The sequence below is a fragment of the Paracoccus caeni genome (genome assembly GCF_016629665.1).
GTDB lineage: Bacteria > Pseudomonadota > Alphaproteobacteria > Rhodobacterales > Rhodobacteraceae > Paracoccus > Paracoccus caeni.
Genome location: NZ_JAEPRQ010000001.1, coordinates 173,015 through 284,417, shown reverse-complemented (window position 1 = coordinate 284,417; position 111,403 = coordinate 173,015). Strand labels below are relative to the sequence as shown.

112 protein-coding genes (2 of these 112 cut by a window edge) are annotated in these 111,403 nt (G+C 62.9%); 54 read left to right on the top strand and 58 right to left on the bottom strand.

Annotated features, from left to right (window positions below; genetic code table 11):
- Positions 1-321: the 3' portion of a hypothetical protein gene (locus tag JJJ17_RS01295; RefSeq protein ID WP_200683223.1), read on the top strand. 45 nt of this gene lie to the left of the window's left edge; the window shows 321 of its 366 coding nt (coding positions 46-366); its start codon lies off the left edge, out of view; its stop codon occupies positions 319-321.
- Positions 322-389: 68 nt separating this feature from the next.
- The gene (locus JJJ17_RS01290; RefSeq protein ID WP_200683222.1) at positions 390-1,757 is read left to right on the top strand and encodes a PepSY-associated TM helix domain-containing protein; all 1,368 of its coding nucleotides are present in this window, start codon (positions 390-392) and stop codon (positions 1,755-1,757) included.
- Positions 1,758-1,817: 60 nt separating this feature from the next.
- Here JJJ17_RS01290 and ilvC read toward each other — a convergent pair whose 3' ends face one another.
- Positions 1,818-2,840, bottom strand: a complete 1,023-nt coding sequence (gene ilvC, locus JJJ17_RS01285; protein WP_200683221.1) for a ketol-acid reductoisomerase — start codon at positions 2,838-2,840, stop codon at positions 1,818-1,820.
- Positions 2,841-2,970: 130 nt separating this feature from the next.
- Here ilvC and JJJ17_RS01280 point away from each other — a divergent pair, with 130 nt between their 5' ends.
- Both JJJ17_RS01280 and JJJ17_RS01275 read left to right on the top strand, forming a co-directional pair.
- Positions 2,971-3,426, top strand: a complete 456-nt coding sequence (locus JJJ17_RS01280) for an Lrp/AsnC family transcriptional regulator (RefSeq protein ID WP_200683220.1) — start codon at positions 2,971-2,973, stop codon at positions 3,424-3,426.
- Positions 3,423-3,893: an Lrp/AsnC family transcriptional regulator gene (locus tag JJJ17_RS01275; protein ID WP_200683219.1), complete on the top strand. Its 471-nt coding sequence runs from the start codon at positions 3,423-3,425 to the stop codon at positions 3,891-3,893. The genes JJJ17_RS01280 and JJJ17_RS01275 overlap by 4 nt, the downstream gene beginning before the upstream one ends.
- A 7-nt stretch (positions 3,894-3,900) precedes the next feature.
- On the opposite strand, the gene JJJ17_RS01270 is transcribed toward JJJ17_RS01275, so the two are convergent.
- Both JJJ17_RS01270 and JJJ17_RS01265 read right to left on the bottom strand, forming a co-directional pair.
- On the bottom strand, positions 3,901-4,659 hold the full coding sequence (locus JJJ17_RS01270; RefSeq protein WP_200683217.1) for an SDR family oxidoreductase: 759 nt from the start codon (positions 4,657-4,659) through the stop codon (positions 3,901-3,903).
- A 279-nt stretch (positions 4,660-4,938) separates the two neighbouring features.
- Complete coding sequence (locus JJJ17_RS01265) at positions 4,939-6,207, bottom strand: 4-aminobutyrate--2-oxoglutarate transaminase (RefSeq protein WP_200683215.1); 1,269 nt, start codon at positions 6,205-6,207, stop codon at positions 4,939-4,941.
- A 148-nt stretch (positions 6,208-6,355) separates the two neighbouring features.
- On the opposite strand from JJJ17_RS01265, the gene JJJ17_RS01260 reads away from it, so the two are divergent.
- The gene (locus tag JJJ17_RS01260; RefSeq protein WP_200683213.1) at positions 6,356-6,778 is read left to right on the top strand and encodes an META domain-containing protein; all 423 of its coding nucleotides are present in this window, start codon (positions 6,356-6,358) and stop codon (positions 6,776-6,778) included.
- 12 nt (positions 6,779-6,790) lie between these two features.
- Positions 6,791-7,519 (top strand): rhomboid family intramembrane serine protease, encoded by a 729-nt coding sequence (locus tag JJJ17_RS01255; RefSeq protein ID WP_200683212.1) that lies wholly within the window; start codon positions 6,791-6,793, stop codon positions 7,517-7,519.
- Between the two features lie 74 nt (positions 7,520-7,593).
- On the opposite strand, the gene mnmD is transcribed toward JJJ17_RS01255, so the two are convergent.
- Positions 7,594-8,271, bottom strand: coding sequence for a tRNA (5-methylaminomethyl-2-thiouridine)(34)-methyltransferase MnmD (gene mnmD, locus JJJ17_RS01250; protein ID WP_200683211.1), 678 nt, complete (start codon positions 8,269-8,271; stop codon positions 7,594-7,596).
- Positions 8,272-8,308: 37 nt separating this feature from the next.
- Between mnmD and JJJ17_RS01245 the strand changes: the two genes are divergently transcribed.
- On the top strand, positions 8,309-9,331 hold the full coding sequence (locus JJJ17_RS01245; RefSeq protein WP_325168771.1) for an NAD(P)/FAD-dependent oxidoreductase: 1,023 nt from the start codon (positions 8,309-8,311) through the stop codon (positions 9,329-9,331).
- A gap of 9 nt (positions 9,332-9,340) precedes the next feature.
- Here the strand turns inward: JJJ17_RS01245 and JJJ17_RS01240 are convergent, their stop codons facing one another.
- A complete protein-coding gene (locus tag JJJ17_RS01240; protein WP_200683209.1) occupies positions 9,341-9,829 on the bottom strand; it encodes an META domain-containing protein in 489 nt (162 codons plus the stop codon).
- A 176-nt stretch (positions 9,830-10,005) separates the two neighbouring features.
- The gene (locus tag JJJ17_RS01235) at positions 10,006-10,542 is read right to left on the bottom strand and encodes an NnrU family protein (RefSeq protein ID WP_234463830.1); all 537 of its coding nucleotides are present in this window, start codon (positions 10,540-10,542) and stop codon (positions 10,006-10,008) included.
- A gap of 53 nt (positions 10,543-10,595) precedes the next feature.
- Here JJJ17_RS01235 and JJJ17_RS01230 point away from each other — a divergent pair, with 53 nt between their 5' ends.
- The 4 genes from JJJ17_RS01230 to JJJ17_RS01215 all read left to right on the top strand — a co-directional run bounded on the left by JJJ17_RS01230 (position 10,596) and on the right by JJJ17_RS01215 (position 14,311).
- Positions 10,596-11,156 carry a DUF4202 domain-containing protein gene (locus tag JJJ17_RS01230; protein ID WP_200683208.1) on the top strand — a complete coding sequence of 187 codons (561 nt, stop codon included), beginning with the start codon at positions 10,596-10,598 and terminating at the stop codon, positions 11,154-11,156.
- Positions 11,156-11,842, top strand: a complete 687-nt coding sequence (locus tag JJJ17_RS01225) for a sirohydrochlorin chelatase (RefSeq protein ID WP_200683206.1) — start codon at positions 11,156-11,158, stop codon at positions 11,840-11,842. Before JJJ17_RS01230 ends, JJJ17_RS01225 begins: the two co-directional genes overlap by 1 nt.
- 110 nt (positions 11,843-11,952) lie before the next feature.
- Positions 11,953-13,269, top strand: coding sequence for an MFS transporter (locus JJJ17_RS01220; RefSeq protein ID WP_200683204.1), 1,317 nt, complete (start codon positions 11,953-11,955; stop codon positions 13,267-13,269).
- Positions 13,270-13,336: 67 nt separating this feature from the next.
- A complete protein-coding gene (locus JJJ17_RS01215) occupies positions 13,337-14,311 on the top strand; it encodes a glutathione S-transferase family protein (RefSeq protein WP_200683202.1) in 975 nt (324 codons plus the stop codon).
- Between the two features lie 208 nt (positions 14,312-14,519).
- Here JJJ17_RS01215 and JJJ17_RS01210 read toward each other — a convergent pair whose 3' ends face one another.
- Positions 14,520-14,798: a hypothetical protein gene (locus JJJ17_RS01210; protein WP_200683200.1), complete on the bottom strand. Its 279-nt coding sequence runs from the start codon at positions 14,796-14,798 to the stop codon at positions 14,520-14,522.
- 23 nt (positions 14,799-14,821) lie between these two features.
- Positions 14,822-15,496, bottom strand: a complete 675-nt coding sequence (locus tag JJJ17_RS01205) for a hypothetical protein (protein ID WP_200683198.1) — start codon at positions 15,494-15,496, stop codon at positions 14,822-14,824.
- A gap of 207 nt (positions 15,497-15,703) precedes the next feature.
- On the opposite strand from JJJ17_RS01205, the gene JJJ17_RS01200 reads away from it, so the two are divergent.
- On the top strand, positions 15,704-16,387 hold the full coding sequence (locus JJJ17_RS01200; protein WP_200683196.1) for a ZinT family metal-binding protein: 684 nt from the start codon (positions 15,704-15,706) through the stop codon (positions 16,385-16,387).
- A 111-nt stretch (positions 16,388-16,498) separates the two neighbouring features.
- Here the strand turns inward: JJJ17_RS01200 and JJJ17_RS01195 are convergent, their stop codons facing one another.
- Positions 16,499-17,185, bottom strand: coding sequence for a response regulator transcription factor (locus tag JJJ17_RS01195; RefSeq protein ID WP_200683194.1), 687 nt, complete (start codon positions 17,183-17,185; stop codon positions 16,499-16,501).
- 144 nt (positions 17,186-17,329) lie between these two features.
- Between JJJ17_RS01195 and ribA the strand changes: the two genes are divergently transcribed.
- Positions 17,330-18,388, top strand: coding sequence for a GTP cyclohydrolase II (ribA, locus tag JJJ17_RS01190; RefSeq protein WP_200683193.1), 1,059 nt, complete (start codon positions 17,330-17,332; stop codon positions 18,386-18,388).
- On the top strand, positions 18,385-18,903 hold the full coding sequence (locus JJJ17_RS01185) for a L,D-transpeptidase family protein (RefSeq protein ID WP_325168742.1): 519 nt from the start codon (positions 18,385-18,387) through the stop codon (positions 18,901-18,903). Before ribA ends, JJJ17_RS01185 begins: the two co-directional genes overlap by 4 nt.
- Positions 18,904-18,912: 9 nt before the next feature.
- Here JJJ17_RS01185 and JJJ17_RS01180 read toward each other — a convergent pair whose 3' ends face one another.
- Both JJJ17_RS01180 and JJJ17_RS01175 read right to left on the bottom strand, forming a co-directional pair.
- Entirely contained in the window at positions 18,913-19,566 is a 654-nt protein-coding gene (locus tag JJJ17_RS01180) for a YggS family pyridoxal phosphate-dependent enzyme (RefSeq protein WP_200683192.1), read from the bottom strand.
- Positions 19,567-19,635: 69 nt separating this feature from the next.
- Positions 19,636-20,628, bottom strand: a complete 993-nt coding sequence (locus JJJ17_RS01175) for a porin (protein WP_200683191.1) — start codon at positions 20,626-20,628, stop codon at positions 19,636-19,638.
- A 261-nt stretch (positions 20,629-20,889) separates the two neighbouring features.
- Here JJJ17_RS01175 and JJJ17_RS01170 point away from each other — a divergent pair, with 261 nt between their 5' ends.
- The 7 genes from JJJ17_RS01170 (at position 20,890) to JJJ17_RS01140 (ending at position 31,803) form a co-directional block, all read left to right on the top strand.
- Positions 20,890-21,369: a DUF3576 domain-containing protein gene (locus tag JJJ17_RS01170; RefSeq protein WP_200683190.1), complete on the top strand. Its 480-nt coding sequence runs from the start codon at positions 20,890-20,892 to the stop codon at positions 21,367-21,369.
- Between the two features lie 101 nt (positions 21,370-21,470).
- Positions 21,471-24,095, top strand: a complete 2,625-nt coding sequence (gene leuS / locus JJJ17_RS01165; RefSeq protein WP_200683189.1) for a leucine--tRNA ligase — start codon at positions 21,471-21,473, stop codon at positions 24,093-24,095.
- The gene (gene lptE, locus JJJ17_RS01160) at positions 24,082-24,576 is read left to right on the top strand and encodes an LPS assembly lipoprotein LptE (RefSeq protein ID WP_200683188.1); all 495 of its coding nucleotides are present in this window, start codon (positions 24,082-24,084) and stop codon (positions 24,574-24,576) included. The genes leuS and lptE overlap by 14 nt, the downstream gene beginning before the upstream one ends.
- Positions 24,573-25,601 (top strand): DNA polymerase III subunit delta, encoded by a 1,029-nt coding sequence (holA, locus tag JJJ17_RS01155; RefSeq protein ID WP_200683186.1) that lies wholly within the window; start codon positions 24,573-24,575, stop codon positions 25,599-25,601. The genes lptE and holA overlap by 4 nt, the downstream gene beginning before the upstream one ends.
- Positions 25,598-26,809, top strand: coding sequence for a BaiN/RdsA family NAD(P)/FAD-dependent oxidoreductase (locus tag JJJ17_RS01150; protein WP_200683185.1), 1,212 nt, complete (start codon positions 25,598-25,600; stop codon positions 26,807-26,809). Before holA ends, JJJ17_RS01150 begins: the two co-directional genes overlap by 4 nt.
- 14 nt (positions 26,810-26,823) lie before the next feature.
- Positions 26,824-27,132: a hypothetical protein gene (locus JJJ17_RS01145; protein WP_200683183.1), complete on the top strand. Its 309-nt coding sequence runs from the start codon at positions 26,824-26,826 to the stop codon at positions 27,130-27,132.
- Positions 27,133-27,606: 474 nt separating this feature from the next.
- Positions 27,607-31,803: a Hint domain-containing protein gene (locus tag JJJ17_RS01140; RefSeq protein WP_200683181.1), complete on the top strand. Its 4,197-nt coding sequence runs from the start codon at positions 27,607-27,609 to the stop codon at positions 31,801-31,803.
- 70 nt (positions 31,804-31,873) lie between these two features.
- Here JJJ17_RS01140 and JJJ17_RS01135 read toward each other — a convergent pair whose 3' ends face one another.
- On the bottom strand, positions 31,874-32,335 hold the full coding sequence (locus JJJ17_RS01135; protein ID WP_200683179.1) for an Lrp/AsnC family transcriptional regulator: 462 nt from the start codon (positions 32,333-32,335) through the stop codon (positions 31,874-31,876).
- Between the two features lie 146 nt (positions 32,336-32,481).
- Here JJJ17_RS01135 and ald point away from each other — a divergent pair, with 146 nt between their 5' ends.
- The gene (ald, locus tag JJJ17_RS01130) at positions 32,482-33,609 is read left to right on the top strand and encodes an alanine dehydrogenase (RefSeq protein ID WP_200683177.1); all 1,128 of its coding nucleotides are present in this window, start codon (positions 32,482-32,484) and stop codon (positions 33,607-33,609) included.
- A 313-nt stretch (positions 33,610-33,922) separates the two neighbouring features.
- On the opposite strand, the gene JJJ17_RS01125 is transcribed toward ald, so the two are convergent.
- The 6 genes from JJJ17_RS01125 to JJJ17_RS01095 all read right to left on the bottom strand — a co-directional run bounded on the left by JJJ17_RS01125 (position 33,923) and on the right by JJJ17_RS01095 (position 38,835).
- Positions 33,923-34,327, bottom strand: a complete 405-nt coding sequence (locus JJJ17_RS01125) for a hypothetical protein (RefSeq protein ID WP_200683175.1) — start codon at positions 34,325-34,327, stop codon at positions 33,923-33,925.
- Positions 34,324-35,394, bottom strand: a complete 1,071-nt coding sequence (locus JJJ17_RS01120) for a phage minor head protein (RefSeq protein WP_200683173.1) — start codon at positions 35,392-35,394, stop codon at positions 34,324-34,326. Before JJJ17_RS01120 ends, JJJ17_RS01125 begins: the two co-directional genes overlap by 4 nt.
- Before the next feature lie 561 nt (positions 35,395-35,955).
- Complete coding sequence (mscL, locus tag JJJ17_RS01110) at positions 35,956-36,396, bottom strand: large conductance mechanosensitive channel protein MscL (protein ID WP_200683172.1); 441 nt, start codon at positions 36,394-36,396, stop codon at positions 35,956-35,958.
- A gap of 146 nt (positions 36,397-36,542) precedes the next feature.
- Positions 36,543-37,655, bottom strand: a complete 1,113-nt coding sequence (locus JJJ17_RS01105) for a CaiB/BaiF CoA transferase family protein (RefSeq protein WP_200684701.1) — start codon at positions 37,653-37,655, stop codon at positions 36,543-36,545.
- Positions 37,652-38,290, bottom strand: coding sequence for a DsbA family protein (locus JJJ17_RS01100; RefSeq protein ID WP_234463829.1), 639 nt, complete (start codon positions 38,288-38,290; stop codon positions 37,652-37,654). Before JJJ17_RS01100 ends, JJJ17_RS01105 begins: the two co-directional genes overlap by 4 nt.
- Positions 38,284-38,835 (bottom strand): DUF721 domain-containing protein, encoded by a 552-nt coding sequence (locus JJJ17_RS01095; protein ID WP_200683171.1) that lies wholly within the window; start codon positions 38,833-38,835, stop codon positions 38,284-38,286. The genes JJJ17_RS01100 and JJJ17_RS01095 overlap by 7 nt, the downstream gene beginning before the upstream one ends.
- Positions 38,836-38,920: 85 nt before the next feature.
- On the opposite strand from JJJ17_RS01095, the gene JJJ17_RS01090 reads away from it, so the two are divergent.
- Positions 38,921-39,946, top strand: coding sequence for an A/G-specific adenine glycosylase (locus JJJ17_RS01090; protein ID WP_200683170.1), 1,026 nt, complete (start codon positions 38,921-38,923; stop codon positions 39,944-39,946).
- A 10-nt stretch (positions 39,947-39,956) separates the two neighbouring features.
- A complete protein-coding gene (locus tag JJJ17_RS01085; protein ID WP_200683169.1) occupies positions 39,957-41,096 on the top strand; it encodes an alkane 1-monooxygenase in 1,140 nt (379 codons plus the stop codon).
- Here the strand turns inward: JJJ17_RS01085 and JJJ17_RS01080 are convergent.
- From JJJ17_RS01080 to JJJ17_RS01060, 5 genes are all read right to left on the bottom strand, one after another.
- A complete protein-coding gene (locus JJJ17_RS01080; protein ID WP_200683168.1) occupies positions 41,091-41,876 on the bottom strand; it encodes a hypothetical protein in 786 nt (261 codons plus the stop codon). The genes JJJ17_RS01085 and JJJ17_RS01080 overlap by 6 nt on opposite strands.
- Positions 41,873-42,910, bottom strand: a complete 1,038-nt coding sequence (locus JJJ17_RS01075; protein WP_200683167.1) for a GSCFA domain-containing protein — start codon at positions 42,908-42,910, stop codon at positions 41,873-41,875. Before JJJ17_RS01075 ends, JJJ17_RS01080 begins: the two co-directional genes overlap by 4 nt.
- Before the next feature lie 162 nt (positions 42,911-43,072).
- A complete protein-coding gene (locus JJJ17_RS01070) occupies positions 43,073-43,726 on the bottom strand; it encodes a 3-oxoacid CoA-transferase subunit B (RefSeq protein WP_200683166.1) in 654 nt (217 codons plus the stop codon).
- Entirely contained in the window at positions 43,708-44,391 is a 684-nt protein-coding gene (locus JJJ17_RS01065; RefSeq protein ID WP_200684699.1) for a CoA transferase subunit A, read from the bottom strand. Before JJJ17_RS01065 ends, JJJ17_RS01070 begins: the two co-directional genes overlap by 19 nt.
- A 201-nt stretch (positions 44,392-44,592) precedes the next feature.
- Positions 44,593-46,305 carry an AMP-binding protein gene (locus JJJ17_RS01060; protein WP_200683164.1) on the bottom strand — a complete coding sequence of 571 codons (1,713 nt, stop codon included), beginning with the start codon at positions 46,303-46,305 and terminating at the stop codon, positions 44,593-44,595.
- Between the two features lie 1,008 nt (positions 46,306-47,313).
- Here JJJ17_RS01060 and JJJ17_RS01055 point away from each other — a divergent pair.
- Positions 47,314-48,135: a metallophosphoesterase family protein gene (locus JJJ17_RS01055; RefSeq protein ID WP_200683162.1), complete on the top strand. Its 822-nt coding sequence runs from the start codon at positions 47,314-47,316 to the stop codon at positions 48,133-48,135.
- On the opposite strand, the gene JJJ17_RS01050 is transcribed toward JJJ17_RS01055, so the two are convergent.
- The 5 genes from JJJ17_RS01050 to JJJ17_RS01030 all read right to left on the bottom strand — a co-directional run bounded on the left by JJJ17_RS01050 (position 48,092) and on the right by JJJ17_RS01030 (position 54,609).
- Complete coding sequence (locus JJJ17_RS01050; RefSeq protein ID WP_234463828.1) at positions 48,092-48,511, bottom strand: PaaI family thioesterase; 420 nt, start codon at positions 48,509-48,511, stop codon at positions 48,092-48,094. The two genes, JJJ17_RS01055 and JJJ17_RS01050, sit on opposite strands and share 44 nt — an antisense overlap.
- A gap of 71 nt (positions 48,512-48,582) precedes the next feature.
- Positions 48,583-49,161: a transglycosylase SLT domain-containing protein gene (locus JJJ17_RS01045; protein WP_200683160.1), complete on the bottom strand. Its 579-nt coding sequence runs from the start codon at positions 49,159-49,161 to the stop codon at positions 48,583-48,585.
- 72 nt (positions 49,162-49,233) lie between these two features.
- Positions 49,234-50,709, bottom strand: a complete 1,476-nt coding sequence (glpK, locus tag JJJ17_RS01040) for a glycerol kinase GlpK (RefSeq protein WP_200683158.1) — start codon at positions 50,707-50,709, stop codon at positions 49,234-49,236.
- 44 nt (positions 50,710-50,753) lie between these two features.
- A complete protein-coding gene (locus JJJ17_RS01035) occupies positions 50,754-53,396 on the bottom strand; it encodes a DNA translocase FtsK (protein ID WP_200683156.1) in 2,643 nt (880 codons plus the stop codon).
- Positions 53,397-53,400: 4 nt separating this feature from the next.
- The gene (locus JJJ17_RS01030) at positions 53,401-54,609 is read right to left on the bottom strand and encodes an aminotransferase class I/II-fold pyridoxal phosphate-dependent enzyme (RefSeq protein WP_200683154.1); all 1,209 of its coding nucleotides are present in this window, start codon (positions 54,607-54,609) and stop codon (positions 53,401-53,403) included.
- A 251-nt stretch (positions 54,610-54,860) separates the two neighbouring features.
- Between JJJ17_RS01030 and JJJ17_RS01025 the strand changes: the two genes are divergently transcribed.
- Together JJJ17_RS01025 and JJJ17_RS01020 are read left to right on the top strand one after the other, a co-directional pair.
- Positions 54,861-55,958 carry a saccharopine dehydrogenase gene (locus tag JJJ17_RS01025; protein ID WP_200683152.1) on the top strand — a complete coding sequence of 366 codons (1,098 nt, stop codon included), beginning with the start codon at positions 54,861-54,863 and terminating at the stop codon, positions 55,956-55,958.
- A 90-nt stretch (positions 55,959-56,048) separates the two neighbouring features.
- Positions 56,049-57,239 carry a PQQ-dependent sugar dehydrogenase gene (locus tag JJJ17_RS01020; RefSeq protein WP_200683150.1) on the top strand — a complete coding sequence of 397 codons (1,191 nt, stop codon included), beginning with the start codon at positions 56,049-56,051 and terminating at the stop codon, positions 57,237-57,239.
- A gap of 208 nt (positions 57,240-57,447) precedes the next feature.
- Here JJJ17_RS01020 and mutL read toward each other — a convergent pair whose 3' ends face one another.
- The 8 genes from mutL to JJJ17_RS00980 all read right to left on the bottom strand — a co-directional run bounded on the left by mutL (position 57,448) and on the right by JJJ17_RS00980 (position 67,774).
- Entirely contained in the window at positions 57,448-59,268 is a 1,821-nt protein-coding gene (gene mutL / locus JJJ17_RS01015) for a DNA mismatch repair endonuclease MutL (RefSeq protein ID WP_200683148.1), read from the bottom strand.
- Positions 59,269-59,319: 51 nt separating this feature from the next.
- Positions 59,320-60,720, bottom strand: a complete 1,401-nt coding sequence (locus JJJ17_RS01010) for a M16 family metallopeptidase (RefSeq protein WP_200683146.1) — start codon at positions 60,718-60,720, stop codon at positions 59,320-59,322.
- Positions 60,717-62,189 carry a M16 family metallopeptidase gene (locus JJJ17_RS01005; protein WP_200683144.1) on the bottom strand — a complete coding sequence of 491 codons (1,473 nt, stop codon included), beginning with the start codon at positions 62,187-62,189 and terminating at the stop codon, positions 60,717-60,719. The genes JJJ17_RS01010 and JJJ17_RS01005 overlap by 4 nt, the downstream gene beginning before the upstream one ends.
- Positions 62,190-62,471: 282 nt before the next feature.
- Positions 62,472-63,686 (bottom strand): cytochrome P450, encoded by a 1,215-nt coding sequence (locus JJJ17_RS01000; protein WP_200683143.1) that lies wholly within the window; start codon positions 63,684-63,686, stop codon positions 62,472-62,474.
- The gene (locus tag JJJ17_RS00995; protein WP_200683142.1) at positions 63,683-64,204 is read right to left on the bottom strand and encodes a DUF3035 domain-containing protein; all 522 of its coding nucleotides are present in this window, start codon (positions 64,202-64,204) and stop codon (positions 63,683-63,685) included. The genes JJJ17_RS01000 and JJJ17_RS00995 overlap by 4 nt, the downstream gene beginning before the upstream one ends.
- Positions 64,205-64,232: 28 nt before the next feature.
- A complete protein-coding gene (lspA, locus tag JJJ17_RS00990; RefSeq protein WP_234463827.1) occupies positions 64,233-64,886 on the bottom strand; it encodes a signal peptidase II in 654 nt (217 codons plus the stop codon).
- A complete protein-coding gene (gene purH, locus JJJ17_RS00985) occupies positions 64,886-66,475 on the bottom strand; it encodes a bifunctional phosphoribosylaminoimidazolecarboxamide formyltransferase/IMP cyclohydrolase (RefSeq protein ID WP_200683141.1) in 1,590 nt (529 codons plus the stop codon). The genes lspA and purH overlap by 1 nt, the downstream gene beginning before the upstream one ends.
- 63 nt (positions 66,476-66,538) lie before the next feature.
- The gene (locus tag JJJ17_RS00980) at positions 66,539-67,774 is read right to left on the bottom strand and encodes an RsmB/NOP family class I SAM-dependent RNA methyltransferase (RefSeq protein ID WP_200683140.1); all 1,236 of its coding nucleotides are present in this window, start codon (positions 67,772-67,774) and stop codon (positions 66,539-66,541) included.
- Between the two features lie 92 nt (positions 67,775-67,866).
- Between JJJ17_RS00980 and JJJ17_RS00975 the strand changes: the two genes are divergently transcribed.
- From JJJ17_RS00975 to JJJ17_RS00960, 4 genes are all read left to right on the top strand, one after another.
- Positions 67,867-68,058: a DUF1674 domain-containing protein gene (locus tag JJJ17_RS00975; RefSeq protein WP_200683139.1), complete on the top strand. Its 192-nt coding sequence runs from the start codon at positions 67,867-67,869 to the stop codon at positions 68,056-68,058.
- A gap of 2 nt (positions 68,059-68,060) precedes the next feature.
- Complete coding sequence (locus JJJ17_RS00970; RefSeq protein ID WP_200683138.1) at positions 68,061-69,395, top strand: amidase; 1,335 nt, start codon at positions 68,061-68,063, stop codon at positions 69,393-69,395.
- A gap of 96 nt (positions 69,396-69,491) precedes the next feature.
- Positions 69,492-70,283 (top strand): MBL fold metallo-hydrolase, encoded by a 792-nt coding sequence (locus JJJ17_RS00965; protein ID WP_200683136.1) that lies wholly within the window; start codon positions 69,492-69,494, stop codon positions 70,281-70,283.
- Positions 70,284-70,317: 34 nt separating this feature from the next.
- Complete coding sequence (locus JJJ17_RS00960) at positions 70,318-71,016, top strand: TVP38/TMEM64 family protein (protein ID WP_200683134.1); 699 nt, start codon at positions 70,318-70,320, stop codon at positions 71,014-71,016.
- Here the strand turns inward: JJJ17_RS00960 and JJJ17_RS00955 are convergent.
- The 5 genes from JJJ17_RS00955 to JJJ17_RS00935 are packed head-to-tail and all read right to left on the bottom strand — an operon-like array spanning position 70,994 to position 73,478.
- Positions 70,994-71,644, bottom strand: coding sequence for a pseudouridine synthase (locus tag JJJ17_RS00955; RefSeq protein ID WP_200683133.1), 651 nt, complete (start codon positions 71,642-71,644; stop codon positions 70,994-70,996). The genes JJJ17_RS00960 and JJJ17_RS00955 overlap by 23 nt on opposite strands.
- Positions 71,641-72,267 carry a LysE family translocator gene (locus JJJ17_RS00950; protein WP_200683132.1) on the bottom strand — a complete coding sequence of 209 codons (627 nt, stop codon included), beginning with the start codon at positions 72,265-72,267 and terminating at the stop codon, positions 71,641-71,643. The genes JJJ17_RS00955 and JJJ17_RS00950 overlap by 4 nt, the downstream gene beginning before the upstream one ends.
- Complete coding sequence (locus JJJ17_RS00945; RefSeq protein ID WP_325168741.1) at positions 72,264-72,671, bottom strand: GFA family protein; 408 nt, start codon at positions 72,669-72,671, stop codon at positions 72,264-72,266. The genes JJJ17_RS00950 and JJJ17_RS00945 overlap by 4 nt, the downstream gene beginning before the upstream one ends.
- On the bottom strand, positions 72,656-73,036 hold the full coding sequence (locus JJJ17_RS00940) for a GFA family protein (RefSeq protein ID WP_200683131.1): 381 nt from the start codon (positions 73,034-73,036) through the stop codon (positions 72,656-72,658). Before JJJ17_RS00940 ends, JJJ17_RS00945 begins: the two co-directional genes overlap by 16 nt.
- Positions 73,026-73,478 carry a GAF domain-containing protein gene (locus JJJ17_RS00935; protein WP_200683130.1) on the bottom strand — a complete coding sequence of 151 codons (453 nt, stop codon included), beginning with the start codon at positions 73,476-73,478 and terminating at the stop codon, positions 73,026-73,028. Before JJJ17_RS00935 ends, JJJ17_RS00940 begins: the two co-directional genes overlap by 11 nt.
- A 101-nt stretch (positions 73,479-73,579) precedes the next feature.
- On the opposite strand from JJJ17_RS00935, the gene JJJ17_RS00930 reads away from it, so the two are divergent.
- The 5 genes from JJJ17_RS00930 to JJJ17_RS00910 are packed head-to-tail and all read left to right on the top strand — an operon-like array spanning position 73,580 to position 77,152.
- The gene (locus JJJ17_RS00930; protein WP_200683129.1) at positions 73,580-74,095 is read left to right on the top strand and encodes a DUF2478 domain-containing protein; all 516 of its coding nucleotides are present in this window, start codon (positions 73,580-73,582) and stop codon (positions 74,093-74,095) included.
- Positions 74,088-74,363, top strand: a complete 276-nt coding sequence (locus JJJ17_RS00925) for a sulfurtransferase TusA family protein (RefSeq protein ID WP_200683128.1) — start codon at positions 74,088-74,090, stop codon at positions 74,361-74,363. Before JJJ17_RS00930 ends, JJJ17_RS00925 begins: the two co-directional genes overlap by 8 nt.
- Before the next feature lie 10 nt (positions 74,364-74,373).
- Positions 74,374-75,354, top strand: a complete 981-nt coding sequence (gene mbfA, locus JJJ17_RS00920) for an iron exporter MbfA (protein ID WP_200683127.1) — start codon at positions 74,374-74,376, stop codon at positions 75,352-75,354.
- Positions 75,355-75,370: 16 nt separating this feature from the next.
- Positions 75,371-76,297 (top strand): AEC family transporter, encoded by a 927-nt coding sequence (locus JJJ17_RS00915; protein ID WP_200683125.1) that lies wholly within the window; start codon positions 75,371-75,373, stop codon positions 76,295-76,297.
- 54 nt (positions 76,298-76,351) lie between these two features.
- On the top strand, positions 76,352-77,152 hold the full coding sequence (locus tag JJJ17_RS00910) for a crotonase/enoyl-CoA hydratase family protein (RefSeq protein ID WP_200683123.1): 801 nt from the start codon (positions 76,352-76,354) through the stop codon (positions 77,150-77,152).
- 12 nt (positions 77,153-77,164) lie between these two features.
- Here JJJ17_RS00910 and JJJ17_RS00905 read toward each other — a convergent pair whose 3' ends face one another.
- Entirely contained in the window at positions 77,165-77,617 is a 453-nt protein-coding gene (locus JJJ17_RS00905) for a YaiI/YqxD family protein (RefSeq protein WP_200683121.1), read from the bottom strand.
- Between the two features lie 58 nt (positions 77,618-77,675).
- Complete coding sequence (gene dapD, locus JJJ17_RS00900) at positions 77,676-78,497, bottom strand: 2,3,4,5-tetrahydropyridine-2,6-dicarboxylate N-succinyltransferase (protein ID WP_200683120.1); 822 nt, start codon at positions 78,495-78,497, stop codon at positions 77,676-77,678.
- 144 nt (positions 78,498-78,641) lie between these two features.
- Here dapD and JJJ17_RS00895 point away from each other — a divergent pair, with 144 nt between their 5' ends.
- Complete coding sequence (locus JJJ17_RS00895) at positions 78,642-79,439, top strand: LOG family protein (protein WP_200684693.1); 798 nt, start codon at positions 78,642-78,644, stop codon at positions 79,437-79,439.
- A 65-nt stretch (positions 79,440-79,504) separates the two neighbouring features.
- Here the strand turns inward: JJJ17_RS00895 and JJJ17_RS00890 are convergent, their stop codons facing one another.
- Positions 79,505-80,491: an asparaginase gene (locus tag JJJ17_RS00890; protein ID WP_200683119.1), complete on the bottom strand. Its 987-nt coding sequence runs from the start codon at positions 80,489-80,491 to the stop codon at positions 79,505-79,507.
- A 153-nt stretch (positions 80,492-80,644) separates the two neighbouring features.
- Here JJJ17_RS00890 and JJJ17_RS00885 point away from each other — a divergent pair, with 153 nt between their 5' ends.
- Complete coding sequence (locus tag JJJ17_RS00885; protein ID WP_200683118.1) at positions 80,645-81,169, top strand: invasion associated locus B family protein; 525 nt, start codon at positions 80,645-80,647, stop codon at positions 81,167-81,169.
- A gap of 142 nt (positions 81,170-81,311) precedes the next feature.
- Positions 81,312-82,487: a 23S rRNA (adenine(2503)-C(2))-methyltransferase RlmN gene (rlmN, locus tag JJJ17_RS00880; protein ID WP_200683117.1), complete on the top strand. Its 1,176-nt coding sequence runs from the start codon at positions 81,312-81,314 to the stop codon at positions 82,485-82,487.
- Positions 82,488-82,641: 154 nt separating this feature from the next.
- On the opposite strand, the gene JJJ17_RS00875 is transcribed toward rlmN, so the two are convergent.
- A complete protein-coding gene (locus JJJ17_RS00875; RefSeq protein ID WP_200683116.1) occupies positions 82,642-83,403 on the bottom strand; it encodes a TSUP family transporter in 762 nt (253 codons plus the stop codon).
- A gap of 79 nt (positions 83,404-83,482) precedes the next feature.
- Between JJJ17_RS00875 and JJJ17_RS00870 the strand changes: the two genes are divergently transcribed.
- The gene (locus JJJ17_RS00870; protein ID WP_200683115.1) at positions 83,483-84,490 is read left to right on the top strand and encodes an NAD(P)H-dependent flavin oxidoreductase; all 1,008 of its coding nucleotides are present in this window, start codon (positions 83,483-83,485) and stop codon (positions 84,488-84,490) included.
- On the opposite strand, the gene serB is transcribed toward JJJ17_RS00870, so the two are convergent.
- Positions 84,480-85,358: a phosphoserine phosphatase SerB gene (gene serB / locus JJJ17_RS00865; protein ID WP_200683113.1), complete on the bottom strand. Its 879-nt coding sequence runs from the start codon at positions 85,356-85,358 to the stop codon at positions 84,480-84,482. The genes JJJ17_RS00870 and serB overlap by 11 nt on opposite strands.
- A gap of 130 nt (positions 85,359-85,488) precedes the next feature.
- Between serB and JJJ17_RS00860 the strand changes: the two genes are divergently transcribed.
- The 5 genes from JJJ17_RS00860 to hspQ all read left to right on the top strand — a co-directional run bounded on the left by JJJ17_RS00860 (position 85,489) and on the right by hspQ (position 90,098).
- The gene (locus JJJ17_RS00860) at positions 85,489-86,637 is read left to right on the top strand and encodes a phosphoserine transaminase (protein WP_200683112.1); all 1,149 of its coding nucleotides are present in this window, start codon (positions 85,489-85,491) and stop codon (positions 86,635-86,637) included.
- A gap of 113 nt (positions 86,638-86,750) precedes the next feature.
- Positions 86,751-88,340: a phosphoglycerate dehydrogenase gene (gene serA / locus JJJ17_RS00855; RefSeq protein ID WP_200683110.1), complete on the top strand. Its 1,590-nt coding sequence runs from the start codon at positions 86,751-86,753 to the stop codon at positions 88,338-88,340.
- 84 nt (positions 88,341-88,424) lie between these two features.
- Positions 88,425-89,153 (top strand): metallophosphoesterase, encoded by a 729-nt coding sequence (locus JJJ17_RS00850; protein WP_200683109.1) that lies wholly within the window; start codon positions 88,425-88,427, stop codon positions 89,151-89,153.
- A complete protein-coding gene (locus tag JJJ17_RS00845) occupies positions 89,153-89,623 on the top strand; it encodes a CreA family protein (protein ID WP_200683108.1) in 471 nt (156 codons plus the stop codon). Before JJJ17_RS00850 ends, JJJ17_RS00845 begins: the two co-directional genes overlap by 1 nt.
- 142 nt (positions 89,624-89,765) lie before the next feature.
- A complete protein-coding gene (gene hspQ, locus JJJ17_RS00840; RefSeq protein ID WP_200683107.1) occupies positions 89,766-90,098 on the top strand; it encodes a heat shock protein HspQ in 333 nt (110 codons plus the stop codon).
- Between the two features lie 33 nt (positions 90,099-90,131).
- Here hspQ and JJJ17_RS00835 read toward each other — a convergent pair whose 3' ends face one another.
- Positions 90,132-90,623 carry an ATP-binding protein gene (locus JJJ17_RS00835; RefSeq protein WP_200683106.1) on the bottom strand — a complete coding sequence of 164 codons (492 nt, stop codon included), beginning with the start codon at positions 90,621-90,623 and terminating at the stop codon, positions 90,132-90,134.
- 25 nt (positions 90,624-90,648) lie between these two features.
- Entirely contained in the window at positions 90,649-90,963 is a 315-nt protein-coding gene (locus tag JJJ17_RS00830; protein WP_200683105.1) for an STAS domain-containing protein, read from the bottom strand.
- An 85-nt stretch (positions 90,964-91,048) separates the two neighbouring features.
- On the opposite strand from JJJ17_RS00830, the gene JJJ17_RS00825 reads away from it, so the two are divergent.
- From JJJ17_RS00825 to JJJ17_RS00810, 4 genes are all read left to right on the top strand, one after another.
- A complete protein-coding gene (locus JJJ17_RS00825) occupies positions 91,049-92,218 on the top strand; it encodes an acetyl-CoA C-acyltransferase (protein WP_325168740.1) in 1,170 nt (389 codons plus the stop codon).
- 178 nt (positions 92,219-92,396) lie between these two features.
- On the top strand, positions 92,397-93,806 hold the full coding sequence (locus JJJ17_RS00820) for a circularly permuted type 2 ATP-grasp protein (RefSeq protein ID WP_200683104.1): 1,410 nt from the start codon (positions 92,397-92,399) through the stop codon (positions 93,804-93,806).
- A 15-nt stretch (positions 93,807-93,821) separates the two neighbouring features.
- The gene (locus JJJ17_RS00815; RefSeq protein WP_200683102.1) at positions 93,822-94,778 is read left to right on the top strand and encodes an alpha-E domain-containing protein; all 957 of its coding nucleotides are present in this window, start codon (positions 93,822-93,824) and stop codon (positions 94,776-94,778) included.
- A 3-nt stretch (positions 94,779-94,781) separates the two neighbouring features.
- Positions 94,782-95,624 carry a transglutaminase family protein gene (locus tag JJJ17_RS00810; RefSeq protein ID WP_200683100.1) on the top strand — a complete coding sequence of 281 codons (843 nt, stop codon included), beginning with the start codon at positions 94,782-94,784 and terminating at the stop codon, positions 95,622-95,624.
- A gap of 45 nt (positions 95,625-95,669) precedes the next feature.
- Here JJJ17_RS00810 and JJJ17_RS00805 read toward each other — a convergent pair whose 3' ends face one another.
- Positions 95,670-97,643 (bottom strand): bifunctional 2',3'-cyclic-nucleotide 2'-phosphodiesterase/3'-nucleotidase, encoded by a 1,974-nt coding sequence (locus JJJ17_RS00805; protein WP_200683098.1) that lies wholly within the window; start codon positions 97,641-97,643, stop codon positions 95,670-95,672.
- A gap of 198 nt (positions 97,644-97,841) precedes the next feature.
- On the opposite strand from JJJ17_RS00805, the gene JJJ17_RS00800 reads away from it, so the two are divergent.
- The gene (locus JJJ17_RS00800) at positions 97,842-98,567 is read left to right on the top strand and encodes a peptidase (protein WP_200683097.1); all 726 of its coding nucleotides are present in this window, start codon (positions 97,842-97,844) and stop codon (positions 98,565-98,567) included.
- 176 nt (positions 98,568-98,743) lie between these two features.
- Here JJJ17_RS00800 and JJJ17_RS00795 read toward each other — a convergent pair whose 3' ends face one another.
- A complete protein-coding gene (locus tag JJJ17_RS00795; protein ID WP_200683096.1) occupies positions 98,744-99,556 on the bottom strand; it encodes an aminoglycoside phosphotransferase family protein in 813 nt (270 codons plus the stop codon).
- Positions 99,557-99,731: 175 nt separating this feature from the next.
- Between JJJ17_RS00795 and JJJ17_RS00790 the strand changes: the two genes are divergently transcribed.
- Positions 99,732-102,011: an NADP-dependent malic enzyme gene (locus tag JJJ17_RS00790; RefSeq protein WP_200683095.1), complete on the top strand. Its 2,280-nt coding sequence runs from the start codon at positions 99,732-99,734 to the stop codon at positions 102,009-102,011.
- A 13-nt stretch (positions 102,012-102,024) separates the two neighbouring features.
- On the opposite strand, the gene trhO is transcribed toward JJJ17_RS00790, so the two are convergent.
- Positions 102,025-102,915 carry an oxygen-dependent tRNA uridine(34) hydroxylase TrhO gene (gene trhO, locus JJJ17_RS00785; RefSeq protein WP_200684691.1) on the bottom strand — a complete coding sequence of 297 codons (891 nt, stop codon included), beginning with the start codon at positions 102,913-102,915 and terminating at the stop codon, positions 102,025-102,027.
- 103 nt (positions 102,916-103,018) lie between these two features.
- On the opposite strand from trhO, the gene pncA reads away from it, so the two are divergent.
- Both pncA and pncB read left to right on the top strand, forming a co-directional pair.
- Complete coding sequence (gene pncA, locus JJJ17_RS00780) at positions 103,019-103,615, top strand: bifunctional nicotinamidase/pyrazinamidase (protein WP_200683094.1); 597 nt, start codon at positions 103,019-103,021, stop codon at positions 103,613-103,615.
- A 6-nt stretch (positions 103,616-103,621) separates the two neighbouring features.
- Positions 103,622-104,914, top strand: a complete 1,293-nt coding sequence (pncB, locus tag JJJ17_RS00775) for a nicotinate phosphoribosyltransferase (RefSeq protein WP_200683093.1) — start codon at positions 103,622-103,624, stop codon at positions 104,912-104,914.
- 66 nt (positions 104,915-104,980) lie between these two features.
- Here pncB and JJJ17_RS00770 read toward each other — a convergent pair whose 3' ends face one another.
- The 6 genes from JJJ17_RS00770 to JJJ17_RS00745 form a co-directional block, all read right to left on the bottom strand.
- Positions 104,981-106,408, bottom strand: a complete 1,428-nt coding sequence (locus tag JJJ17_RS00770; protein WP_200683092.1) for an inorganic phosphate transporter — start codon at positions 106,406-106,408, stop codon at positions 104,981-104,983.
- A 31-nt stretch (positions 106,409-106,439) separates the two neighbouring features.
- Positions 106,440-106,952 carry an NUDIX hydrolase gene (locus tag JJJ17_RS00765; RefSeq protein WP_200683089.1) on the bottom strand — a complete coding sequence of 171 codons (513 nt, stop codon included), beginning with the start codon at positions 106,950-106,952 and terminating at the stop codon, positions 106,440-106,442.
- The gene (gene arfB / locus JJJ17_RS00760; protein WP_200683087.1) at positions 106,949-107,371 is read right to left on the bottom strand and encodes an alternative ribosome rescue aminoacyl-tRNA hydrolase ArfB; all 423 of its coding nucleotides are present in this window, start codon (positions 107,369-107,371) and stop codon (positions 106,949-106,951) included. Before arfB ends, JJJ17_RS00765 begins: the two co-directional genes overlap by 4 nt.
- Before the next feature lie 86 nt (positions 107,372-107,457).
- Complete coding sequence (locus tag JJJ17_RS00755) at positions 107,458-108,312, bottom strand: carbon-nitrogen hydrolase family protein (RefSeq protein ID WP_200683086.1); 855 nt, start codon at positions 108,310-108,312, stop codon at positions 107,458-107,460.
- Positions 108,309-108,893: a GNAT family N-acetyltransferase gene (locus tag JJJ17_RS00750; RefSeq protein ID WP_200683085.1), complete on the bottom strand. Its 585-nt coding sequence runs from the start codon at positions 108,891-108,893 to the stop codon at positions 108,309-108,311. Before JJJ17_RS00750 ends, JJJ17_RS00755 begins: the two co-directional genes overlap by 4 nt.
- Positions 108,890-109,291: a ketosteroid isomerase-related protein gene (locus tag JJJ17_RS00745; protein WP_200683084.1), complete on the bottom strand. Its 402-nt coding sequence runs from the start codon at positions 109,289-109,291 to the stop codon at positions 108,890-108,892. Before JJJ17_RS00745 ends, JJJ17_RS00750 begins: the two co-directional genes overlap by 4 nt.
- A 220-nt stretch (positions 109,292-109,511) precedes the next feature.
- Between JJJ17_RS00745 and JJJ17_RS00740 the strand changes: the two genes are divergently transcribed.
- The gene (locus JJJ17_RS00740) at positions 109,512-110,903 is read left to right on the top strand and encodes a phosphohexomutase domain-containing protein (protein ID WP_200683083.1); all 1,392 of its coding nucleotides are present in this window, start codon (positions 109,512-109,514) and stop codon (positions 110,901-110,903) included.
- A 34-nt stretch (positions 110,904-110,937) separates the two neighbouring features.
- On the opposite strand, the gene JJJ17_RS00735 is transcribed toward JJJ17_RS00740, so the two are convergent.
- Positions 110,938-111,403 carry the final stretch of a sulfotransferase family 2 domain-containing protein gene (locus JJJ17_RS00735; protein WP_200683082.1) on the bottom strand. The gene runs 932 nt beyond the window's last position, so only the last 466 of its 1,398 coding nucleotides appear in the window; its start codon lies beyond the right edge, outside the window; its stop codon occupies positions 110,938-110,940.

The following is a 111,403-nucleotide window of genomic DNA, read 5'->3' as shown; positions in this document are numbered from 1 at the left end:
GCCGTCCTTGCCCTCGCCTTCGCGACGGGCATGCACGCACGCCCCCTCCCGACCGAAATGGAAACACGGCTCGAAGCCTCTCTGCTGGCCGGTTTCTCGATCAATGACTTCTGTCTCAGCGACAAGGATTCGCACGAGAAATCAACTCATTGTTCGCTTTGCTATCTGATCACCGCATCCCATCTGCCGCGCATAGACCGGCTGGAAATCAACGCTGAGCAGCGGGTTTTCGCGACCATCGTGCTGCCGCAGATCCAGCGTGCAGCGGCCCATCCGCGCGATCCGACCACGTCGAAACGCGGGCCACCGCAAACCGCCTGATTCCGACCGCGCGCCATCCCGGCGCATCCGTTCCCGTGCCGCTTTCCGGCGCAGCTTCAGGTATTCCCATGTCCCAGATCGACACCGCAGCGCCCGCGCGCAGCTCTGCCAGGACCGATGCCAACTGGCGTCCCTTCCTCATCCGCCTGCATTTCTACATCGGCCTTTTCATCGGCCCGTTCATCTTCATCGCCGCCCTGACCGGCCTGCTTTATGTCCTGACCCCGCAGATCGAAAACCGGCTTTACGCCGACGCCCTTTTCACCGACAGCACCGGCCCGTCCCAAAACCTGACCGCGCAAGCCGAGGCCGCCCGCACCTATCTGGACGACAGCCTTGACGTCTCGGCCATCCGCCCCGCGACCGGGCCGGGCACGACCACGCGCATCCTCTTTTCCGACGCCTCGCTTGCCGCGTCCGAGAATCGCACGCTATTCGTCGATCCTGCCACGCTGGAGATCAAAGGCGACCTGACGACCTACGGCACCAGCGGCATCCTGCCCTTCCGCATCGCGCTGGACTATCTTCACCGCAACCTGATGCTGGGCGAATTTGGACGTTATTACAGTGAGCTGGCCGCGTCTTGGCTTTGGGTGGCGGTCCTTGGCGGCGTCATCCTTTGGGCAACCGGCCCAAGCCGCCGTCGCCCGGTGGCACAGATGCCGCCCCCGCAAAGGCGCCGCTGGCTGCATGCGACGATCGGCGTCTCACTGTCGGTCATCCTGATTTTCATCTCCTTCACCGGCCTGACATGGTCGCAACAGGGCGGCGCCCGGATCGACGCCCTGCGCGGCGTTCTCGGCTGGACCACCCCTTCGGTCAGCACCACGCTGGACGGCGTTGCGCAGCCAGAGGCGGGGCATCACGATCACGGCCATGGCGACCATCCCATCGACATGCGCGAAGATCGTCTGGATCAACTGGACGCGGTCGCCCAAGCCGCCCAAGCGGCGGGGATCGATTCGCCCATGTTCGAGATCCGTCTGCCCAAGCCCGAACAGGCATGGTTGGTCCGCGAATACGACCGTTCATGGCCGACCCAGGTCGATACGGTCGCGCTGCATCCCGACACGATGGAAGTGACCAGCCGCGCCGATTTTGCCAGCTTTACCCTGATTCCGAAGCTGATCCGGTGGGGGATCGACGCGCATATGGGGATTCTGTTCGGCGTTGCTAACCAGATCGTCATGGCGCTGGTCGCGCTCGGCCTGATCGTGGTGATCGCCTATGGCTACCGCATGTGGTGGGCGCGCAGACCTGTTGTCGGCTCCCGGCCGCTGATCGAAAGCTGGCGCGGGATGAGCGTGCCGCACCGGCTGCTGTGGCTGGTGCTTGCGGCGGGGTTTGGCTGGGCTTTGCCGGTTCTGGGGGTCAGCCTTCTGGCCTTCCTTGCCATCGATATCGCCCGCAGCGCCCTGACCCGCAGGGCCGCCTGACGCAAACGAAAAAGCCCGGCGCATTGCCGGGCTTTCCCTTTTCAGACGTTCGCGAACCGATCAGTTGCGCGCTTTGTCCACCATCTTGCCTTTGGAAATCCACGGCATCATTTCGCGCAGCTTCGCACCGACCTGCTCGATCTGATGTTCGTCATTGATCCGGCGGGTCGCCTTGAAGAACGGCTGCCCGACCGCGTTTTCCTGCATGAAGTCACGCACGAATTTGCCGGTCTGGATGTCGGTCAGAACCGCTTTCATCCGGGCCTTGGTCTCGTCGTAAGGCAGAACGCGCGGGCCGCTGACATATTCGCCATATTCGGCGGTGTTCGAGATCGAGTAGTTCATGTTGGCGATGCCGCCTTCGTAGATCAGATCCACGATCAGCTTCACCTCATGCAGACACTCGAAATAAGCCATCTCGGGCTCGTAGCCTGCTTCCACCAGCGTCTCGAAACCAGCGCGGATCAGTTCGACCAGACCGCCGCACAGAACCGCCTGTTCGCCGAACAGGTCGGTCTCGCATTCCTCGCGGAAATTGGTCTCGATGATGCCCGAACGACCGCCACCAATGGCCGAGCAATAGGACAGACCGATATCCATCGCCTTGCCCGATGCGTCCTGATGGACCGCGACCAGACAGGGCACGCCGCCGCCTTTGACATATTCGCCGCGAACCGTGTGGCCCGGACCCTTCGGCGCCATCATGATGACATCGACGCCCGGCTTCGGCTCGATCAGGCCGAAATGCACGTTCAGACCGTGGGCGAATGCAATCGCCGCGCCGTCGCGCAGATTGTCATGGACGTATTTCTTGTAGGTCTCGGCCTGCAATTCGTCCGGCATGGTGAACATGATCAGATCGGCCCAGGCGGCTGCCTCGGCAAGACCCATGACCTTCAGGCCCTCGCCTTCGGCCTTCTTGGCCGAGGGGCTGCCCTCGCGCAGGGCGACGACGACGTTCTTCGCACCCGAATCGCGCAGGTTCAGCGCATGGGCGTGGCCTTGGCTGCCATAGCCCAGAATGGCGACCTTCATGTCCTTGATCAGGTTCACGTCGCAATCGCGGTCATAGTAAACGCGCATGGGGAATATCCTTTCCTCTCCAGTTGCCGGTTTGTAGCGCGGGATCATGCGTCAGGGATGTTCAATGATCGCATTATGTGAGATTAAATCGAAATGATCATGCCGATGAATTACCTGATCTGAGAAAATCATGCCCGACGCGACCGACCGCCGCATTCTTCGTCAACTTCTCGCCGATCCTGACGCCTCGAATACGATTCTGGCGGAACGGGCCGGGGTTACGCCAGCCAGCCTCTGGCGGCGGCTGGAAAAGATGCGCGAAACTGGCGTGATCACCGCGATTCAAAGCCGCATCGACTGGCGTGCCCTTGGCTGGGAGGTCGAGGTCAGCCTGCGTTTCACCCTCGACAAAACCAACCCGCGTGCGTTCGACGAATTCATCGCCGCCGCCCGCGAGGTGCCCGAGGTGATCGAGATCCAGACCTTCCTTGGCAGCGTCGATCTGCGGCTATCGGTCATCGCGCGCGACATGGCGCATTGGCAGCAAATCTATCGCGACCGCATCCTTGGTTTGCCGCATGTGACCGACAGCGACGCCCTGATGCTGGTCTCGACCATCAAGAACAGCGTGGAGCTGGCACTGTGAGCGATCTGGACAATACCGATCTGGCGATCCTGCGGGTGCTGGCCGCGGATGCAACCAAAAGCGCGGCCGAAATTGGCCGCGCCGTCGGCATCGGCCAGCCCGCCGCATGGCGTCGCATCCGCAAACTGACCGAGGCGGGCGTCCTTGGCGGTCGCCGCATCGTGGTGGACAACGCGGCCCTTGGCTTTGGCGTCACCGTGTTCCTTGGCATCCGCCTTGCCGCCAAGGGCCGCACCAGTCTTGAGGAATTCGAGCGTGCCGTGACCGCCATCCCCGAGGTGCAGACGGTCCAGCACGTCCTTGGCCAGTTCGACTATCGCCTGCGCATCACCGCCCGCGACATCAGCGATTTCGAACGCATCCTTCGCCGCCGCATCATGACCCTGCCCGGCATCGGTCAGGTCGAGGCGAACGTGATGCTGTCAGAAGAACGCCGCCCCGGACCGCTGGCGCCGCTCGACAGGTAGCTGCGCGTCACGCAAGCCGGACCGACATGCCGCCATCGACGATCATCGGACTTCCGGTCATGAAGGAAGACCGCTCGGACAGCAGATACAGCGCGCCCTGCGCAATCTCGGTCGCGCTTGCCATCCGCTTCATCGGATGCAGTTCCGCCACAAAGTCCATCACCTCCTGATTGTCCTCACCGCCCGCGGGCGTGATCGTCCCACCCGGCAGCAATGCGTTCACCCGAACGCCCGCAGCCGCATATTCCGATGCAAGCGCCTGCGTCAGACCGATCACCCCGGCTTTCGACGCCGCATAGGCCGCCATGCCCGGCAACCCGCCATTGCTGAACCCGACGAAGGACGAGGTGAACACGACCGAACCGCCACCCTGCCCGCGCATCACAGGCAGTTGCGCCTTCGCGGCAAGGAACGCGCTGGTCAGATTGGTCGCGATCACGTCATGCCAAGTGTCGTTGGGCATCTCGGAAACCGCCACCATATCCCCGACGATCCCGGCATTGTTCAGCGCACCATCCAGCCGCCCGAACTCGCCCACCGCAAGATCGACCAGCCCTTGCGCATAGGCCTCATCCTTCACATCGCCGGGCAGGAAAACGGCTCTTCCACTTCCCTGATTGATCGTCTGCGCCAGCACTTTCAGCTTGTCCGATCTCCGCGCCCCCAGAATCAGGTTCGCGCCCTCACGCGCAAACAGCAGCGCCGCCGCAGCGCCAATCCCGCTGCTGGCGCCGGTAATGATGATCGATTTCCCTTTGAGTTCCACGCCTGTCTCCCTTGATTTGTCGCAGAGGAGACCCGGATACGTCGTTCACATCCTCACCGAGCACGCGAAACAGGCGTCGCATTCATTCTGTGATGGCAGGTGGTAGGTGGTTTCAAGTTGATGAACCGACGCCGCAACATTAACCACGCAACGCTCGCAAGCGGTGTACAGACTGTGTACGCTCTGTGCCTGTCCGGTGTACGCAAATCACAGCGCTTTTCCCAGCATTTGCTGGGCTTCGGGCGATGCCACGCCGACGGCTGACATCACCCGGAAAAGTTAACCGCGCGCCGCCACCATGCTCTCTTCGATGATGTCCAGCGCCTCATCGAACACCGCATCCTGAATGGTCAGCGGCGCGAGGAAGCGGATGACATTGCCATTCACCCCGCAGGTCAGCAGGATCAGCCCGCGCTTCAACGCCTCTTCCCGCACCCGACCCGCAAATTCCGGTGCCGGGGTCTCGGTATCGGCGATGTTGAACTCGACCGCGTTCATGAAACCCGGCCCGCGAATGTCAATGATCTCAGGCACTTGCTCCTGCACGGCCGCCAGCCGCTGTTTCAGGCGCTGACCCAAGCGCACGGCGCGGTCGCACAATCCCTCTTCCTCGATCACGTCCAGAACCGCATGCGCCGCCGCCACGCCCAGCGGATTGCCCGCATAGGTGCCGCCTAGTCCGCCCGGATTGGGACTGTCCATCACATCGGCACGGCCCGTCACCGCGCTGATCGGCAAACCGCCACCAAGCCCCTTGGCCATGGTCGTCAGATCAGCCGCAACCCCATGATGTTCCATCGCAAAAAGCTTGCCCGTCCGTGCAAACCCGGTCTGCACCTCATCCGCGATCAGCAGCATCCCATGCGTATCGCACAGCCCCCGCAGCTTCTCCATGAACCCCGCGGGCACCTCGTAAAAGCCACCCTCGCCCTGCACCGGCTCGATGATGATGGCCGCGACGCGCGACGGTTCCAGATCGGATTTGAACAGCCTTTCCAATGCCTTCAGCGCTTCCTCGACGCTGACGCCATGCAGCGGGTTGGGGAATGGCAGATGCCAGACATCCGGCATCATCGGCCCGAACCCGGCCTTGTAGGGCTGCACCTTCCCGGTCAGCGCCATGCCCATGAAAGTCCGTCCGTGGAACCCACCCGAGAAGCTGACAATCCCCGACCGCCCGGTAAAATGCCGCGCAATCTTGATCGCGTTTTCAACGGCTTCAGCCCCGGTGGTGGCGAAGATGGTCTTCTTCTCGAAATCACCCGGCACCAGCCGGTTCAGCCGCTCGGCCAGTTCGACATAATTCTCGTAAGGGACGACCTGATGGCAGGTATGGGTGAATCGATCCAACTGATCCTTCACCGCCTGCAGCACCTTGGGATGCCGATGCCCGGTATTCACCACGGCGATTCCGGCAGCAAAATCAATGTAGCGATTGCCCTCCTTGTCCCAGATCTCGGCATTCTCGGCACGGTCGGCATAGATCTGCGTGGTCATGCCGACGCCACGCGAGATGGCGGCATTCTTGCGGTCGGTCATGCTGGTCATCGGTTCCTCCCTCAGCGGCCCGATACCGATCCTAGCGCGGCTCCGCAGGCGCGAACAGAGGCGGCGATGAAGCGGCCCGATACAGGTCTTGCGCACCCTTACCCGCCGCGCGATGCTGGTTGAAATGCCACAGAAAGGACGCAGGATCATGACCTTCACCCGAAACGCGCTGATCGCCGGACTGGGCCTTGGCCTGCTTGCCGCCTGTGAGGATGCGGGCCAGCGCGCGGTCTCGACCCTCGCCCCCGGCTCGACCTATGCGATCACCCGAATCGACGGCAGCCCCGCGCCCGATGGCGTCACCTTCGAGGTGGGCGAGGATGGCCGCGTCTCGGGCGCTGGCCCCTGCAATCGCTATAGCGGACAACTGACCCACCAGGGCGAGGTGATGACGATCGGCGGCGTGGTGATGACCCGTCGCGCCTGCCTTGACGCGGAACGCAACACAGCCGAAACGCGACTCTCCACGGCGCTTGGCGTGGTGACCGGCGTCAAACCGTCCGAGGATCGCAGCACCGTCGCGCTGATCGATGCCGAGGGACGCGAGCGTATCCTGCTGCAACCCCGGTAAGGCGCGACACCGATGTTCCCGATCCGGGACCACAATCCCTCAGAACAGACCCCCTATGTCACCTATGCGCTGATCGCGGCGAATATCGTGATGTATCTGCTAACCCTGCCGACATTCGAGGCCGGGAACTGGCTTTGGACGCGCCTTGCCCTTTACCCGGTTGCGGTGGTGAACGGAGACATGCTGTGGGGCCTCTTCTCGCACATGTTCCTGCATGGCGGGATCATGCATATCGTCGGCAACATGCTGTTTTTGTGGATCTTCGGGGACAATCTGGAAGACCAGATGGGGCATCGCGGCTTTCTGGTCTTCTACCTCTCGGCGGGACTGGTCGCAGCGGCGGCGCAGATCGCGGCGACCCCTTATTCGCCCATCCCGATGATCGGCGCGTCAGGGGCAATTGCCGGGGTCATGGGGGCCTATCTGCTGCTTTTCCCGCGTGCCCGCGTCGATATCCTTGCGATCTTCATCATCTTCTTCAAGGTTTTCACCCTGCCTGCATGGGTGGTCCTTGCCGTCTGGTTTGCGCTGCAAATCTTTGGCGGTTTCAACACCCCCGGAGATCAGGGAGGCGTCGCCTATTGGGCCCATGCCGGCGGCTTCGTCGCAGGGTTGGTGCTGGCCCTGCCGCTGTTCCTGCGGCGCGGCGGCACCGCCTTCTGGAACCGCAACCACGGCCATCCCCCGCATCCCGAAACGCATTACACCAACAGCCGCGTCCCCCGCGTGACCCGCCGCTGACCCCTGCATTGGTTCAGAAATATCCCGGGGAGTCGCGCGCAGCGCGGCGGGGCAGCGCCCCCTGCGACCGCGTCTTAAAGGACCGGCATCCGCCCGACGCTCATATGCCGCTTGCGACCAAAACCCGGACGCCGCTCGACCCGGAACCCGGCTTCCTCCAGCGCACGCCGCACGAACCCCGCTGCCGTATAGGTGGCGAAACTGGCGCCGGGGGCCGCGTGTCGCCCCACCTCCGCCATGATCTCTTCCCGCCACATCTCGGGGTTTTTTGCTGGCGAGAAGCCGTCCAGAAACCATGCATCCGCCTGCCCCGTCCATGACGGCAGCCGCTCTGCGACATCGCCGATCTCCAGATGCAGCGTGACCTGACCAACGCGAATGATGGGGTTTCCCCAACCGGCCCGCAGTTCCCCGGCCAAAGCTGCCAACGCAGGAAAGGCCGCATGCGCCTGCTCCATCTGCGCCACGCTCATCGGCCATGCCTCGAAGCTGGTCATCGTCACCGGAACCTGCGCGATCTGGGCCAGAGCAAGGCAGTTCAACCCGGTCCCGAAGCCAAGCTCTGCAACGTGAAAGCCCGGCACCAGACGCGCGGGCAGATCATTGCCGTCCAGAAACACATGCCGCGTTTCCTCCAGCCCCCCGGCGAGACTGAAATAGGGATCGTCGAACAGAGTCGAGATCGGCACGCCGCCGTCGCGCCATTCAAGCTGTGGCTGGTTCGGCCCGGTCTCATCGGATAGATCGCTCATACCGGCAGCTAGGGGAAAGGCGGGGGCTTTGACAAGCGTGACGATCATCGGCGGCGGCATTTTCGGCCTGTGCTGCGCATGGGAAATGTCCCGGCGCGGCGCGTCCGTGCGGGTGATCGAGGCGGATCGCATCGGCGCGGGATCGTCCGGCGGGCATGTCGGCGCGCTGGCACCGCATGCGCCCGACAACTGGAACCCGAAGAAGGCGTTTCAACTGGAAAGCCTGCTGATGGCGGGTTCATTCTGGCGCGATGTCGAGGCCGCATCCGGTCAGCCGACAGGCTATCTGCGCGCCGGCCGCCTGCAACCGCTGACGGACCCGGACGAGGCCGCGCGCCTGCAAGCCCGGATCACCGCTTCGCAGGATCGATGGCCCACAGAGATGCAGTTGCGCCTGACCGACCGGCCCGATGCCGCGCTGATCCCGGACAGCCCGATTGGCCTATGGCTGGTCGATGGTCTGACCGCCCGGATCAATCCTCGCGCGGCCCTTTCGGCGCTGACGCAGGCGTTGCGGCGCAGTGGCGCCGAGGTGATCGAGGGGCAGCGGCCCGATCCTGACGCGCTGACGGGCACGACGCTTTGGGCGACGGGAACGCCCGGATTGCTTGATCTGACCGACGCTCTGGGCCGCAACATCGGCAAGGGTGTGAAGGGTCAATCTGCCCTGCTTCGCCACGCCGCGCCCAACGCGCCGCAGGTCTTTGCAGACGGGCTGCATATCGTGCCGCATCAGGACGGGACGGTCGCGATCGGCTCGACCTCGGAAAACGAATATGGCGATCTGCAGCACGACGAGCGGCTGGACGAGATCATTGCCCGCGCGCGCCAGCTATGTCCCGCGCTGGCAGATGCGCCGGTCATCGACCGCTGGGCAGGCGCGCGCGCCCGCGCCAAAAGCCGTGCCCCGCTGCTGGGACACTGGCCGGGACGCGAAGGGCATTTCGTCGCCAATGGCGGCTTCAAGATCGGCTTTGGCATGGCCCCGAAGATCGCTGCCCTGATGGCCAATCTGATCCTGACCGGACAGGACGCGATCCCCGAGGGCTTTCGCCTCTAGCCAACGTGCCTATTGCTGGGCCGTGCCGCGCACCGTGTCCAGCGCGCTGACGGCGCTGTCGGCACGCATGCCATGTTCGAAGATCAGCCAGGTCGAGGGCGATTTGATCTTCAGCACGCCGCCATAGAACTCCATTGCGGTTGCCTGCTGCAGAACGGACAGGAAGCGGTTCTCGATCCGCGAATTCTTGCACGGCACACCGGCGGTCACGATCTGCGACAGTTGCACCTGCGGAAGATCGACGTTGTTATTCGCCGAATAGGCGTTGCACGGCCCCTGCCCCGACAACCGCCGCTCTTCGACCAGCAGGGTCATGTCACGCAGCGGCACGGTTTGTCCGTCCATTCCCACCAGCACATAGCTGCCGCCGGGGATGAAGCCGCGATCCTCACCCTCGGGCGTTGTTGAAGTCGAGGTGGTCGTCGGCTCGCAAGCGGCAAGCGCAAGAACAGCGGCGCTCGCAAGGCCGAAAAATCCAAGGCGGTTGGAACGGAGCATCGGGTCTTCTCCCTGGCATCAAATCTGATCAGAGCGCTGCCGGACGGGCAGGCCCCCGTTTCTTTGTCTTTGCCATGTGGACAGAGCGAGGTTGATTATTCCAGTTTTAATTTAACGATTGTTCGTGACCACAGCGGATTCGGGCAAGATTTTGCAGACATTGTGATCACAGAGCATCATCCCGGCAGCGGTGAGACCCCGATGACCAGAGGATGCAGATGCAACAAGGTAGCCCAGATCACCACGGCCGCCACAATCCGTAGCGGGGTCACGCGGAACCTGCCGGGCAGGCCCGACCGCAGCAGCCCCGTCAGCGCAAAGATCAGCATGCCGCCGAAGAACAGCAGATGCGACAGATCGCCATTCGCGATCAGATGCGCAGCGGACCAGATCGCGAAAGCCGACACCAGCCCCGGCAGACCGACCGCCAGCGTCACAGAAAGGATCGCCAGCGGCATGGCAAGATTGACCAGCCAGCGTCCGGCCATTCCCGCATCCCATAGCGGCACGAAGGGCGCCCGTCCCGTCGCCTTGATCAGCCAGTAGAGAAGCACAAGCGACAGCAGGCTGAACGCGGCCAGATAGCCCCGCCGCCCGATCCGGCCAATCAGCCAGCCACGCAAGGGCCTTGCCGCCGGGATCACATGCGCGCCCAGAAAGCAGGCCCAAGCCAGAATATATTCGCCCCAAGCTCCCATCCTGCCGCGATACATGCTTGCGGCGCGCGGCGCTACCGGGTGAGAATATATGTCACATGGAGAGATTGATGACCCGACTGGATCAGGCCTTCGCCACGATAGACGACGCCAACGCCCTGGACCCGACGCTAGAGGACGGCCAGCCTGCCGCGCTGTTATATGGGCAGCGGATGACCTCGGAACAGCTACGCCTTTTCCCCGAGGCGAGCGAGGTGCTGCAGATCGCCTGCCGAGGCCAGCATATCGAACGTTGGAAACTGCCGCGCGACGCCTATCCCATGGATCGGGCCGGTTATCTGCAATGGCGGGTCGAGCAGGGTCGCCGCCATGCCGAGCGTATCGCCGGGATCATGGACAAGGCGGGCTATGATCCCGCAGAGATCGACCATGCCCGCAAGATGCTGATGAAGCAGGGGATCAAGCGCGACGACGACACGCAGGCGCTGGAGGACGTGATCTGCTTCGTCTTCATCCGCTGGTATCTGGGCGATTTCATGGCCGAGACCCCGGACGAGAAAATGCCCCGCATCATCGAAAAGACCGCCAACAAGATGTCGCCCGAAGGCCGGGCGCGCGTGTTGCAGGAATTTCCGATGCCGGAAGCCTTCGCGCAATATTTCCGCGACTGATGCGCGCCGTCATCGTCTCGCATGGTCAGCCCGGCGATCCCGGCCCGCAGCAACAAGCGGTCGAACAGCTTGCCGGACAGGTGGCCTCACACGACCCCGGCTGCGAGATGCGTGGCGCGACGCTTGCCATGCCGGGCGCACTTGCCGCTGCCTGCGATACGGACAGCCTGATCTATCCGATGTTCATGGCCGAGGGTTGGTTCACCCGCACCGAACTGCCGCGCAGGCTGTCCGAGGCGGGGGCGGCAGGGGCACGGATCATGCGCCCCTTTGGCACCGATCCGGCATTGCCGCAGCTTATGACCGCCAAGGCGCATGTCGCCGCCATCGCACGGGGTTGGTCGCCCGTTGAGACAACCTTGCTGCTGACCGCCCATGGCTCGCAACGCTCTCAGGCCAGTTTTACCATCACCAATCATGTGGCCGCGCTGATCGAGGCGCATTTCGCCCGCGTCGTCACCGGCTTTGTCGAGCAGGAACCGTTCATCGCCGATGCTGCACGCGGATTGGAACAGGCGGTCAGCATGCCCTTTTTCGCGCTGCGGGCAGAGCATGTTCTTGACGATCTGCCGACCGCACTGGACGAGGCGGGTTTCAGCGGCCCTCGACTGGACCCGATAGGGCTTGCCCCGGAAGTCCCCGCCTTGATCGCCGCCGCAATCCGCAGGGATTGCGGCACCCGCTGAATTGGGCGGTCTGCTGCGACGATCGACCTGGAACCGCAATCACGGCTTGGTGAGATCGCAAAGCCGCGATAGGTAAACCTCAACGATTTGGTCAGAAAGGACCGGATGCGATGAAGTTGACGGTTGACGAGGCTTTGGCGCGCGGTGGCGCCGGGCGGTTTCAGTGGGGCCTGTTGGGGATCTTCGGGCTGGTCTGGGCCGCCGATGCGATGCAGGTGATCGCGGTGGGCTTTGCCGCGCCCTCGATCGCCGCGACCTTCGGGCTGGAGCGGGTAACGGCGCTGCAGATCGGGACGGTGTTCTTTCTGGGCATGTTCGTCGGCGCTGCGGGCTTTGGCCGGATCGCCGACCGGATCGGGCGACGGAATATCCTGCTGCTGACGGTACTGATGGATGCGGTCTTCGGCCTCGCCTCGGTCTTTGCGCAGGATTTCACGTTGCTGCTGGTGCTGCGCTTTCTGACCGGCGTGGCGGTGGGCGGCACACTGCCTGTCGATTACGCGATGATGGCTGAATTTTTGCCGCCGAAGAACCGGGGCCGCTGGCTGGTCTGGCTGGAAGGCTTTTGGGCCATCGGCACGATCATCGTGGCCGTGACCGCATGGATCGCGGCCAGCCAGAGCGCGGCTGATCCGTGGCGCTGGATCTTCGCGGTCGCCGCCTTCCCGGCAGTGATCGGGGTTTTCCTGCGCCTATGGGTGCCGGAATCGCCGATGTATCTGGTCCGCAAGGGTCGCAACGATGAGGCGAAGGCGGTGGTGAACCGGGTGCTGCGCGCGAATGGCGTGGACGTACTGCCCGCCGATATGCGGCTGGTTGCAGCGGATGTGCCGATTGCAGCGGAAACCTCGATCTTCTCGGTCCTGCTGCGCAACCGCACCATCGGGGTGCTGGCAGTGTGGTTTCTGGTGTCGCTGTCCTATTACGGCGTCTTTGTCTGGGTGCCGGGGCAGCTTGCGACCGAAGGGTTCGGCTTCGTGCGGGGCTACGGCTTCCTTGTGATTCTGGCGCTGGCGCAGGTGCCCGGTTACGCGCTTGCGGCATGGGGGGTCGAGGCCGTCGGGCGGCGCAATACGTTGCTGGGCTTTCTGCTTCTCAGCGCGGCGGGATGCGCGCTGTTCGCCTTTGCCTCGGGGCCTGCGGTGGTCGCGGTTGCGCTGATCCTGATGAGCTTTGCGCTTCTGGGCACATGGGGCGCGCTTTACGCCTTTACGCCCGAACTTTACCCGACCCATCTGCGCGGCACCGGCATGGGCACGGCCAGCGCAATCGCCCGGCTGGGCGGCATTCTTGCGCCAAGCCTGCTGGCCATCGTCTTCGCCAAGGGCTTCGGCTTTGCCATCGGGGCCTTTGCGCTGCTGCTGCTTCTGGCGGCGGCTGCGTTGCTGATGGTGCGGGCCGAGACGCGGGATCAGGCCATCGCCTGACCCTGCGGGGGTTGAGCTTCCGGCTGATTGCCCCGATCCTTCGCGGGCAATCAGCGGAGGGAACCCCATGGGCCAGTTGGTCAACGGCGTCTGGAAAGACGAATGGTATGATACCGATTCCAGCGGCGGAGAGTTCGTGCGCGACACCTCGCGGCACCGCAACTGGATCACCGCCGACGGCACGCCCGGCCCGACCGGCACCGGCGGGTTCAAGGCGGAAAGCGGCCGCTATCACCTTTACGTCGCCTATGCCTGCCCTTGGGCGCATCGGACGCTGATCTATCGGGCGCTGCAGGGCCTGACGGATCATATCGAAGTGTCCGCCGTCCATCCTGACATGCTGAAGGAAGGCTGGGAGTTCGGCGAGGATTTCCCCGGTGCAACGGGCGATCAGCTTTTCGGGAGCCGCTATCTGCGCGACATCTATCTGCGCGCCGATCCCAAAGCCTCGGGCCGGGTGACGGTGCCGGTTTTGTGGGACCGAGAGCGCGACACCATCGTGTCGAACGAAAGCGCCGATATTATCCGCATGTTCAACTGCGCCTTCGACCGGATCACCGGGGTCGAGTATGATTTCTACCCCTATTCATTGCGTGACCGTATCGATGAGATGAACGGGCGTATCTATGACAGCGTCAATAACGGCGTTTACAAATGCGGCTTTGCGACGACGCAGGCCGCCTATGACAAGGCCATCGGGCCGCTGTTCGACACGCTGGACTGGATCGAGGAGGTTCTGTCCAAGAACCGCTATCTGCTGGGCGAGCGGGTCACGGAAGCCGATTGGCGGCTGTTCACCACGATCTGCCGTTTCGATTCCGTCTATCATACGCATTTCAAATGCAACCGGCGGCAGGTGGTTCAGTATCCGAACATCTGGGGCTGGGCGCGTGAATTGTATCAGTGGCCCGGCGTCGCGGCGACGGTCAAACCGGATCATATCGTGCGCCACTATTATTACAGCCACGACACGGTGAACCCGCACCGGATCGTGCCGGTCGGACCAGAGATCGACTGGAGCGTGCCGCACGGACGGGAGTGACGTTGGCAACGTCGCCCTTTGGATATTTGGATGAAGAAGAAGCGGCGTGCCGGTCCGGTGAAAAGCGAAACCCCGGCGCGGGAAAACGCCGGGGCATCAGAGAGGGAGGGTTGTGGCCGTATCCGCCGACCACCGGGCTTCGGTCAATCAACGTGGCGACCCGAAGGTGGTTCCACCCGAGGCGGAGTTCAGCAGGAAGATGCCGATCTCAGCGCAGGCGTGGAGGATGGCGTCTTGGCTTATCGACCGGACGCGGTTTCATCAGCACGCGGCCGCGCCAGATAAGCAACGCACCGGCACCGGCAATGATCCAGATGACCGCACCCACACCGAAGATGAATTCCACGAACTGCGGGCCAATAGGCTCCCGGCAGCCCGTGGTATTCATCCCGCAGGCTAGGCCGATGAGATAATACGACGCAGGGAAAGGGCCGATCATCAGAAACAGGCCGAGCATGATCAGAAGGATGCCGAAGAAGATTCGCATGGCGGGTTTTTCCTTGTTCGCGTTCAGCCCTGAGATAGAGCGCCGCCGTGGCGTTCCAGACACTCCAGCAACTGGTCATGTCCTGCGCGGTCCTGCGCAAGCATGCTGATGTGGATGGGCAAGCCGTTGTCTTCCCGCTGTTCAATCAGCGCCAGTCCCGGCTTGCCCGATACCGGCGGCCAATAGGCAGTGATCTTCGAGATTTCGAAAATAGCATCTTCCTCTGCCGACAAGCTGCGACCCTCATCGAGGAAATCTAGCGCATTCTGCGGCAACTCCACACGCATTGGACCAACACCCCGATCTGCCGAGATGATGGCCCCGATCCGGTCGCGCAGGGCCGCCGTCAGCGCAAGCACCTCATCCGTCGTCATGGAAAGTTCAACTGTCGGACGGGTTTCGGCAATCATCATCTGCGCCGAAAATATGCTCGCCAAGCTCAGCGCCTCTGGTTGCGGCGGCTTCACACCGCTCAACTTCAACAGCATCACCACGAGCCAATCGACGATACGCGACCCGATGCCATCCTTGCTTAGCTGCGTCCCTATGGCTTTCAGATATTCATCAACCATCCGCTGCTGGTCATCCGCTACGGGCTGGGCCGCTTGCAAAAACTGCTCTTCGTTCTGGGCCGTCAGGACGGACGGCAACACCGTCAGCGCAGCGTCGGGTGGTATGAACCAAATCTCATCCGTCATCAAAATGCCTCAAATATCGCTGAAGCCATTGGTATTGGCCGGGCATCGTCGGCGTCAACGGTGATCGAGCATGTCATGGTGAGGACCAGAGGCATCTTCATGACGCCCGGGTTAAGAAATCCGCTTGTAATATGTTATGTAATACTATTACTAATTTGCCAGCAAGCTAATCAGCCCAGCCCCCTCCACCATCAAGGATATTGAGACATGCAGAAGAATTTCGCACGGCATCTTGGCGCGCTGGCGCTTGGCACGGCTTTGGCGGTCGCGGCCCAGACGGGCATTGCAATGGCCGAAACTGCCGCCAAGCATGATCACGCACATGACCACGCCCACGATCATTCGCACGACACCGAGAACAACCCGGCCAAAGGCTATTTCGAGGATGCGCAGGTTCAGCCGCGCGACTTGTCGGATTGGGAAGGTGACTGGCAGTCGGTCTATCCCTATCTGGCCGATGGCACGCTGGACCCGGTGATGGAACACAAGGCCGAACATGGCGACAAGACCGCCGAGGAATACCGCGCCTATTACGAGACCGGCTACAAGACCGACGTAGACCGCATCACCATCGAGGGCAACCGCTTCGATTTCTATCGGGGTGAAGAGAAAGCCTCGGGCGAATACGAGTCCGGCGGCTACGAGATTCTGAACTATGCCAAGGGCAATCGCGGCGTTCGGTTCATCTTCGAAAAGGTCTCAGGCGATGAGGCCGCGCCGAAGATCGTCCAGTTCAGCGACCACATCATCGCACCGCAGAAGTCGGGGCATTTCCACCTGTATTGGGGTGACGACCGTGCGGCGGTTCTGGAAGAGCTGACCAACTGGCCGACCTATTACCCCTCCAACCTCGACGCGGATGGAATTCTGCACGAGATGCTGGCGCATTAAGCCAACAGGCACGAGCAGAGGGTTATGACGGCGCGAAAAAGGGTTAACCACCCATGCCGCAGAACCCAAAAGGCCCGGCATTGCGCCGGGCCTTTTCTTGTTTCGCAACGATCAGGCGACCAGACGATAGCCGCCCGATTCCGTCACCAGAAGCCGCGCATTCGAGGGATCGGGCTCGATCTTCTGGCGCAGGCGGTAGATATGCGTCTCCAGCGTATGCGTGGTGACGCCCGCGTTATAGCCCCAGACCTCATGCAGCAGCACATCACGCGGCACCACACCATCCTGAGCGCGATAGAGAAACTTCAGGATATTGGTTTCCTTCTCGGTCAGGCGGATCTTGCGGTCCTTCTGATCGATCAGCATCTTCATCGCAGGCTTGAAGGTATACGGCCCGAGCTGGAAGATCGCGTCTTCGGACTGCTCGTGCGTGCGAAGTTGCGCACGCAGGCGGGCCAGAAGCACCGGGAACTTGAACGGCTTCGTCACATAGTCGTTCGCGCCCGCATCAAGGCCAAGAATGGTGTCGGCATCGGTATCATGCCCGGTCAGCATCACGATCGGGCATTTGACGTTCAGCTTGCGCAGCTTCTTGCACAGCTCGCGTCCGTCCGTGTCGGGCAGGCCGACATCCAGCACCACCAGATCGTAAATCGCGCCCTTGGTCGCCTCGACCGCTTCCGCGCCGCTGCCAGCCTCGGTCACGTCGAAATCGTCGGTCGCCACCAATTGCTCGGCCAAAGCCTCGCGCAGGTCTTCCTCGTCATCGACAAGCAGAATTTTTTTCAGACCGGCCATGTTGCCTCCGTTAATTCATTCACGCAAAGGAGTGGGGTCGGACGCGGCGTCCGTCCAGCAACATGTCGGAAATCTCACATGGTTTTGTCGGAGAAAGGCACTATGTTTCAGAATGTTTCAATTCCACGCGACTGCTGAGCCCCGATGAGCCTGATCCCGACCCTGTCCGAAACCGCCGCCCGCGCCCGCACCGACCTGCGCGTCGGCCTGCCGGTGATGATCGGCGGCTATCTTGTCGCGGCGGTGGAAACGCTGGTTGCGGCGCGGCTGGACGACATGCGGGCGATCGGTCGCCCGGTTTTGGCGCTGACGGGAAGACGGGCCGAGACGCTGAAGGCGCGGGTCTATGATGACGGTCTGGCGCGGGTGATCGTGCCGGGCGATGCCGATCTGGCATGGCTGAAGGCGCTGGCCGATCCTTCGGGTGATCTGATGACGCCGATGAAGGGACCGCTTTTCACCGAACGTGAAGGCGATGTGCAGGCCCATCAGGCGGCACTGGCGCTGGCGAAATCTGCGCAATTGCTGCCTGCGATGCTGATGGTGCGGTCGGACCCGCTGCCCGGCCTGACCCAGCTTGCCCCCGGCCCGCTTCTGGCGCTTCTGGCAAGCGAGACGGCGATGCATCCGGTCGCCGCCGCGCGTCTGCCGCTGCAATCCTCGGAACGCTCACGCCTGCATATCTTCCGCCCCGATGATGGCGGGGCCGAACATTACGCCATCGAAATCGGCGATCCGCCCCGAGACGCGCCGGTTCTGGCGCGGCTGCATTCAGCCTGCTTCACCGGCGATGTACTGGGCAGCCTGAAATGCGATTGCGGGCCGCAGCTTCATGCGGCGCTGAACACCATGGGGCAGGCGGGGGCGGGCGTGCTGCTCTATCTGAACCAAGAGGGGCGCGGCATCGGGTTGGCCAATAAGATGCGCGCCTATGACCTGCAGAATCAGGGTTTCGATACAGTCGAGGCGAACCATCGGCTGGGCTTCGAGGACGACGAACGCGACTTCCGCATCGGCGCAGCCTTGCTGCGGCGTCTGGGCTTTGGCGCGGTTCGGCTGATGACCAACAACCCGCGCAAGGTCGCGATGCTGCAAAGCCATTGCCTTGATGTGGTCGAACGGGTGCCGCTGATCACACCACGCAACCGTTTCAACACCGACTACCTCGATACGAAATCCGAAAAGTCGGGGCATTTGCTGTGACCCCTTTCGACATGGTGCTGACCCCGCAGGGACTGCGCTTCCTTGGCCGCCTGTTCCCCTGCAGCATCGGCAAATCAGGCGTCACCAGTTTCAAACAAGAAGGCGACAAAGCGACACCCGCAGGCATCCACCACATCACCGGCCTTTGGTATCGCCCCGACCGCCTGCCTTCGCCCGCACCATGGGCGCGACCCATCGGCCCCACCGACCTTTGGTGCGACGCCCCCGATCACCCCGCCTATAATCACCACGTCAACGCGCCGTTCACGGCCAGCCACGAACGCCTGCGCCGCGCCGACCCGCTCTATGATCTGATCCTGACGACTGACTGGAACTGGCCCGACGCGCTGCCCGGCCACGGCTCGGCGATCTTCCTGCATCAATGGCGCCGCCCCGGTTTCGGAACCGAGGGCTGCATCGCCTTCGCCCGCGCCAACCTCATCTGGATCGCAAAACACGCCGCCCCCGGGACGCGCCTTATCGTCCCGGCTTCTTCTTCATTCAAATATCCATAAAGCAACGGCTCAGCCGTAATCCCGCGCCCCGAAGATGGCCGATCCGACCCGCACATGCGTCGCCCCTTCGGCAATCGCTGCTTCGAAATCCGCACTCATTCCCATCGACAGCAGCGCCAGCCCATTTTCATCGGCAAGCCTGCACAGCGTTCGGAAGTGAGGAATCGGATCCTCGTCTTCAGGCGGAATGCACATCAAGCCTTCCGGGTTCAGTCCCAGATCGCGGCAAGACGCCAGAAAGCCCGGTAACTCGTCCACCAGAATCCCCGCCTTCTGCGGCTCATCCCCGGTATTGACCTGAATGAAAAGCTGCGGCCTTCGACCTTGCTCGGCCATCTGATGCGCCAGCTTTCGCGCCAGCGTCATTCGATCCAGCGTGTGGATCGCATCAAACAGCTCTACCGCCGCCTTGGCCTTGTTCGACTGCACCGGCCCGATCATGTGCAACTCGACGCCAGCAAAACGAGACCGCCAACCCGGCCACTTGCCCTGCGCCTCTTGCACGTAATTCTCGCCAAAGACGTGCTGCCCGGCCTCCAGCACCGCCTCGACCCTGTTCGCAGGTTGCACCTTGCTGACCGCAATCAAAGTCACGCTGCCCGGCGCACGCCCCGCCGCCAGTTCTGCCGCCTCGATGCGGCGTCTGATGTCATCCAGTCCCATGAACCGACAAGACAAAAAGAAAAGAGCGGGCGCAAGGCCCGCTCTTCAAGTCTTTGATGATCGCGTGGATCAGAAGTCGAAGCGAACGCCCAGATCGGCGGTCACTTTTTCGTCGTAGTTGCGTTGCAGCGACGCACCCAGACGAGCACCGCCCAGATCGTAGTTGACGCCGATACCGAACGCATTGTCGGTCTCTTTCGAAGCCCAGTCACCGTCGTTGTTGGCGATGTATGCTTCGATGTTGGTCAGGCCGTCAGCCAGCGTGTAGTCACCGTACAGCGCAACGGTGTTGCCCAGATCTTGGCCTGCAACAGGACCGTTCGGGTTCTGAGCGGTATCGACGAAATCACCGTTGTCGATGTAGTTCAGACCGATACGGGCGTTGTCCAGAACAGCATAACGAGCACCAACGAAGAATTGGTCATTGCCGTCAAAGCCCAGACCCGATTGAACGTATGCAGCCGAAAGCTCCAGACGCTCGTTCCAAGTGTAGTCAACCGAGATACCGAACTCTTCGTCGGTGCCGTAAGCAACTTCGTTCAAGCCCGATTGATCCGGGTCGATATACGAAGCACGAACGGTCAGATCGTCGACCGAGTAGCTGACAGCAACGCCAACACGGTCGTTTTCGCCGCCATAGCTTTTGCTTTCGAACGCATAGAAACCACCCAGCGAGTTGCCGCCTACCGAACGGTCAAATGCACCAAGTTCGGTTGCATACAGCAGGCCAGCATCGTCGTATGCGGTCGACACGTTACCAACGCTGACGGTCAGGCCGTTGCTGGTGACGTACACGTAGGCCGGGCTGCCGCTTTCCAGAGCGTCGTCGCCTTGGTCCCACTGCAGACGAACGCGAGCACCGAAGTCGACGCCTTGGTCGGTCGAAACGGAGCCGTCGATGTTCAGGCGAACGCGGGTTGCGATTTGGCTTTCGTTGCCAGCGCGGTCTTCAACATAGATCACACCGGTACGGCCGTAGCCCGAGATGGTCACGTCGGCAGCAGCCACACCAGCGGTCAGAACCAGCGCGGTGGAGGCGATAAGAGCCTTTTTCATGGTCATGTTCCCTCTTGTCTCTCTGATGCCCAAACCGGAATTACCGCCTTGGGTATGCAATGTGTTTCACCGTTTCGTTGTCGCGATGCAACGGAATCACCCGGGCCAGAAAGCATTACTGGAATCTGTGATGCACATGCGCCACACATTTTGGTTCAGCTTTGTCAGCGCCACCATGCCGCCTGTTCATGTCATGGTTCCAAGGCGCTTGTGGCAGTGGTGCGATCCGCGCTAAAGCTTTCGCAACGCGTAAAACCGGGGGACCTGATGAAGACCGTAATTGCAGCGCGCCTGACCATAGCCACGACGCTTTGCATCGCGCTGACCGCTTGCGGGGGCGGGGGCGGCAACCGAGATCGCGGCGCCGAATTCGGGGCCGATATGCGTCCGGACGTCCGGACGACCACCATCTGGGATCTATTCGGCAATTCCGAGAATCCGAACAATACCGTCGGCGTGAACAAATACCTCTGGAATGCCAGTCTCGACGTGCTGAACTTCCTTCCGGTGCAAACGGTCGATCCGTTCACCGGCGTCATCGTCACCGGCTACGGCACTCCGCCGGGCGGTGGCCGGTCCTATCGCGCGACGATCCGCATCAGCGATCCGGCGCTGGACGCGCGCAGTCTGAAGCTGTCGCTGCAAGGTCCGGGCGGCGGGGCGGTGGAACCGGGCACGGTCCGCGCGGTCGAGGATGCGATTCTGACCCGTGCGCGGCAATTGCGCCTGCAGGACGGTCGCCTTTAAGTCCAAGCCGGGAAGCGGTGCGCGTCAGGCGCGCACCCTACTGGACCCTTCATCCGCTGCCGTATAAACCCTGCGGCGACGAATGACGCCCGAGGTCCGACATGCCCTATGATCCCTCCAGCAGCGAAGCCCATTGGCAAAAGGCCTGGGCCGATGCCGGCAGCTTTACCGCGATCCGCGACGAGCGGCCGAAATATTACGTGCTGGAGATGTTCCCCTATCCGTCGGGGCGCATCCATATGGGCCATGTCCGCAACTATACCCTTGGCGATGTCGTGGCCCGCTATAAGCGAGCACAGGGCTTCAGCGTGTTGCACCCGATGGGGTGGGACGCCTTTGGCATGCCGGCCGAGAATGCTGCGATGGAACAGGGCGGCCATCCGCGCGACTGGACCTATGCCAATATCGCCACCATGCGCGAACAGATGCGCCCACTTGGCCTGTCGATCGACTGGTCCCGCGAATTCGCCACCTGCGATGATGGCTATGTCGCGCAGCAGCAGGCGCTGTTCCTTGATTTCCTTGATGCCGGTCTGATCACCCGCAAATCGGCGCAGGTGAATTGGGATCCGGTCGATATGACCGTGCTGGCCAATGAACAGGTGATCGACGGCAAGGGCTGGCGTTCCGGCGCGCAGGTCGAGCGGAAAGAGCTGACCCAGTGGTTCTTCCGCATCTCGGACTATTCCGAGGAATTGCTGGAGGCGCTGGACGGCCTGAACGGCTGGCCGGAAAAGGTGCGGCTGATGCAGGCCAACTGGATCGGCAAGTCGCGCGGCTTGCAGTTCCGGTTCCAGACCATCGGTGCCCCGGCAGGTTTCGACGCCATCGAAGTCTATACAACCCGCCCCGACACGCTGATGGGCGCAAGCTTCGTCGCGCTGTCGCCCGATCATCCGCTGGTCAAAACGCTGGCCGAAACCGCCCCCGAAATCGAGGCCTTCCGTGAGGAATGCCGCCGCATCGGCACGACTGAGGAAGCCATCGAGACCGCCCCGAAGATGGGTTTCGACACTGGGCTGACCGTGCAGCATCCGCTTGATCCGAACTGGCACCTGCCGATCTGGATCGCGAATTTCGTGCTGATGGATTACGGCACCGGCGCGATTTTCGGGTGTCCAGCACATGATCAACGTGATCTAGACTTTGCTCGAAAATACGAGTTGTCAGTCAAGCCAGCTTTTTCTCCATTGGGTGTCGAACTCTATCCCGAGAGTGAAAACGAGCATATCTTCATCAGTGATGACGACATATTCGCTTATGATGATGACGCCTTTGATGAGAGGGCTCAAGGCAACGAATATTTTCGCATCGGCAACGTCGCTTACACTCCACTCAAAACGGAAGTCGTTCATTACATAGATCCGGTAGCCGGAGGGAGCGAGCAATCCGGCGACAGCGCTATCGAAGCTGTAATTGGCCTTGCGCAAGATCAGGGTTGGGGCGAAGGCGTCACCAAGTTCCGGCTGCGCGATTGGGGCATTTCCCGGCAACGCTATTGGGGTTGTCCGATCCCGGTCGTCCATTGTGCTAAATGCGGCACCGTCCCCGAGGCGAAACGGAACCTGCCGGTCCTGTTGCCGCAGGATGTCAGCTTCGATGTGCCGGGCAATCCTCTGGACCGTCACCCGACATGGCGGCAGACCACCTGCCCGCAATGCGGCGGCGCGGCAGTGCGCGAAACCGACACCATGGATACCTTCGTCGATTCGTCCTGGTATTACGCCCGCTTCACCTCGCCCCACGCGCCGACGCCGACCGAGCGGGCGGATGCCGATTACTGGATGAATGTGGACCAGTATATCGGCGGGATCGAACATGCGATTCTGCACCTGCTCTATTCCCGCTTCTTCGCCCGCGCGATGGCAAAGACCGGGCATCTGCCGGACAGCGCCAAAGAGCCCTTCGCAGCGCTGTTCACGCAAGGCATGGTGACGCATGAAATCTACCTGACCCGCGACGAGCGTGGCCGTCCGGTCTATCACCTGCCCGAGGATGTGGTGGACGGGAAGCTGCGGGACGGCACCCCGGTCGAGATCATCCCCTCGGCCAAGATGTCGAAGTCCAAGAAGAACGTGGTCGATCCGGTCAATATCGTCTCCAGCTTCGGGGCCGATACGGCGCGCTGGTTCGTGCTGTCCGACAGCCCGCCCGAGCGTGATGTCGAATGGACCTCGGCCGGGGCTGAGGCTGCGTATAAATTCCTGTCGCGCGTCTGGCGTCTGGCCGATGAGGCGGGCGAAGGTGGCGATGACCCCGATCTTCTGCGCGCCGCGCATCGGGCGATTGCCGATGTGACGAAATCGATCGAAGGTTTTGCCTTCAACAAGGCGGTGGCCAAGCTTTACGAATTGGCCAATGCGATCGGCAAATCGAAGGCCGGGGGCGAAAGCCGCAAGGCGGTGCTGCGGATTCTGGCGCAGCTTCTGTCGCCGATGGTGCCGCATCTGGCCGAAGAGGTCTGGGCAATCGCCGGTGGTCAGGGCATGGTCGTTGATGCGCCCTGGCCCAAAGCCGATCCGGCGCTGCTGGAGGATGACATCGTGACCCTGCCGATCCAGATTAACGGCAAGCGCCGGGCCGAAATCAGCGTGCCGAAGGCGATGCCCAAGGAAGAGATCGAGGCATTGGTGCTGGCCGATGAGACGGTTCAGCGTTTCCTTGAAGGCGCGGCGCCGAAGAAGCTGATCGTCGTGCCCGGACGGATCGTCAATGTGGTCGCCTGATCGCCTGACCCGCCGCGCAGCCCTTCTGGGGCTGCTGGCGGTGTCGGCCTGCGGGCTGACCCCGGTTTACGGGCCAAGCGGGACCGGGCAGCGTATCTTTGGCAAAATCCGCCCGCGCGATCCAAGATCGTTCGAGGATTTCGCCTTCAACCGCAAAATCTCGGAACGGGTCGGGCCGGATACGGACGCGCCCTATCTGCTGGACTATCAGCTCAGCGTCGGTGTGGTGCCGCAGGCGATCACCCCCGATCAGGTAACGACCCGCTATTCGCTGAACGGCACCGCCGATTTCGCCTTGCGCGATTCGTCAGGCGCGGTTCTGACGCAGGGCCGGGTCAGCACCTTCACCTCGTATTCCACCACCGGCACCACCACCGCCACCCTGACGGCCGAATCCGATGCACGTCAGCGGCTGGCCGAGATGCTGGCCGATCAGGTGGCAACGCGACTGATGGCCGCCTCGGCCCAGTTGCCAGAATGATCCTGAAGGGCGGAGAAATCGCCCGCTATCTGGCGCGGCCCGACCCTTCACGACCGGCTTTGCTGATCTATGGACAGGACGCGATGCGCGTGGCCTTGAAACGGGCCGAAGCGGTGAAGGCGCTGGTCGGCGAGAATGCCGATGAGGAAATGCGCCTGAACCGGATGGCCGGGGGCGGTCTGAAGAAAGACCCGGCGGCGTTGCTGGATGCGGTGAAAGAGGTCGGCTTTTTCCCCGGACAGCGCGTCGTTCTGGTCGAGGATACGCCCGACACTTCCGCCGATGCGATTGCCGTAGCCTTGAAGGAATGGAACGCGGGCGATGCCGTGATCGTGGTGACGGCGGGGGCGTTGTCCAAGTCATCCGCGCTCCGCAAGGTGTTCGAGCCGCACAAGGATGCGGTTACCGCCCCTATCTATGACGACCCGCCCGGCGAGGAAGAGGTCGCGCGCTGGCTGTCGGATGCCGGTCTGCGCGAGGTTCCCCCCGCCGCCATGCGCGAGATGATGGTTCTGGCCCGCGCGCTGGACCCCGGCGATCTGCGGCAGACGGTCGAGAAGATCGGGCTTTACAAACATGGCGATCCGACGCCGCTGACGGTCGAGGAAATCGCCCTGATGGCCCCCGCGACCATTGAGGCGGATCTGGACGAGCTGATCCATACCGTTGCCGAACGGCGCGAGGCCGATTTTGGCACCCTCATGCGGCGGATCGAGGGTCAGGGAACCAGCCCGGTCAGCCTCTGCATCGCCGCCCTGCGCCATTTCCGCGCCCTGCAACTGGCCGCCGCCGATCCCGCCGGGCCGGGCGCCGCACTGTCGCGGATGCGTCCGCCGGTCTTCGGCCCGCGGCGCGACCGGATGGCCCGGCAGGCGCAGACTTGGGGCGTCGCACTGCTGGAAGATGCGGTGCGGTCGCTGCTGGATACCGACCTGCTGCTGCGATCTTCCAGCCGCGCGCCACAGATGCCACTGATTGAGCGCGCGTTGATCCGGCTGGCAATGGCTCCCAGAGGCAGGCGGTGACCGAGCCGGCCGAGGCGCTGGTTATCGGTGCCGGGCCTGCGGGGCTGATGGCGGCAGAGGTTCTGGCGGCGGCGGGACGCAGGGTTGTGGTGGCCGAAGCGATGCCGACTCCGGCGCGGAAATTCCTGATGGCCGGGAAGTCGGGGCTGAACCTGACAAAGGATGAGCCTGTCGCCGCGTTTCTCCAGAATTTTTCCTGTGGATCCGGGGCGCTGCCCCGGGCCCCGGGATATTTTAATGAAGAAGAAGCGCAGTTTGGTCCTGCAGAGGTGATGGATTGGGCGCGCGGGCTTGGGGTGGAGCTGTTCACCGGCTCGACCGGGCGAGTGTTTCCGGTCGGGATGAAGGCATCGCCCTTGTTGCGCGCTTGGCTGGCGCGGCTGCGGGATCGTGGTGTCGATCTGCGGGTGCGCTGGCGCTGGATCGGGGACGGATTTCGGTTCGAGACGCCCGAGGGTGAACGCGCACTGATACCGCAGGTGGCGGTTCTGGCGCTTGGGGGCGGGTCATGGCCGAAGCTGGGATCGGATGCGGCGTGGGTGCCGTTCCTGCGGAATACAGGGGTCGAGGTTCGGCAATTCATGCCTGCGAATATGGGGTTTCGGGTGGGTTGGTCCCAGCCGATGCAGCGGTTCATTGGGCAGGCGGTGAAGGGCGTTGCCCTCTGCGCTGGCGATCACAGCAGTCGCGGAGAATGGGTGATCGGGCGCGACGGGATCGAGGGTGGCGGCATCTATGAGGTTGCGGCGCCGATTCGTGACGGGGTGGCGGCGTCGGTCGATCTGGCGCCGGATGTGACGGTCGAGGCACTGGCGGCGCGCTTCGCCAAGCCCAGAGGCAAGCTGTCCTTGGGCAACTGGTTGCGGCGGGTTCTGGGTGATCCGGTCAAGGTCGCCTTGTTGCTGGAATGGGGGCAGCCCTTGCCGGGTGATGCGGCGGGCTGGGCGGCTTTGACCAAGGCTTTGCCGGTGCGACATGATGGGCCGATGGGACTAGAGCGCGCAATTTCCTCGGCGGGGGGCGTGTCTTGGGACGCAGTCACGCCGGATCTGGAATTGCGGGCGATGCCGGGCGTGTTTGTTGCAGGCGAGATGCTGGATTGGGAAGCGCCGACCGGGGGGTATCTGCTGACCTGCTGTCTGGCGACCGGGCGGCATGCCGGGATGGCGGCTGCCGCGCGGCTGGATCAGCTTGCCGCGACGCGCTGAAAGGCCGGGCGTTGATGCGTCTGCCCTATATCGAACTGGCGCAGGATGGATCGGCCCTATTCGAGACCGCCTTCACCGAAAAACTGATAACCATCATGAGCTGGGCACAGTTTGCTGGTGATAACGAACCCGATCCGCAAACGGTTACAAGATCACCGGGTCTGGTCGGAAGATATGATGCTTTTTTGCAGAGCGAACGGCTACTGCTTGACCTGTCGATCCATCGCCGCATCTCGAGCGCATGCGCCGGACGGTTGCCGCCGTTCTTGTTCGCCTCAAAAAAGCGGTTTTTGGAATGCCGGGAACGAACACCCAATCGATAGGTTGCAGGTTCAACCCGTCAGGGGTCACCTTTATTCGCGAGCCACTGATCGCCGCCGGACAGAGTGGGGTCTGACGAACGCAAATTTGCCCGGACAGCGCTTCGCGAGGGCGACATGCGTCCAAGCGCACACGTCGCAGAATCAGGCCAAAATCTGCCCTCCCAAGATTTGCGTTTTTCGGCGTTTTTCCGCTGCACAGGAAAACAGCCCATTCGTTCGAATATGACGCATTTTACTGCCTAGAACGCCACTCTGTATCCACTTTGCAATAACGCTGCGCTCAACCGGGGGACGTAACAGATTAGTCAGATTTCTATCGCACCTGATTCGTGTTAACAAATCGCGTTGGCCTGCCTTTTTAGTTCATCCGCTGCCTCGGAGTGCGTAATGCCCACAACTTTTAACTGGATTTATCTTGGTATTCCTCGGAATGCGCAGAATCAGATTATTTCGCTAGATCCGACCGAAAGTAGCTTGACGGGGACGCAAGCAGAGAACGTCTCGGCGCTGCTCAACACAAGTTACGGGACAGGTGGAGATCCGCTGTATAGCCGGATCACCTCGGGGACCATGATCAACCGGGGCGGAGATGCCACCGTGCTTGACGGGCTCAACCCGACCAACCCCGCGCTGAATGATCAGTTCTCAACGAACATTGGCGCGGGAACCCAAACATTCACCTTCGATACTGTTGTGGCCTATAACGGTGTTGTCACCTATGCTGACGGCACCACTGCCAACACGGTCCTGATCGTCACACAATCCACGTCAGGCGAGCTTTTCCTGTCGCCCCCTGCCGCGACCGCGAACTCGGCACTGGAAGCAAAGCCCATCGTCTCGATACGCTTCAACACCGTCGCGGATACGGGGTCCAGCCTGTTAATGGATCGCCTGATGGTGGCCTGGGACAATGGTGTCGTCGATGGAACGGCGGGCGCGGACTCTATCGGCGCCGGTTATATTGAACCGACCGTGAATGGCTCGGACCGCGTTGACGGTGGTGATGGTCTTACCAGCTCTGGCACTGGCTGGAACGACGATGTTATCCGGGCAGGCGCGGGCAACGATACGATCGACGCCGGCGCGGGCAATGACAGCATCGACGGCGGGGCCGATAATGATCTGGTCCTGCTGAGCGGCACTTACGGGACTGACACGGTCGATGGCGGGACCGGCACCGACACGCTGAGCGGCACCGGGCTGACAGCAGCAACCACGGTCACCTTCAACGGTGGCGCGGGCACTTTCACGACGGGCGCCAACTCGGCCACCTATACGAATATCGAAGCTATCGTGACTGGCAGCGGTGCTGACACGGTCACGATTTCGGGCGCGACGGCAGGGAGCTTCTCGACCGGGGACGGTGCCGACACGATCAACGCAAACGGCACCGGCGCGGATACAATCGACGCGGGCGCAGGCAATGATCAGGTCATTCTGGGCGCAGGATATGGCAATGACAGCATCACCGGCGGCGCGGGGACCGATACGCTGTCCGGCGCCGGGCTTGCGACTGCCACCACGGTGACCTTCAATGGCGGGGCGGGGACCTTCGTTAATGGCGGCAACACCGCCAACTTCAACACCATCGAAGCGATCATCACCGGCACCGGCGCGGATACGGTGAACATTGCAGGCGCGACCGCAGGGAACTTCAGCACTGGAGACGGCGCTGATACGATCAACGCGAACGGCACCGGCGCTGACACGATTGACGCGGGCGCGGGCAATGACCTCGTGAACCTTGGTGCGGGCTATGGCAGCGACACCATCACAGGTGGCGCGGGCACCGATACGCTGTCCGGCGCAGCGCTGACCGGAGCCAGCACCGTTACCTTCAACGGCGGGGCGGGGACCTTCGTGAACGGCGGCAACACCGCCAACTTCAACACCATCGAAGCGATCACCACCGGCGCTGGCGCGGATACCGTGAACATCGCAGGCGCCACGGCGGGGAATTTCAGCACCGGAGACGGTGCGGATACGGTCAATGCGAACGGCACCGGCGCAGACACCATTGACGCGGGCGCTGGCGACGATCTCGTGAACCTCGGCGCAGGCTATGGCAACGATACCATAACTGGAGGCACCGGCACCGATACGCTGTCCGGCGCGGCGCTGACCGGAGCCAGCACCGTTACCTTCAACGGCGGCGCGGGCACCTTCGTCAATGGCGGCAACACCGCCAACTTCAACACCATCGAAGCGATCACCACCGGCGCTGGCGCGGATACCGTGAATATTGCGGGCGCGACGGCGGGGAACTTCAGTACCGGAGACGGCGCTGACACGATCAATGCGAACGGCACCGGCGCTGACACCATTGATGCGGGCGCGGGCAATGACCTTGTGAACCTCGGCGCGGGGTATGGCAGCGACACCATCACCGGGGGCGCGGGCACCGATACGCTGTCCGGCGCGGCGCTGACCGGAGCCAGCACCGTTACCTTCAACGGCGGCTCGGGCACGTTCGTCAATGGCGGTAATACCGCCAACTTCAACACCATTGAAGCGATCACCACCGGCGCTGGCGCGGATACGGTGAACATCGCGGGCGCGACCGCAGGGAATTTCAGCACCGGCGACGGTGCCGATACGATCAACGCGAACGGCACCGGCGCGGACACTATTGACGCGGGCGCGGGCAATGACCTGGTGAACCTTGGCGCAGGTTACGGCAACGATACCATCACAGGTGGCGCGGGCACCGATACGCTGTCCGGCGCAGCGCTGACCGGAGCCAGCACCGTTACCTTCAACGGCGGTTCGGGAACCTTCGTGAACGGCGGCAACACCGCGAACTTCAACACCATCGAAGCGATCACCACCGGCGCTGGCGCGGACACGGTGAACATTGCGGGCGCGACGGCGGGGAACTTCAGTACCGGAGACGGTGCGGATACGATCAACGCGAACGGCACCGGCGCTGACACCATTGATGCGGGCGCGGGCAATGACCTCGTGAACCTCGGCGCGGGCTATGGCAGCGACACCATCACGGGTGGTGCGGGCACCGATACGCTGTCCGGCGCAGCGCTGACCGGAGCCAGCACCGTTACCTTCAACGGCGGCTCGGGCACCTTCGTCAATGGCGGCAATACCGCCAATTTCAACACCATCGAGGCGATCACCACCGGCGCTGGCGCTGATACGGTGAACATCGCGGGCGCGACGGCGGGGAACTTCAGCACCGGAGACGGTGCCGACATCATCAATGCCGGTGGCAGTGGTGCCGACACGATCAATGCAGGCGCTGGCAATGACCTTGTGAACCTCGGGGCCGCTTACGGCAACGACACCATCACCGGCGGTGATGGCAGCGATACGCTGTCAGGTGCAAGTTTCGGCGCGGGGCAACCCGTGACCGTCACTTATACGAATGGCAGCGGCACCTTTGCCAGCAGCGGCGGCAATGCCGGTTTCAACACCATTGAGACCATCGAGACCGGCGCGGGCAACGATATCATCAATGCCTCTGGGAACAGTGCGGCGGCCACGTTCATCACCGGCGCGGGCAATGACTCGATCACTGGTGGTGCGGGGGCCGAGACCATTGACGGCGGCACCGGCAATGACACCATCCTTGCTGGCGGCGGGAATGACAGCATTCTGGCCGGCGACGGCGATGACAGCATCGACGGCGGCGACGGCGACGACTTCATCGATGGCGGCGCGGGCAGCGACATCATGACCGGCGGCGCGGGCAACGACATCTTTGTCGTGACCTCGGGCGACGTGATCACCGATTTCGGTGCGGGCAGCACCGGCCCGGTGGATGACGGCAACAGCGCGAACAACGATTTTGTCGATCTGTCCGCCTATTATAACGACACCAATCTGGCCATCATCAATGCCGAGCGTGCCGCCAACGGCCTGCGCGAATATGATTCCGCACTGGGCTGGCTGCGCGCCGACCAGGCCGATGACGGTGTGCTGAACAGCATCAACACCGCGAACGGTTTTGGCAGCGACTTCACCCTGACGCTGAACAATGGCGGCTCGGCGGTTGATGGCTCCGCGCTGACTTCGGACACCGTCAACGTCACCTGCTTTACCGAGGATGTGTTGATCGAAACCGAGACCGGATCGGTCGCGGCTGGTCAATTGACTGTCGGCACGCTGGTTCTGACCCGCGATGCCGGGTTGCAGCCGGTGCGTTGGATCGGGCGTCGCAAACTTGACGCGGCAATGCTGGCTGCCGAGCCGAAACTGCGCCCGATCCGTATCCGGCAGGGCGCGTTGGGTGGCGGTCTGCCGACATCCGATCTGGTGGTTTCGCCGCAGCACCGGGTTCTGGTCCGCTCGCAGATCGCTCAGCGGATGTTCGGCACGCAGGAAGTTCTGGTCGCGGCCAAGCATCTGTGCCCTCTGGACGGCATCGAGGTCGCAACCGATCTTGAGGAGGTGACCTATGTCCACTTCCTCTTCGACGCGCACCAGATCGTCATCTCGAACGGGGCCGAGACGGAGTCGCTTTTCACCGGCTCGGAAGCACTGAAATCGGTGGGCAACAGCGCCCGCGAAGAGATTTTCACGCTCTTCCCCGAGCTTCGCGATGGCATCGTTCATCCGGCGGCCCGGCAACTGACCACTGGCAAAATGGCGCGAAAACTGGTCGAGCGACATGCCCAGAACGGCAAGACGCTGATCAGCATGGCGCGGGCCGTCTGACGGCACGACAAATACGCAGCTCGGTCCCATGGGTCGAGCTGCCTTTGCTATGCGGCGTTGGTGGCGTCTTTCAGACCGGAATTGCCGTTGTCCTGAACACGGTGCGCAGCGCAAAGGAAGAATGCATCTGCGCCACACCCGGCAACCGCGCCAGATGCTGGCGGTGAATGCGGGCGAAATCGTCGGCATCCTCGACCACGATCTTCAGCAGGTAATCCGCCGTCCCCGCCATCAGGTGACATTCCAGCACATCGGGAATGGCGCGCACGTTCCGCTCGAATGCGTCCAGCACCTCATCGGCCTGACCTGACAGAGTAATCTCGACAAACACGGTCGTCTGCCGTTGCAACTTGCGCGCATCAAGCAGCGCCACGTAGCCCGAGATGACGCCGGTCTCCTCCAGCCGCTGCACCCGTCGGTGACAGGCCGAGGGCGACAGATGCACCCTCACCGCCAGTTCGGCATTGCTGATTCGGCCCTCTTTCTGAAGCAGGGCAAGGATGCGGCGGTCTATTGCGTCGAGATCGGACATTTTCGCACAATCTGCGATGAAGCGGCACTTTTCCAGAGATTTCTTCGATCAGGGACACCCAACCCGGCCCAGCTTCGCAGCACTTTGCGGAACTCCAATGCGACACTGATCGGACCATGCATCGCAAGAATAAGGGAGGAACGCGCATGCAGATCGGATGCCCGAAAGAGATTAAACCCCAGGAGTTCCGCGTCGGCCTGACGCCCGATGCCGCCGCCGAAGCGGTGCGGCACGGTCATTCGGTCCTGATCGAGACCGGCGCGGGACTTGGCGCGGGATTTACGGATCAGGACTATACCGAAGCCGGCGCGCAGATCGCGCCGGATGCGCAGACCGTTTTCGACGGGTCCGAGATGATCGTGAAGGTCAAGGAACCGCAGGCGGTCGAGCGCAGGATGCTGCGCAAGGGACAGCTTCTGTTCACCTATCTGCACCTTGCCCCCGATCCCGATCAGACACGCGATCTGCTGGAATCGGGCGTCACCGCGATTGCCTATGAGACGGTCACCGATGCCAAAGGCGGCCTGCCGCTGCTGGCACCGATGTCCGAGGTGGCAGGGCGGCTTGCGCCTCAGGTCGGGTCATGGGCGTTGCAGAAAGCCAATGGCGGGCGTGGCGTGCTGTTGGGCGGTGTGCCCGGCGTCCGGCCCGCCAATGTGGTGATCATCGGCGGCGGCGTGGTAGGTGCTGCGGCGGCGCGGGTGGCCGTGGGGATGGGCGCGAATGTCACGGTCATGGATCGCTCGGTCCCGCGGCTGTCCTATCTCGATGATGTCTTCATGGGGAAGCTGACCACCCAATATGCCAGCGCTGCGGCGACGGCCGAGCTTCTGACGACGGCGGATATGGTGATCGGTGCGGTGTTGATCCCCGGCGCGGCGGCCCCCAAGCTGGTCACGCGGGCGCAGCTTTCCACCATGCCACCGGGCGCGGTTCTGGTCGATGTGGCGATCGATCAGGGCGGCTGTTTCGAAACCTCGCACGCCACCACCCACCAAGACCCGATCTACGAGGTGGACGGAATCGTGCATTACTGCGTGGCGAACATGCCGGGCGCGGTGGCGCGAACCTCGACGCAGGCGCTTGGCAATGCGACGCTGCCCTTCGTCATCGCGCTGGCAGGCAAAGGTTGGCGGCAGGCGGTCACGGATGACGCGCATCTCAGGGCCGGGCTTTCGGTGCATGAGGGGCAACTGACCTCTCCGCCCGTGGGCGAGGCGCTTGGGCTGCCGTCGCTTACGCCGGATCAACTGCTACAGGTCGTCTTCATTTGAGGCTTCCGTTGTCGCCGGCGTTCTGATTCAAGCTCGAAAAACGGAGGCGATCCGCACGCCACAGCCCAGATCAAGCGCAACCGCAGTCGTGCGGGAAGCCTCCTTGCTCCAGCAGTACGTCAGCTCTGCACGAATCGCCATTGTGATCGGCCCAGCTAGATCCGGCGGGCCAATGATCTAGTCTTGCTGCTGGTGCCGCAGGTCAGGTTGCCCAAACGGCTGGATCTGGCATGGGATGCGGCGCGGGCCTCGGATGGGGTGCCGGGGAAGATCGCGGGGAAGTGGGTGGACGGGTGAGCGCCATCAGCAATTTTCAGGCCGTGACGCTATAAACCGGTTGCCCATCACTGGAGCATTTCTCGACCGAGCGGCAGACGGCGAAGATTGTCGCTCCGCCCGCGGGCACGAAGACAGCCCCAAGGAAACTGTCCGGTCCAGAATGGGCTGCCATAGCTACCGCCGCCCCCTCGCTGCGGGCAATTTCGGCAAATGCATCAAGGTCAGCGGCAGTCACGCGCGCGATGTCGAGGTAGTGGACGACATTCTGCATCGTGAAATGAATGACATCAAAGGCCACGACGTCACGAAGGATGACCATCTCGCAATTGTCAGCCGGATCGGACGAGACGAGCAGCGTCAGTACCCGTCGCACGGGCTCATAGGTTACGCTGGTATATTCCATATCGGCAAACCGTTTGTCGCCGTTAAACGCAATCATTTCCAGCCCTCCGGACGGATCAGCCCGTCATCATCTCGCCCATGCCCCGAAAAGCTCTCTTCTTCGGTCGCTGGCCGACCAGGCTGGCGAACCCCATCAATCCATTCATGGGTATGGGGCTGACCTTGACCGTGATCGTGGCCCCAATCAATATCTTTGATTGGCTTGCCGTCGGGACCATACAGCCTGTCGCCACGTGGACCGACAACCCAAGTTTCAGGGCGTCCCCGCGCAGGCAAGCCCCTGATGACCGTCTCCTGCACCACTTCGTGCGCAATGGCGGCCAAGAGCCCTTCGGCCGTTCCAAGATCGACGCCGAGGATACCGGCCGCGCGATTCAGGCGACGTTCTGATGCGATTTTGGTAAATTCCCGCAAGAGATCGCTAACCTCCCACGCCACCTCAAACGCCGCCACAGCAACAGCTCCTGGACCGGTAACCGCGACCGCACGCGCGAAAAGGCCTCGAAGAAGTGCCTCTGCCGGAATTTCTGCCGCTGGCGCGTACTGGGCAAGGACAACATCGCTTGGCAACGGCGACGCAACAGGTTCCGCGTAACACCGGCAGTTATGTGCCTGTCCCGGATGCCCACCCGCAGGAGGTTCGTCCCAGCTGAAGACCTGATCGTCATACTCTGCGTGACTGTCGCGAACCTTCACGTCGTCTCGGGAACGCCAGATATAACGCTCTATCCCAAGCTCTTGCTGCCGAAGCTGATTGATCAGCCCCGCGAAGGCGCGGAGCAGACGCTCTTCCATGGCCACTCGCAGCGGGCGGAGACGCTGGGGGTGTGTATGATATTCTTCAAAGATCGCGGTCAGACGCGCATCCCATTCGTGAAGGACCGCTTCCTTCGCGTCCGAGACATCGCGCAGATCGGCTTCCGTCACCCAAGGGACTGTGTCGGATAGCGTCAGGGTATTCAGAAGCATGAGGGTGTTGTCGAAAACGACCTCGTCCAGTTGGTCCGAGAAATCAGCTCGGTGATCGGTATAGCGGGGAAATAGCGACTTGATCGAAATGGCCGCGCGATAGCCGCCTACCGTACCCTTGTTCTGGCTGACCACGTACTGACCATGGCCACCATGTCGGAGGAAGTCCCGTAGTTATGCCGCAATGGAACCTCCCGCCAATCTGAGGGCTCGGTTCTAGGAGTAAATCGTTAAAGGGCACTTACCCTACCGTGCGTTGCATCCAGCGAAGCGCTGGATCGAGAAAGGCTGTGAGGCCTAAAAATGTGCCTACCCTCCGCGAAACCATCCTCACCCCGCTGCACGTGCACCTTTCATTGCTGTCCGCCGCCACCCTGCGCGGCGACGTCCTGCTGCGCCGCTTCATTGCCGATGATCTGCACCCCACAGCCTAGATCGACCGCAACCGCAGTCGTGCGGGACGCCGTCCCTTGGACAGCCGCTCTACAAGGAACGGCATCTGGTCGAATGCTTCTTCAATCAGATCAAACGCTTCCGCCGCATCGCCCTGCGTTGCGAGAAAACCGTCACATCCCTCAGGGTGTTCATCGACGTCGCATGCGCAATGCTGTGGATCGGTTAAATGAAGATGCCTTCTACCGTGAGACGCAAAAAGGCGCGCCGACATGGCGCGCCTTTTCACCGAATCTTGCGGCTTCAAACTGCCGGACGCTGAGCCAGAAGGTCGCGGATCTGCGCCAGAAGCTCTTCCTGGGTCGGGCCAGCAGGTGCGGCCTCTTCCTCGGGTTTCGGCTTCGAGGCCATGCTTTGCAGGCGGTTCACGGCCTTGACCAGCAGGAAAACTGCCCAAGCAATGATCAGGAAGTTCAGAAGCGCCATCAGGAACGAGCCGTAGGCAAAGACCGCAGCGCCCGAGTCGCGCGCCGCTGCAAGGCTTGCACCTTCAGGGACATTGCCTGACATGACCCAGTAAAGGTTGGTAAAGTCGATCCCGCCGATCAGCAGACCGAGAATAGGGTTGATGAGGTCTTCAACGACCGAGCTGACGATTGCGGTGAATGCCGCACCGATGATGATCCCGACGGCAAGGTCGATGACGTTGCCGCGGGCGATAAACTCACGGAATTCCTTAATCATTTATCTGCCAGTCCCCTGTTAGGCGCGGTATCCCGCGCGCCATATTGTCGTGTAACGGAATCTTTATGCAGAGTTTGCCAAACTGCAAAGGGATAGTTGCCGCAACAGCCGTTTCTGGCGGAATATGACCGACAAACCGGGCAGGATCAGTCGTCCTGCCCAAGCCGCGGCGAAGCGCGATCCAGCGCCAGTTCGGCGCCAGAGAACCGGATCGGCAGACGCACCCCCGGAACGCCCTGCGGCTCGATCCTCAGACCGCGGGCGATGACCTGCGGATCGGCGAAAACATCGCTCATATCGTTGATCGGCCCGGCGGGCACACCCTCGGCCTCAAGCGCAGCCAGCAGATCGTCGCGCCGCCATGTGCGGGTAACGGCGGTCAATTGCGTGGTTAGCGCCTCTCGATTGGCAATACGGTCGGCGTTGGTGGCGTAGTCCGGCAGGGTGCCAAGCGCAGGCATGCCAAGCACGCCGCACAGCCTGCGATATTGCGCGTCATTGCCGGTCGCGATGATGATCCAGCCATCGGCGCAATCGAAAACCGCATAGGGGACAAGGTTCGGATGCGCGTTCCCCATCCGGTTCGGGGCATTGCCCGTCGCCAGATAGTTCATCGCCTGATTGGCCATGATCGCCGTCGCCACGTCCAGCAGGGCCATATCGACATGCTGGCCCTGCCCTGTCCGGTGCCGCTGCTCCAGCGCGGCAAGAATGCCAACGACCGAATAGATGCCGGTGAACACATCCGTCACCGCAACGCCGACCTTCTGCGGCTGGCCGTCCGGCTCTCCGGTGACGCTCATCAGACCGGACATGCCCTGAATGATGTAATCGTAGCCCGCCCGATGCGCGTAGGGTCCGGTCTGGCCGAACCCCGTCACGCTGCAATAGATCAGGCCGGGGTTCATCACCTTCAGGCTGTCATAATCCAACCCGTATTTCGCCAGCCCCCCAACCTTGAAATTCTCGATCACCACATCGGCGCCGGCGATCAGATCGCGCAACTTTGCCTGACCCTCGGGCGTTCGAAAATCCGCCGTGACCGAGCGTTTGCCGCGATTGGTGGCGTGGAAATAGGCGGCGCTGCGGTCGCCTTCGCGGTCGATGAAGGGCGGCCCCCAACGGCGGGTATCGTCGCCCTCGGGGGCCTCGACCTTGATGACCTCGGCCCCCAGATCGGCCAATATCTGGCCAGCCCAGGGACCGGCCAGAATCCGGGCCAGTTCGATGACCTTCAGCCCGGAAAGCGGCGTCATCAGTTGGCTGCGCCTTCAGCCTCGGCCAGCTTGGTGTCGATGATCTCTTTCAGATCTTCCCACGACTGGTTGCTGACCTTGTCATCGCCGATGATGAAGGTCGGGGTCGCCTCGACCGCGTCCTCGGTGGCGTTGTGCTGGAAGGTCGCGACAAGCTGTTCGACCTTGGCGGTGTCGTCCCAGCAGGCGGTCATCTGCTCTTCGGTCATGCCCGCTTTCAGGCCGATCCGGCGCAGGTTGGCAGCGATCTCGTCGCCCGAGCCGCCTGCGATCCATTCGCTCTGCTCGTCAAACAGCATGTCCGAGACTGCGTAATATTTGTCGTCGCCACCGCAACGCGCCAGAATCCCGGCCCAGAGACCGACCTGATCGAAATAGATGTCGCGCTGAATGAAGCGGACCTTGCCGGTATCGACATACTCGGCCTTCAGCTTCGGCCAGTTCTCGGCATGAAAGTTCGCACAATGGCCGCAGGTGAAGCTGGCATATTCGACGATGGTCAGCGGCGCATCCTCGGCCCCTTGGGCGATATCGGGCAGGATTTGCGACTGCGCCTCTTCAGCGGGCGCGGCCTCTTGCGCCAAGACGGGCGCGGCGAAAGCAAGCGCGAAAGCGGCGACTGCGGAACGCATCAGCATGGATTGTCCTTTCGGTTTTTCCGGTTCGTTCGGGTTTTGACATTGAGCGCCAGCCGGGCCATCGCCTCGGCCAGTGTAGGATCGGTAAACTGGTTGGCGACCTCGCGCGCCTCGGCCGTCGCCTGCGGATCGGGCGGGACCGGCTGGGCGGGCGCGTGCAGGAATTGCGCCTGACCTTCGGCAAAGCCGCTGGCGGCGGTTTGGGTCAGGGTGATCTTTTGGATCGCGTTATAGCCGTAACAGGCATTCACCCGCTCGCGCAGTTGCGGCAGTTGCATCTCGACCATCGGCGCGACCGGACCGGTGGTCAGCAGCGTCAGCGTGGCCCCAAAGGCACCGCGGCTGTGACTGACCTTGACCGGGCGGGTCACGGCGGCAAGCTGCGGGCCCGCGATCTCGGGCCAATGGGTCAGCAGGCGGGTGACCGCAAAGCCCCGCCCCTCAGCCGCCTTCTGCACCCGATCCGCCAGCAGCGAAGACGCAGCGACGAACCCGCGCCTGCGGCGGCGAGGGGTGTTCCCGGCGGATTTGGTTGGCTGTGCCATCATTGCCTGATTTGCTATCACCACCATATCCTTAATCAGCCCGCCGCGCAGAGGAAAGCGCGCGCTTCGCCACGGAGACTGAATATTGCGTGACAACAAGGTGATCGCCCCGCATCTGCTGGACTGGTATGATCGCCATGCGCGCGTCTTGCCGTGGCGCGTGCCTCCGGGTGGGGCAAAGGCCGATCCCTACCGCGTCTGGCTGTCCGAGATCATGCTGCAACAGACGACGGTGGCGGCGGTAAAGGACTATTTCCTGCGCTTCACCGCCTTGTGGCCGGATGTCGGTTCGCTGGCCGCTGCGCCGGATCAGCAGGTGATGGCTGAATGGGCGGGGCTTGGCTATTACGCCCGCGCCCGGAACCTGCTGGCCTGCGCGCGCATGGTCGCGGCCGCCGGAGGTTTCCCGAAAGATCGCAATGGCTTGCAGGCTTTGCCGGGGATCGGCCCCTATACTTCGGCCGCCATTGCCGCGATTGCCTATGACCAGCCCGAAACGGTCGTGGACGGCAATGTCGAGCGTGTTGTGGCCCGCCTTCATGCCGTCGAGACGCCCCTTCCCGCCGCCAAACCGGAACTGGTGGCGTTGGCCGAGCGGCTGACCCCGGACACAAGGCCCGGCGATTATGCGCAGGCGATGATGGATTTGGGCGCAACGATCTGCACCCCTCGCAGCCCGGCCTGCGGTATCTGTCCGCTGATCGACGATTGCGATGCCCGCGTAATGGGGATCGCCGCTGAACTGCCCCGCAAGACGCCAAAGGCCGCAAAGCCCGACCGGATCGGAATCGCCTGGGTCGCGCGGCGGGGCGACTCGATCCTGCTCGAGGAACGCCCGGCCAAGGGATTGCTGGGCGGGACGTTGGCTTTCCCCTCGGCGGGGTGGGACGGGCGCGACATGCCGCCGCCGGGCAGCGCAGATTGGCAGGAAATCGGCCATGTCCGCCATGTCTTCACCCATTTCAACCTGTCGCTGATGGTGGTGATGGGTGATCTGCAGGATGGCCCGGATCGCGGCCATCTGGTGCGGCTGCGCGATCTGGACCGCAACGCCCTGCCCGGCCTGATGCGCAAGGTCTGGGATATGGCGCGGGCCGAGATTGCGGCGTAACATCCATGGCATGAGCGAATCCCCTCCACGCGGATTGCCCGCCGCCGCGCCGTTCTGGATGTCCGTCGTCATGCTGCCGCTGGTCATTCTGGCGGCGGTGCGGGGCGGTTTGTGGTGGATGCTGCTGCCCGCCTATGCCTGGTATCTGACCATGGCGATGGACCGCATCCTTGGGAATAACGACGAAAATCCCGATCCGCAGACAGAAACCTCGCGGCTGTTCTGGCACCGGGCGGTGACCATCATCTGGTTTCCGCTGCAATTCGCGGCGATCTTCGGCTCGATCTGGTATGTCGGCGTCTCGACCCACCTTTCCGGCCTAGACAAGCTGGGCCTGTTCTTCGGCATCGGCGTGCTGTCGGGGACCATCGGCATTGTCTATGCCCATGAATTGCTGCACCAGAAGACCCCTTACGAGCGGTGGCTGGGCGATCTGTTGCTGGCCAGCGTTCTCTATTCGCATTTCCGGTCCGAACATCTGCTGGTCCATCACGCATGGGTCGGCACCCCCCGCGATGCGGTCTCGGCCCGTTATGGCGAGGGGTTCTGGCGGTTCTTCCGTCGCGTGCTGCGCGACAGTCTGCACAGCGCGTGGCAGGCCGAGACCGGCCTTCTGGCGCGGGCCGGGCGTGGCAAATGGCACCGGCGCAATCCGTTCTGGCGCTATGCGGCGCTTCAAGGCGGGATGATCCTGCTGGCTCTGATCCTTGGCGGCGTGCAGGGGCTGTTTCTGTTCGTATTTCAAGCCTTTGTCGCCGTCTGGCAGCTTGAGTTGACCAACTATGTCGAACATTACGGGTTGACCCGGAAGCACCTGGGCGAAGGTCGTTACGAGCATATCAAGCCCCGGCATAGCTGGAACGCCAGCCAGACCGCCACCAACTGGCTGCTGATCAACCTGCAGCGCCATTCGGACCACCATACCAAACCTGACCGCCGCTTTCCGCTGCTGCAGACCTATGGCGACGACGAGGCGCCGCAGCTTCCGTTGGGCTATCCGGCGATGACTTTCGTTGCGATGGTGCCGCCTTGGTGGCGCCGGAAAATGAACCCGCGGGTCAGGGCGTGGCGCAAGCAATTCTACCCTGAAATCGCGGATTGGAACGACTATAACAGCGGCACCACCCCGATGCCGCGCAGCGCGTTATAGCGCCTTCAGCGCCGCGACAATGGCGTCAAGCTGCAGCGCGCCATAGGCTGGATTGGCGTGGTGATAGTCACGCTCTCGATGCGGTCTGGCTTCCTCGCGGCCCAACCCCAAAGAGCCGCGCATCCAGTCCGAGGCAGTGAAGAAATCATCGGCGATGGTCTGGGAAGGTTGCCTGACAATGGTGACGCCCGGCCCTATGACATCTGCCAAAGCGTCCCGATACCGGCGCATGAACTCGGCAGCATCGCCGCGCGTGACCATGTCGATATAATGCTCCAACCGCTCGGGATCGTCGCGGCAATCCTGTGAGGGCAGCACCACCTCGACCAGCAGAACCGGGCCCTGTTGCAGCTTCTCAAGCCGCCGCGTCAGCCGCAGCGCTGCAGTGTAGCGGATCCGGTGGCGGATCATGGCGTCCATATAGCCGGTCGAGATCAACTCGCATGGTACACCCTCGGCGACCGAAGGAAAGCCAATGCAGCGATGGCGGCGCTGCAATTGCGTGACCGCCGAAAAGGACGGACCGCCGATCACCACGAAGCCGTCATAGCCCGCCAATGGCAGATCGGGGATATTGTTGAGGCGCATCATATGTCCGCGCGCTTCTGCATTCTGCGGCAACAGGGTCCGGTCGCGGATAATGATGTGCCGCAATGCGGAAGGCGGAAGGGTGAAGAAATCCGCATGAAGACCGGGCCAGCGCGCAGGATCTTGCTGCAAGGCAAGCCGGGGCGCAACCAGATGCGAATTGCCGATCATCAGCAGGCGTGCCGGAATCATCGGCGAAGTGCCTCGATCAGGACTTCCTCGCAAAGCAGTTCCTCGGCAGGGGTGGCGCGGGATGGAGCATCGGGCGTTTCCGCGACCGCGATGCCGTGGGCGTGGCGGAAGACGGTCATCACGGCATCGACGCCTTCCTGCGACACCTCGCGCAGGTTTGGCATGAAGAACGCGCCTTTTGCGGCGGGGTTCATGACGATCTCATAGGCCGGGAAATAGTCAACGTCCTCAAGGCCTTCGGCAAACGCGCCCGCCACGGCGCGAAGCAGTGACTTGGCCTCGGTCGTCGCGGTCAGCACATGTTGGCCCGTCGCCGTTGCCGTCAGAGGGACCGGCGAGACGGTCAGGATCATCCGAAGGCCCGGATTGCGCCGATGGAGTGCCGCGCGGATCGCGATCAGGTCGTCCATAAGATCGGGATAGCCCAGCCTTAGCAGGTGGTGTCGGTAGGCATCGTATTCCCCCGCGATGACACCCGGCGCGATAGGATAGACCCGGCCAGACTGGCGATCCGCCCAGCATTCGCATAGCCCAAGCGTGAAGATCAGATGTGTCGCCTGCCCGATCAGGCGATCAACAGCGGCAAGATGCGCGCGCCGAAGCGCAAGCGTTTCTTCAACTGAAACAAACCCTTCCGGTTCAATCGCCGGGCGCAGCGCGTCATGGAAACGGCCCTGATGTTCCCAGACAAGATCGCCATCGACATGGCCTGACGCCGCATCTTCAAGCAACTGGAGAAGCTGGCGGGTCGTGTAGATGTTGCCGTAGCGGGCAGAATAGATGCCGTAGCCATATTGCCGCGCCAGACCGGGGGCTTCGTCGTTCAAAGGCGGCTCGACATCAAGCAGATTGAGACCGGACGTATGCAGGAAACGCCCGATATGCTGGGCGAAACAGCTTCCGGCGGTGGCGATTGCCGCGTCGGGGCCGAGGGGGAATTTGGGGCGGTAAAGCGCCTCGGGGGTTAGCGTTTCTTCGGCGACGCCGCTGCGCCAGAAAGCATTTGGAGGAAGATCGGAATAGGGGTGCGTCATGGGCGCAGTTTGCCAAGGCGGAGACGAAACGGGAAGAGCCTGATCGCGCGCCACGGGTGCGCACGTTGCGTGATGCAGGTATTGCGTGCTGTTGGCCGGAAAGATCGCCAAATATTGGGTATTTTGCTGCACAGGGCATGCACCGATTACGGCGAGAGGCCGTCAGGCCACGATCATTTCCTGTATGTCATCCCCAATAATCAATCTGGCATCCGTCGCGGCTACGATTTCTGCCACACTCACGCCCGGCGCATGCTCGCGGAGCACGAGCCCCGCATCCGTGGGTTCGATCACCGCAAGATCAGTCACCACAAGATTCACCCGACGCCGGGCTGTCAGCGGCAATGTGCATTCTCGCACCAGCTTGGCCTCGCCCCTGGCCGAATGCTGCATGGCGACGATGACCCGCGCGGCCCCTATCACAAGGTCCATTGCCCCGCCCATACCCGGCACCATCATGCCGGGCACCTTCCAGTTCGCCAGCTGGCCCTGCTCATCCACCTGCAACCCGCCCAGCACGGTCATGTCCAGATGCCCGCCCCGGATCAACCCGAAGCTCATCGCGCTGTCGATGCTGGCCGCGCCGGGAACGGCAGAAACGAAGCCGCCCCCTGCATCTGTCAGATGTGGATCCTCCATTCCCTCCGGCGGGCGAGCCCCAAGACCGATGACCCCGTTCTCGGCCTGAAAAAAGACCGCCAGCGAAGCAGGAACATAGTTCGCGACCAGTGAGGGCAGGCCAATGCCAAGATTCACCAGCATGCCAGGCCCGATCTCGCGCGCAACCCGGCGGGCGATCAGTTCTTTTGCGTCCATGGCTGGCCTCCTGTATTCGCACGAACGAGCAGGTGATCAACCAGCACGCCCGGCGTCTTCACCATGTCTGGCGGGATAACCCCCACGGGCACAATCGCATTGGGTTCCGCGATCACGGTGCGCCCTGCCAGCGCCATCATCGGATTGAAATTGTGCGCAGTCAGCAGATAGCTGAGATTGCCGACGTAATCCGCTTGCCAGGCCGCGATCAGCGAAAAGTCGGCCTTCAGTGGTTTTTCGAGCAGAAAGCGTTCGCCATCAACCTCGACCACCTGCTTGCCCTCCTCGACTTCGGTGCCAAGACCCGTCGGGGTCAGCACCCCACCCAAGCCCATGCCGCCGGCCCGGATGCGTTCGACCAGCGTGCCCTGAGGCACCAGTTCAACACTGATGCTGCCATCGATCATCAGCGCCTGCGTCTCTGGATTCAGCCCGATATGCGAGGTGATCATCCGGGAAACGGCCCCTGCCGAGACCAATTTGCCAACGCCGCGCCCCGGCATGGCGCTGTCATTGGAAACCACGGTCAGGTTCCGCACACCTTGGGCAACCAAAGCATCAATCATTCGCTCGGGTGTGCCGACAGCCATGAAGCCACCAATCATAACGCTGGCACCATCCGGCACCAGTTTGGCCGCGGCTTCGGGGCTCAGGGCGCCTTTCATCATCGGTCTCGCTCCTTCACGTGCCAGTCCAGCGCAGATCAGTGCCAAGCCGAGCGTAAGGTATCCGAAGCCGGCTTGTCTCGGTCAAAAGATGTTGCAACGACGCTGGCGCAGTGCGGCTCTGCTCCTCGACCGGCTGGTGTCGATAAACGCGTTTTCCATCCGCTCTCCGTTCAAGTTGCGCTGAGCTGCAATCGACGGTTACGGCGCCTTTGGCGCGTTATCCTCCGCCTCGGCGGCCAATATTCCAAGCATCAGGTCGCGCATGACGAATTTTTGCGGCTTGCCGGTCACCGTCATCGGCAGTTCGGACACGATGCGGATATACCGCGGGATCTTGAAATGCGCGATCTGGCCGCGGCAGTAATCGCGCAACACCTCGACGGTGATCGCCGCCTCATCGCGGGCGACGACCCAGGCACAGACTTCCTCGCCGAAGCGGTCATCGGGGATGCCGAAAACCTGAACATCAATGACATCAGGGTGTCGGATCAGGAATTCCTCGATCTCGCGAGGATAGATATTCTCGCCGCCACGGATGATCATGTCCTTGACCCGGCCAACGATGGTGCAGAAACCCTCTTCATCCAGCACGCCAAGATCGCCGGTTCGCATCCAGCCGTCATGGATGGCACCCGCAGTCGCGGCCGCGTCCTGCCAATAGCCCTTCATCACTGAGTAACCCTTGGTCCAGATTTCGCCTTGCTCGCCCACCGGAACGGTGGCGCCGTCGGGGCCGACGATCTTCACCTCAAGATGGGGATGAATCCGGCCCACGGTCTCGCAGCGCTTCTCGGTCGGGTCGTCCACGAAGCTCTGGAACGAGACCGGCGAGGTTTCGGTCATGCCGTAAGAGATCGTCACCTCGCCCATATGCATGTCTTTATTCACCCGCCTCATCACCTCGATCGGACAAAGGGCACCGGCCATGATCCCGGTGCGGAGGCTGGCAAGATCACGATGGCTGCTGTCCAGTTCTTGCAGCATGGCGATGAACATGGTCGGCACGCCGTAAAGCGCGGTGGCGCGCTCGGTCTCGATGACATCCAGCGTCTCGGCTGGATCGAAGGCCTCGCCGGGAAATATCATGGTCGCGCCCTTGCTGACCGCGCCCAGAACACCCATCACCATGCCGAAGCAATGATAAAGCGGCACCGGAATCACAAGCCGGTCGGCATCGGTCAGCGCAATGCGATCGGTGACGAAGCGACCGTTATTGATAACGTTGAAATGGCTGAGCGTGGCCCCCTTTGGCTGACCCGTCGTGCCCGAGGTGAACTGGATGTTGATCGGATCATCCGGGTCAATCGCGATACTGTCGAGCCGCGCCAACAGATCGGGCGTCGCAAGCTCAGCAAGCCGCGAAAAGGGAATCATGCCGGGATCCGGTTCGCCGTCCATCAGGATGACGTGTCGCAATTCGGGGAAAAGCAGGCTTTGACCGCCTGAAGCCAGTTCGGGCAACAGTTCGCGCAGCATCGCAGCGTAATCCGAGCTTTTGAACCGTCTGGCGGCGATCACCGCGCGGCAACCAACCTTTTTCAACGCATATTCCAGTTCGGACACACGGTAGGCCGGGTTGATATTGACCAGAATGGCCCCAATCCGCGCTGTGGCGAACTGGGTCAGCACCCATTCCAGCCGGTTCGGCGACCAGATGCCAACGCGGTCACCCTTCGAAATGTCCAGCGCCAGAAGCCCGGCAGCAACCCGATCCACCAGCGCAGCGAAGTCGCGATAAAGCAGACGCTCATCGCCGCCCTGAAAGATCAGCGCGTCATTGTCGCCATGGGCGGCGACCGCCTCGGCGAGAAGCGCCGGTATGGTTGCGTGTTTCAGTGGCGGGTGTTTGGGACCCCGGACATGTGAAAACCCGTCCTGAGGCGCGTCTGTCTGTGAAAGCGGAAACGTCATGGTACCTCTCCTGTTAGGGCCGCGACCGCAGAGCGGTTCGGGCTGGCGAGATCAGCCGCGAGCGATGTTGATGACCTGCATCTGAGTATATCTGGCGAGACTCTTCCCCGACGGGTTGACGCCAAGGCCCGGCCCCTTGCGGTCAGTTGTCGGGTTTTGAGGGCTGAGGTTAAGCTGCTGGTTGGCCCGGATCGTGCCGGGTTTGATCCACGGGGCAGATATCGACCGCCCGTTCATAAGCACTCTGTAACCCATAACATTCCTCCCAATGGCCTGCTCCTCCACCGTCTCCCTACGGCAGGGGTAGGCGTGATCGCGGGCCGTATCTTGGAGGCTCGCGCCACAGTGCATGCTCGACTTGCCCGAAAGCGTTGTGGATCAATGACGCATCATCTCAGGCGGGCAGTCTCGTCGCAGTCGCCGGGGGTCAGACCCAAAAGATGGCGGAACACCCGGTTAGAGTAGGACAGGTCGCTGGAACCGGCGCGGAAAGCCGGTTCGGGAACGACTGTTTGATTCATCCGGGCAGTATCGACACCGTCATCGGCCTCAGGCGAAAGTCGCCGAATTGCCTGCGTCCGGCATGCACGGGCCAACTGTGGAACCGTCCGCTACCGGACAGGACGCAATTGCCGAATTTCTTGAAGCACATCTTCACCCTTTCCTCCACAAACAAAGGCCGCGCTTGTTCAGATGCGGCTCGTGCCACTTGCGACGATCACGGTGGGGGTCAACCAAAGATGCAGGACCATCCACTTGGCACGATCAATGATAGCACGCGATGCGTATTTATCCAGATGAAGTGCATCCACCGCCATCGCTTTGCGGATTGGCGCGGATGCGGTGATAGGGCGAGCCTAGCTCTTAAGCAGCCACGGCACCCGGAAGCTGCGGCTTTGGGTCCGTCCGATCACCGTGGACATCATCCCATTGACCGAGCAGGCGGTCATCGTTTCAGTATGAAGCGTCACTGCCGCATGTCAAACGCTGCCCGAATGGATGGGGGAAATGCCCGACGCCGAACTTGGGAAATTCGCGATCATCGCCGATATCCACGGCAATGCCGACGCCCTGCGCGCGGTGATCGAGGATATGGCCCGGCATAATCTGGACGCGGTGGTCAACCTTGGCGATTGCCTGAGCGGTCCTTTGGCGGCACGGGAAACCGCTGAAATCCTGATGGCAAGCCGGATCATATCGATCCGCGGCAATCATGATCGCTGGCTGGTCGAGCAGCAGCCGTCCGAAATGGGGCCATCCGATCGCGCCGCCCATGAGCAACTGGACCCCCGGCATCTGGACTGGCTGGCGGGACTACCCGAAGTCCTGTGCTTTTCCGGGGGCTTATCTGGCGATGTCTTTCTGTGCCACGGCACCCCGAATAGCGACGTGACCTATTGGATGGAGCAGGTTTTGCCCTCTGGCATGGTCACGATGCGGTCGCATGACGCAATCGCGGCAGAGGCTGCGGGGCTCGACGCCAGCCTGATCCTGTGCGGGCATACGCATATTCCCCGGCTGGTGAGGCTGGCGACCGGGCAGGTGATCCTGAATCCCGGCAGCATTGGTTGCCCGGCCTATACCGACGATCAGCCGGTCTTTCATGTCATGGAAACCGGCAGCCCCGCCGCAAGCTATGCGATTGCCGCGCAGTCGCCGCAGGGTTGGGCGGTCAGCTTTCATCAGGTGCCTTACGATACCCGGCGGATGGTCGATCTGGCGCGTCGGGCCGGGCGCGATGATTGGGCGACCGCGCTGGGCACCGGCTGGCTGCGTCAGGACTGGCTTAGCCCTTGTCCTTCCAGTCGAGGATCATCTGGGTCTGGGTGATCACCGCCGCCACCTTGCCGTCGCCACGGGTGATGGTGGTTTGCCAGACCTGCATGGTGCGGCCCAGATGCAGCGGCTCGCTGACGGCGCGGGCGATGTCGCCTACCCGGATCGGGCGCAAGAAGTTGGTTTTGCTTTCCAGCGTCGTGGTGCTGCGGCCTTTCGGGATGTTGAGGAATGTCCCGGTCCCGCCGGCATTGTCGGCAAGGCTCATGATCGCGCCGCCATGCAGAACGCCGTTGCGGTTCGACAGGGCCTCTGTCACCGGCATTTCGAACTCGACCCGCTCGGGCGTGGCACTGATCAGCTTGGCGCCGATATGAAACGCAAATTCCGGCTGGTTGTCGGCGATTTCCTGAAGCTGGCGGTCCATCATTCCCGGTTCCTTGCAAAAGCGCACCGGACCATATCAGCCCAGTGCGCCACCAAGGGCAAGCCGCCGCGTCATCACCTGCGGCAAGAAGCAAGCTGCGCGCGATACATCTCGGACCGTTGGCCGACCTGTGCCGAGACCCGGACCAGCCACGGCTTGCTCAGATAGGACTGCCGCGCGAAGCCCGAGCGTCCTTCGTGATAGGCCAGATATTGCGAGGTCGCATCCTGCTTCGAGATGCCAAGCCGCTGGTTACTGACATGCATATACCAGCCCATGAAGTCGGTCGCGTCGCGGATGTTGTCACGCTTGGCGCGGCGGTTGCCGGTCTCCTTGCGGTATTCCTCCCAGGTGCCGTCAAGCGCCTGCGAATAGCCGAAGGCGCTGGATTGCCGCCCGATCGGGATCACGCCAAGCGCATATTGGTGCGGCGTCCGTGCATCGCCGATGAACTTCGATTCCTGATGGATCGACGCCATCTGGACGTGAACCGGGATGCCCCATTTTCGTTCGGTCGCTCGCATCGCGCGCATATAGGCCGGACGCTCTGCCGCAATCGCGCAAGCATTGTCCAGATTGCGCGGCGCCTTGTAGTCGCCCCCTCCACAGGACGCGACAAGCAAGACGATGGCGAGTTTCAGAAGCCTGTTCATTCTGCCCTCTTTTATCGTTTTGCCGTGATATTACGGAAAATCACGAGGGGTTGAAATCACAAAGCCGGAAGATCAGACCGCCTGAACCGCCTCGACCGCCCTTTTCCAAGCTGAATACCGCTCATCACGCGCCGCATCGTCCATTTCCGGCTCGAAGCGGCGTTCCAGTTTCCATGCCTTCGCGTAATCGTCGGGTGACGGGCACAGACCTGCGCGATAACCCGCCAGCCATGCGGCACCCTGTGCGGTGGTTTCGGTGTTGACCGGCCGATCGACCGGCGCGCCCAGAATATCCGCCAGAAACTGCATCGCCGGTTCGCTGGCGGTCATTCCGCCATCCACGCGCAACACCGCATCATCAGCCCGGCTCCAATCGGCGCGCATCGCCTCCAGCAGATCGCGCGTCTGAAAGCCGACGCTTTCCAGCGCGGCGCGGGCGAATTCCGCCGGCCCGGTATTCCGCGTCAGCCCAAAGATCGCGCCCCGCGCCGAGGGCTTCCAATAGGGCGCCCCAAGCCCGGTGAAGGCCGGAACCATGATGATCTGCTGGCTGTCATCGGCCTTTTCCGACAGGCCCTGCGTCTCGGATGCCTCACGGATGATCTTCAACCCGTCGCGCAGCCATTGCACCACCGCGCCTGCGATGAAGATGCTGCCCTCCAGTGCATAGGTGGATTTTCCGTCCAGCCGATAGGCCAGCGTCGTCAGCAGCCGGTTCTGCGACCGCACCGCCTGATCGCCGGTATTCAGCAGCGCAAAGCAACCCGTGCCATAGGTCGATTTCATCATTCCCGGCTGAAAGCAGGCCTGCCCCACCGTCGCCGCCTGCTGATCGCCTGCCACCCCAAGGATCGGGATTTCGCGCCCGAACAGATCGGCGCGGGTGGTGCCGAAATCATCGGCGCTGTCGCGCAGTTCGGGCAGCAATTCGCGCGGGATATTGAACAGCTTCAACATATCCTCGGACCAGTCGCCGCGATGGATATCGTAAAGCATCGTCCTCGACGCATTGGTCGCATCGGTGACATGAGATCGCCCGCCGGTCAGCTTCCAGATCAGAAAACTGTCGATGGTGCCAAATGCCAGATCGCCCGCCTTCGCCCGGTCGCGCGCGCCTTCGACATTGTCCAGAAGCCAGCCGATCTTGGTCGCGCTGAAATAGGGGTCCAGCAACAGGCCGGTCGTGTCGGTCACCTGATCCTCGACCCCTTCGTCGCGCAGTCGGTCGCAGGTATCGGCGGTTCGGCGGTCCTGCCAGACGATCGCCTTGTGGATCGCCTCGCCGGTCTTGCGGTCCCAGATCACCACCGTCTCACGCTGATTGGTGATGCCTATGGCGTCGATGCCGGGCACACCGGCCTTTTCAATCGCCGCGCGGGCGGTTCCGGCGCTGGTCGTCCAGATCTCGTCGGCATCATGTTCGACCCAGCCAGAGCGGGGAAAATGCTGCTGAAACTCGTGCTGTGCGCGGGCCTTCACCTGCAAATCGTCGCTGAAGACCAGCGCACGAGAGGAGGTCGTCCCCTGATCCATCGCCAGAATCGCCATTCGGAACCTTCCTCCCCTTCCATCCTGCTGCGCAGAATGCCCGATCAGACCTCGGGCACCAAGACCTCGCGCTTGCCGACATGGTTGGCCGAGGACACCACGCCCTGTTCCTCCATCTGCTCGACCAGCCGGGCGGCCTTGTTATAGCCGATGGCCAGCTTGCGCTGAATGTAAGAGGTGGAACATTTCCGGTCGCGCGCCACGATCATCACCGCCTGATCGTAAAGCTGATCGTCGCTGCCATCGCCGCCGCCAAGACCCAGAACCGCATCGATATCGTCAGCGCGGTCGTCTTCGGGGCCTTCCAGCACGCCGGATTTGTAGCTGGGCGGGCCAAAGCTCTTCAGGTGGTTGACCACCTCTTCGACCTCTTCGTCGCTACAGAAGGGGCCATGGATACGGGTGATCCGCGCGCCATTGCCCATGTAAAGCATGTCGCCCTGACCCAGAAGCTGTTCCGCCCCCTGCTCGCCCAAAATGGTGCGGCTGTCGATTTTCGAGGTGACCTGGAACGAGATCCGCGTCGGGAAGTTCGCCTTGATCGTGCCGGTGATCACATCGACCGAGGGCCGCTGCGTTGCCATAATCAGGTGGATCCCCGAAGCCCGCGCCATCTGCGCCAGACGCTGGATACAAGCCTCGATCTCCTTGCCCGCGACCATCATCAGGTCGGCCATCTCATCGACGATGACGACGATATAGGGGAAGGTCTCGGGCTTGAATTCCTCGGTCTCGAAGATCGGCTCGCCGGTATCTTCGTCAAAGCCGGTCTGAACGGTGCGCTTGAACATCTCGTTCTTCGACAGCGCATCGCGGACGCGGCCGTTATAGCCCTCGATATTACGGACGCCCATCTTCGACATGCGGCGATAGCGTTCCTCCATCTCACCGACGACCCATTTCAGTGCCACCACGGCCTTCTTCGGATCGGTGACGACGGGGGACAGCAGATGCGGGATGCCGTCATAGACGGAAAGCTCCAGCATCTTCGGGTCAATCATGATCAAGCGGCATTCTTCCGGTGTCAGCTTGTAAAGCAGCGACAGGATCATGGTGTTGATCGCCACCGATTTACCCGAGCCGGTGGTCCCCGCGATCAGCAGGTGAGGCATCTTCGCAAGGTTCGCCACGACCGGATCGCCGCCGATATCCTTGCCAAGTGCCAAAGGCAGCGGATGCGTGCCGTCGCCAAAAGCGCGGGCGGCAAGGATTTCGCGCAACAGCACCTTTTCACGGCGCGCGTTCGGCAGCTCGATCCCGATCACCGTGCGCCCCGGCACGGTCGAGACACGCGCGGACAAGGCCGACATCGACCGGGCAATGTCATCGGAAAGCCCGATCACCCGGCTGGCCTTCAGCCCCGGCGCTGGTTCCAGTTCATACAGCGTGACGACCGGCCCCGGACGAACCTCGGTGATCTGGCCCTTGACGCCGTAATCGTCCAGCACCGCTTCCAGCATGCGGGCGTTTTCCATCAACGCCTCTTCCGAGATTTGCGAGCGGTCGTTCTGTGACGGTGCGGTCAGCAGCGACAGCGGCGGACGTTCATAGGCCGAAACCGTCTCGTCAAAGCGCAGTTCCGGCTGCGCCTCTGCCTGTGCCTGCCGCGAGGGCACGACGGACTTGCGGGCAGGCGGGACGACGACGCGCTGCGTCTCGGCACCGAAGGGCACCGGATCGGCGGGTTCGATCACCTCGTCGTCATTCTCTTCAGGGGCAGCGTTCTGCCGCCCATCGCGATTCAGCCGCGCAGCCACCGCCGCCAGAACCGAGGGCTTCGCCGAACGGCTACGAATCGCGTCAGAGATCCGACCGCGAACCTCTTCGTCGGACGGAGCATCGCCGTCATAGGTCGCGTCCCATTCGACCAGTTCCGATTGCGGCAGATCCTCAGGCGCGTCATCGGCATCTCGCATGCCCTGCTGCGCCTTCCGCCGCGCAAAAAGACCGGGGCGCGGCGCCGCAGGCTCGGTCACCGTCGCCGATTTCGCCTCGCGACGGGCGCGCATCTTCTGCGCCATCCCGGCCGAGGCAACGGCGCTGCGCCCGGCGACATTCATCGCCAGATCATAGGCCGTCACCAGCCCGATCAGGAACCGCCGCCACATCTTGACCAGTTCGGCCCGCTCGAAGCCCAGAACGAAGGCCAGAACAACAACAACCGCCACGGCGACCAGCATCGCGGCCAGCCGGATACCGATCTGCGCCTTCAGCGGAATGATGTTCAGGATCGCGCCCATGATCATGTCGCCCAGCATGCCGCCGACACCATAGGTCTGTTCCCACCCCTCAGGCGGGATCATGCTGCTGCAATAGACCGAGGCAAGGGCGATGGCGATTGGCGTGAACAGCGCGCGGATCACCCGCTCTTCGCCCCGGTGCAGCATGAACCGCACGCCCCAGACGAACAGCGACAGCACCACGATCCACGACCCATAGCCCACAAGCATCATCAGGACCGAGGCAATGCTGGCCCCAAGCCCGCCCAGCAGGTTCTGCGCCGCCTCATCCGTGGCCGAGAACTGGAAGCTGGGATCTTCCGAAGACCAGCTTCCCAGCATCATCGCGATCAGCACACCCAGGATGACCAGCCCGGCACCCAGCAATTCCTTGCCGCGTCGTTCCAGCGCAGCCTGCGTGTTCTGGTCGAACAGCGGATCGCGACGTTTTGCCTGCCAGCTTGCCATCGTCTTAACCTTCCCCGTCAGTCGTTCCGTCATAGATTACCGCGCGCAACCTGCGCAGCGCGGCCTCGGTCTGGTCGGCGGTATCGACCATCGCCACGCGGATGAACCCCTTACCGGGGTTTTTGCCGTCCACCTCGCGCGACAGATAGGCACCGGGCAGCACCTGAATGCCTGCCTGTGCCCAAAGTTGCTTTGCCGCTTCCTCGCCATCCTCAACCGGAAGCCACAGGAAGAAGCCGCCCTCGACCGGGCGATATCCCGGCACATTGCCGAAAATCCGGTCGGCAATGGCATATTTCTGTTGATACAGCGCGCGGTTCGCCACCGCATGCGGCTCATCGCGCCAAGCGGCCTCGCTGACATGCTGCGCGGGCAGCGGCAGCGGCGCGCCGGAATAGCTGCGCAGACGGCGGATCAACCCGATATTCGCCTCGCTCCCCGCCGCGAAACCCGACCGCAACCCCGGCAGGTTCGAGCGTTTCGACAGCGAATTGAACATCACCACCCGATCCGCCAATCCCATATCGGTCGCCACCGCCAGCGCACCCGGAGGCGGCGCATCGCGGTAAATCTCGGAATAGCACTCATCGGCGAAGATCAGGAAATCATGCCGCTCGGCCAAGGCGATCAGCCGCTCCAGATAATCGCGCCCGGCAATCGATCCCTGAGGATTGGCGGGCGAACACAGATAGGCAATGGCGGTGCGGTCCAGCAACTCGACCGGCAATGCCTCGAAATCCGGCAGATTGCCAGTCTCGGGGGTGGCCGGAACGAAGACCGGCTCGGCCTGAACGGCGACGGCGGCCACGGCATAGACCTGATAGAACGGGTTCGGGATCAGGATCGCGGGCCGCTTGCCGCCCTTCTCTTCGGGACACAGCGCAAGCGCGGCGTTGAACAGCCCCTCGCGCGTGCCGTTCAGCGAGGTGATCCGCCCCGGCGCGACCTCGATCCCGTGACGGGTGGCGATCCAGCCGCTGATCGCGTCCAGCAGACCCGGCGTGCCCTCGTTCGGCGGGTATTTCCCGAAATCCGCCAGATGCTTGGCAATGATTGGACCCACGAATTCCGGCATGGCATGGCGCGGCTCTCCGATGGTCATGACCACCGGGGACGCCCCTTCGGGATGACCGGGTTCGATCCCGGCCAAAAGCTTCCGCAAACGCGGAAACGCATATTCCGGCAGGTTCGAGAACCGCTCGGGACTTGCCATATCTGCCTCGCTTTCGGGGTCTTTGCCCCGTTATTGAGATAAACATTAGCGTGAACAAGTCGATGCGTCCAGCCAAACGGCAGGGATCGGCACGTAAGACTGTCACCCGAATGACTCACAGGCCCGGCCCGGATTGCCAAGATACAGGCAGGGACGATTTTTCGGTGCCGGATCATGCGCCGGTCGGTTGGCCTGAATGCGGTTTCGCCCTAAGACGGACAGGCAGGATCAGTCGCAAAGGACAGACAGGAATGACGCATCTGTGGGTCAGGGCCGAAAGCCGCCCGAACGAGGACCGCGTGGGCATCACCCCCGAAGGCGTGGCGCAACTGATCAAAGAAGGCTTTACCGTCACGGTCGAGGAAAGCCCGCGCCGCGTCCTTTCCGCCGATGCCTATGCCGCAGCCGGAGCCCAACTTGCGCCCGAAGGAAGCTGGCCCACCGCGCCCGACGACGCCATCATTTTCGGCCTGAAGGAACTGCCCGAGGACGGCACGCCTCTGCGTCACCGCCACATCATGTTCGGCCATGCCTTCAAGGGCCAACCCGCCGGACAGGTGCTGCTGGGCCGTTTCAAGGCCGGGGGCGGCGCGCTTTACGATCTTGAATACCTGCTGGACGAAAATGGCCGCCGCCTTGCCGCCTTCGGCTATTGGGCGGGCTATGCCGGTGCTGCCGTATCGCTGAAAGCATGGGCCGCCCAACAACGCGGCGAAACCTGCCCGCCCGTCCGCGCCTATGCCAGCCAGACCCTGCTGAACGACGAACTGCGCGCCCAGCTTGATGCGACCGGCAAGCCACGCCCCCGCGCCATCGTCATCGGCGCCAAGGGCCGCGTGGGCAGCGGTGCCTCGGATCTGCTGACGGCAATGGGCGTATCGGTCACCGGCTGGGACATGGCCGAGACCGCCAGCGGCGGCCCCTTCCCCGAAATCCTCGACCATGACCTGTTCATCAACGCCATCCTCGCCGGTCCCGGCGTGCCGGTCTTTGTCCCGGCAGAGGCGGTCAACCCCGCCCGCCGCCTGACCGTCATCGGCGATGTCGCCTGCGACCCGACCAGCGACTTTTCCCCGATCAAGGTCTATGACCGCGTGACCGACTGGCAGGCCCCGGTCCTACGCGTCGCCGACCATCCGCCGCTGGATGTCATGGCGATCGACAACCTGCCCTCGATGCTGCCACGCGAATCGTCCGAGGATTACGCCGCCCAGCTTCTGCCGGTTCTTGCAGAATTGCAGCGGATCGAGGCCGGATCATGGGGCCGCGCAAAGGCCCTGTTCGACGAGCATCTGGCGAAACTCTATCGGCAGGCGCGGGGGATCAGCCCCCGCCCCCTTCGCCCCTGACACCAACGTGAACCAGCTTCACGGAACAGAGAGGCCCCGCGCAGGTTCCCCTTCAGAATTCCTCCGAATCCATTGCCAAAGGGGCCAGCCATGACACGCGCCATCCGACTGACCACCCTCGCCTTCCTGTTCGCGGGTACCGCTGCCGCCGCGCAGGATTTCAACGCAACGCCGCCCCATGGCCAGGGTCAGACCCCGGCTTTCGACGGCCAGACCCGCGCCCCTGCTCTGCCCGATCAGCCGCTGACCCATCAGGTCGTGACCGAAGGGCTGGAGCATCCTTGGGGCATGGCCGAACTGCCCGATGGAAGCTGGCTGGTCACCGAATTGCCCGGTCGGCTGCGTCTTGTCGGTGCCGATGGCAGCCTTTCGGACCCGATCAGCGGCCTGCCAGAAATCGACAGCCGCGATCAGGGCGGCCTTCTTGATGTCACCATCGCCGACGATTTCGCCGATACCCGCCGCCTGTGGCTCAGCTTCGCCCAAACGCGCGAGGACGGCAAAACCGCCACCGCCGTCGCCACCGCCACCCTTTCTGCCGACGGCACGGCGCTGGAAGGGACCGAGGTCATCTGGCAGCAAAATCCGGCATGGAGTTCCACCAAACATTACGGCTCGCGCCTTGTCTTCGACGGCGAGGGCGCGCTGTTCGTCACCACCGGCGAACGCTCGAACGCCGATGCCCGCGTCTATTCGCAGAATGTCACCACGACGCTGGGCAAGGTCGTGCGCATCAATCCCGCAGACGGCGCACCGATGGGCAATCCCGGCGTGGCCGAAGCGCTGCCCGAGATTTGGTCATGGGGCCATCGCAACATCCAAGGCGCTGCCATGGGCCCGGACGGCGCGCTCTGGACCATCGAACACGGCCCGAAAGGCGGGGATGAGCTGAACCGTCCGCAGGCAGGCCGCAACTATGGCTGGCCACTGGTCACCTATGGGGTCGAATACAGCAACCAGCCGGTCGGCGAGGGCGTCACCCAGATGGAAGGCACCGAGCAGCCGGTTTACTACTGGGACCCGGTCATCGCGCCGGGCGGCATGACCTTCTATGACGGCCCGTTGTTTGCCGACTGGCAGGGAGACGCCCTGATCGCCGGGCTTCAGGCAGGCGCGCTGGTTCGCCTCGAAATCGCCGATGGCCGCGTCACCGGCGAGGCTCGCCATCTCACCGATATCGGCGAACGCATCCGAGATGTGGCAGTCGCCAGCGACGGAGCCATCATGGTCCTCACGGACACCCGGAACGGCCAGTTGATCCGCGTCACACCCACCCAATAACCACCCGTAGGGTGCGTGCTCCGCACGCACCTTATCCCGGCCAACGCAACACCACCGTTCGCAAGCGGTGTACACCCTGTGCACATCCTGTGCACCCACGGTGCACGCTCTGTGCAGCCCAAAACCCAGCATTTGCTGGACAAAGCCACCCCGCCGCTTCTTCGTTGCAAAAATACCGATTGCAACGCCCGCACCGTTGCGCGCGCGCCTATTCCTTCCGCCCGAACAGCCGTTCGATATCGGAAAGGTTCAGCTTCACCCATGTCGGACGCCCGTGATTGCACTGCCCCGACCGCGGCGTCCGCTCCATCTCGCGCAAAAGCGCGTTCATCTCATCCGCCGACATCCGCCGTCCCGACCGGACCGATCCATGACAGGCCATCGAGGATAAAACCGCGTCAATCCGGGCCCTTAGCCGATCCGAGGAACCCTGATCCGCCAGATCGTCCAGAATGTCGCGGATCAGCGCCGCCGCGTTCAGCCGGGTCAGCATCGCCGGCGCTTCCCTGACCGCGATCGCGCCGCCGCCGAACGGCTCGATGACCAGCCCAAGCCCGGCCAGTTCATCCGCAATCGCCATGATCCGCGCCGCGTCGCCTTCGGACAGTTCAACGATTTCAGGGATCAGCAACGCCTGCGACGCGATTCCCGACACCTCGGCCTGCGCCTTCAGCCGTTCATAAACCAGCCGCTCATGTGCCGCGTGCTGATCGACGATGATCATCCCGTCTTCGGTCTGGGAAATGATATAATTCTCATGCACTTGCGCCCGGGCCGCCCCCAAAGGCGCATCCATCGGGGCCGCAGTTTCGACCGGCTCCGACCGCGCCGTCGGAGCCTCCGAAAAGCCCGGTCCAAGCACCGGAGCCTGCGCCTCGAACGCTTGCCGGATGGCCCCGCCCGACGGGCGATACTCCATCTGATAGGCCCGCTGCGGCTGCGCCACCACCGGCTCGGCCCGGAATGCCGCCAGCGTCGCATCGCCAATGGTCGAGGACGCCCGATGCCCCGCATTCGCCAAAGCATGCCGCAAGGCGCTGACCACCAGCCCCCTTGCCGCTGTCGGGTCGCGAAAACGCACCTCGGCCTTGGCGGGATGCACGTTCACATCCACCATCTGCGGATCGCAGGTCAGATACAGCACCGCCGCCGGATGCCGACCCGAGGCCAGCACATCCATATATCCCGCCCGCAAAGCGCCGGTCAGCAACTTGTCGCGGACAGGACGCCCGTTCACATAGACATGCTGCGCCACCGCCGCGCCGCGCGAATAGGTCGGCAGCGCCGCAAATCCGGTCAGGGTCAGCCCGTCGCGCTCGGCATCGATGGGAATTGAATTGTCGATGAAATCTCGGCCCATGACCCGTGACAGCCGCGCCTGAAGCGCGCCGAACAACTCGCCCTGCTCGGCATCGGCGCGAAAGATTTCGCGACCATCGGCGGACAGCGTGAAGCCCACCCAAGGCTCTGCCATCGCCAGACGGCGCACGGTTTCCGCGACCGCCTGCGTCTCGGCGCGTTCGGTTCGCATGAATTTCAGACGCGCGGGGGTGGCAAAGAACAGATCGCGCAATTCGACCACAGTGCCGCGATTGGCGGCCGCAGGGCGCACCGGACTGGGCTTGCCGCCCGCCACAGCGATCACCGCACCATCGGCACCATCCGCCCGCGAGGTGATCGTCAACCGCCCCACCGCGCCCAACGAGGGCAGCGCCTCGCCACGAAAACCGAAGCTGTTGATCGCCAGAAGGTCGCTGCCATCGATCTTGCTGGTCGCGTGCCGCGCCATCGCCAGCGGCAAATCCTCGGGCGACATGCCGCAGCCGTCATCGCCGACGCGGATCAGCCGCTTGCCACCATCCTCGATGGAAATATCGATCCGCGTCGCGCCCGCATCCAGCGCATTCTCGACCAGTTCCTTGACTGCCGAGGCTGGCCGCTCGACCACCTCACCCGCAGCGATGCGGTTGGCAGTCGTCTCATCAAGCTGCCGAATGATGGGGCGTATATTGGGGGCATGGCTATTCATGCCCCCAAATCTAGCAGTCCGACCGGCATCCCGCCAGCGATTCGAGGCAGATCAGTTGACCACCTCTTCCAAGGCCGGAGCCTCGACAGCAGCGGGCGCGGTCTCGGTCCCCTGATCCTCGGGCACCTCTTCGGCTTCGGCGGTATCATCGGCGGCGATACCTTCGGGACGACCGACCAGCACGAAGCGCAGATCATCGGCATTCAGGAGCCGTTCAGAGACGCGCTTCACATCATCCGCCGTCACCGCCTCGACCTTGGCGTTGCGGTTGTTGACGTAATCTGCGGGCAGATCGATCAACTGCATCCCTGCAAGAATCGCGGCGATGCGGCCGTTACCGTTGAAGCGAAGGGGATATTCGCCGGTCAGGTAGGTCTTGGCGTCGTTCAGTTCCTGCTCGGTCACGCCATCGCGCGCCATGCGGTCCCATTCCTGACGGATCAGATCGATCGCCTGCCCGGTGGTGGCGTTCGACCCCGCCATTCCCCCCTGCCATGTCTGCCCATAGATCCCGGTGGCCAGTGCCGTTCCGACGCCATAGGTCAGGCCGCGTTTTTCACGGATCTCGTCCATCAGGCGAGAGCTGAATCCGCCGCCGCCAAGGATATGATCGGCAACCAGAGCGGCGAAATAATCGGGATCGTCGATGGGCAGACCCGGCCCGGCAAAGGCCACAACGGTCTGCGGACTATCCCAGTCGATCACCGTCACGCCGGGCGTCAGTTGCAGTTCCGCCTGTTCGGGCAAAGGTGCCGTTCCCTCTTCGGGCAGGCCGCCAAGGATCTTGTCCAGCAGCAGTCCCAGTTCCTCGGGCGAGATATCACCCGCTGCGCCGACAAAGACGCGGTCGCGGGCCAGAACCCGGTTTTTCGCGGCCACCAGATCCTGACGGGTCAGCGACGCGACCGATTCCGCCGTGCCGTTGATCGAGGTCGCATAGGGGTGATCGCCCCAGGCCTGACGCGCCATTTCCTTGGCGGCGATGCTGTTCGGATCGGTCGCCTCGGACCGGATGATCGCCTGCACCTGCGCCCGCACCCGGTCCACCGCATCCTCGTCAAAGCGCGGCTGCGTCAGCGCTTCGGCCAGCAGGGCCGCAGCCTGATCACGGTTCTCGGTCAGGGCACGCATATTCACCGACATCGAATCGTCGCTGACATCGAAGGACAGTTCCGCGCCCAAATCTTCCAGTGCCTGCGCAAACTCGGTCGCATCGCGTTTGCCCGCACCTTCTTCCAGCGTCGCCATCATCAGGTTGATCGCCCCTCGCTTGCCGGGGGCTTCAAGGCTCGCCCCACCGCTGAAATCAAAGTCCAGCGCGACGAAGGGGATGGTGTCATCCTCGACCAGCCAGGCCTTGATGCCGCCGGGCGAGGTGACTTCCTGAATCTCGATCGCATGGGCGGGGACGGCCAGAACGGCGAAGCACAGGGCGATGGCTGCGCGGATCATTGTTGCGCCTCATTGGTCTGGTCGGCGGCGGGACGCGCGGGCGGGCGGGTATCATTGGCGGGTTGCGGAGAGGTTGTCGGCGCAATCGCAGCCGCAGGTGTCGCCTCGGCGGCCGGGGCGGCGTCCTGTGGCGCAGCAGCCTCGGCAGGCAACAGCCAGCCGGTGACGACGGCCTTGCTGTTCAACAATTCCCGCGCGGCCTCGGCCACGTCCTCGGCGGTCACGGCGGAAAGAATATCGGGCCAGTCGTTCACATCCTCGACCGTCAGCCCGGTCGCCAGCCCCTGACCGTAATCATAGGCGCGGCCATGGGCCGAATCCTGCGAATACACCTGAGCGGCGCGGATACGGGTCTTCACCCGCTCCAGATCGGCGGCATCCGGGCCTTGTTCCAGAAACTTAGCCAAAGCCTCGTCCAGCGCCGCCTCGGCCTCTTCGGGCGAAAGGTTTTCAGCGGGGACCATGCCGATAGTGAAGCTGGTCGGATCGACCGACAGCCCGTCATAGCTGGAGCCGACCCAAAGCGCCTTGCCCGTCAACGCCAGTTCGCGCCCCAGAACCGAGGTCTGCACCGAGCCGCCCAGAAGATCGCTTAACACGGTCAGCGCAGCGGCCTTTTCCTGATCGCCGGCATTGCGTTCCGGCGCAAGGATCGTGCGGCTTAGCACCGGCTGGGCGACGCGGGGGTCGTGCATCTCCATCCGGCGGGGCGAACGTTGGTCAGGTTCCTGCGGGCGCAGGCGCGGCTCGGCCTCGCCCTTTGCCGGGACCGGGCCGTAATATTGTTCCGCCAGTTCGCGGGCCTTTTCCGGGGTCACATCGCCCGCAAGAATCAGGATCGCCTCGTTCGGGGAATAGTGGTCGTCATACCACTTGATCGCATCCTCGCGCGTCAGCCCCTCCATCTCGGCACGCCAGCCGATGATCGGGCGACCGTAGGGGTGGTTATAGTAAAGCGTGGCCGAGCGTTCCTCGGAAAACAGCGCCGAGGGGTCGCTGTCAGTGCGCTGCGCGCGTTCTTCCAGCACCACCTGCCGTTCTGCCTGCCAGTCATCCTCGCCGATGTTCAGGTTCGCCATCCGGTCGGCTTCCATCTCCATGATCAGCGGCAGGCGGTCGCTGGCGATGCGCTGGAAATAGGCGGTGTAGTCGTAGCTGGTGAAGGCGTTGTCCATGCCGCCATTGGCGGTCACGGTCTTTGAAAGCTCACCCGGAGCCATCTTGTCGGTGCCCTTGAACATCAGGTGTTCAAGGTAATGCGCCATCCCGGATTTGCCCGGCTGTTCGTCCGCAGAGCCGATTTTATACCAGACCATCTGCACGATGACCGGGGCGCGGTGATCCTCGATCACCACGGTTTCAAGGCCGTTCGGCAGGGTGAAATGGGTGATGCCTTCGGGCATATCGGCCAGCGCCGGAACGGCGGCAAGCGAGAATGCCAGAGGCGCAAGGGTAAGCTGAAGACGCATGGTCCGGGCAGGCTCCTTTATTTTCGCCGGAAATCTGGCTTGGCCCGCCGGGCAGCGCAAGTCACCCTTGCGTCATCCGGCGAGGATGGCGGGAACAGAGGGCAGCGCCCGTCCGTCGGATGGGCACAGCGACGGTGGCGCTTTTCATTTTATGCCGCCACCCCGTCGGCCATCTCTGTTGCGCGGAACATCACCAAAGTGCCCGTCCGGTGGGGCGGACGGGCACTGCCCGGCGGTGCCTTTCAGGCACCTCGATTCCGGGCGGGTGCCCTGATTTCGATGTCAGGTAAAGCTGATCGGCAGATGGGTCGGGCCGTGCGCCTGAAGGCCGGTCTTCCAGTGGACCGGGCCGTCCAAAACGATCCGATCCGTCCTTTCCAGCAGCGCCGCGAACAGGATCTCCATGTTCAACCGCGCCAGATTGTTGCCAAGGCAGACATGCGGGCCCGTGCCAAAGGCCAGATGGACGTTGGGCTTGCGGGTGATGTCGAAGCGGTCGGGTTGGTCGAACGCCTCGGGGTCGCGGTTGGCGCTGGCATAGAGCAGGCCGAATTTAGTGCCCTGCTTCCAATGCTGACCGCAAATTTCCATATCCTCGGCGGCGTAACGGTGGAAGAACGGCAGCGGCGCGGCATAGCGGAACATCTCTTGCACCGCGCCCGGCATCAGCGTGGGATCGGCACGCAGCGCCTGCATCTGATCGGGATTGGCGATCAGCGCCGAAAGACCGCTGCCCATCACATCGATGGTCGAGCCGTGGCCCGCATGAAGGATCTGCATGATCGTCGCGATCAGTTCATCATGCGTCATCAGGCCAGAGGTTTCCGCCCCGATCATCACGCTCATCAGATCATCGAGAGGTTGGGCGCTGCGCTGGACATAGAGCTGTTCCAGAAGCTCGTGGAACAGACGCGTCGCCTCTTCCGCGCGGGCCTTCTTGGCGGCGGTGCGGTTGATGTCGAAATAGCTGACCACCTCTTCCGACCAGATGGTCATCTGCGGGGCGTCTTCCGGCTTGGTCCCGATCAAATGGCCGATGACCTGACCGGGCAGATGTGCCGCCAGATCGGCGATGAAGTCAAAGCGACCTTGCGCGATTAACCGGTCCAGCGCCGCCCCGACCCATTCGGTGACGAAACCGCGTAGGCTTTCCAGCCGGGTCTTGGTGAAGAAGGGAAACACCGCGCGGCGCAGGCGGTCATGGTCGGGGCCGTCGATTTCCAGCATCGAGGTCTGCACGAAACGTTCGTGAAACGGCATATCATGGAAATTGCCCGCAATCTGCAACCGGCGAACCTCTTCCGGTGGGGCAAAGGCAGCAGCGCTGCGCACCATGCGGCGGTCCATGGCAATGGCCCGAACATCGGCAAAGCGGCTGGCGATATGGCCGTCAAATCCGGGCATCAGCGGCAGACCGGGAAGCGCCCGGACCGCGGCATAGGCGGGCCATGGGTTCTTTCCGAAATCCGGGCTGTCCGGGTCGAAACCCGGGATCATTCCACGATGGGCGGCGGCGAGGTCGATGTGATCGCCCCGGCGCGCTGCCAGCGGGTCTGCTCTTCACGCGAATCCAGCGCCATCGGGCGATAGGCACGCTGATAGACCGAGGTGCCGAACAGCGCCTCAAGCGGACGGCGGCGGTTGCCCGAGCGCCAGCGCAGATCAGCCTCGGCCAAGGTGGCGCGGATATTCGGGTCGGTGCCGCCCCGGTTCGCCTGCGCGACCAGTGCCTGATCGGCGGCGGCAATGCCCTGATCCTGAAGCCGTGCCGGGTTGCCGCCAAGGGCGGCTACGGCATCAGCCTGCGGGGTCGGGTCGGTGATATTGGTTCCGCCAAGCGTCGGCTGCGGCAGCAGCGCCAGATCAGGCGGCATCGACAGCGGCTTCGAGGGCAGGATGGCAAATTCATCCGGGGTGTCCTGGCCGGATTCGATATTCATCAGTTGGGTATCGCCGCCGCAGGCCGTCAGCCCGGCCAAGGCGGTCATTCCGATCACCAGCGCAAAAACCCGCATATCCTGTCCCTTTGTCTTTCCGCCCGTTCTAACGCGAATTCTCGGCGTCGTCACGCGGGTTGTCGTCTCGCGGCAGCTCGACGCCTGCCTTGGGCAATGGCGGCTCGACCCGGGCGCGCGGTTTGCGCGGCTTTTTCTTCGGCTCGGGGGACTTTTGCGGCAGCAGGACCAGCCCGATCGCGCCGGCAAAGATCGCGATATCGGCGACGTTGAAGCTGAACGGGTTCTGCCAGTTCGGCAGCGACATGTTCAGGAAATCCGCCACCGCTCCATAAGCCAGCCGGTCGATCACATTGCCGATTGCCCCGCCGATCAGAAGCCCGGCCGAGATGCGCGCGAAGCGCCCGGCATTGCTGCGCCAGATCCACATCCAGACCCATCCGACGATCAGCACCGCAACGGCGATGAGCAGCCATTTCGTCGTGTTTTCCTCGGACGACATCAGCCCGAAATTGACGCCTTGGTTCCACGCCATCCGCAGGTTCAGCCACGGCGGCAACACGTCGATGGCGCGCACCCTGTCCAGTTGCAGCACATGGACGACATAGTACTTCAGCACCTGATCCAGCGCGAGGATCAGGAACGCGATCCAGGCCGTCGTCCGCATATCGGTGCGGACCGGCTTTTTCGGTGCGCGCGGCTTGCGCTGACGCGGCGCGGTTGGGGTGGCCTGATCGCTCATCAGTGACGGAAATGCCGTTGGCCGGTGAAGACCATCGCAAGGCCCAGCCGGTTTGCCGCCGCAATCACCTCGTCATCGCGCATCGAGCCGCCGGGCTGGATCACCGCCTTCGCGCCCGCCTCGGCCAGTGCCTCGACACCGTCGGCAAAGGGGAAGAATGCGTCCGAGGCGACCGCCGCCCCATTGGTCAGCGGCTCGGCGAGGCCAAGGATTTCGGCCATATCCTCGGATTTGCGACGTCCGATGCGGGTGCTGTCGACGCGGCTCATCTGGCCCGCGCCGATGCCGACGGTCGCCATGTCCTTGGCGTAAACGATGGCGTTCGATTTGACATGCTTCGCCACGGTCCATGCGAAAAGCAGGTCTTTCAGCTCTTCCGGCGAAGGTTGGCGTTCGGTGACGATCTTCAGATCGTCCAGACCGACATGGCCGTTGTCGCGGCCCTGCACCAGAAAGCCGCCTGCGACCTGCCGGAACGTCAGCCCGCCAGCCTTGGGATCCGCCAAACCGCCGGTGGTCAGCAGACGAAGGTTCTTCTTCGCGGCAAAGATCGCCTTGGCGTCGTCATCGGCATCCGGCGCGATCACCACTTCGGTGAAGATCTTCACGATCTCTTCCGCCGTCGCCCCGTCGAGCGGCTGGTTCAGCGCGATGATCCCGCCGAAAGCCGAGGTGCGGTCGCAATCGAAGGCGCGCTTATACGCCTCCAGCGCCGTCGCGCCCTGCGCCACACCGCAGGGATTGGCGTGTTTGATGATGGCGCAGGCCGGGCCTTGGCTCGGGTCGAATTCGGCGACCAGTTCGAACGCGGCATCAGTGTCGTTGATATTGTTGTAGGACAGTTCCTTGCCCTGCCATTGCTTCGCCGTGGCGACGCCGGGGCGGGCTTCGTCGGTCACATAGAACGCGGCCTGCTGATGCGGGTTCTCGCCATAACGCAGCGACTGCGCCAGCTTGCCTGCAAAGGCGCGGCGGCGCGGCGTCTGTTCGCCAATCGCACCCGCCATCCAGGTCGAGACCGACGCATCATACGCCGCCGTCCGGGCATAGGCGATCTGCGCCTGACGCTGACGAAACTCCAGCGTGGTGTGGTCGTTATTGGCGTCCAGTTCGGCCAGCAGGGCGTCGTAATCCTCGACATCAACGATCACGCTGACAAAGGCGTGGTTCTTGGCCGCCGCGCGAATCATCGCCGGGCCGCCGATATCGATATTCTCGATGCAGTCGTCGTAAGAGGCGCCCTTGGCGACCGTTTCCTCGAACGGGTAAAGGTTCACCACCAGCAGATCGATCGGCTCGATATTATGGGCCTGCATCGCGGCCTGATGTTCCTCATTGTCGCGCAGCGCCAGAAGGCCGCCATGCACAGCCGGGTGCAGCGTTTTGACGCGGCCATCCATCATCTCGGGGAAGCCGGTCACATCGGCCACATCGACCACGGTCAACCCTGCCTCGCGCAGCGTCTTGGCGCTGCCTCCGGTGGACAGGATCTCGACGCCCCGTGCCGACAATTTGCGGGCAAATTCGATCATGCCGGTCTTGTCAGAGACGGAAATCAGCGCGCGACGAAGGGCGACGGGGTGGGACATGAAGAGCCTCGCATCTGGTTTGGCGACCAACTAGCGCCCCTTGGCGCGAAGGTCCAGCCGTTGCTAGGCGGGTTTCCTCAACCGCGCCATGAAGAAGCCGTCCATGCCACCACGCTCTGGCCAGTAGTCGGGGCGCAGGCGGATGCCGCCTTCCGGGGTGATCCATGCGGGATCGATGCCGGGAAGCGCGGGCGTCTCGACGGTCACGCCCGGATGCCGGGCCAGCGCCGCAGCGATCTGCGCCTCGCCTTCGTCGGGCAGAAGCGAGCAGGTGGCAAAGACCAGCCTGCCGCCGGGCGCAAGAATGGAAAGCGCATGGTCGATCATGCTGGCCTGAAGCGCCACGAGATCGGGAATGCCGCTGCCATCGCGCAGAAGCGGCAGGTCGGGATGGCGGCGGATCGTGCCGGTGGCGGAACAGGGGGCGTCCAGCAGGATCGCGTCGGGGGCGATCTCAGGCCGCCATTCCAGCGCATCGGCTGTCACCAGTTCGGCGGTGAGATTGCAACGGGTCAGGTTCTCGGCCACGCGCTTCAGGCGGTGGGCGCTGATGTCGATGGCGGTCACATTGGCACCTGCCGCCGCCAGTTGCAGCGTCTTGCCGCCCGGTGCCGCGCAGAGATCGGCGATCCGCTCGCCCGGTTGCGGCGCAAGCAGGCGCACGGGCATTGCCGCTGCGGCGTCCTGCACCCACCAGTCGCCGGTCGCAAAACCCGGAAGCGCCGAGACCTGCACCGGGCCATGAAGACGCAACGACCCGGTGGGCAGCGTGTCCCCACCCTCAAGCGCTGCGGTTGCGGGTTTCAGGGTCAGATCCAGCGGGGCGGCTGCCTGATGGGCGGCTTCGATGGCCTTGGTGGCGTCCCTGCCATAGGTAGCGACGACAGGCTTGCGCAGCCAGTCGGGCAGGCGCTGCGGCGGAAGCTCGGCCCAGCCCTCGTGCTGCGAGACCTTGCGCAGGACCGCATTGACCATGCCTGCCGCTGCCTGTCCGCGTTTCCCCGCCCCTCGGGTCAGGTTCACCGCCGCATCGACGACGCCATGCGCCGCGCCGCCCAGCTGCAGCAACTCGACCGTTGCAAGGCGCAGGATATCGGCGACCTGCGGTGTGGGCTTGCGGTTCACATAGGTCGCAATGACGGAATCGGCCTGTGCAAGATGCCGCAGAGTTTCGGCAGCAAGCCGCCCGGCCCGCGCCTGATCGGATGGCGACAGCGCCTTCAGCGCCCCCGCCTGATCCGAAAGCGACGCCCCGTCGCGGACGCCCTGCAACAGGGTCAGTGCGCCCTGTCTTGCCATATCCCTGCCCGGCTTTGCCAAATCGCTTTCCTTCGCCTAAGTCTTGATGAAGACTGATCCGAACCCATTAGACCCTGTCAGGGGATGTTTCCATGAGTGATCGACCCGCAAGCGACCGCAAAGACATTCCGCCCGCCGCTCAACGCGCGCTGGCCGAGGCGGAAGAGCGCCGCAAGCAAGCTGCCAAAGACACGCCCCTGCCCAAGGAATACGGTGGCCGCGACGGCCCCGAGCCGGTGCGCTATGGCGATTACGAAAAGAACGGGTTGGCGGTGGATTTCTGAGCATGGACTGGCTGCGCGCTTCTGCGACCGAACAGGGCCGGGCGATCATGGCCGGTCTTCTGGACCCCATCGACCAGACCGAGGCCTATCTGGCCGCTGCCCGGCATCACCCTTATGGCCGCCGCATCTATGCAAGGCTGACCGAGACGCGGGCGCGGTCCGGTGCGATTGCCGCCCACGACCGGGCCAAGGCGGAGCTTCGACACGGCATCCTCGATGGCGTGGCGATCAGTTGGAAGGACAACGTGGACAGTGGCGGCACGATCACCGAGGCGGGATCGAAGCTGCTGGAAGGCCGGGTGCCGCGCAAGGATGCGACGGTGCTGGCGCGTGCGTCTCGGGACGGGCTGCTGTGTCTGGGCAAGACGCATATGACCGAACTGGCGTTTTCGGGGCTTGGGCTGAACCCGAAGACCGCGACACCCCCGAATTCGCTGGACCCCGATCTTGCACCGGGCGGATCGTCCTCGGGCGCAGCGGTGTCGGTGGCGCTTGGACTGGCGGCTGCGGCGATCGGATCGGATACGGGCGGGTCAATCCGCGTGCCTGCGGCATGGAACGGGCTGGTGGGCTTCAAGCCGACCCATGAAAGCCTGCCCGAAAAGGGTGTGGTTCCGCTATGCCGCAGGTTTGACACCGTCGGCCCGATTGCCCGCACGGTCGAGGATTGCGCCGAACTTTTCGCGGTGATGGCAGGGGACAAGGCGGCCGATGTGGCCCAGTCCTCGGTCCATGGGCGGCGGCTGATGGTGCTGGACGGCGTGCCGTTCGAGGATGCCGAGGAAGGGCCCGTCGCCGCTTTCGAGGATGCGGTTGAACGTCTGGCACGCGCCGGCGCGCAGATCAGCCGCGTGTCATCGGATTGGGTCGCCAAGGCGATGCCGCTGTCGCCGATGCTTTTTGCCCCCGAGGCTTATGGCATCTGGCGCGCGCAGATTGAGGATGCGCCGGAACTGATGTGGAAGCCGATCCTTGACCGCTTCCGGGGCGGCGCGGATGTCAGCGCGCCCGATTATGTCTCGGCCTGGGACAGCCTGATCCGTATTCGCCGCAAATGGTTCCGTGAAGTCGTCGCCAGCTATGATGCGGTGCTGCTGCCGACCGCGCCAAACCTGCCGCCGAATGCCAAGCGGTTGATGGAGGATGAGGAATATTTCGTCCGCGCCAATCTGTTGACGCTTCGGAATACGCGGATCGGCAACCTGCTGAACCTGCCGGTGGTGACGCTGCCGACCGGCTATCCGGCCTGCGGGATCTCGGTCATGGGGCATACCGGGCGGGATCGACACCTGCTGCGCGTCGCATCGGGGGTCGAGGCGGCTTTGGCAAGCAAATAGGCCGCCTGCCCTGCCCGGCGGTGTTGGTGTATCGGGAACCTGATCCTGTCTCACGGGTTGGCGTCACGACCCAAGCTGCCAGCAGAAGGAACCGCCATGGAGATCACCCGCCGCTCGGGCCTGAAGATCGGGCTCGCCACTGTCTTCGCCAGCACATTGCCGGTGCTGACCCACGCGCAGGATGCCCCGCAGGAAGATGCAGCCTCTGCCTTCACCTATCCGGTTGATGGCGGCAAGGTGGTCATCCATCCCGTCGATCACGCCTCGATGGTGGTGGAAACGCCCGGAGGTGCCATCCTTGTCGATCCCGTTGGGGGTGCGGCTGCCTATGCTGCCCTGCCCGCCCCCGCGCTGATCCTGATCACCCATCAGCATGGCGACCATTTCGATCTGCCGACGCTTGAGGGGCTGCCCGCCGTTCGCATCATCGCCAATCAGGCTGTCTTCGATCAGCTTCCCGCCGAGATGCAGGCCCGCGCCACTGCCATGGCCAATGGCGAAACCGCCGAGGTGATCGGGCTGACAATCGAGGCGATCCCGGCCTACAACCTGACCGAAGAGCGTCTGCAATATCACCCGCCGGGTCGCGACAATGGCTATGTCCTGACCATTGGTGGCAAACGTTTCTACATTGCTGGCGATACCGAGGACATTCCCGAAATGCGCGCCCTTGAGAATATCGAGGTCGCTTTCCTGCCGATGAACCTGCCCTTTACCATGACGGTCGAGCAGGCAGCCGATGCCGTGGCGGCGTTCAAGCCGGTGGTGGTCTTCCCCTATCACCACCGCGACAGCGACGTTCAAGAATTTGCGAGACTGGTGGAAACCTCGGGCACCAGTAGTCTTGTCGTCATTGCCAACTGGTATCCGGCAGGCCAGAACCAATAGCGAAGCCGTCATCAGATGCGGCGCATGAGGAGCGATGATCCGCTTTCTGACGACATGGCTGCCCGCAATCGTCATCGCCATTGGGGTGGCGGCGCTGTGGCATTGGGCGGTCCCGGTCCAGCCGGAACTGACCGAGCTTCACGGCACCATCGAGCGATTTCGCCGCTGGAATGATGCAAGGCCGTTATTCTACGCGGCGGGGTTTTTTGGCGCGTCCATCGGGCTTTTGCTGTTGCCGGTGCCGCTGGTCCTGCTGGCGCTGATTGCCGGGGCGATCTTCGATTTCTGGCCGGGGCTGGTGCTGATCAGCGCGGCCTCGACCATCGCGGCGACGTTGCTGATGCTGGCGTCGCGCTATGTGCTGGCGGGACCGCTGAAGGCGAGGCTGAACGCCAATCTGACCGACCGGCTGGAACGGCTGAATGCCGCCGTGGATCGCGACGGGGCGATGACGCTGCTGTCGCTGCGGCTGACCCCTGCGGTGCCGTTCCATGCGCTGAACCTTGCGGCGGGACTGACCAGCATCCGGCTGCGCAGCTATGTGATCGTGACGCTGATCGGCAAGTTGCCGATGATCGCGATCTTCGTCGGCGCGGGCAACCATCTGGCCGATGTCGAAAGGGTCGCCGACATCATGACCCCGCGCGTGATCGCCATTCTGTTCCTGCTGGCGGTGTTTCCGTGGCTGGCCCGCTGGACCGCGCGGCAGATCAGAAAGGCGCGGGCTGGCTGAAGGTCAGGTGGACGCCGCTGTCTGGATGGCGCAGGCGCAGGCTTTCGGCATGCAGCATCAGCCGCGGATGATCCGCCGCCGCCCCGGTCGCATAAAGCGGATCGCCAAGGATCGGGTGGCCCAGTTCGGCCATGTGGACACGCAATTGATGGCTGCGCCCGGTCAGCGGGAACAGCCTGACGCGGGTTTCTTCATCGCTGGCGCGCATCACCCGCCAATCGGTTTGCGCAGGCTTTCCGGTCTCGTGATCGACCTTCTGGCGCGGGCGGTTCGGCCAGTCCACGATTAGCGGCAGATCAACGGTGCCGGTCTTTGGCTCCAGCCTGCCCGCCAGCCGGGCAACATAGGTTTTCTTGGTCTTCCGATCCTCGAACTGCTTTGACAGGTTGCGCTGCGCATGAGGGGTCAGGCCAAAGACCATCACGCCCGAGGTATCCTGATCCAGACGATGCACCAGCAGGATCGTCGGAAAGGCGCCGCGCAGGCGTTCAATGGCGCAATCGGCCTTGTGTTCGCCCTTACCCGGCACCGACAGCAGCCCCGAGGGTTTGCCGACCACAAGAATTTCGTGATCGGCATGCAGGATCTCGGGCGCCTCAACCGGCGGCGTGTAGGTGAAGTCGGTCATTTCGCGACAAGGCGGATGGCAAGGCCCGCGAACATGACGGCGGCGATCTTGTTGATCAAACCCAGCCTGCGACCGATCACCTGACCGGCAAGGCCTGCAACGATGCCGTAGCCCATCGTGACCAGCGTGCCGGTAAAGGCGAAGATCAGGCCGAGGCCAAGGATTTGCTGCCAGACCGGACCCCATGCGGAATTGGTGAATTGCGGCAGGAAGGCCAGCAGGAACAGCACCGGCTTTGGGTTCAGCGCATTCGACAGAAAGCCGCGCCGGATGATGTTCCACGCCCGGACGCTGCCGCGCATGGGCGGGTCGATCTCGCCCGCGTTCCATGATTTCCACGCCAGCCACAGCAGATAGGCCGCGCCCGCATATTTGATGACCAGCAGCGCCTCGGGGTGGGCGGCGACAAGCGCGCCCAGACCAATTGTGGCCAGAATGACATGCATGATGACACCAAAGCCGACCCCGATCCCGGCCAGCGCGCCCGCCTTTGGTCCGCCCTGAATGCCGCAGGCGCTGGCAAAGAATACGTCCTGACCGGGGGCGAAGTTGAGCATCAGCCCCCCAAGAATGAAGGCCAAGAGTTGCGCCGAAGGGATTGCGGCGATGGTGTCCCAGATCATTCGGTCTCGTCCTCGTCATCGCCTGCGAATTGCGGCAGGCCATCTGCAATCTCGTAGTAATCGCCCTTGTCGGCAGTGTGAATGTGGCCCGAGAGCCGCAATCCGGTCGGCGCGTCGATTGCGCCTGCCGAGACCGCCACCGCCTCGCGCCCAAAGGGCCGCCAGAACAGCGACGATCCGCAGGTGGCGCAGAAGCCGCGCTCTGCCTCGGGCGACGAGGCGAACCAGCGCAGATGCGCGTCACCCTCGATCTGCAACCCGGTCATGCGGAACGATGCGCCGAAATGACCGCTCCAGCGGCGGCATTGGCTGCAATGGCAGGCAAGCGCTGTTGCTTCGGCGGTATGGCCGCTGAAACGGACACCACCGCAAAGACATCCGCCGTGGGTCAATAGGTCTGCCACTGCTCCAACCCGTCGGCGATCTGGTAATAGTCGCCCTTATCCGCCACGTAGATATGCCCGGAAAGCGCGAGACCGCTGGGCGCCTCAATGGCCCCGGCGGCAACCTCGGGCAGTTCCGCGCCGTCCGGTTTCCAGAACAGCGAGCTGCCGCAGGTGGGGCAGAAGCCACGCTGCGCTTCCTTGGACGAGCGATACCAGCGAACCTCGCCAGTGATGTCCAGCGTTTCGACGCTGGCCGCAGCCCAGTAATGGCCCGACCAGCGGCGGCATTGGCCGCAATGACAGGCGCGAAGGTTAACGTCTGCCCAACGTCCGCTGAAACTGACGGCGCCGCAAAGGCACTTGCCGGTGAATTCAGATGTCATGGAAAACCTCCTCCAGAATGGCGGCCAGCCGGGTCGCGTCTTCTTCGGTGAAGGCGTCGGGCTGGTTGCTGTCGATATCCAGAACGCCCAGCAGCCGGCCCTTCGCGCCCAGAACCGGCAGCACGATTTCGGACCGGGTGCTGCTGGCGCAGGCGATATGACCGGGGAAGGCATCAACATCGGGAACAAGCTGCGTCTGCCGCGTCCGCGCCGCAGCACCGCAAACCCCGCGCGAGAACGGGATGACAAGGCAACCATGCCCACCCTGATAGGGACCGATCTTCAACAGGTCCGGCGCGGTGACCCGGTAGAAGCCGGTCCAGTCGAAGCGGTCATCGGAATGGTGGATTTCACAGGCGAGCGTCGCCATCAGGGCGATCTCATCCGTTTCGCCATGGGTCAAGGCGCGAATCCGGGCGGTCAGGGCGTCATAATCGGTCATGCCCCCTTTTACGTCGCGCTTTCGGGCGGGGAAAGCGGTGACGGGGCTGGACCTTCGCCCGGTCGGGGTGACATTAACAGCAATCACTTGGCGAGGCGGCAATGCTGGCATGGTTCGGACTTCCTGACGACGCGCCCGAGGGCGAGGCGAACCGGATATTGGCGCGGCTGGTCGAGGATATCCATTCCAGCGGCGCGCATCTGGCCGGTGCGGTGCAGCGCAACACCGATCTGGGCGCCGATTGCGCCTGCGATATGGAGTTGCTGGTGATCGGGGAAGAGGATCGCCCGGTCAGGATCTCGCAATCTCTGGGCAACGGGTCGAGCGGTTGCAGGCTGGATACCGGCGCGCTGGAAATCGCGGCGGCGCGGGTCGAGGCGCGGATGGCCGGGGCCGAATTGCTGATCGTGCCGAAATTCGGGCGGCAAGAGGCGATCGGGCGGGGGTTCGTCAGTGTGATCTCTCGTGCCGTGGCGGATGATCTGCCGGTGCTGCTGCATGTGCCGCGTCAACAACGCACCGCATTTGAGGATTTCAGCGGCGGGATGGCCGAGGAACTGATGGTCGCGCATCTGGCCGATTGGTGCCGCGACCGGCTGTCGCAGTCGCATGGCTGAGGCGGCGCTGATTGACGCGCGCGGGCTGCTGTGTCCGCTGCCGGTGTTGCGATTACGCAAGGTTTTGCTGGGCCTGCCGCCGGGGGCGCAGGTCAGGATGGTGGCGACCGACGCGATGGCATTGGTCGATGTGCCGCATTTCTGCGAGGGCGCCGGTCATGTCATGATCGCGGTTGTGGAAACGGGTGACGGAGCGCATGAATTCACCGTCGAAAGGGGGCCTTCCGCCCCCTCGACCGCAAGCGGTCTCACCCCCGAGGATATTTGAGTAAAGAAGAATGACCCTGCCGATCTTTACCACCCGCAAGCGTTTTTCCGATCTGACCGAGCGCGAAATTCTGGCGCTGGCGATTTCCTCGGAAGAGGATGATTCGCGGATCTTCGCGGGCTGGGCCGAATATCTGCGGGCGGATTATCCGGCGACTGCGGCGATTTTCGACGGGATGAGCGCCGAAGAGGACGACCATCGGCGGCGGTTGATCGACGCCTATCGGCAGCGCTTTGGCGAGACCATTCCGGTGATCCGGCGCGAGCATGTGGCGGGCTATTACAAGCGGCGTCCGGCGTGGATGATGGAGAATATGAGCCTTGACGCAATCCGCGACGAGGCGGCGCAGATGGAGCATGACGCGGCCGAGTTCTATGCCCGCGCGGCGCAGGCGAGTTCGGATGTGACGACGCGAAAGCTGCTGGGCGATCTGGCGGCGGCCGAGCGGGGGCATGAGAACCGGGCCGAGGAGCTGCGCGCCGAGCATCTGGATGCCCATGCCCGCGACGATGAAGATGCCGTGCGGCACCGGGAGTTCGTGCTGACCTGGATCCAGCCGGGGCTGGCCGGGTTGATGGATGGCAGCGTCTCGACGCTTGCGCCGATCTTTGCGGTGGCGTTTGCGACGCAGGATCCATGGACGACCTTTCTGGTCGGGCTGGCGGCCAGCGTCGGGGCCGGGATCAGCATGGGCTTTACCGAAGCAGCGTCCGATGACGGGGTGGTGTCGGGGCGTGGTTCTCCGCTGAAACGTGGCATCGCATCGGGTGTGATGACCACGGTTGGCGGTCTAGGCCATGCGCTGCCCTATCTGATCCCGCATTTCTGGACCGCCACCACGATTGCGCTGATCGTGGTCTTTATCGAGCTTTGGGCGATCGCGTGGATACAGAAGCGCTGGATGCAGACACCGTTCTGGCGGGCGGCCTTGCAAGTCGTGGTTGGCGGTGGTCTGGTGCTGGCTGCGGGGGTTCTGATCGGCTCGGGCTGACCGCGAAAGGGCGCGGATGCTGGCGATATTCCTGAAGACATTGCCGTTTTTCGGCCTGATCGGGCTGGGCTGGCTGGCCGCGCGGTCAAAGCTGTTCCCCGAGGAAGGCGCGGTCTGGCTGACGAAGTTCGTCTTCTATTTCGCGCTGTCGGCGATGCTGTTCCGCTTTGCCGCCGGGCTGGATCTGGCCGCTTTGTTCGATCTGCGTTTCGTCTTGGCCTATCTGGCCGGTTCGGTGCTGATCTGGGTCATCGGCATGGTCGCGGCACGCAGGCGCGGTCTGGCCGTTCCCGAAGCCGCGATGGAGGCGCATTGCGGCATGACCGGCAATACCGGCTTTCTGGGCGTGCCGATGCTGGTCGTTCTTTTGGGCGAGCGGGCGGTTGGCCCGGTGCTGATGGTGCTGACCATCGATATGCTGGTCTTCTCGACCCTGATCACGCTGATCATCCACGCGTCGCGTAGCGGTGGTCTGCGGCTGGCTGCGCTGGTGCCGATCCTGCGGGGGATTGTGTCCAATCCGATGATCCTGTCGATGGTGGCCGGGCTGATCTGGGCGCAGATGCACTGGCCAACGCCGGGGCCGTTGGATGAGTTGCTGGCGCTTCTGGGTGCGGCGGCGACTCCGGGGGCGCTGTTTGCGATTGGCGCCAGTCTGGCCTCGAAGAAAGTGCAGCGACTGGCGGCGTCGGCTTGGCTCAGCTTTGCCAAGCTGGTGTTGCATCCGCTGGCCGTGGGCGTGGCGGCGTGGCTGTTCGGGGTCGAGCCGTTCGCGGCAGGGGTCATGGTCGCGGCGGCGGCGCTGCCGGTTGCGGGGAACGTCTATATTCTTGCCCAGCATTTCGGAGTGGCGCAGCAGCGGGTGTCTGCGGCGATCCTGATCTCGACCGCGCTCAGCGTGGTGACGATCCCTCTGATCATGCTGCTGATCGGGCAGGCATAGCTTTCCCTTCACCGGGCGGCACGGTATCGCTTGGGTCAAAAGGGGAGGACGAATATGCGCCGCATCGAGGATCTGGAACTCAAGAATATCCTGTTGAAGGTCGATGGCGACGGCATTGCCAGCGTTACCCTGAACCGCCCGGACAAGCGGAACGCACTGGATATCGCCACGATTGAGGAGCTGGTGGATATTTTCACCACTCTGCCGCGCGCCGGGGTGAAAGCGGCGATCCTGCGGGCCAATGGCGATCATTTCTCCGCTGGTCTGGATCTGGTGGAACATCACCGCGAGAACCGCTCGGCCAGCGATTTCATGCATGTCTGCCTGCGCTGGCATGAGGCGTTCAACAAGATGGAATATGGCGGGGTGCCGGTGATTGCGGTGCTGAAAGGTGCGGTGGTTGGCGGCGGGCTTGAACTGGCAAGCGCGGCGCATATCCGCGTCGCCGGGCCGGATACCTATTTCGGTTTGCCCGAAGGTCAGCGGGGCCTTTTCACCGGCGGTGGGGCGACGATCCGGGTGGCCGATCTGATCGGCAAGGCGCGGATGATCGATATGATGCTGTCGGGCAGGCTGTATCGCGGTCAGGAAGCCGTGGATGTCGGCCTGTGTCAGTATCTGGTCGAGGATGCCGAGGCGAAGGCCTGGGAAATCGCCCGGAACGCGGCGCAGAACCCGCCGCTGTCGAATTTCGCCATCTGTTCGGCCATCAGCCACATGCAGAACATGAGCGCGCTGGATGCGGCCTACGCCGAGGCCGTAGTGGCAGGTGTGGTGAACACGCAGGACGCCGCAAAGGCGCGGCTGGAGGCTTTTGCCAAGGGCACGGCCAACAAGATCAAACCAGACGCCTGAGCCAAGGCGATCCTAGCCACGCAGCGCTGTTTGCAGCAGCCGGTCAAGATTTTGCAGGAAATACGAGCGGTCGGCCTTGGAAAAGCCCGCGCCGCCGCCCTGCATGAACGGATTCGACGCCCGCAAATCCGCCATCAGATCGCGGGTTGCCAGACGGGGGCCGATATTTGCCTCGGTCAGCACCTCGCCATTATGCTGGATCACCTTCGCCCCAGCCTTCAGGCAACGGTCGGCCAGCGGCAGATCGGCGGTGACCACCACATCGCCCGGCCCGCAATGATCGGCAATCCAGATATCGGCCACGTCCGGGCCCTCGGCCACGATCTTCAGGGTGACCAGCGGGTTTTGCGAAGGCCGCAGCCCGCCATTGCAGACCAGCACCATCGGCACCTTTAGCCGGGTCGCCACGCGCTCTGCCTCGGCCTTGACCGGGCAGGCATCGGCATCGATGTAAAGCGTGACCATCGCCACCCCCTTGAATGAAAACGCCCGCCGAAGCGGGCGCATCGCCATGTTGCCGCGGTCAGTCGCGCAGCAATTCGTTGATCGAGGTTTTAGAGCGGGTCTTTGCATCCACCCGCTTCACGATCACCGCGCAGTAAAGGTTCACTCCGTTCTTCGACGGCAGCGACCCCGACACCACGACCGAGCCTGCGGGCACTTCGCCATACATGACTTCGCCCGTCTCGCGGTCCACGATCTTGGTGGACTGACCGATATAGACGCCCATCCCCAGAACCGAACCCTCGCGGACGATACAGCCCTCGACCACCTCGGAACGGGCGCCGATGAAGCAGTCATCCTCGATGATGGTCGGCCCAGCCTGCAGCGGTTCCAAGACACCACCGATCCCAACGCCGCCCGACAGATGCACGTTCTTGCCGATCTGCGCGCAGGAGCCGACGGTGGCCCAGGTATCAACCATTGTGCCCTCGCCCACATGCGCGCCAAGGTTCACGAAGGACGGCATCAATACGACCCCCTTCGCGATATGCGCAGAACGGCGCACGATCGCGCCCGGCACCGCACGGAAACCGGCAGCGCGCCACTGATTGTCGCCCCACCCCTTGAACTTGCTGTCAACCTTGTCCCACCAATTCGCACCCTGCGGCGCACCCGACATTTCTTCCATGTCGTTCAGCCGGAAGGACAGCAGCACCGCCTTCTTTGCCCATTGGTTCACGTGCCAGTCATTGCCACGCTTCTCGGCCACGCGCAGAACGCCGGTATCCAGACGGTTCAGCGTCTCTTCCACGGCCTCGCGGACTTCGCCCTTGGTGGCGGGATTGATCTGGTCGCGGTGCTCCCACGCGGTTTCGATGGCATGTTCCAGCGGTTGGGTCATGGCGGCGTTCTCCTCGATCTGTCACGTCCGGGTGGAAACTGTCACGTCAGGCCTATACGTGTGAGAAACAGCCCGCGCAATCCGCACGCGCTATACAATGAGGCCGAGATGACCGAGACGGACAACCGCGATCACCATCACCCCATGCCCCGTTCCCGCGAGGATATGGCGCGCGCCGACGAGATCGTGGAGACCCCGCAGACGCTTGCCCCGGCCTATAAGCTGGCCTTTGCCGATCAGGATTTCCTGCTTCGTCCGGAACTTCGCCCGGTGCGGTTGCAGCTTGAACTGCTGAAGCCCGAGATGGTGATGGATGAACGCGGCATCAAATCGACCGTGGTGATCTTTGGCGGCGCGCGCATCCCCGCGCCCGATCACGCCGACGAAGCACGCACGCCAACGCTGGCGGGATTGTCGAAATATTACGAGGAAGCCCGCCGTTTCGCCTATCTGATGACCGAGCGCAGCCAGCAGACCTATGGCAAGGAGTTCGTGATCTGCACCGGCGGCGGTCCCGGTGTGATGGAGGCGGGCAATCGTGGCGCGGAAGAGGCGGGCGGTCAGTCCATCGGGCTTGGCATCGTGCTACCCCATGAACAGGCGCCGAACCACTATGTCACCCCGGCTTTGTGCTTCAATTTCCACTATTTCGCGATCCGCAAGATGCATTTCCTGATGCGGGCCCGTGCGGTCACGATCTTCCCCGGCGGCTTTGGCACGCTGGATGAGATGTTTGAAACGCTAACGCTGATCCAGACCCGCCGGATGGAGCGGATTCCGGTCCTGCTGTTTGGGCGCGAATTCTGGGAAGAGGTGCTGAACCTGCCCGCCTTGGCGAAGGCAGGAACCATCAGCGAAGCCGATCTGGACCTGATCCGCTATGTCGAGACGGCGGATGAGGCGGTCGAGATTATCGATGGGTGGAATGCCGTCAGTAGTTAATCCTGACGGCAAAACGAAGGCCCTGAATGAGGCGATGGTATGGATCGCTTAGGTGAAGACGCCGCCTAATTCGGGAAACCCTTCGCCGTCCGCAATTCGCCAGTAACCAGACCGCGCCAGTTTTTCTGCTTGCCGGTCAGGAATTGGGTCACGGCGGGGTCGTCCTTGTCCAGCACCCCAAGATGCACCAGCAATGCCGTCACGGCGGCCTCGCTGGCGCGGGTGGCGCCGTCGCTGATCTTTAGCGCAAAGCCCAGGCCCTGTTCTGGCAGGATGCCGACAAAGACCGCCTCGGCACCGGTCTTGACCGCGACCTGCCCCCCCATCGCGCGCATCAGGATGGTGCAGGCGCGCCCCTCTCCCGCGACCATTTCAGGATGACGGCGCATGGCATCGGTCAGACGGCGCATCGCCTGCCCGCGCCGATCGCTGCCCGGATTGGCGAATGCGGCCATCGAGCGGCCCAGACCCTCCAGCGTGCAGGACCAGTTCGGAGCGGAACAGCCGTCGATGCCGTAACCGGGGCTGGTCTCACCCGTCACCTCTTCGAACGCGGCCTTGACGGCCCGCTGCACGGGGTGGCTTGGATCGACATATTCCGGGCCACCGCGAAGGTGACGATTCAGTGTCAGAAATCCCGCATGCTTGCCCGAACAGTTGTTGTGCAACTGGCACGGCGCACTGTCAGAGCAGGTGAGACGGCGGTTTTCATCGCTATCCTGCGGCATATGGCTGCCGCAGCGCAGATCGGGTTCTTCCAGCCCAAGCGTCGAAAGCCAGCTCTCTACCGCTTCGGTATGAATTTTCGCGCCATTATGGCTGGCACAGGCCAAGGCAAGCTGACGCTCGGTCAGGCCAGCGGCGTCGGCGGCACCGCTTTCGATCAGGGGCAGGGCCTGCATCATCTTGCAGGACGAGCGCGGGAAGATGGTTCGGCTTGGATCGCCCCATGCTTCGACAACGCCGCGGCTGTCGCAGACCACCACATGCCCCCGATGCAGGCTTTCAAGCTGCCCGCCCCGCCATAATTCGATCAACTCGGCCGTTTGCATCCTGTTTCCCCTGACAATTGCGCGATTTTCTGCCTTGAACTCTTTTTTTCGTAGGACGATTTTGGGTATCCTGACCAGAGATGGTTGAAAAGACCACCGCAATCAGGAAGAACGCCGAACGAAGCGGCGAACTCAATGGCAGGAGGCCAGAGCATGAACATCACCACGCTGCGCGGCATAACCGCCGCCCTCGCCCTGATCGCAGGGATGGGTGCGGCCACCGCGCAGGAATCCACGAATGTCGTAGCCACCGAAGGCGACTGGACCGTCTTCGCAGCCGACAATCCGCGCGAATGCTGGGCGGTTTCACCCCCCCGTGCGACACAAAACACGGATTCCAGCGGCAGCCCGCGTGAGGTGACTCGTGGCGATATTCGCCTGTACGTCGCCTATCGTCCGGGCTCGAATGGCGAGGTGTCGTTCACCGGCGGCTATCCTTTCGCGCCGGATTCGACGGTCGAGGTTGATATCGGCGGGCAGAAGTTCAACCTGTTCACCGAAGGCGAAAGCGCATGGACCGGCAGCCCGTCCGATGATGAAAAGCTGGTTGGCGCACTGCGCAGCGGCTCGAACGCGGTCGTGACCGGGCGTTCGTCGCGCGGCACGGTGACCAAGGACACGTTCAGCCTTGCCGGGATCACGGCGGCCACGAACACCGCCCGCCAGCGCTGCCAGTAACGGCATCTGAAGGGCCTGAACCCGGTCCTGTCGCCTGATGGCGACAGAGTCGGTATTTGAACAACGAAGAAGCGGCGGGGCTGGTTGATTTTCAGCTCCGCTTCGCTTATTTGCAGGTCTTTCAGCAAGCACCGGTAGCCAAATGTCCGCCCCCATCACGCAGGATGTCCTGACCATTCCCCGCAAACTGCCGGAAGGCGGGCGGATCAATATCGTCGGACTGACCCGCAATCAGTTGCTTGATGCGTTGCTGGAAGCCGGAACGCCCGCAAAGCAGGCCAAGATGCGCGTGGGGCAGGTTTGGCAGTGGATCTACCATTGGGGCGTGCGTGATTTTGCCCAGATGACCAATCTGGCCAAGGAATATCGCGCCCTCTTGACCGAGAAGTTCGAGATCGGCCTGCCCGAGATCGTCACCCGTCAGGTCAGCGCCGACGGCACCCGCAAATATCTGCTGCGCATCGCCGGGGGCCATGAGGTCGAGGCGGTCTATATCCCCGAAGAGGGTCGCGGGACGCTGTGCGTCAGCTCTCAGGTGGGCTGCACGCTGACCTGTTCCTTCTGTCATACCGGCACGCAAAAGCTGGTGCGCAACCTGACTCCGGGCGAGATCGTCGGGCAATTGCTGGTGGCGCGCGACGATCTGGGCGAATGGCCGATCCCCGGCGCGCCCAAGGACGAAACCCGACTGGTCAGCAATATGGTGCTGATGGGCATGGGCGAGCCGCTGTATAACTTCGAATCCGTGCGGGATGCGATGCAGGTGGTGATGGACAATGAGGGGCTGTCGCTGTCGCGCCGCCGCATCACATTGTCCACCAGCGGCGTCGTGCCAGAGATTGCCCGCACCGCGGAAGAGATCGGCTGCCTGCTGGCCGTCAGCTTCCATGCGACGACGGATGAGGTGCGGAACACTTTGGTTCCGATCAACCGCCGCTGGAATATCGAGGCTTTGCTGGCTGCGCTGCGCGAATATCCCCGGCTGTCCAACAGCGAGCGGATCACCTTTGAATATGTGATGCTGGACGGGGTGAATGACAGCGATGCCGATGCGCGCCGGTTGGTGAAGCTGATCCGGGGGATCCCGGCGAAGATCAACCTGATCCCCTTCAACGAATGGCCCGGCGCGCCCTATAAACGCTCAAGCTGGGAACGGATTCAGGCTTTTGCCGATATCGTCCACAAGGCCGGTTATGCCAGCCCGATCCGCACCCCCCGCGGCGAGGATATCATGGCGGCCTGCGGCCAGTTGAAATCCGCGACAGAGCGGGGACGGAAATCCAAGGCTCAGGTCGCGGCAGAGGCTGCTGCGGGCTAGGCTTCTATCTGACAGTCGATTTATTCGGCCTAGGGCCGCTTGCTGTCACCTGACTGTTTCAAGGTCATGCTTGACTGCTGCACGCAGGCATCCCTCAACCTGCGCCCAGTCCGACCATTGGCCGGCGCTCGCTTGGCAGAGCGGGCGTCGGTGACTACCCGATCATCTGCCAGATCAGCCGCAGCGCCAGCAGGGTCGAGGTCGCGACCAGCAACGGCTTGATCAGCCGCGCCCCGATCCGCGCGGCAAGCCTTGCGCCAAGCGCTGCCCCGGCGATTTGGGCCAAGCCCATCATGATGCCGATCGACCAAAGTGGCTTGGCGACCAATGCGAATGCCAGCAGGCCGCCCAGATTCGAGGCAAAGTTCAAAAGTTTCGTATGCGCCGTCGCTTTGAGAACGCCGTAGCCTGCCAGAGTCACAAAGCCGATCATGTAAAATGATCCTGCGCCCGGCCCCAACAGGCCATCGTAGAAGCCGACCAGAGGAACAATTGTGATGGCAAACACCGCGGGGGCGACGCGCTGGACGCGATCCAGATCATTCAGGCCCGGCTTCAGCGCGAAAAAGGCAGCGATCCCGATCAGGATGACCGGCAGGACGAAGCGAAGCCATTCAGTCGGCAGATAGCTGACCAGAAACGCGCCCGCCGCTCCGGCGACACCTGCGGCCAAGGCGGCTTGCCATTGCTTTCGGGGGTCCACCAGCCCACGCCTTGCATAGCTGACCGCAGCAGTCGCCGCGCCGAAGATGCCCTGCACCTTGTTGGTCGCCAGCGCCTGCACGGGCGGCACTCCGGCCAGCAGCAAGGCCGGGACGGTAATCAACCCGCCGCCGCCCGCAATCGCGTCGATGAAACCGGCGAAAAAGCCGGCGGCGATAAGAACAAGGATCAGATCGGGGGCAAGGTCCAGCATGGCCGCCCATTGCGCCCGATTTCGGGGGTTGTAAAGGTGGTTGGGTCGGGTTTGCGGTATTTGGACAACGAAGAAGGGGATGACCATGTTTGACCGGCTGAAACATCGTGTCGTGCAGGCGCCCATGGCTGGCGTATCGACACCGGCGCTGGCGGCAGCTGTTGCGGAGGCGGGCGGCTTTGGTTTCGTGGCGCTTGGCGCGATCGACGCGGGCGCCGCGCGAGAGCAGATTGCCGCGACCCGTCAGCAGACCAGCCAGCCCATCGGCGTGAACCTGTTCTGCCACCGCCCGCAGGCCCGTAACCCCGAACTTGAGGCGAAATGGCTGGCGAAGCTGGCCCCCGACTTCGCCCGCTTCGATGCCGAGCCGCCCAAGGCGCTGCGCGACATCTATCCCAGTTTCGTCGAGAATGACGCGATGCTGGCAGCCTTGGTGGAATTGCAGCCCGCCGTGGTGAGCTTTCACTTTGGCCTGCCCCGCGCCGACCAGATCAGCGCGTTGCGCGATGCCGGGGCGATGCTGTGGGCAACGGCGACATCGGTTGAAGAGGCGCAGGCGATCAAGGATGCGGGGATCGATGTGCTGGTGGCGCAGGGCTGGCAGGCAGGCGGTCATCGCGGGATGTTCGACCCTGATGCGCCAGATGAGCGGCTGGAAACGCTGGCGTTGGTCCGGGCACTGAAGCCTCTGGGCCTGCCGGTTGTGGCAGCGGGGGCGATCATGGACCGGAACGATGCGCGTGCCGCAATCGAGGCAGGGGCCGTTGCGGTGCAATGCGGATCGGCCTTCCTGCTGTCGCCCGAGGCTGGGACAACCCAGCCTCACCGAAAGGCGATGAGCGAACAGCAGACGGTGATGACCAAGGCAATTTCAGGCCGTCCGGCGCGCGGGCTTTCGAACCTGTTCACCCGGATCGATGATAGCGGCACCCCCGGTTATCCCCATACCTACGACGCCGGAAAGGCGCTGATCGCAGCCGCCAAGGCCAAGGGCGAGACCGGCTATGGCGCCTATTGGGCAGGGACCGAAGCGGCCCGTGCGGTCGCGCGACCAGCCGCCGAAACCGTCGCGGCGATCAGCCCGTGACGAACTCATCGACCCGGTAGCCCTGTAGGTAAAGCAGGGCCGTCAGGTCGCCATGATTGATACGGATCTGCGCCTGCTCGGCCACTGCCGGTTTGGCGTGAAGCGCAACGCCGGTGCCCGCGATTTGCAGCATCCCCAGATCGTTGGCTCCATCGCCGACCGCAATCGCCTCGGCGGGGGTGATGCCAAGGCGCGCGGTCACCTGCTCCAGCGCCTCGACCTTGGCTTCGCGGCCAAGGATCGGCAGGGCAACATGGCCGGTCAGCACGCCTCCATCAGCCAGCAGCGTATTGGCGCGATCCTCGTCAAAGCCCAGCATTCTGGCGACAGGCCCGGTAAAGACGGTAAACCCGCCCGAGACCAGCAAGGCATAGCCGCCATTGGCCCGCATCGTCGCGACCAGTTCGGGACCGCCCGGTGCAAGCGTGATTCGGGTCCTGAGCACCTCGGCCACGACCGTTTCCGGCAGCCCGGCCAGCAGGCCGACTCGCTCGACCAGTGCCTCGTGGAAATTCAGCTCGCCATTCATGGCGCGGGCGGTGATGTCGGCCACGCGCGGGCCGACGCCTGCGAAATCGGCAAGCTCGTCGATGCATTCCTGTTCGATCATGGTCGAATCCATGTCGGCGATCAGCAGCGACTTGCGCCGCCCTTCGCTGCGCTGGATCGCCAGATCAACGCCCTGACCCTGCAACTGCGACCAGATATCGTTGAAATCATCAGGGATTCGCAGCAGATCGAATTCGACCGCAATGCCGGGATTAAGCCAGCGCAGCTCGCCGCCGCCCCATGCTTTCGCCAGTGCTTCAAGCGGCGCTGCATCCAGATTGGCGCGGCTTGGCGCGGCGATCAGCGTGACGGTGAACATGGCGACTCCCTTTGCAGACGATCTGCGGTGTAAGCGAAAGTTTTTGCTTGCGCTAGCAGTGAGTCGGCTCTATTTCCGGCGGCGGGACACCCTTCCCCAACGAAGGGCTTTTAGCTGGAAGGCTAGTTACATGAGCGATCTGACGATCCCGGCTGCGCGCCCGGTCAATCCGCGTTTTTCCTCTGGCCCTTGCGCCAAGATTCCCCATTACAATCTGGACCTTCTGGCGGATGCTCCGCTTGGTCGCTCGCACCGTGCCGCTGTCGGCAAGGCGAAGCTGGCCGAGGCGATCGAGCTGACCCGCGAGGTTCTTGGCGTGCCTGCGGACTATCGCATCGGCATCGTGCCCGGTTCGGATACCGGCGCGGTCGAGATGGCGATGTGGACCATGCTGGGCGCCCGCCCCGTCGAGATGCTGGCCTGGGAAAGCTTCGGCGAAGGCTGGGTCACCGATGCCGTGAAACAGCTGAAACTGGATGCGACCGTCCGCAAGGCCGAATACGGCAAGATCGTCGATTTCGCCGAAGTCGATTTCGACAAGGATGTCGTTTTCACATGGAACGGCACCACGTCGGGTGTCCGCCTTCCGAATGGCGATGCAATCCCGGCTAACCGTCAGGGTCTGACCATTTGCGACGCGACCAGCGCGGCCTTTGCCATGGATCTGCCGTGGGACAAGCTGGATGTGGTGACCTTTAGCTGGCAGAAAGTGCTGGGCAGCGAGGGCGCACATGGCATGCTGATCCTGTCGCCGCGTGCGGTCGAGCGGCTGGAAAGCTATGTCCCAGACCGTCCGCTGCCGAAGATTTTCCGGCTGACAAAGGGCGGCAAGCTGATCGAGGGCATCTTCAAGGGTGAGACGATCAACACCCCGTCGATGCTGGCGGTCGAGGATTATCTGGTCGCGCTGAAATGGGCGCAGTCCATCGGCGGGCTGCAAGGTCTGGTTGCCCGGGCCGATGCCAATGCCGGTGCCGTGCGTGATTTCATCGCGGACAAAGACTGGATCGCCGATCTGGCCGAGGACCCGGCGACGGCTTCGACGACCAGCGTTTGCCTGAAATTCACCGATCCCGCCATTAAAGACGGTGCCGCCTTTGCCAAGGCCGTTGCCAAGCGGCTGGAAAAGGAAGGCGTGGCGCTGGACGCCGGGGCGTATCGCGATGCGCCTGCCGGGCTTCGGATCTGGTGTGGATCGACGGTCGAGGCCTCCGATGTCGCGGCGCTGATGCCATGGATCGAATACGCCTATCGCGCCGAACTGGCCGCACAGGCCTGACGCCTTGAGGCCGGGGGACTTTGCGCCCCCCGGACCCCCCGCAGGATATTTTTCTGAAGAAGATGAACACAGCGCCCTTGGGTGAGAGGGTGCGGCATACAAGGATGACTGAAATGCCCAAGGTTCTTGTCTCTGACAAACTGTCGGAAACCGCCGTCCAGATTTTTCGCGATCGCGGCGTTGACGTGGATTACCTGCCCGATCTGGGCAAGGATAAGGAAAAGCTGGCCGAGGTGATCGGGCAGTATGACGGTCTGGCGATCCGCTCGGCGACCAAGGTGACCGAGAAATTGCTGGAAGGTGCGACCAACTTGAAGGTTGTGGGTCGGGCCGGGATCGGTGTGGATAACGTCGATATTCCGGCGGCCTCGAAGAAGGGCGTGATCGTGATGAACACGCCGTTCGGGAACAGCGTCACCACCGCCGAACATGCCATTGCGATGATGTTCGCCGTTGCGCGGCAATTGCCCGAGGCGAGCGTCAGCACCCATGCCGGGAAGTGGGAGAAGAACCGCTTCATGGGGGTGGAGCTGTTCAACAAGACCCTGGGTGTGATCGGCGCCGGGAATATCGGCTCTATCGTCATCGACCGGGCGCTTGGGCTGCATATGAAGGTGCTGGCCTATGATCCCTTCCTCTCTGAGGATCGCGCCAAAGAGATCGGCGTGACCAAGGTCGAACTGGACGATCTGTTGGCGAAGGCGGATTTCATCACCTTCCACGTGCCGCTGACCGACAAGACCCGCAACATCCTGTCGCGTGAGGCGATCGCCAAGCTGAAGCCGGGCGTGCGGATCATCAACTGTGCCCGTGGCGGTCTGGTCGATGAGGAGGCCTTGGCCGAGGCGTTGAAGGAAGGCCGCGTTGCCGGTGCTGCCTTCGATGTCTTTGCGGTCGAGCCTGCGACGGAAAGCCCGCTGTTCAATCTGCCGAACGTAGTGGTGACCCCGCATCTGGGCGCCTCGACCACCGAGGCGCAAGAGAATGTGGCGTTGCAGGTGGCCGAGCAGATGGCCGATTACCTGCTGACCGGCGCCGTGCAGAACGCGTTGAACATGCCCTCGGTCACTGCCGAGGAAGCCGCGATCATGGGGCCGTGGATCAAGCTGGCCGGGCATCTGGGCTCTTTCGTGGGTCAGATGACCGATGAGCCGATCAAGGCGATCAACGTGCTTTATGATGGCGTCGTGTCAGAGATGAACCTGAACGCGCTGAATGCTGCGGTGATCGCGGGCGTGATGAAGGCGACAAACCCGGATGTGAACATGGTTTCCGCCCCTGCTATCGCCAAGGATCGTGGCATTCAGATCGCCACCACCCGGCAGGACAAGGCGGGTGTGTTCGAGGGCTATATCAAGCTGACGGTGGTGACGGATCGCCGTGAACGCTCGCTGGCCGGGACGGTCTTCAGCGATGGCAAGCCGCGTTTCATTCAGATCCGGGGCATCAATATCGATGCCGAGGTAGGCTCGCACATGCTTTACACCCGCAACAAAGACGTGCCGGGCGTGATTGGTGCGCTTGGGACGGTGCTGGGCGATCTGGGCGTCAACATTGCGAACTTTACTCTGGGTCGTTCGGCTGAAGGGAATGACGCGATTGCCATCCTGTATCTGGACGAGGCGATCAGCGACGCGGCCTTGGCGGCGTTGGACAATAGCGGCAAGTTCTTGCAAGCGCGCCGGCTTCAATTCGAGCTTTGACATCCTGCCGCGCGCCCTTGACGAATGGGCGCGCGGCATCTCTTGTGCCGCAGCGGCCATGGGCCGGTCGAGCAGAGGTGCAAGATGCGACTATATGCAATCGGGGACGTTCACGGGCAGTTGGACCTGCTGAAAGCCGCGCATGAGCGGATTTTTCATGATGGCGGTCGGGATGCGCTGATCGTGCATGTGGGCGATCTGGTCGACAGAGGCCCGGATTCGCGCGGAGTCGTTGATTACCTGATGACGGGCCAGGATCGGGGGCAGCCATGGGTGGTGACCCGTGGCAACCATGACCGCTTCCTGCCGAAATTCATGCATGACCCGGATTGGGTTGATCCCGGCCTTGCCTCGCAACGTCACTGGCTGGACCATCCGGGTTTAGGTGCGGCGGCGACGCTGGCATCCTATGGGCTGGACGCGGATCTGCCCCGTGCGGAGTTGCTGGAGCAGACGCGGCGCGCTGTGCCGGAAGCACATGCCACCTATCTGGCGTCGCTGCCGCTTTACTATCTGCATCCTCTGGCGCTGGTCGTGCATGCGGGCATCCGGCCCGGTGTCGATTTGCAGGATCAGGATGAACAGGATTTGGTCTGGATCCGGCAGGGTTTTCTGGAAAGCACGGATGATTTCGGGCCGCTGGTCGTTCACGGTCACACGGCGCTGGAAACGGCCACCCATTACGGCAATCGCCTGAACATCGATGGCGGCGCTGCCTATGGCCGCCCGCTTTGTGCCGTTGTGATTGAACCCGGCCAGGTGCATCTTTTACAGGATGATGGCCGTGTGCCGCTGACGCCGGAGAATTCGTGATGCGTTTGTTTGCTGTCTTGGCGGTTCTGTGCAGCCTTCCCGTTGGTGTGGCTGCGGAAGAGGTGGGCAAGGTCGGGGTCGATTGGGTCGGCAACGACATCATCGTTGAGGCCATCGCCGATCCAAAGGTCGGCGGTGTCACCTGTCATCTGGCCTATTTCGAACGCTCGACCTTCGATCGGTTGCGGCAGGGGAACTGGTTCGAGGATCCCTCGAACAGCGCCATCGAATGCGTCCAAACGGGGCCAATCGATCTGAGCCAGATCGAGCGGGGGCCAGAGGGTGAGAATGTGTTCAGCGAAGGCCGGTCGCTGATCTTCAAATCGCTGCGGGTCAAGCGGATCTATGATGAGGAAAATCACGTCCTGATCTATCTGGCCCATGCGAATGAGGTGACCGAAGGTTCGGCCAAAATGGCCATCTCGACGGTTTCGGTGAATCCGCCGCAGGCTGCGGAAGTCGATAGATAACGCAGCCAGATTTGCTGTATAATATGGCAGGTTCCAGCCTCAGATGATGCAAATTCTGCCCATCTGGTGGACAGAATCGGTCAACAGGCATAGAACCCCGCCAGTCTGACCAAACGGTCCAAATATCGTCGTGGAATCCTCAATGCACGCACAGCTGCGAGTGGCAAAATTCAGTCTTGGCCAGATCGTGCGGCACCGCAGCCGCCCGTTTCGTGGCGTGATTTTCGACGTCGATCCCGAATTCGCGAATACTGAAGAATGGTACGACTCGATCCCTGAAGACGCGCGCCCGGCGAGGGACCAGCCGTTCTACCATCTCTATGCCGAGACCGAGGCGACATATTACGTCGCCTATGTCTCGGAGCAGAATCTTGAGCCGGATTCCTCGGGTGAGCCGCTGGAACATCCCGAAGTCATGGAAATGTTCGGCGATTTCGAAGACGGGCGCTATCCGCTGAACGAGCCGCTGAACTAAGACGCCGCTGATCGCTGAGCGCTGTCCATCCCGTCAGGCCTGTTCCATCGGAACCGAAAAAGCCAGAAAATTCCGGTGTTTTTCGCGATAGTAGCACAAGGATTGCGTCAAACCCTGAATCAGGCACCAGCCAAAGCCGCCTTCGGGCAGGTCGTCCGAATCGGGCGCGGGCATGCTGCGCGGGGCCAGACATTCTTCGGGCAGCGAGATGCCGTCATCAGTGATGGCGCAGGCGATACCGCTGTCATGGCGAACGACGGTGACATGGATCCACGGCAGACGCGCCGGTGCGGTCTGATCGCCAAATCCCGCATGTTCGGCCACGTTGTTCATCACCTCTGCAAGCACCAGTTCCAGACGGCCCAGTGTCCCGGCATCCACCGCCCCGCCAAAGCGGGCGCGAATGTCAGTCAGCGCGGCGCGCACGGCATCGCTTTCAGCGCGGAACACCCGATGGAACATCGGTTCGGTCTTGAGTTGGCGGCAGCCATGAAACCCGGCTTTCTGCCGGTCGGTCGAGGTCATCTTTCCATTCTCCTCTGTAAATGGCTCAGGTAACTTCGGACTGGATCTGGAACACCGTATCCATCCGGGTCAGTCGGAAGACGCGTTCGACATTCGGGGTCATCCCGACAAGGATGATCGGCAGTTCGGAAGGTAGCGCCTTGCGCACCGCGACCATGGCCCCAAGTCCCGAACTGTCCATGAAGTCAACGCTGCGCATATCCATCTGCACGGGCTTTCGTCCCTGCAACACGATCTCGCGCATCTTGTCCTTGAAACTGGTGGCAATCGCGGCGTCGATCCGCGGCTCTTTCACCGTGATGGCGATGTGGCCTCCGGTATCGGCGACGATCAGTTGCATGTTACCTCTCCACTTTGGATTCATTGGACCTGACTAGGCCCAAAAGGTTAGCATCCGGTAAGTGGAGGCGGGTGGAATGGGGGAAATGATGACAAATCGAGACATTTTCATCCTGGGCGCGGCGCGAACGCCGATGGGTGGGCTGCAGGGCGCATTGTCGGGGCAGGCAGCGGCCGAACTTGGCGGCGTAGCGATCCGGGCGGCGCTGGAACGTGCGCAGAAGGCACCAGAGGCGGTCGATGCGCTGTTCATGGGCTGTGTTTTGCCCGCAGGACAGGGTCAGGCTCCGGCGCGACAATCGGGCTTTGCTGGCGGTTTGCCGAAATCGGTGCCTGCGACCACGCTGAACAAGATGTGCGGATCGGGGATGCAGGCGGTGATGATGGCCGCCGATGCGATCAAGGCGGGCAGCGCCGATCTGGTTGTGGCGGGCGGTATGGAGAGCATGTCAAACGCCCCCTATCTGCTGCCGAAAATGCGCACCGGCGCCCGGCTGGGACATGGGCAGGTGATCGACCACATGTTTCTTGACGGGCTTGAGGACGCCTATGACAAGGGCCGTCTGATGGGCACCTTTGCCGAGGATTGCGCCAGCGAGTTCGGCTTTACCCGCGAGGCGCAGGATGAATATGCGCTGGCAAGCCTGTCGCGGGCGAAAGAGGCGATTACATCGGGTGCCTTCGCAACCGAAATCGCGGCGGTCACCATGGCGGGACGCAAGGGCGATATCATCGTGGACACCGACGAACAGCCCGGCAATGCGATGCCCGAGAAAATCCCGCTGCTGAAGCCCGCATTCCGCAAGGATGGCACGGTGACGGCGGCGAATAGCAGCTCGATCTCGGACGGGGCGGCGGCGCTGGTGATCAGTGGTGACGGCAATGGCGCCATCGCGCGGATCATGGGTTATGCCAGCCACGCGCAAGAGCCGGGGCAGTTTCCGACCGCGCCGGTCCCTGCCGCAGAAAAGCTGTTGGCGAAGCTGGGCTGGACCACGGATGATGTCGATCTGTGGGAGGTGAACGAGGCTTTCGCGGTCGTGCCGATGGCCTTCATGGCGCGGATGAACATCCCGCATGACAAGGTGAACGTGAATGGCGGTGCCTGTGCGCTTGGCCATCCGATCGGGGCTTCGGGGGCGCGGATCATCGTCACGCTGATTCATGCGCTGCAAGCCCGCGGTGGCAAGCGCGGCGTGGCGGCGATCTGTATCGGCGGTGGCGAGGGCACCGCCATCGCGGTGGAACTGACTTGAGCCTGCTGAAAACTTCAGCAACAGGCGGTAACTACGCCCAGCGCGCCATCATCGCACCCGCCATATTGCGGAACTTTCGTGCATTTCACGGTTTTCCTCTGTGGACTTCATCCAACTGCCTCTCAATCATCAAGGGGCGGCAGGGCGTATAAAAGGTGCCGTCCAGTTTGAGGGGACAATGGAATACTACGATGAGATGTACTCCGGCGGTCAGGTTCGCGAACCCTATGCGCGGCTGAGCGAGTGGGTCGATACCATGCCCGCCGACTTCCGGCAGATGAAACAAGCCGAAGCCGAAGCTCTTTTCCGCCGTATCGGCATCACCTTCGCCGTCTATGGTGAGGGTGGCGATCCCGACCGGCTGATCCCCTTCGACATGATGCCCCGCGTGTTCGAGCAGGCTGAATGGCGCCGCCTTGAACGCGGCATCAAGCAGCGCGCCCGTGCGCTGAACGCTTTCCTGCGCGATGTCTATGGCCGGGCCGAGATCGTCCGCGCCGGTCGCATCCCCGCCCGGTTGGTCTATCAGAACGAGGCTTACGAAAAGGCGGTGGTCGGCGTCGTGCCCCCACGCGGCGTCTATAGCCACATCATCGGGATCGACCTTGTGCGGACCGGCAAGGACGAGTTCTTCGTTCTGGAAGATAATTGCCGCACCCCGTCGGGCGTCAGCTATATGCTGGAAAACCGCGAGATCATGATGCGGATGTTCCCGCAGCTTTTCCGGCAGAACCGGATCGAGCCGGTGGATCAATATCCGGAACTGCTGCGCCGCACGCTGGAATCGGTGGCCCCGCCGAAATGCAGCGACCGGCCGACCTGCGTTGTCCTGACCCCCGGCCATTTCAACAGCGCCTATTATGAACACAGCTTCCTTGCCAACCTGATGGGTGTGGAGCTGGTCGAGGGGCAGGATCTCTTTGTGGACGGTGAATTCGTCTATATGCGGACGACCCAAGGTCCGAAGCGCGTCGATGTGATCTATCGCCGGATCGATGACCCCTATCTTGATCCGCTGTGCTTCCGGCCCGATTCCATGCTGGGCATTCCAGGGCTGATGGATGTCTATCGCTCGGGCGGGGTGTCGATCTGTTCGGCCCCCGGTGCGGGCGTCGCCGATGACAAGGCGATCTATACCTTCGTGCCGGAAATGGTCCGCTTCTATCTGGGGGAAGAGCCTATCCTGAACAATGTCCATACATGGACGCTGTGGAAACAGGACGACTATAAATATGTCATGGAGCATCTGCCCGAACTGGTGGTGAAAGAGGTTCACGGCTCGGGCGGTTACGGCATGCTGGTCGGCCCGAAATCGACCAAGGAAGAGATTGACGCCTTCCGCAAGAAGATCGAGGCGAACCCCTCGAACTATATCGCCCAGCCGACCCTGGCGTTGTCCACCACCCCCACCTTTGTCGAAGAGGGCATCGCGCCGCGCCATGTGGACCTGCGCCCCTATTGCCTTTGCGGTGACCGGATCGAACTGGTGCCAGGCGGGTTGACCCGTGTGGCGCTGCGCGAAGGCAGTCTTGTCGTCAACTCGTCGCAAGGCGGGGGCGTCAAGGACACCTGGGTTCTTTCAGAGTAAGAAGGGGGACAAGCCATGCTAAGCCGTACAGCCTCGAACCTCTTCTGGATGGGCCGCCACCTGGAGCGCGCCGATACCGCCGCCCGCCTGCTGGATGTGGGTCAGCGGATCACGCTGATGCCGAATACCGAGACCGGGTATCAGAACGAATGGGCCTCGCTTTTGCAGGCTTCGGGCACCGCCGATCTATTTGCCGAGAAATATGGCGAAGTCAGTCAAGAGAAGATCGAGGAATTCGTCTTTTTCGACCGCGACAACCCGTCCTCGGTTGCCTCTTGCATCGAAAAGGCGCGGGAATCGGGCCGGATCGTGCGGACGGCGCTGACATCTCAGGTCTGGGATGCGCTGAACATCACCTATCAGGATCTGCGCAAGCTGGAACGCACCGCGCGGTCCAAGCTGGATACCGCGACGCTGACCGATTTCACCACCTCCAGCACCTCGACCGTGCGCGGCGCGATCAATGCCACCCAGCTTCGCAACGACGGCTGGCATTTCATGAACCTTGGCTATGGGCTGGAACGCGCGGATGCGACGGCCCGGCTGCTGGACGTGAAATATTACGTGCTGCTGCCCCGGATCGAGTTTGTCGGCTCGGGCCTTGATACCTATCAATGGCAGGTGATCCTGCGGGCGCTGTCGGCGCATCGGGCCTATCATTGGGCCTATGGTGGCGACATTACCGCGGGTCAGGTGGCGGATTTCCTGATCCTGAACGGAGAAAGCCCGCGTTCGCTGATCACCTCGCTTTACGAGGCGGTCTGGAACCTTGAAGGGATTGCCAAACGCTATGGTGAAACGGTGCCCAACAAGGCCCGCGACAAGGCGCGTGAGGTTCTGGCCGGGTTGCAATCGCGCGACATCGACATGATCTTTGACGAAGGATTGCACGAGTTCCTGACATGGTTCATCGGCGAGATCGGTGCGATTTCGACCCTCGTGCATGAAGATTATCTGCTGGGAGGAGCCTGACCGATGAAATTGCGGGTCACGCATCAGACGGTCTATCGCTATGACCATCCGATCCGAAACATCGTGCAAAGCCTTCGCCTGACGCCTTCGGTCTTTGAAGGGCAGAAGACGCTGGAATGGAATATCGAGGTGACTGGCGGCATCCGGGGTCCGGGTTTCCGCGATGGCGCGGGCGACTGGATCGAGGGCTGGACCGTGCGCGGGCCGATGGAAGAGGTGGCGGTTTCGATCACCGGCCGGGTCGAGACCCGCGACACGGCGGGGGTTTTGCGGGGCCACCGCGAGATGATCAATCCGCTGGCCTATCTGCGGGACAGCGATGCGACCAAGGCTGATAAAGGGCTGCGCGCATTGGCGGCATCCGTCAGCGATCACGCGGATAATCTGGATCTGGCGCATAAGCTGTCGGCGGCTGTGTCGGAAGCGATTGCCTATGAGCCGGGGGTAACGGAATCGCAGACGACCGCGGCAGAGGCGCTGAAACTGGGCAAGGGCGTCTGTCAGGACCACACCCATGCCCTGATGGCGGTCGCACGGCTGCGCGATCTGCCGGCGCGATACGTCTCGGGCTATCTGCACGCAACGGTGGATGGCGAGCCGCACGAGGCGGCTCATGCCTGGGCCGAGATCCATGTCGAAAATATCGGCTGGATCGGATTTGACGCCGCCAACCGCTGCTGCCCGGATGAACGCTATGTGCGCCTTGGCTCGGGTCTGGATGCGTCAGATGCCGCCCCGATCCGGGGGATTGCCGCCGGTCAGGGCGATGAGCGGCTGGATGTCGCGGTTCGTGTCGAGGATATCGACAAGCTGCAAAGCCAGAGCCAAAGCCAGACGCAAAGCTGACCAGAACGATTGGCGGGCTGAACGCCCGCCCTGCGCTTTCGGCTTTTACAGCGTGATCCGATAGCGCGCGAAGCCGCCCTCGCCCTCGCCAGCCGCTTCGATGTTAAGGCCTTTGATGTCGGCCAGATAGGCCTCGCCCGCCCGGCCGCTGTCGAACAGAACCGTGGCGCCATCCAGCGGCTGGAAGGACCAGTTGCCATCGGCCTTGGGGTCGATGGTGCCCTGATCCACGATATAGCGCACGATCACGTCGCGGTTGGTGTCCGGTCCCTCGAACACGATGGTCGAGCCGTCATTGCCGGGGAAGGAACCGCCGCCTTCGGCCCGGTAATTGTTGGTGGCGACGATGAATTCCGCCGCCGGATCGATGGGCTGTCCGTCATAGGCCAGATCGACGATCCGGTTCGCGCCCTCGGCCACCACGTTCCCGTCACGGTCATATTTCGACGGCTGCGACAGGTCGATGCGAAAGGTCACGCCGTCGATGATGTCGAAATTGTAGCTGGGGAAATCCGGGTTCAGCAGCACCTGATCGGCCTCGCCCGGCGTGATCTGGTTGAAGGCCCCGGCGCTGCGTTCCAGCCAGTCCTTGACCTCTGCTCCCGTCACCTTCACCGCCCGGATCGTGTTCGGATAAAGATACAAATCCGCCACGTTCTTGATCGCGATATCGCCTGCCGGAACGTCGGTATAATAATCCGGCCCGCCACGACCGCCCGCCTTGAACGGTGCCGCCGCCGACAGGATCGGCAGCCCTTCATGCGGCGTTCCGGCCAGCATCTGCGCGATATACCACGCCTGCGCATTCGAGACGATCTGCACCGAGGGATCATCCGCCACCAGCGCGAAATAGCTGTAAAGCGGGGCCGAGGTCTTGCCGACCGGGCGGCGCACATAATCCAGCGTTTCCTGATGCTCGGTCGCGACGCTCTCTTCGACCGCCGCCACGCTTTCGACCAGCGGGGTCACATTGCGGTCGGCGTCGCGTTCATAAATCGGGCGCGCTTCCGAGCTGTGGCTGACAATGGTCCAACCGTCGCCCTGCCGTTCCAGTAGCAGATCGACCAGCCCCATATGCGAGCCCCAGAACCCCGCCATCACCCCCGGCTTGCCCGAGATGGTGCCAGCCGCATTATCCACCCCCTCGACCCCGTCAAAATCGGAACCGGGAAAGACCAGATGCGCGTGCCCGGTCAGGATCACGTCGATGCCGTCAACGGCGGCCAGCGGGATGGCGGCATTCTCCATCCCGTCGGTATGGGCGGCCGCGCCGATGCCGGAATGGCACAGCGCAATGACCAGATCGACGCCTTCGTCGCGCAGTTTCGGCACCCAAGCTTCTGCCGCCGCCACGATGTCGCGGGCCGAGACATTGCCCTCTAGATGCTTCCGATCCCATTGCATCACCTGCGGCGGCACGAAGCCGATCACGCCCAGCCGGATCGGGTGGGTCGCGCCAGTGCCATCGGTCAGTTCACGCTCCAGCACGGTATAGGGCGGCAGCAAGGTCTCATCTTCGGTGGGTGCGCTGCCTTGGGTCACAGCGATATTGGCGCAGACCAGCGGAAAGCCCGCGTTGGCAAGGCTTTGCTTCAGAAAATCAAGCCCATAGTTGAATTCGTGATTGCCCAGCGTCCCGGCCTCGACGCCGATTTCGTTCATCGCGGTGACGATCGGATGGGTCTGACCCTCGGCCATGCCACGCTCGTAAGCGATATAGTCGCCCATCGGGTTTCCCTGCAGGAAGTCGCCATTGTCGAACAGGATCGAATTGCCCGCCTCGGCCCGGACGGCATTGATAAGGGCGGCGGTGCGCGATGCGCCCAACGTATCGACCGCCTCATCGGCATAGTAATCATAGGGCCAGACATGGACGTGCAGGTCGGTCGTCTCCATGATCCGCAGATGCGCCTGCCCCGCCTGCGCCCGTGCCGCGAAAGGATGCAGGACGACCAGACCGGCGCCCGCCACGCCCGCCGACAGAAGACCGCGTCGGGTCAGGGGAAACATCGTTTTCATGGTCAACTCCCGTATTGGTTTTTGGCGATGATGCGCGCGAATTGTAACGATTTCGACCCCCTGTCACGCCGCTGGGCGGGTTTCCCCTGCGACAGATTTGCCGCAGCGCCGCAGGTCGCGGATGCCCCGACGAAACGACAGATTGCGAGGCGGTGGGCGGGGGCATAAATTGCCGCGCAAGCTGGATTGGGAAAGCCGATGACCTATTGCGTCGGACTGAAATTGAACGCCGGGCTGGTGCTGCTGTCGGATACGCGCACCAATGCCGGGCTCGACAACATCGCCTGCTACAGGAAGATGTACACGTTCGAGGAACCGGGCGAGCGGGTGGTTGTGGTGATGACCGCAGGCTCGTTATCGGTGACGCAGACGACGCTGGCGCGGCTGGCCGAGGCGATCGATGACGAGATGGCGGATGAGACCACCTCGATCATGAAGGCGCAGACGATGTTGCAGGTCGCCTCGATCATCGGGCATACGCTGTCGCGGACACGACGCGAAATTGTTGAACAAATGCGAGAGTTTAACCAGCAGGCCAGTGCCAGCATGATCGTTGCGGGGCAGCGCAAGGGCGGCGATATGCGGATGTTCCTGATCTACCCGGAAGGCAATTTCATCGAAGCGACGGACGACACGCCCTTCCTGCAAATCGGCGAGCATAAATATGGCAAGCCGATCCTTGACCGGGTAGTGACTCCCGCGACCTCGATGGCGGATGCGCAAAAGGCGGTGCTGCTGTCGATGGATTCGACGCTGCGGTCGAACCTGTCGGTGGGGATGCCGCTGGATCTGGCGGTGATCGAGAAGGATGCCTGCGCGATCACCTCGAAGCGGCGGATTCTGGAGGGCGATCCCGACTTCATGGAGATGAGCGCGGCATGGTCGGCGGCGCTGCGGGACAGCTTCGTCAAGGTCTCTATCTGAGGCCGCGCAACGGGTGCGGGCGTTGCAATCGGTATTTTTGCAACGAAGAAACGGCGATCCGCGCCAGACCAGCAAATGCTGGGATTTTGGCGGCACAGGATATGCACCACGCATGCACAGGATGTGCACAGGCTGTACACCGCTTGCGCACGGTGGGTGTTGCGTGAGGGTTGATGTTATCGGTCCAGTTCTACCGCCGCGAGGTTCGCGATATGCAGGTCGATCTCGGCCATCGGGTCATCGTCGCCCAGATACCACGCCGCCGACAGCCCGGTCCATGCGAGAACCCATTCAAGCAACCGCCGGACCGGCAGGTCGGCTGATGCGCTGACGAGCTTCAGCCGCCTCTGAAACACGCCCGGTAGGGTCGCGACCGGGCGGGTCGGGTCCGACAGGTCAGGATTGGTGAAGATACTGGCATAGTCAAAGGCGCGGTCGCCGATCAGCCGTTTCGGGTCGATGGCAAGCCAACCGCGCGGGCCGAAATCCAGCACGTTGTCATGGTGCAGATCACCATGCAGGGGCAGGATGTCTTGCTGGTCGGACAGAAGGCGCTGCGCCACCTGATGAGCGCGGGGCAGGATGCCGCCATGGGTCGCGGCTGCCGGTTCGAGGTCGCGGAACCAATGGGCAAGGGATATCGGGTTTAGCAGTGGCGTGCGGCGCGGGCGATGCAGGCGGGCGGCAACCTCGCAGAGAATACGCGTTGCCTGATCATCGCGCCCCTTGCGGGCCATATCCGCAAGGCTTTCGGGGCCGGTTGCGCGTTCCAGCAGCAGCGCCTCGTCCTCAAGCGCAAGGACACGGGCGGCGCCGTCGCCGTTCCACCATGCCATCATCGCCGCCCCTTCCCGTTCGTCCGGTTCATGCGACAGCTTCAGCATTGCGGGCTGATCCCCCTGCAAGACCGGCAGCAGATGGGCGGTGTGGGTGGTGATCGGCGCCCCGTCGGCGGTCAGGTTCCAGCGCGTCAGCCAAGGATCGAACATTCTGGATTTCGCCCCCAAAGCCTGTTTCATTCATCGCAAGGGTAAGATTTCGCCGATCGCCGTCAACGTTATCGCTAACGATTGTCCCGAGGCCCAATCTTTCCCGCAAAGGTGGTTGAAGGCCAGGTTTACGTCTGGTTAAGCACCCAAGAATCTCAGGGGGAGTTCGTTCAAGATGACCGACAATTCGCGCCGCGGCAGCCGTATCACGCCGGAAGAGGCATTGGCCTATCACCTCGAACCGCGTCCGGGCAAATTCGACGTGGTGCCATCGACGCCGATGACCACGCAGCGCGATCTGTCACTGGCCTATTCGCCGGGCGTTGCCGTGCCGGTCGAGGTCATCGCCGAGAATCCCGAGACCGCGTATGACTACACCACCAAGGGCAACCTTGTCGCGGTCATCTCGAACGGGACGGCGATCCTTGGTCTGGGCAATCTGGGCGCGCTGGCATCGAAGCCGGTGATGGAGGGCAAGGCGGTGCTGTTCAAGCGCTTCGCCGATGTGAACGCCATCGATATCGAGCTGGACAGCGAAGACGCGGATGAGATCATCAATGCCGTCCGCCTGATGGGGCCGACCTTTGGCGGCATCAACCTTGAGGATATCAAGGCGCCGGAATGTTTCATCATCGAGCAGCGTCTGAAAGAGCTGATGGACATTCCCGTCTTTCATGACGACCAACACGGGACAGCGGTGATCTGCGCGGCGGGCCTGATCAATGCGCTGGAACTGTCGGGCAAGAAGATCGAGGATGTGAAGATCGTCCTGAACGGTGCCGGTGCTGCCGGGATCGCCTGTCTGGAACTGGTCAAGTCGATGGGCGCGCGGCATGAAAACTGCATCATGTGCGACACCAAGGGCGTGATCTATCAGGGCCGCACCGAGGGCATGAACCAGTGGAAATCGGCCCATGCGGTCGTGACCGAGGCCCGCTCTCTGGAGGATGCGATGCGGGGGGCGGATGTGTTCCTTGGCGTCTCGGCCAAGGGCGCGGTGACGCAAGAGATGGTTCAGTCGATGGCCGATAACCCGGTCATTTTCGCGATGGCGAACCCCGACCCGGAAATCACCCCCGAGGATGCCCATGCCGTCCGTCCCGACGCCATCGTCGCCACCGGCCGCAGCGATTACCCCAATCAGGTCAACAACGTCCTTGGCTTCCCCTATCTGTTCCGGGGCGCGCTGGACATCCACGCCCGCGCCATCAACGACGAGATGAAGATCGCCTGTGCCGAGGCTTTGGCGAAGCTCGCACGAGAGGATGTGCCGGATGAGGTGGCGGTGGCCTATGGCCGCAAGCTGCAATTCGGGCGCGATTACATCATCCCGACGCCCTTCGATCCGCGTCTGATCCACGTGATCCCGCCTGCGGTCGCCAAGGCCGGGGCCGATACCGGCGTCGCCCGCCGTCCGATCGAGGATATGGACGGCTACGTCCAGTCGCTGAAGAACCGGATGGACCCGACCGCCGCGATCCTGCAGGGCATCCACGCCCGCGCCAAGCAAAAGCAGGCCCGGATGATCTTTGCCGAGGGCGACGATCTGCGCGTTCTGCGCGCCGCCGTGGCGTGGCAGCGGGGCGGCATGGGTCAGGCGCTGGTCGTCGGGCGCGACAATGACGTGAAAGAGAAGCTGGCAAGCGTCGGTCTTGCCGATGCCGCGCGCGAACTGACCGTGGTGAACGCGGCCAATTCGCGGCATCTGGAGGCCTATCACGAATATCTTTATGCCCGTCTGTGGCGCGAGGGGATCGACCGCGAGGATGCGATCAAGATGGCAAACCGTGACCGGCATGTTTTCTCGGCGCTGATGCTGGCGCATGGGCATGGCGACGGGCTGGTCACCGGGGCCACGCGCAAGAACGCCCATGTTCTGGCCGAATTGCGCAAGGTTTTCGATCTGCGCCCGCAGGACGGGGCGGTGGGGATCACCGGCGTTCTGCATAAGGGCAAGATCATCCTGATCGGCGATACACTGGTTCATGAATGGCCCGAGGCCGAGGATCTGGCCGATATCGCCACCCGTGGCGCGATGGTCGCGCGCGGGCTTGGGCTTGATCCGCGGGTGGCGTTCCTGTCCTTCTCGAACTTCGGCTATCCGCTCAGCGAGCGCGCGATCAAGATGGCGCAGGCCCCGAAGGTGCTGGACGAGCGTGGCGTCGATTTCGAATATGAGGGTGAGATGACGGTGGATGTCGCCCTGAACCCCGAAGCGGCGGCGCGCTATCCGTTCAGCCGTCTGACCGGACCGGCCAATGTGCTTGTGGTTCCGGCGCGGCATTCGGCCTCGATCTCGGTCAAGCTGCTGCAGGAAATGGCGGGGGCGACGGTGATCGGTCCGATGCTGACCGGCACGCCGCATCCGATCCAGATCTGCTCGACCACGTCGAAGGTGAACGACATCCTGAATATGGCAGCAATTGCCGCTGGCGGTCTTGGGGTGATGAAGTAAGCCTCTGGCGCGGTCAGTCTTGGCCGCGCCGCTCCGCCAAGGTGATTTGCCGGTGCCGCTCGCGGAAGCGCTGGCGGTCGGCATCGCTGTATTCATCGACGCAGCGGTGACAGCGGACGCCATCTTCGAATTCGGGGCGCAACCGATCCTCGGGTGAGATCGGGCGGCGGCAGGCATGGCACAGCCCGTGCCGCCCCTGCTGCAAACCATGGGTCAGGCTGACGCGCTGGTCGAAGACGAAGCATTCGCCCTGCCATTTGCTGTCCTCGGCCGGGACATCCTCAAGATATTTCAGGATGCCGCCTTTGAGGTGAAACACATCCTCGACCCCTTGCGACAGTAGGTAGTTCGTCGATTTCTCGCAGCGGATGCCGCCGGTGCAGAACATCGCGATCCGCTTGCCCTCGAACCGATGGGCGTTTGCCTGCCACCATTCGGGGAAGTCGCGAAAACTGCGGGTGCCCGGATCGACGGCGCCTTCGAAGCTGCCGATCCCGACCTCATAATCGTTGCGCGTGTCGATCACCGCCACGTCCGGCGCGCTGATCAAGGCGTTCCAGTCCCGCGCCTCGACGTAATGGCCGACCGAGGCGGTCGGGTCCACGTCGGGCTGACCCATCGTGACGATCTCTCGCTTCAGGCGGACCTTCATGCGGGAAAACGGCATGGTTTCGGCGGGGCTTTCCTTCCATTCGAGATCCGCGCATCCCGGCAAAGCACGGATATGGGCCAGAACCGCATCGATCCCCTGACGGCTGCCTGCGATGGTGCCATTGATCCCCTCTGGCGCCAGAAGCAGCGTGCCCTTGACGCCATTGCTGCAGGCAACCTTGGCCAGCGGCCCCTGAATGGCGGCAGGATCCGGGAATCGGGTAAAGTGATACAGCGCGGCAACGGTCAGCATAAAGGCGGCCATAGCCAGCCACACCCGATCTTGCAAGCATCTGGGGCATTGACCGTGCCTGCGACAGTTTCTACCCATAGGCTTGCCTTGGAGGAGGCTTACGATGTCCAGTGCCCTGATCGTCATCGATATGCAGAACGATTTTTGCCCCGGCGGCGCGCTTGCCGTGACCGGCGGCGATGAAATCGTGCAACCGATCAATGCGTTGATGGGCAATTACGACGCGGTGATCCTGACGCAGGACTGGCACCCTGCCGACCATACCAGCTTTGCCGCGAACCATCCGGGGGCTCAGCCCTTCAGCCTGATCCAGATGCCCTACGGTCCGCAGGTGCTGTGGCCCGCGCATTGCGTGATCGGCACAGCGGGCGCGGATTTCCATGCCGGGCTGGATCTGTCCCGCGCCGATATGGTGATCCGCAAGGGTTTTCGCGCCGGGATCGACAGCTATTCCGCCTTTTTCGAGAATGACCACGTCACGCCGACCGGCCTTGCCGGATATCTGGGCGAACGTGGCCTGACCGCGCTGACCTTTGTCGGCCTTGCCCATGATTTCTGCGTCGCGTGGAGCGCCATCGACGCCGCGAAACAGGGCTTCACCGCCACCGTGATCGAGGCCGCGACCCGCGCCATCGATCTTGACGGCAGCCGCGACCGTGCCCGCGCCGATATGCGCGCCGCCGGCGTCAATCTGGAGTAACGGCCCATGGTCGATATCGCGACGCGCGTCTATAACCACAAATGGAAAATCGATCCGATCGTGCGGTCGCTGATCGATACCGATTTCTACAAACTGCTGATGTGCCAGTCGGTGTTCCGCAACCGGCCCGACACCAATGTCACCTTCAGCCTGATCAACCGCTCGAAATCGATCCGCCTTGCCGAATTGATCGATGAAGGCGAATTGCGCGAACAGCTTGACCATGCCCGCAGCCTGTCGCTGACACGCGGCGAAAGCACTTGGCTGCGCGGCAATACCTTCTACGGCAAGCGCCAGATGTTCCGCTCGGATTTCATGGAGTTTCTGGAAGGGCTGCGCCTGCCCGCCTATCAGCTTGAAAAGCGCGACGGGCAATATGAGCTGACCTTCGAGGGCAAATGGCCCGAGGTGATGCTGTGGGAAATCCCGGCGCTGGCGATCCTGATGGAACTGCGCTCGCGCGCGGTGCTGGAAAAGATGGGCCGGTTCGAGCTTGAGGTGCTTTATGCCCGCGCCATGACCCGGCTGTGGGAAAAAATCGAGGCCCTTCGCGAATTGCCCGATCTGCGTATCGCCGATTTCGGGACGCGCAGGCGGCACAGCTTCCTGTGGCAGGACTGGGCGGTGCAGGCAATGATCGAGGGATTGGGCGAACGCTTCACCGGCACCTCGAACTGCCTGATCGCCATGCGCCGCGACATCGAGGCGATCGGGACGAATGCCCATGAACTGCCGATGGTCTATGCGGCCCTTGCCGATACCGATCAGGAATTGCGGCAGGCGCCCTATGAGGTTCTGGCCGACTGGCACGAAGAACATGACGGTAATCTGCGCATCATCCTGCCCGACACTTACGGCACCAAGGGCTTTCTGCAACATGCGCCCGACTGGCTTGCCGGCTGGACCGGCATCCGCGTGGACAGCGGCGATCCTGCCGAAGGCGCGGAAACGGCGATCCGCTGGTGGCAGGAACGCGGCGAGGATCCGCGCCAGAAGCTGGTGATCTTCTCGGACGGGCTGGACGTGGAGAACATCGTCTCGCTGTATGATCAGTTCCGGGGCCGGGTGAAGGTCAGCTTCGGCTGGGGCACGCTGCTGACCAATGATTTTCGCGGGCTGGTGCCGGGCGACGGCTTGGCGCCGTTCAGTCTGGTCTGCAAGGCAGTGGCCGCGAATGGCCGTCCGACGGTGAAGCTGTCAGACAACCCGGCCAAGGCCACCGGCCCTGCGGACGAGATCGAGCGTTACAAGCGCATCTTCAGCGTGGGGCAGCAGGCCGAGCGCGACGTTCTGGTCTGAGCCCCCAAAGACGGTATTTGGACAACGAAGAAACCGGCTGGCTTCTTCGTTGTGAAAATACCGATCCTAGACGCCAAGGACGGCGAAGGTGATCAGGCAGGTCACGGCACCGATGCTGGCGGTGATCGGCACGGTCACCAGCCAGGCTGCGGTGATGGTAATGACGTGGCTGCGGCGGATCAGGATGCGGCGGCGGGCCTCGTCCGCAGGCAGGGCGGCGCGGGACAGGGCGCGGCGACGATCCAGCCATTCACGGGTAAAGCCGACCCCGAAGATCCCGCCGATGGCGACATGCGTGGATGAAACCGGAAGCCCGAAGGCCGCAGCGGCAAGGACGGTTCCGGCGGTTGCCAGCATCACGCAGAAGGCACGGCCCGAATTCAGCCGGGTGATGCCGCCGCCCACCATCTCGACCAGACGGCGACCGAAGAGGACGGTTCCGACGGCGATGGCGAAGCCTCCGGCCATCAGGACGCCGACTGAGATCGTGCCGACATCGATGGCATTCACCCCCGACAGGATGACCGAGAAGGGTCCGGCGACGTTGCTGACATCGCTTGCCCCATGCGCAAACCCCATCAGCGCCGCCGACATGACCAAAGCCGGGCCGAAGATTTTCCTGCCGCTCAGACGACCGCGATCAGCTTTAAGGTCGCGTTGCAGCCGTCTGGCCGTATGCCAGCGGATCGCGATGCCCAGCCCCAATCCCATCGGCAAGGCAAGAGCGGTGGGCAGATAGGGCAGCAGCACGATCACATAGGCGGCAAAAGCGCCGCCCATCGTCCCGACCATCAGCGGCAGCCAGAACAGCGCCGCGCCGTTGCGGTCGGGTGCTTCCAGCACGCGGCGACGCAGGAAGATCAGGATCGCTCCGGCCAGAAGACCCGACACGAAAGGGGTCAGCACCCATGCGAAGGCAATAAGCGACAGCGCCCCCCAGTTGATCCCCGAAACGCCCAGAGCGGCGACCCCTGCCCCGGCGATGCCGCCGACGATGGAATGGGTGGTACTGACAGGCAGCCGCGCGCCGGTGGCAAAGGTGATCCAGATCGCCGCCGAAAGCAGCGCCGACAGCATCACCAGTTGCGCGCTGGCGCCGGCCTGCAACGTCGTGGGGTCAAGGATGCCGCTGGCCAGCCGGTGCGTGACCTCGCTTCCCGCAAGCGTCGCCCCGGCGATCTGGGCCGCGCCGACCATCAGCAACCCCGGCATCAACCGGATCGCCCCCGCGCCGACCGCCGGGCCAAGGGCGTTGGCCACATCGTTCGCCCCGATCGAGATGCCCAGCCATCCCGCGACCACCAGCCCCACCGCAAGCGCCGCCATATTCGGGTGATGTCCGGTCCATCCGATCGCCACGATCAGCACCGCCGTCGCCATCAGGATCGCCAGACCGATCCAGCGCACCGGGCGGAAGGCATGGGCCTGCGCCGTCTCGGTATGGGTGATCCGGCCCAGATCCTTGTCCAGCGTGCGGTAGTTGCGGCTAGTCATGCTGATCCGCCGAACGCGCCCCGATCATCCCCTATCCAGCCGCGTGACTGGTCGGATGCATGCTGTCCAGCGGGAAGCGCGCCAGCAATCCGTCGCGCCCGCGCTTGTCCAGAAGGCGCAGAATGCGTTTCAACCCCGGCTCGGCCACCAGATCGGCGGCCTCTGCGGCGTCGAACCAGTTGCGTTCACGTTCGGGCGCTTCGGGAAAGTCAGCATAGGCCTCGGTCACGTAAAGCGGGAAGACGCGGACCTCGACAGGGACGGAAAAGCCGCGATCCTGATCCTTGGCGTAATCATAGCGCCCGATCTCTTCGCGGCTGATGAGGCCATGGACGCCAGCCTCTTCCCAGGCCTCGCGGGCCGCCGCACCGGAAAGCGTCTTGCCCTCCATCGGCCAGCCTTTCGGCGTCACCCAACGTCCGGTGCCCCGGCTGGTGACCAGCATGACCTTCAGCGTTTCGGGATCAATGCAGAGCGCGGCCACCTGCATCGAGGCCGGTCTGCGGCCCAGCAGCAATCCAAGCGATCTGCAAAATGCGTTCATTCGGTAAAATCCACTCTGCCTCTCAGCGATTTTGTTTCGCCACGCTCGGCCTTTGCCTTAAGCCGCCGCCGCTGGCTGCCCAGCGTCGGACGTGTGGCGATACGCCTTTTGGGGGCAACCTCTGCCCGTCGGATCAGTTCCGCAAGCCGTTCGCGCGCAAGTTCACGATTGCGCGCCTGACTGCGGGTTTCCTGTGCCAGAATCAACAAAGCCCCGTCCGAAGTCCAGCGCCGCCCGGCAAGCCTTTGCAGTCGCCGTTTGACCGGATCGCTGAGATTGGGCGAGCGCGCAGCCTCGAACCGAAGCTCTACCGCCGTCTCGACCTTGTTCACGTTCTGCCCGCCCGGCCCTTGCGAGCGGGTGAAGGATTCGGAAAGCTCCCATTCCTCGATGGCGATGTTGTCGGACACGTAAAGCATGACCGAAAAATATCGCGCAATTGCGGGCCAATAAAGCACACATTCACGCAGGGTCGCTTTGCAGCGTAAAAATCCGGGTGATGTGATTAAATCAGCACCGGTTTTTGCGATTCCGGCCAATGCGCGAAGGGCAGGACGGCACCGTCGCGGCGGCTTTGGGCGACGCGGGCGATGTCGATCCGGGCCATGACCCATCCGGGCTGGTCCATTTCTCCCTCGGCGATGATCCCGGTTTCGGGCCAGAAGCCGTCCGGCGGGCCATAGATCGCAGCGCGGCCCCGGTTTTCGTCCAAAGCGGGCATCCAGTCGCAGTCACCGACCGTCGGCGAATGGATCACGACGCATTGGCTTTCCAGCGCGCGGGCCATGCTGCCGATGCGGACGCGGGTGAACCCCGCCACGGCGTCGGTGCAGCTTGGGACAAGGATCAGGTCCACCCCGGCCTCGGCCAGAACGCGGCCCAGCAGGGGAAATTCGCTGTCATAGCAGATCAGGATGCCGATCCGGCCAAGCGCGGTGTCAAAGACGCGCAGGCCGGGATTGCCGGTCACGTCCCATGTTTCACGCTCGAACCGGGTCATGATCTGCTTGTCCTGATGGCCGATCACCCCGTCCGGCCCGTAAAGCACCGCACGATTGAAGGGTCGGCCAGCTTCGAACACCGGGCCAGAGGCCGCGAGAATGTGGCAGCCATGCTGAGCCGCAAGTTTCAGATGCAACGCCGCCACGGCCTCGGCATGACGGGCGACCTCGTGAAGCGAAGCCTCAAGATCGCCAGCGACGTCGCGACCGCCCAGCGAGGCAAGCTCCATCGCGCCGTATTCGGGAAAGACCAGAAGATCGGCGCCATCGGCGGCAGCGACCCATTTGGTGATCTTGGCCTCGTATTCGGCAAAGGTTTCGAACCAGTCGATCGGATAGGCGGCGGCAGCGATTTTCACAGCGTTCTCATCCAGAATTGCAGGGGTTTCTCGGTCTCGTCCGTCTGGCCCACATCTTTCCATGCGAACCGGGCGATGACACCCGGCAAAGGCGCATAACCGCGCTTGCGCCAAAAGCCGTCAAGCGGCTGATAGTCCGCCGGGCGTGCCGGATGGTCGTCCGGGCGCTTGACGCTGCAGAAGGCGGTGTAGATTGCCCCAAGAGCGCGGGCATGGGCTTCACGGGCATCGAAAAAGGCGTGGCCAAGGCCGTGGCCGCGATAATCGGGCAGCAGCACGGATTCGGCGCAGTAGAAAATGTGCGCCAGCGGCTCGGGTCGGTCGGCAAAGGCTGCGGCGAAGTCGCTGGCATGGTCCAGCATTGGCGCGCCGGTCGAGGCGCCGACGATCCGGTCGCCATCCATCACCACGACGACAACCGCATCGGGGGATTTATAGGCCGCCAGATATTCACGCTCGTAATCCAGATCGCCGTCATAAAGATACGGCCAGTCACGGAACACCGCGATCCGCAGTCGCGCCACGTCATCAAAGGCGGCGGTCAGGGCATCGCCGGTCAGGACGCGGGTGGAAAGACTCATCCGACGACCTGCCGCATCCATTCGGCGAGGTTGTAATAGGTGGTCACGCGGGCGATCTTGCCGTCGCGGATGACGAAGAATGTCCCTGCAGGCAAGCGATAGGTCTGGCCGGTCGCAGGCGGCAGACCCTCATCGGTTTTCAGATAGGTGCCGTTGACCACGAACTCTGCCGCCGCACGGTCGCCAGTCTCATTGGCGAAAATCACCATATCGGTCAGGGTCTCGCGGTAGCTTTCGGTCATATGGGTGTTGAATTCCGCGAACAGCGCCTTGCCCTTGCGAATGCCACCTTCATTCACATGATGTTCGACATCGTCATGCAGCAAATCCAGCATCCGATCAGTCTGGCCGGCATTGAAGGCGTCGTAATAGCTGGCAATCAGGGCTTTCGTATCCATCGCGTTTTTCCTTCTGATGTCGGCATTTACTGGCCGGTTCCGGCGTCCGTTGCTTGACCATTGCCTAGCCCGGTGTGACAGGATGCGACCTGAATGAACCGACAGGCAAGAGGCCCGTTGCGACAAGACGCGCGAAACCACGGCGATGCTGGCAGAATCCTTGAAATTTGCCAGCAAGCTGTTAGCGCTAGAAAAAATGTGGCGAGGAGGATTCGCGCTTATGAACGAACGTAATCAGTTGGGCCACCGGGAGATCACCTGTTTCAAGGCCTATGACGTGCGCGGGGAACTGGGCAAGAACCTTGACGCCGATGTGGCCTACCGGATCGGCCGCGCCTTTGCGCAGGTGCGGCAGGCCAAGACCGTGGTCGTTGGTCGTGACAGCCGCGAAACCTCGCCTGAACTGGCTGCGGCGCTGATCGAGGGGCTGACCGATGGCGGCGCGAATGTGCTGGATCTGGGGCTTGCCGGGACCGAAGAGGTCTATTTCCATACAGGCCATGACGATACCGATGGCGGGATCGAGGTGACAGCCTCGCATAACCCGATCAACTACAACGGCATGAAGATCGTCGGTCGCGGCTCTGCCCCGCTGGACCCGGCGACCGAGCTGCCGCCGATCATCGAGTTGTCCTCGTCGGGCGATTTCGCCCCGGTCGAGACCAAGGGCGAAGTGACCGATTACAGCGGCGCGCGGGAGAAATATTCCAAGGCAATGGCGGATTTCGTCGATGTCTCGGTGCTGAAGCCGATGAAGATCGTGGTGAATGCGGGGAATGGCACCGCTGGCCCGACCTTCGATGCGATTGCGGCAGAACTGTTGAAACGTGGGGCACCGCTGGACTTTGTGCGGATGCATCATGATGTGGACAGCAGCTTCCCGAACGGCATTCCGAACCCGCTGCTGCCGGAAAATCAGCCGCCGACCGTCGCCAAGGTGAAAGAAGTCAACGCCGATCTGGGCGTCGCATGGGACGGCGATTTCGACCGCTGTTTCTTCTTCGACGAAAATGGCCGCTTCATTCCGGGCGAATATATCGTGGGTCTGCTGGGCGCGGCCTTCCTTGAGAAATCGCCGGGTGAGAAGGTGGTTCACGATCCGCGCGTGATTATGAACACCCGCGCGATGATCGAGGAAGCGGGCGGGGAGGCGGTGGTCAGCAAGACCGGCCACGCCTTCATCAAGCGCAAGATGCGCGATGTCAGCGCAATCTATGGCGGCGAAATGTCGGCCCACCATTACTTCCGCGACTTCTATTACTGCGACAGCGGGATGATTCCGTGGCTGCTGATGATCGAGCTTCTGTCGCGCAAGGGTCAGACGCTGGCCGAATTGCTGTCGGAACGGATCCGGCTGTATCCGTCCTCGGGTGAGACTAATTATCACATCGAAGACCCCGATGCGGCGATTGCCCGCGTCATCGACGCGCTTGGCGATCAGGCCGAAAGCCGCGACGATCTGGACGGTGTTTCGCTGAGCTTCGGCAACTGGCGCTTCAACCTGCGCAAGTCGAATACCGAGCCGGTGGTGCGTCTGAACGTCGAAAGCGACGGCGATGCCGAACTGACCAAGACCAAACAGAACGAGATCGCAGCACTGCTGAAGGGCTGAGCGTCGGCCAACATGAACAGGCCCCCTGATGTTTTCAGGGGGTCTTTTCGTATCCGAAGGCCATGTAATCGCGTTGATAGGCCGCATGGGCCGCGTCGATCAGTTTCCGGTCCGACAGAAAATCCGGGCGATGGTCGGTTGAAAGTCGGTCAAGCTGCGGGTCCGGCACGCCGATGGATGCTGCCAGATGGGCCAGATCCTCGACCATCCGATGCTCGCGGATGATCGCGTCGGGAGAGCCGAAGCGTGCGAAACCGGCGATAATCTCGGACTGGCTGGCCCAGTTCTGATTGACCGGCAGCGTGGTCTGACCGTTCAAGTTCCGCTTCAGGAAACCCAGAAAATCCAGGAACAGATCGCGACTTTGTTCCTCGCTCAGCGCCGCAAGTTCTGCATCCGGTGGCAACGGCACCCGATGGACATTCCGCAACAGCGCCCGCATTTCGGCAGGGGCTTCGCCCAGCAGATGCAGGAAGGCGTCCCACGCTCGGTGCAGCGGA

Excerpts from the sequence above, each read along its gene's own strand:
- JJJ17_RS01290 (WP_200683222.1), top strand. The coding sequence starts at position 390 with ATGTCCCAGATCGACACCGCAGCGCCCGCGCGCAGCTCTGCCAGGACC.
- ilvC (WP_200683221.1), bottom strand. The coding sequence starts at position 2,840 with ATGCGCGTTTACTATGACCGCGATTGCGACGTGAACCTGATCAAGGAC.
- JJJ17_RS01280 (WP_200683220.1), top strand. The coding sequence starts at position 2,971 with ATGCCCGACGCGACCGACCGCCGCATTCTTCGTCAACTTCTCGCCGAT.
- JJJ17_RS01265 (WP_200683215.1), bottom strand. The coding sequence starts at position 6,207 with ATGACCAGCATGACCGACCGCAAGAATGCCGCCATCTCGCGTGGCGTC.
- JJJ17_RS01260 (WP_200683213.1), top strand. The coding sequence starts at position 6,356 with ATGACCTTCACCCGAAACGCGCTGATCGCCGGACTGGGCCTTGGCCTG.
- JJJ17_RS01255 (WP_200683212.1), top strand. The coding sequence starts at position 6,791 with ATGTTCCCGATCCGGGACCACAATCCCTCAGAACAGACCCCCTATGTC.
- mnmD (WP_200683211.1), bottom strand. The coding sequence starts at position 8,271 with ATGAGCGATCTATCCGATGAGACCGGGCCGAACCAGCCACAGCTTGAA.
- JJJ17_RS01240 (WP_200683209.1), bottom strand. The coding sequence starts at position 9,829 with ATGCTCCGTTCCAACCGCCTTGGATTTTTCGGCCTTGCGAGCGCCGCT.
- JJJ17_RS01235 (WP_234463830.1), bottom strand. The coding sequence starts at position 10,542 with ATGTATCGCGGCAGGATGGGAGCTTGGGGCGAATATATTCTGGCTTGG.
- JJJ17_RS01230 (WP_200683208.1), top strand. The coding sequence starts at position 10,596 with ATGACCCGACTGGATCAGGCCTTCGCCACGATAGACGACGCCAACGCC.
- JJJ17_RS01225 (WP_200683206.1), top strand. The coding sequence starts at position 11,156 with ATGCGCGCCGTCATCGTCTCGCATGGTCAGCCCGGCGATCCCGGCCCG.
- JJJ17_RS01220 (WP_200683204.1), top strand. The coding sequence starts at position 11,953 with ATGAAGTTGACGGTTGACGAGGCTTTGGCGCGCGGTGGCGCCGGGCGG.
- JJJ17_RS01215 (WP_200683202.1), top strand. The coding sequence starts at position 13,337 with ATGGGCCAGTTGGTCAACGGCGTCTGGAAAGACGAATGGTATGATACC.
- JJJ17_RS01210 (WP_200683200.1), bottom strand. The coding sequence starts at position 14,798 with ATGCGAATCTTCTTCGGCATCCTTCTGATCATGCTCGGCCTGTTTCTG.
- JJJ17_RS01205 (WP_200683198.1), bottom strand. The coding sequence starts at position 15,496 with ATGACGGATGAGATTTGGTTCATACCACCCGACGCTGCGCTGACGGTG.
- JJJ17_RS01200 (WP_200683196.1), top strand. The coding sequence starts at position 15,704 with ATGCAGAAGAATTTCGCACGGCATCTTGGCGCGCTGGCGCTTGGCACG.
- JJJ17_RS01195 (WP_200683194.1), bottom strand. The coding sequence starts at position 17,185 with ATGGCCGGTCTGAAAAAAATTCTGCTTGTCGATGACGAGGAAGACCTG.
- ribA (WP_200683193.1), top strand. The coding sequence starts at position 17,330 with ATGAGCCTGATCCCGACCCTGTCCGAAACCGCCGCCCGCGCCCGCACC.
- JJJ17_RS01180 (WP_200683192.1), bottom strand. The coding sequence starts at position 19,566 with ATGGGACTGGATGACATCAGACGCCGCATCGAGGCGGCAGAACTGGCG.
- JJJ17_RS01175 (WP_200683191.1), bottom strand. The coding sequence starts at position 20,628 with ATGACCATGAAAAAGGCTCTTATCGCCTCCACCGCGCTGGTTCTGACC.
- JJJ17_RS01170 (WP_200683190.1), top strand. The coding sequence starts at position 20,890 with ATGAAGACCGTAATTGCAGCGCGCCTGACCATAGCCACGACGCTTTGC.
- leuS (WP_200683189.1), top strand. The coding sequence starts at position 21,471 with ATGCCCTATGATCCCTCCAGCAGCGAAGCCCATTGGCAAAAGGCCTGG.
- lptE (WP_200683188.1), top strand. The coding sequence starts at position 24,082 with ATGTGGTCGCCTGATCGCCTGACCCGCCGCGCAGCCCTTCTGGGGCTG.
- holA (WP_200683186.1), top strand. The coding sequence starts at position 24,573 with ATGATCCTGAAGGGCGGAGAAATCGCCCGCTATCTGGCGCGGCCCGAC.
- JJJ17_RS01145 (WP_200683183.1), top strand. The coding sequence starts at position 26,824 with ATGCGTCTGCCCTATATCGAACTGGCGCAGGATGGATCGGCCCTATTC.
- JJJ17_RS01135 (WP_200683179.1), bottom strand. The coding sequence starts at position 32,335 with ATGTCCGATCTCGACGCAATAGACCGCCGCATCCTTGCCCTGCTTCAG.
- ald (WP_200683177.1), top strand. The coding sequence starts at position 32,482 with ATGCAGATCGGATGCCCGAAAGAGATTAAACCCCAGGAGTTCCGCGTC.
- JJJ17_RS01125 (WP_200683175.1), bottom strand. The coding sequence starts at position 34,327 with ATGATTGCGTTTAACGGCGACAAACGGTTTGCCGATATGGAATATACC.
- mscL (WP_200683172.1), bottom strand. The coding sequence starts at position 36,396 with ATGATTAAGGAATTCCGTGAGTTTATCGCCCGCGGCAACGTCATCGAC.
- JJJ17_RS01100 (WP_234463829.1), bottom strand. The coding sequence starts at position 38,290 with ATGCTGATGCGTTCCGCAGTCGCCGCTTTCGCGCTTGCTTTCGCCGCG.
- JJJ17_RS01095 (WP_200683171.1), bottom strand. The coding sequence starts at position 38,835 with ATGGCACAGCCAACCAAATCCGCCGGGAACACCCCTCGCCGCCGCAGG.
- JJJ17_RS01085 (WP_200683169.1), top strand. The coding sequence starts at position 39,957 with ATGAGCGAATCCCCTCCACGCGGATTGCCCGCCGCCGCGCCGTTCTGG.
- JJJ17_RS01080 (WP_200683168.1), bottom strand. The coding sequence starts at position 41,876 with ATGATTCCGGCACGCCTGCTGATGATCGGCAATTCGCATCTGGTTGCG.
- JJJ17_RS01075 (WP_200683167.1), bottom strand. The coding sequence starts at position 42,910 with ATGACGCACCCCTATTCCGATCTTCCTCCAAATGCTTTCTGGCGCAGC.
- JJJ17_RS01070 (WP_200683166.1), bottom strand. The coding sequence starts at position 43,726 with ATGGACGCAAAAGAACTGATCGCCCGCCGGGTTGCGCGCGAGATCGGG.
- JJJ17_RS01065 (WP_200684699.1), bottom strand. The coding sequence starts at position 44,391 with ATGAAAGGCGCCCTGAGCCCCGAAGCCGCGGCCAAACTGGTGCCGGAT.
- JJJ17_RS01060 (WP_200683164.1), bottom strand. The coding sequence starts at position 46,305 with ATGACGTTTCCGCTTTCACAGACAGACGCGCCTCAGGACGGGTTTTCA.
- JJJ17_RS01055 (WP_200683162.1), top strand. The coding sequence starts at position 47,314 with ATGCCCGACGCCGAACTTGGGAAATTCGCGATCATCGCCGATATCCAC.
- JJJ17_RS01050 (WP_234463828.1), bottom strand. The coding sequence starts at position 48,511 with ATGATGGACCGCCAGCTTCAGGAAATCGCCGACAACCAGCCGGAATTT.
- JJJ17_RS01045 (WP_200683160.1), bottom strand. The coding sequence starts at position 49,161 with ATGAACAGGCTTCTGAAACTCGCCATCGTCTTGCTTGTCGCGTCCTGT.
- glpK (WP_200683158.1), bottom strand. The coding sequence starts at position 50,709 with ATGGCGATTCTGGCGATGGATCAGGGGACGACCTCCTCTCGTGCGCTG.
- JJJ17_RS01035 (WP_200683156.1), bottom strand. The coding sequence starts at position 53,396 with ATGGCAAGCTGGCAGGCAAAACGTCGCGATCCGCTGTTCGACCAGAAC.
- JJJ17_RS01030 (WP_200683154.1), bottom strand. The coding sequence starts at position 54,609 with ATGGCAAGTCCCGAGCGGTTCTCGAACCTGCCGGAATATGCGTTTCCG.
- JJJ17_RS01025 (WP_200683152.1), top strand. The coding sequence starts at position 54,861 with ATGACGCATCTGTGGGTCAGGGCCGAAAGCCGCCCGAACGAGGACCGC.
- JJJ17_RS01020 (WP_200683150.1), top strand. The coding sequence starts at position 56,049 with ATGACACGCGCCATCCGACTGACCACCCTCGCCTTCCTGTTCGCGGGT.
- mutL (WP_200683148.1), bottom strand. The coding sequence starts at position 59,268 with ATGAATAGCCATGCCCCCAATATACGCCCCATCATTCGGCAGCTTGAT.
- JJJ17_RS01010 (WP_200683146.1), bottom strand. The coding sequence starts at position 60,720 with ATGATCCGCGCAGCCATCGCCCTGTGCTTCGCCGTTCTGGCCGTCCCC.
- JJJ17_RS01005 (WP_200683144.1), bottom strand. The coding sequence starts at position 62,189 with ATGCGTCTTCAGCTTACCCTTGCGCCTCTGGCATTCTCGCTTGCCGCC.
- JJJ17_RS01000 (WP_200683143.1), bottom strand. The coding sequence starts at position 63,686 with ATGATCCCGGGTTTCGACCCGGACAGCCCGGATTTCGGAAAGAACCCA.
- JJJ17_RS00995 (WP_200683142.1), bottom strand. The coding sequence starts at position 64,204 with ATGCGGGTTTTTGCGCTGGTGATCGGAATGACCGCCTTGGCCGGGCTG.
- lspA (WP_234463827.1), bottom strand. The coding sequence starts at position 64,886 with ATGAGCGATCAGGCCACCCCAACCGCGCCGCGTCAGCGCAAGCCGCGC.
- purH (WP_200683141.1), bottom strand. The coding sequence starts at position 66,475 with ATGTCCCACCCCGTCGCCCTTCGTCGCGCGCTGATTTCCGTCTCTGAC.
- JJJ17_RS00980 (WP_200683140.1), bottom strand. The coding sequence starts at position 67,774 with ATGGCAAGACAGGGCGCACTGACCCTGTTGCAGGGCGTCCGCGACGGG.
- JJJ17_RS00975 (WP_200683139.1), top strand. The coding sequence starts at position 67,867 with ATGAGTGATCGACCCGCAAGCGACCGCAAAGACATTCCGCCCGCCGCT.
- JJJ17_RS00970 (WP_200683138.1), top strand. The coding sequence starts at position 68,061 with ATGGACTGGCTGCGCGCTTCTGCGACCGAACAGGGCCGGGCGATCATG.
- JJJ17_RS00965 (WP_200683136.1), top strand. The coding sequence starts at position 69,492 with ATGGAGATCACCCGCCGCTCGGGCCTGAAGATCGGGCTCGCCACTGTC.
- JJJ17_RS00960 (WP_200683134.1), top strand. The coding sequence starts at position 70,318 with ATGATCCGCTTTCTGACGACATGGCTGCCCGCAATCGTCATCGCCATT.
- JJJ17_RS00955 (WP_200683133.1), bottom strand. The coding sequence starts at position 71,644 with ATGACCGACTTCACCTACACGCCGCCGGTTGAGGCGCCCGAGATCCTG.
- JJJ17_RS00950 (WP_200683132.1), bottom strand. The coding sequence starts at position 72,267 with ATGATCTGGGACACCATCGCCGCAATCCCTTCGGCGCAACTCTTGGCC.
- JJJ17_RS00940 (WP_200683131.1), bottom strand. The coding sequence starts at position 73,036 with ATGACATCTGAATTCACCGGCAAGTGCCTTTGCGGCGCCGTCAGTTTC.
- JJJ17_RS00935 (WP_200683130.1), bottom strand. The coding sequence starts at position 73,478 with ATGACCGATTATGACGCCCTGACCGCCCGGATTCGCGCCTTGACCCAT.
- JJJ17_RS00930 (WP_200683129.1), top strand. The coding sequence starts at position 73,580 with ATGCTGGCATGGTTCGGACTTCCTGACGACGCGCCCGAGGGCGAGGCG.
- JJJ17_RS00925 (WP_200683128.1), top strand. The coding sequence starts at position 74,088 with ATGGCTGAGGCGGCGCTGATTGACGCGCGCGGGCTGCTGTGTCCGCTG.
- mbfA (WP_200683127.1), top strand. The coding sequence starts at position 74,374 with ATGACCCTGCCGATCTTTACCACCCGCAAGCGTTTTTCCGATCTGACC.
- JJJ17_RS00915 (WP_200683125.1), top strand. The coding sequence starts at position 75,371 with ATGCTGGCGATATTCCTGAAGACATTGCCGTTTTTCGGCCTGATCGGG.
- JJJ17_RS00910 (WP_200683123.1), top strand. The coding sequence starts at position 76,352 with ATGCGCCGCATCGAGGATCTGGAACTCAAGAATATCCTGTTGAAGGTC.
- JJJ17_RS00905 (WP_200683121.1), bottom strand. The coding sequence starts at position 77,617 with ATGGTCACGCTTTACATCGATGCCGATGCCTGCCCGGTCAAGGCCGAG.
- dapD (WP_200683120.1), bottom strand. The coding sequence starts at position 78,497 with ATGACCCAACCGCTGGAACATGCCATCGAAACCGCGTGGGAGCACCGC.
- JJJ17_RS00895 (WP_200684693.1), top strand. The coding sequence starts at position 78,642 with ATGCCCCGTTCCCGCGAGGATATGGCGCGCGCCGACGAGATCGTGGAG.
- JJJ17_RS00890 (WP_200683119.1), bottom strand. The coding sequence starts at position 80,491 with ATGCAAACGGCCGAGTTGATCGAATTATGGCGGGGCGGGCAGCTTGAA.
- JJJ17_RS00885 (WP_200683118.1), top strand. The coding sequence starts at position 80,645 with ATGAACATCACCACGCTGCGCGGCATAACCGCCGCCCTCGCCCTGATC.
- rlmN (WP_200683117.1), top strand. The coding sequence starts at position 81,312 with ATGTCCGCCCCCATCACGCAGGATGTCCTGACCATTCCCCGCAAACTG.
- JJJ17_RS00875 (WP_200683116.1), bottom strand. The coding sequence starts at position 83,403 with ATGCTGGACCTTGCCCCCGATCTGATCCTTGTTCTTATCGCCGCCGGC.
- JJJ17_RS00870 (WP_200683115.1), top strand. The coding sequence starts at position 83,483 with ATGACCATGTTTGACCGGCTGAAACATCGTGTCGTGCAGGCGCCCATG.
- serB (WP_200683113.1), bottom strand. The coding sequence starts at position 85,358 with ATGTTCACCGTCACGCTGATCGCCGCGCCAAGCCGCGCCAATCTGGAT.
- JJJ17_RS00860 (WP_200683112.1), top strand. The coding sequence starts at position 85,489 with ATGAGCGATCTGACGATCCCGGCTGCGCGCCCGGTCAATCCGCGTTTT.
- serA (WP_200683110.1), top strand. The coding sequence starts at position 86,751 with ATGCCCAAGGTTCTTGTCTCTGACAAACTGTCGGAAACCGCCGTCCAG.
- JJJ17_RS00850 (WP_200683109.1), top strand. The coding sequence starts at position 88,425 with ATGCGACTATATGCAATCGGGGACGTTCACGGGCAGTTGGACCTGCTG.
- JJJ17_RS00845 (WP_200683108.1), top strand. The coding sequence starts at position 89,153 with ATGCGTTTGTTTGCTGTCTTGGCGGTTCTGTGCAGCCTTCCCGTTGGT.
- hspQ (WP_200683107.1), top strand. The coding sequence starts at position 89,766 with ATGCACGCACAGCTGCGAGTGGCAAAATTCAGTCTTGGCCAGATCGTG.
- JJJ17_RS00835 (WP_200683106.1), bottom strand. The coding sequence starts at position 90,623 with ATGACCTCGACCGACCGGCAGAAAGCCGGGTTTCATGGCTGCCGCCAA.
- JJJ17_RS00830 (WP_200683105.1), bottom strand. The coding sequence starts at position 90,963 with ATGCAACTGATCGTCGCCGATACCGGAGGCCACATCGCCATCACGGTG.
- JJJ17_RS00825 (WP_325168740.1), top strand. The coding sequence starts at position 91,049 with ATGATGACAAATCGAGACATTTTCATCCTGGGCGCGGCGCGAACGCCG.
- JJJ17_RS00820 (WP_200683104.1), top strand. The coding sequence starts at position 92,397 with ATGGAATACTACGATGAGATGTACTCCGGCGGTCAGGTTCGCGAACCC.
- JJJ17_RS00815 (WP_200683102.1), top strand. The coding sequence starts at position 93,822 with ATGCTAAGCCGTACAGCCTCGAACCTCTTCTGGATGGGCCGCCACCTG.
- JJJ17_RS00810 (WP_200683100.1), top strand. The coding sequence starts at position 94,782 with ATGAAATTGCGGGTCACGCATCAGACGGTCTATCGCTATGACCATCCG.
- JJJ17_RS00805 (WP_200683098.1), bottom strand. The coding sequence starts at position 97,643 with ATGAAAACGATGTTTCCCCTGACCCGACGCGGTCTTCTGTCGGCGGGC.
- JJJ17_RS00800 (WP_200683097.1), top strand. The coding sequence starts at position 97,842 with ATGACCTATTGCGTCGGACTGAAATTGAACGCCGGGCTGGTGCTGCTG.
- JJJ17_RS00795 (WP_200683096.1), bottom strand. The coding sequence starts at position 99,556 with ATGTTCGATCCTTGGCTGACGCGCTGGAACCTGACCGCCGACGGGGCG.
- JJJ17_RS00790 (WP_200683095.1), top strand. The coding sequence starts at position 99,732 with ATGACCGACAATTCGCGCCGCGGCAGCCGTATCACGCCGGAAGAGGCA.
- trhO (WP_200684691.1), bottom strand. The coding sequence starts at position 102,915 with ATGCTGACCGTTGCCGCGCTGTATCACTTTACCCGATTCCCGGATCCT.
- pncA (WP_200683094.1), top strand. The coding sequence starts at position 103,019 with ATGTCCAGTGCCCTGATCGTCATCGATATGCAGAACGATTTTTGCCCC.
- pncB (WP_200683093.1), top strand. The coding sequence starts at position 103,622 with ATGGTCGATATCGCGACGCGCGTCTATAACCACAAATGGAAAATCGAT.
- JJJ17_RS00770 (WP_200683092.1), bottom strand. The coding sequence starts at position 106,408 with ATGACTAGCCGCAACTACCGCACGCTGGACAAGGATCTGGGCCGGATC.
- JJJ17_RS00765 (WP_200683089.1), bottom strand. The coding sequence starts at position 106,952 with ATGAACGCATTTTGCAGATCGCTTGGATTGCTGCTGGGCCGCAGACCG.
- arfB (WP_200683087.1), bottom strand. The coding sequence starts at position 107,371 with ATGCTTTACGTGTCCGACAACATCGCCATCGAGGAATGGGAGCTTTCC.
- JJJ17_RS00750 (WP_200683085.1), bottom strand. The coding sequence starts at position 108,893 with ATGAGTCTTTCCACCCGCGTCCTGACCGGCGATGCCCTGACCGCCGCC.
- JJJ17_RS00745 (WP_200683084.1), bottom strand. The coding sequence starts at position 109,291 with ATGGATACGAAAGCCCTGATTGCCAGCTATTACGACGCCTTCAATGCC.
- JJJ17_RS00740 (WP_200683083.1), top strand. The coding sequence starts at position 109,512 with ATGAACGAACGTAATCAGTTGGGCCACCGGGAGATCACCTGTTTCAAG.